Consider the following 112,683-nt stretch of genomic DNA (forward strand, 5'->3'; position numbering starts at 1 on the left):
GGCGTATCGCGCATGTGGAATGGGCATGGGTATCAGTGAGGGGTCTGCTGCGGTGCGCGACAAGCTAACACCGCAGTCACATTGAATTTATATATGAATCCAATTATGACCATAGCAGTACAAATCGCCAGTACAAACTGACACCACTGTCAGCTTTCTGCCGGTTTGCGGACTGACCAGGATTAAATGGGCATGAAAAAACCCCACCGAGCTTTCACTCGATGGGGTTGATCTTGGTCGGAGCGGCGGGATTCGAACTCGCGACCCTCTGCTCCCAAAGCAGATGCGCTACCAGGCTGCGCTACGCTCCGGACAGCGAGAAGTATACCCGATTTACGCCACCCATCGACCCGATGGATGCACTGTTTCAGTCGCGCCCTGCTTGCGGCAGGGTGCGACGCAACCGGGCAGCCTCCAGCACCAGGCTGGCATAGGCATGCGCAAGCTGGAGCCCGCGGTGGTTCACTTCCGGATCGGCAGCCATCGCGACCAAGCGGCCGGGCGTCTGCTGCATCAGCTCTTCGGCAAACGCACAGCATTGGCTTTGTGCCGCGTTCAGTTGCTGCAAAAATTCTGCAGGGATGCCATCCAACTGTTCCACATCCAGGCGCTTGTGAAGCTTCAGCGCCGCTTCAAAGACCTCATCCCACAACTGCTCGATCACGATAGCCTTCCGTATTTCAGAGAAATGCTATCGATTCAGAAATTTCTATAGAAGCGAATCCGCATCATTTTGGTAGAGATGTGCGGCAGATCGCACGCTTTGTGAAATTCTGTCAGACACAGCCTCTCCGCAGACAGCCACTGCGCAAGGCCATTGCCTGCGCAAAAAAGCCCGCGGCTGCGGGCTATGTACTGCGTCTGCAAGACCTGTGGAAGACCTGCCGGATTCAGAGATTGAAAGGCGCCGACGCCAGGCACTGCGTGCACTCTCCGGCGCTGCGCCGCCCCTTGGGGTCACACTGTTTGCAGCGCTTTTGCTGGCGGCGCATTTCGACACTGGCCTGCACAGGCAGCAGCAGCACCAGCATGCCTGCAATGAAAGGACTCGCCAGCAAGGCAGCCACGCACCAGCCCACTCCCGATCGCCCCCGCTTTGCTGCCAGCCATCCGCACGCGAACGCCAGCACCACCCAGACAATGGCTATGAACATACCCCCTCCTATTGTTGGAATGGATCGTAACAAAGCCATCTCAGACCGAAGCCAGGAAGCAGCGAAAACCGCGACCCCAAAGCCGCCAGGCCACACGAAGGCGGCGCCGGAGCTGGAACACAACGGACAGGAGGGGACTGCAGCCACGCACCTTGCTGCGCAGCCAGAAAAGACAAAGGGGTTAGCCCAATTGAGCTAACCCCTTGAATCAATGGTCGGAGCGGCGGGATTCGAACTCGCGACCCTCTGCTCCCAAAGCAGATGCGCTACCAGGCTGCGCTACGCTCCGACAAAGATGTGATTATACGTGCTCACAACACGGTTTTTGGCTTGGTTGGCGCGAAATGCACATTTTGTGCGGCGCCAACGCTTTAGCGCGAAGAGTTGGGGCCTGGACCGCGACCTGCCAGGTGACGGAAAGTGATGCGACCCTTGGTCAGATCGTAGGGCGACATTTCCAGCGACACCTTGTCGCCGGCCAGAATGCGGATGTGGTGCTTGCGCATCTTGCCGCCAGTGTAGGCAATCAGCTGGTGACCGTTTTCCAGGGTCACGCGGAAACGCGAGTCGGGCAGCACTTCGGTGACCGAGCCTTGCATTTCAATCAGTTCTTCTTTAGCCATTTCAATTCTTTCAGTTCAATCTGTGTCAGCGGTGCCAGCGCAAGGTGGGCCACAACCACCTGCCGGGCCACAAGCGACGGCCCTTTCCTTCAGACAGACAGCGGGTGCACTGCGCCAGCCACGGCGCAGATCAGACGGAAAGGCGCTCCAGGCCATGCATCCGGCCTTCCACACGCTTCCCGGGCAAAGCTTGGCACTGCTCGAGGAAAATCCTTCAATTGTACCTGCTGCAACAGGCACTGTCTTTTTTTGACCGCTCCCTTTTTTCGCGCCCACGCCAGAAAACGCCCGCACGATGACAAAAATATGGCACGACCGCTGCTGCGTGTCGGCGCCGCTCAGTCACCCGAGCCGATGGTTTTGCTGAGAGTGCGGACCAGATCGGTCTGGGTGACGATGCCCACCAGCCGGCGCTGCGCATCCACGATGGGAATATGGTGGTGGTGACCGGCTTCCGAAAACAAGGGGATCAGCGTCGTCACCAGCCCGTCGTCACCGGCCACCTGTACATCCTGGGACATGATGTCGCCCACCGTTCCCTGGCTGTTGCTGCGCCAGGACACCAGGTGCTTGAGCCGCTGACCCAGGCCGTCGCGCACATCGAGGTGGGCCAGCCGCATGAAGTCGGTCACCGACACAATGCCCAGCACTTGGTGTTGCGCATCCACCACGGGCAGCGCCTTGACCTGCTCCTGCCGCATCAGCGCCCAGGCCTCTTTCAGTGCCACCTGTGGCTCCACCGCAAACACCGGCCGGGACATGATGTCTGCACAGCGCAGATCGCCCAGGGTGCGCTGAAAAGCCGCTTTGCCCGCCATGTGCAGCAGGCCTTCCAGATCGGCCCGACTGATGTCCAGCACCTGGTTGTAATGGGACAGCGCGGCATCCAGGTCGGCCGAGACAAAGCGCGCCGACCCGGCGCCCTTGTAGCTGTGCTGCGGATGCGGATAACGCTTGCCGGTCAAGGTGTTGTAGACCACGGCGCACAGCACCAGCACCGCCACATTGAACAGAATGGGGAAGGCCACCAGCGCCACGCCATCGGCATGCTCCAGCACCACGAAAGCGGCAAAACCGGCCCCTGGCGGGTGCATGCAGCGCAGCGGCACCATCAGCAAGATGCTCAGCCCCACCGACAGGGCAGCCGCCACCGCCAGATCCGGCACCAGGCGCTGGCAGAGCGCGCCCACCAGGGCCGACACCACGGTCCCCCCCAGCACCGGCCAGGGCTGCGCCAGCGGGCTGGCCGGCATACCGAAGAGCAGCACCGCACTGGCCCCCAGCGACGACACCATCCAGGTGCTGGTCGGCACATCCGTCCACCAGCGCGACAACATGCCTGTCACCAGCAGCCCCAGTGCCACGCCGAAGGCCATGCGCAGCAGCTCCTGCAGATCAATGCGCACCGGGCCGGGCCAGAAATTGCGCAGCCACAGCGCCCAACGCGTCAGCTGGGCATGCTGGGAGCCCAGCGGCGTGGGCATCTGCGCGGACTCCGGGACCACTGGCGCCGCCGGGCTCGGCCCGGAGCCGGAGGCCGCAGCACGCGGCCGCTGGTCGGTTTCAGACATGGGATGCTCCGCTCTCCGCAGTTTTTTTCACTGGAAACATGCTCAAAATCATAGCAACCACGGGTTAGCCCTGCGCACAGCACCGATAGAATCGCGCCCACACTTACGCCACTTGTTGCCAACTGCCCTCTTCCGGAGCCCTCTGCCTGTGTCCGACCGCCTTGCCGTACTCCCGCAATACCTGATCCCCAAACAGGCCCTCACCATGCTCATGGGCCACCTGGCCGGCAAGCAGGCGGGCTCGCTCACCACATCGGTGATCCGCTGGTTCATTCAGCGCTACCAGGTCAATATGCAGGAAGCGGCCAACCCGGACCCCGCGGCCTACGCCACCTTCAATGAATTCTTCACGCGCCCGCTGCGCGAAGGTGCACGCCCGCTGAGCGACAGCCGCTGGATCTGCCCGGTGGACGGCGCAGTCAGCCAGATCGGCCCCATTGCGGGCGACCAGATCTTCCAGGCCAAGGGCCACCACTATTCCAGCCAGGCACTGCTGGGCGGCGACGCGGCGCTGGCGAGCCAGTTCGACAACGGGCATTTCGCCACCATCTACCTGAGCCCGCGCGACTACCACCGCATCCACATGCCGCAGACCGGACGGCTGCTGCGCATGATCTATGTCCCGGGCGATCTGTTCTCGGTCAACCCCACCACGGCACGTGGCGTGCCCGGCCTGTTTGCCCGCAACGAGCGGGTGGTGTGCATCTTTGAAGGCGCGCAAGGCCCGTTTGCCCTGGTGCTGGTGGGTGCCACCATCGTGGGCAGCATGGCCACCGTCTGGCACGGCGTGGTGAACCCGCCGCGCACTCGCGACATCCGCGACTGGCGCTACGAAGACCAGCAGATCACGCTGCACAAAGGCGAGGAAATGGGGCGCTTTCTGCTGGGCTCCACCGTGGTCATGCTGATGCCGGCAGGCACCTTGAATACCTTCAACACCGGCTGGGATGCTGCCACGGCGGTGCGCCTGGGCGAACCCATGGCCGACTAAAGCCTTGCAGGCCCGCGCGCCTGCCCTTCTCAGGCCCTTCGCCAAACACAACAGGCTGCCATAGGCAGCCTGTTGTGTTTGGTGCGCCACTGGCGCCAGAGACGGGCTTACAGAAACCAGCTCAGCACTTCGGGACGGCGCTCGGTGGTGAACATCGTGGGCGTCAGCGTGAGGCGCTCGGGCTTGACCGGTTCGTCGCGCCCCACCAGATGCACCATCATTTCGCGACGGCGCAGCACCACATGGCTCACGGTCTCGGAGCGGCCTGCGTGCATGACACGCACACCCGGCTTGAACACCGGCATCTGGAAGGTGTGACCACGGGTATAGGGGGCCTGCTGGCCTTCGGCTTGACCTGGATTGATGACCAACATGGCATTCCTTTTTTCAGCTGTGATGTGTCCTCATCGACAACTGTGCAGCAAAGTTTAGGGCTGCATCCATTTTTTTGGTGCACCGGCTGCAGACTGCGACTTGCGGATTATTCCCCGACAATCCGCAGTCCGCCCCCGTCTCTACCGCCTGTCCATGTCCCGCCCGCGTTTTCTTCCTGACAACTTCACCCTGATGCTGATGGCCACGGTGGCCCTCGCCAGCTTTTTCCCCGCCTCGGGCGTTCCCGCACAGTGGCTGAACGCCGCCACCACCGTGGTGATCGTGCTGCTCTTCTTTCTGCATGGAGCCAAGCTGTCACGCCCGGCCATTCTGGCCGGCATCGGCCACTGGCGCCTGCACCTGGTGATCACGGCCATCACCTTTGTGGCCTTCCCCATTCTGGGCTGGTCGCTGCGCCCGCTGCTGGAGCCCCTGGTCACGCCCGACCTGTATCTGGGCATTCTGTTCCTGTGCACCGTGCCCGCCACCGTGCAGTCCGCCATTGCACTGACGGCGCTGGCGCGCGGCAACATGCCGGCGGCCATCTGCAGCGCATCGGGCTCCACCTTGCTGGGCATTCTGTTCACCCCGCTGCTGGTGGGTATGCTGCTGCATGTCAGCGCCTCATCGGCCGATCCGCTGGCCGCCATCGGCAAGATTGCGCTACAGTTGTTGGTACCGTTCATCGTCGGCCACCTGATGCGCCCCTGGGTGGCCCCCATCGTCCAGTGGATGGGCACATCCATCAAGGTGGTGGACCAGGGCTCCATCCTGCTGGTGGTGTATTCGGCTTTCAGCGGCGCCGTGGTGGCCGGCCTGTGGTCGCAAATGCCGCTGCCCGCCATGGCAGGCCTGTTTGTGCTGTGCGCACTGCTGCTGGCCTGCTCCATGACCCTGTGCGTGTTCGCCAGCCGCCGCCTGGGCTTCAGCACCGAAGACGAAATTGCCATCCTGTTCTGCGGCGCACAAAAAAGCCTGGTCAGCGGCGTTCCCATGGCCAAGGTGCTGTTCCCGGCCAGCATGGTCGGCAGCATTGTGCTGCCGCTGATGCTGTTCCACCCCATGCAGCTGATGGTGTCGGCGGTGATTGCCGGCCGCTATGCGCGCCGACCAGGCGCAACAGACACAGACCGCCGCTGATCGGCTCATCGCCCTGCGCCGCCCACCGGCACAGGGCTCTGGGGTTAACCCGCCCCCACGGGTGCCATTCCCCCTGCAGCATGTGCAAGGCGGCGCTCTTGCCGTCGTCCCTTTTCTTTTGTGGAGAGACCGCATGCTCAAGCAATGGATCGCCGCCGCCGCCCTGTGCGTATTCGGCCTGGCGCACGCTGCCACCGTCGACGCCAACAAGGCCACCCCGGCCGAACTGGACCAGATCAAGGGCATAGGCCCCGCCACTGCGGCCCGCATTGTGGAGCAGCGCAAAACGGCCCCATTCAAGAACTGGGAAGACTTCATCGGGCGCGTCCAGGGCATAGGCCCGGGCAATGCCGCCAAGATGTCCGGCGAAGGCCTGACCGTCAACGGCCAGAGCTACAAAGCCAAGCCGGCGGCGCCAGCCACTGCAGCCAAGCCCGCCAACACGCCCCCGGCACCCGCAGCCAAGCCCACCAAGCCGGCGGCCTGACACACCACGCTCCTGCCCCGCACCCGCCTTTGGCGGGTTTTTCATGCCTAATGCATGACCAATGGCCTCAACACGCTCAGGTTTTCATAGCGGCCTCCTTCCCGCTTGCCCGTAGAATAAAAAAGCCCATGCCCCTGATCGCACTCATCCTCCTGCCCTTCATCGGCAGCCTGATGGCCGCGGTGCTGCCTGCCAACGCACGCAACACCGAATCCACGCTGGCTGGTCTGATCGCCCTGGTCTGTCTGGTACAGGCCGCTTTGTTCTTTCCCGAAATAGCCCACGGCGGCGTGCTGCGCCAGGAGATTCCGTGGCTGCCTGCGCTGGGACTGAACATCGTGGTGCGCATGGACGGCTTTGCCTGGATGTTCTGCATGCTGGTGCTGGGCATCGGCGCGCTGGTCGTGCTGTATGCACGCTACTACATGTCGCCCGCCGATCCGGTGCCGCGCTTCTTCTCGTTCTTCCTGGCCTTCATGGGCGCCATGACCGGCGTCGTGCTGTCGGGCAATGTGATCCAGCTGGTGTTCTTCTGGGAACTGACCAGCCTGTTCTCCTTCCTGCTGATCGGCTACTGGCACCACCGCCAGGATGCGCGCCGCGGTGCACGCATGGCACTCACCGTCACGGGCACCGGCGGCCTGTGCATGCTGGCGGGGATGATCCTGCTGGGGCACATCGTCGGCAGCTACGACCTGGACAACATCCTGGCGGCGGCCCAGCAGGTGCGCGACCATGCGCTCTATGTGCCGACGCTGCTGCTGATCCTGCTGGGCGCCTTCACCAAGAGCGCGCAGTTCCCGTTCCACTTCTGGCTGCCCCATGCCATGGCGGCCCCCACCCCGGTGTCGGCCTATCTGCACTCGGCCACCATGGTGAAAGCCGGCGTGTTTTTGCTGGCGCGGCTGTGGCCGGTGCTCAGCGGCACGGACGAATGGTTCTGGATTGTTGGCGGCGCGGGTGCTGCCACCTTGCTGCTGGGCGGCTATCTGGCCATGTTCCAGCACGACCTCAAGGGACTGCTGGCCTACTCCACCATTTCGCACCTGGGCCTGATCACCCTGCTGCTGGGCATGAACAGCCCGCTGGCCGCCGTGGCCGCCGTCTTCCACATCATGAACCACGCCACCTTCAAGGCCTCGCTGTTCATGGCGGCCGGCATTGTGGACCATGAAAGCGGCACGCGCGACATCCGTCGCCTGTCCGGCCTGCGCAAGATGATGCCCATCACCGCCACGCTGGCCTGCGTGGCCAGTGCGGCCATGGCCGGGGTGCCGCTGCTCAACGGTTTTCTGTCCAAGGAAATGTTCTTTGCAGAAACCGTGTTCGTCGACGCCGCCCACTGGGTGCGCATCGTGCTGCCCGTGGTCGCCACCTTGGCCGGCATCTTCAGCGTGGCCTATTCGCTGCGCTTCACCGTCGATGTCTTCTTCGGCCCCAAGGCCACCGACCTGCCCCACAAGCCCCACGAGCCACCGCACTGGATGCGCGTGCCGGTGGAGCTGCTGGTCCTGGCCTGTCTGGTGGTGGGCGTGCTGCCCGCCTGGTCGGTAGGTCCGTTCCTGAATGCAGCCGCGACTCCCGTGGTGGGCGGCACCCTGCCCGAATTCAGCCTGGCCGTGTGGCATGGCGTGAATACGCCGCTCATCATGAGCTTCGTGGCGCTGGTGGGCGGCATTGCGCTGTACACGGCACTGCGCCTGCTGCGCAACAACGGCAGCATCGACGACGCCGTTCCCGTGCTGCAGCACATCAACGGCAAGCGCATCTTCGACAATGTGCTAGCCCGCATCAGCCTGCTGGCCAAGCATCTGCGCCGCGCACTGACCACCCACCGCCTGCAGTGGCAGATGCTGTGGCTGGTCTCCATCGCCTTGCTGAGCGGCTTCATGCCGCTGTGGATCCGCGGCCTGGACCTGGGCAATCGCCCGCCCCTGCCGCTGTCGCCCGCCTTCCTGGTGTTGTGGGTGATCGGCTGCCTGTGCGCACTGGGCGCGGCCTGGAAGGCCAAGTACCACCGGATGGCATCGCTGATCATGCTCGGCGGTGCCGGCCTGTGTGTGGTGCTGACCTTCCTGTGGTTCTCCGCCCCCGATCTGGCACTGACCCAGCTGGTGGTGGAGGTGGTGACCACCATCCTGATCCTGCTGGGCCTGCGCTGGCTGCCCAAGCGCGACAAGAACCTGCGTATCCCCGCCCTGTCCACCGAATTGCTGGCCCGCAGCCGGCGCCTGCGCGATCTGCTGCTGGCCCTGGCCGCTGGCGGCGGCATGGCCTGGCTGGCGTTTGCCATGATGAGTCGCCCGTTCTCGCAGAGCACCTCCACCTTCTTCCTGGAGCGCGCCGTGCCGGAAGGCGGCGGCAGCAATGTGGTGAACGTGATGCTGGTGGACTTCCGCGGCTTCGACACCTTTGGCGAAATCGTGGTGCTGGGCGTGGTGGCACTGACCGTGTATGCGCTGCTGCGGCGCTTCCGACCGGCGCGCGAAACCATGGACCTGCCCGAGCAACAGCGCTTCCTGCCGGGGGACCTGCAGACCGATCTGCTGAACCCGCGCAATGCCAGCGATACCGCCGTGGGCTATCTGATGGTGCCCGCTGTGCTGGTGCGCCTGCTGCTGCCTTTCGCCACGCTGGTGGCGGTGTACATCTTTGTGCGCGGCCACAACGAGCCCGGCGGCGGCTTTGTGGCCGGCCTGGTGTTCTCCGTGGCCCTGCTGCTGCAGTACATCATCTCCGGCACCCAGTGGGTGGAAGCGCACATGCCGCTGTTCCCGCGCCGCTGGATTGCCGTGGGCCTGCTGTGTGCCCTGGGCACCGGCCTGGGTGCGGTGTATGCCGGCTACCCCTTCCTGACCAGCCACACCTTCCACTTCACCCTCCCTCTGGTGGGCGAGATGCACCTGGCCAGCGCCACCTTCTTTGACGTCGGCGTCTTTGCCCTGGTCGTAGGCTCCGTATTGCTCATCCTCACGGCCATTGCCCACCAATCGGTGCGCGGCCACCGTTACCACGCACGCTTGATGGAAGAAAAAGAACAGGCAGAAACCGAGGCCACGATCGCCGCTTTGCAGGAAGGGGTCCGCTGATGGAAATCGTGCTTGCCATCACCATTGGCGTACTCACCGGATCTGGCGTGTGGCTGCTGCTGCGCCCCCGGACCTTCCAGGTCATCATCGGCCTGTCCCTGCTGTCGTATGCCGTCAACCTGTTCATCTTCAGCATGAGCCGCGAGGGCCTGGCCATCGACAAGGAGCCGGTGATGCAGGCCGGTCTGGCCGAGACCCTGGCCAACTACGCCGACCCCATGCCCCAGGCCCTGGTGCTGACCGCCATCGTGATCGGCTTTGCCATGACGGCGCTGTTCCTGGTGGTGCTGCTGGCCTCGCGCGGCATGTCCGGCACCGACCATGTGGATGGCAGCCATTCGCGTGACGAGCAGGAGATGCCGTGATGCTGGACTGGCTGACTACTTCTTTGATGCCGCACCTGATTCTGGCGCCCATCCTGCTGCCCATGTTCACGGCCGCCGTGATGCTGCTGCTGCGGGAAGAGCACCTGCGCCTCAAGGTGGTGTTGAACATTGCGTCCACTGCCATCGGCCTGTGCATTGCGGTGGCGCTGCTGCAGTGGAGCGACGACCAAGCCGGGCCCAGCGCCATGGGCGTGTACCTGGCTGCCAACTGGAAAGCGCCGTTCGGCATCGTGCTCGCACTGGACCGGCTGTCGGCCATGATGCTGGTGCTGACCTACTGCGTGGCCCTGGCCGCCGGCATGTTCTCGATTGCCCGCTGGCACAAGGCAGGGGTGCACTTCCACCCGCTGTTCCAGTTCCAGCTGATGGGCCTGTCGGGCGCCTTTCTGACGGCCGACCTGTTCAATCTGTTCGTGTTCTTCGAGATCATGCTGGCCGCCTCCTATGGACTGCTGCTGCATGGGTCCGGGCGCCTGCGCGTGCAGTCCGGTCTGCATTACATCGCCATCAACCTGGCCGCGTCCTCGCTGTTTCTGGTCGGCGTGTCCATGCTGTACGGCATCACCGGCACGCTCAATATGGCGGATCTGGCACAGGCCATTCCCCATGTCAGCCCCGCCGACCGGGGCCTGCTGCACACGGCCGCCGCCATCCTGGCCATCGCCTTCCTGATCAAGGCGGCCATCTGGCCGCTGAACTTCTGGCTGGTGCCGGCCTACAGCGCGGCCAGCGCTCCCGTGGGCGCCCTGTTCGCGCTGATGACCAAGGTGGGCGTCTACACCATCCTGCGGCTGTGGACCCTGCTGTTCTCCAGCGAAGCCGGCGATTCGGCCCTGTTCGGCGGCCAGTGGCTCACCGTAATGGGCATGGTGACCATGGCCTATGGCGCCTTCGGCATGCTGGGCGCACAGCGCCTGACCTACCTGGCGGGCTATGCAGCCATCCTGTCCTCCGGCACGCTGCTGGCGGCCACCGGCTTTGGTCAGAACATGCTGACCGCCGGCCTGCTGTACTACCTGCCCAGCTCCACGCTGGCCGTGGCCATTCTGTTCATGCTGGCCGACATCATGGACCGCTGGCGCAACGATGGCTCCAGCGCCAATGACTTCGACGACGAGGACGCCCCCTTCCTCAACCCCGAGCTGGTGCCCACCAAGTCGCTGAACCTGGACGAACACGAAGAAGTCCTGATCGGCCGCGTGATCCCTGCCGCCGCCGCGTTCCTGGGCATTGTCTTCATCATGTGCACCCTGGTGGTCACCGGACTGCCCCCGCTGTCGGGCTTCATCGGCAAATTCGCCATGCTCACCAACCTGGTCAATCCGGTGGGGCTGGGCCAATCCGCCGGTTACCAGGCCGGCAATCTGGGCTGGGTGCTGGTCGCCCTGCTGATCACCACCGGTTTGTTTGCGCTGATTGCACTGACACGCGCCGGCATCCGCCATTTCTGGGCCACGCACGACCGTGCCAAGCCCGAGCTGCGCGTGCTGGAAGGTGCGCCCATTGCCGGCCTGATGGCGCTGTGCGTGGCCCTGACCATGCATGCCCATGCCGTGATGGAATTCACGCAGAACGCCGCCAACGCGCTGCATACCCCCTCGACCTACATCCTGGCCGTGATGCAGCAGGATCCGGTGCCCAATCCGCCCAAAGAGCCCAAGCCCGACACCGCGGCACCGGCCCAGACAGAAGCTCCTGCAACAGTCCCCGAACCGCCGGCTGCACCCTTGCCAACCACGGAGAAAGCAGCACCATGAAGCACATCCTGCCCGCCCCGCTGCTGTCCGTCTTTCTGTTTGGCGCGTGGCTGCTGCTGAACCATTCCCTGAGCGCAGGCCATATGGTGCTGGGCGCCATTCTGGGCCTGCTGATCCCCATCGTGCTGCGCGGCCTGCGACCGCTGCCGGTGCGTATCCGCCATCCCTGGACGGCCATCACCTTGGCCGCCACCGTGGTCAAGGACACCACCGCCTCCAACCTGGCCGTGCTGCGCTTTCTGTTGTTTCCGCGCCTGCGCAGGCATGCATCGGGCTTTGTCTACATCCCGCTGGATGTGCGCGACCCCAACGCACTGGCGGTGCTGGCCATGATCGTCTGCATCACCCCCGGCACGGCCTGGGCCGAGCTGTCGCGCGACCGTTCCATGTTGCTGCTGCATGTGCTGGAGGTCGATGACGCCGATGCCATCGTGGCCCACATCAAGCGCAGCTATGAGCGCCCTCTGATGGAGATTTTCGAATGAGCCTGTGGTTCACCTACACCCTGACCCTGGCCCTGTTCCTGCTGACGGCCGCCATGGCCTGCTGCCTGGTGCGCCTGCTCAAGGGCCCCACGGCCCAGGACCGCGTCCTGGCCCTGGACTGCATGTACATCAACGGCATGCTGCTGATGCTGGTGCTGGGCATCACCTACAGCTCCAGCATGTACTTCGAGGCGGCCCTGCTGATTGCCCTGTTCGGCTGCGTCAGCTCCACCGCCATGGCCAAGTTCCTGCTGCGCGGCGAGGTGATCGAATGAACGAGATCATTCTGCCGCTGTGGGCCGAGGTGGCCATTGCCGTGCTGGTGCTGGCCGGGTCCTTGATTGCCCTGCTCGGCTCGCTGGGCCTGATGCGCCTGAAATCCTATTTCGAGCGCGTGCATGCTCCCTCCATCATCGCCACCCTGGGCTGCTGGCTCATCATGTGGGCCCTGGTGATCTTCTTTTCGGTATCCGGTCATGGCTTTGCCGCGCACCCGCTGCTGATTGCCGTGTTCATTGCCGTCACCGTTCCCATCACCACCATTTTCCTGATGCGTGCCGCACTGTTCCGGGCGCGCCGCGCAGGACGCAATGTGCCTCCCAGTGTCAGCGGCATCGTGCTCAACGAGCCACTGACCGAAGAAGAAGCCGCCCAGGACAGCAAGGGCTGAGCCCGGCAGCCGCGCAGACGCATACACTGCGGCCATGCAACACGCTTTGGCAATTTGTGCGGGTGCCTGCCTGGGCGCCCTGGCCCGCTGGAAGCTGGGCCTGTGGCTCAGCAGCCCGGGATCTCTGCCCTGGGGCACTTTGGCGGCCAACGCCATTGGCGGCTATCTGATCGGTCTGTGCGTGGCTTTTTTCCAGGGCCACCCCGGGCTGGATCCCGTCTGGCGCCTCGCGCTGGTCACCGGTTTTCTTGGTGCCCTCACTACATTCTCCAGCTTCTCCGCCGAGGTGGTGGAGCTGCTGCAGCAAGGCCGCTGGGGCATGGCCACTGCCTGGGCGGCTTCGCACCTGCTGGCGTCGCTGCTGCTGACCATGGCAGGCATCGCCACCCTCTCCGGCCTGCGCCCTGCCTGAACTGCGGCACGGCACCGCACGCCATTGTGCTTTGTGCGCTTGCGGACGGCAGATGTCCATGCCGTCCAGTCAAAGAAATCCGCGCAGAAGCCTGCGCAGGGTCCTGGCTTCTGCGAAGATGGATTCCTCGATACACGGAGTTTTCTGGAGCCCTATGGACGCAACGCTTTCCCTGCACGACCGCTCGCTCGCCGAATCGCTGGTGGATCTGGAAGCATCCACCCAGGCCGCAGAGCAAATTGACCTGACCCAGCCTGACTCCTATCGCTTGGCATTTGCCGATCCGGAATTCATGGCCCGCCGTGAGACCCGGGGCATCCGCTTTCAGCTGGAAATGCTCAAGCCCGATATCGGCCAGGCCGAGTTCGGGATTGACCACACCGTTGTGGTGTATGGCAGCGCCCGCTTCGTGGCCCCCGATGTCGCGGCCCAGCGCCTGCTGGAGGCCAAATCCAGCGGCGATGCCCAGCGCATCAAGACGGCCGAACAAGGCGTGCGCAATGCCCGCCGCTATGACCAGGCCCGCGAATTTGCGCGTCTGGTGGCGGAGCACAGCCTGCGCCAGCCCAAGGACCAGCGCATCTACATCTGCACCGGGGGTGGCCCGGGCATCATGGAAGCGGCCAACCGCGGCGCCTACGAAGCGGGTGCGCCCAATGTGGGCCTGAACATCCTGCTGCCGCACGAACAGTCGGGCAACCGCTACATCACGCCGGGCCTGAGCTTCAAGTTCCATTACTTTGCGCTGCGCAAGATGCACTTCATGATGCGCGCCAAGGCCCTGCTGGCCTTCCCCGGCGGCTTTGGGACCATGGACGAGCTGTTCGAAGTGCTGACGCTGGTGCAGACTACCAAGGTCAAGCCTGTGCCCATCATCCTGTTCGACTCGGCCTTCTGGAAGAAGCTCTACAACTTCGACATGCTGGTGGAAGAAGGCATGATCTCCGCCAAGGATCTGGAGCTGTTCCACTACGTGGACGATCCTGCCAGTGCCTGGAGCATCATCAAGAAGTTCTACAACCTGCAGGACTGAGCTCGCCATCCCCGGCAAAAGCCCGTGCGCTGCAAAGCGCCACGGGCTTTTTTCATGCCCCCAATGCGATGTGCAGGAGGCAGACCACTCAGCGCGGTGGCGGCATCGGCGTGGGGTGGCCGGGCAAATCATCCCGCCCGATCAACCACGGCAGGCGTGCGCAGCTGCCCACCAGCGCCCCCACGGCCCAGAACAGGGCCGACACCCCGACCACCGCGCCCAGCGAACCGAAGATCAGGGGCATGAGCACGCTGGAGCCGTTGATGGCCATCATGCGCAGGCCCAATGCTTCGCCATGGCGGTGCGGCGGGGTGATCTGGTGGATCATGCTCATCACCATGGGCTGCACCGACCCCAGCACCAGCCCCAGCAAAATGGAGCATGCCCCCATGCTCCAGGCGCCGGGCATCAGCGGGTACAGCAGAAACAGCACCGATGCCAGCACCATGGCCGTGAACACCACCTGCCATTCGCTGATGCGTTCGGGCAGCAGCGGCACCAGCAGGCGGATGGCCGCGGCGGCCATGGCAAACGATCCCAGAATGGTCCCGATCACCGAGGCCGACAGCCCGCGCTCATGTCCCAGGATGGGCACCACAAAGGTGTGCACATCCCAGCAGGACGACAGCGCCCAGTTCATCAGCAGCAGACGGCGAAAGCCCTGGTTCTGGAACAGGTCCCAGGCCGTGGCCGGCCTGGCTGCAGCGGCAGGCGCCTGCACCGGCGGCAGCTCCTGCACGCTGCGCGACAGAAACCAGGCACTCAGCGGCAGCAGCGCCAGCAGCAGGAACGCGGCGCGAAACCCGGTGGTGCTGGCGGCCTCACCACCCGCATAGTCAATCAGCAGACCGGCACAGAACGGGCCGAGAAAATTGGAGATGGCCGGGCCAATGGCCAGCCAGCTGAACACCTTGCGCAACTGGGCCTTGTCGTGCGCACTGCGCCCCACATGGCGCTGCAGGGCAATGATGGCAGTGCCGGAAGCGCCTCCGGTGAGCAGTGCCGCCAGACACAGCACCGGATAGACCGGAAACGCTGCAGCGGCGCCGGCCCCCAGCACGGCAATGGCCACGCTCAGCGCCAACGGACGGCGCAGGCCGTGGCGGTCGGCGTAGCGGCCGGCTGGCAACGACAGAAACACCTGGGTCAGGGCAAACAGCGCCAGCAGAAAACCGACCGATGCCGCCGAAAAACCTTCACGCAAGGCCAGCAAAGGGGTGGCCATGCGCATGCCCGTCATGCAGGCATGGATGGAGATTTGCGCCAGGATCAGGCGCAGCAAGGCCGCGCTCACGCGGCGTCGTCCTCGGGGATCTGCACAGTCTTCCCTGACGCTGCGGCAGCACTGGCGGAAGGCAGTGTGGATGCGGACGCCATGGCGGCTGCGGGTGCAAACAGGTCCGTGGCATCGACGGGATCGGCCGCTCCGGGACTGGGCAGTTCCTGCACGCCACGCAGGCGGCGCTGGATGGCCCGGGTGCGCACGTCCACCTGTTCGAAGCGGCGCGCCGCAGCGTCAATGGATTTGCGCGTGGCCTCCACCACCTCGCCAAACTTGGCGAATTCGGTCTTGACCTGGCCCAGCACGGCCCAGACTTCGGAAGAGCGCTGCTCGATGGCCAGCGTCTTGAACCCCATCTGCAGGCTGTTGAGCATGGCCGCCAGATTGGCGGGCCCAGTCACCACCACCCTGCAGTCATTTTGCAGGCTCTCCACCAGGCCCGGCCGCCGCAGCACTTCGGCAAACAGGCTTTCGGTGGGCAGGTACATCACGGCAAAGTCCGTGGTGTGGGGCGGCGCCAGGTATTTGGCGGCAATCTTCCTGGCCTCGGCGCGGATGGAGGTTTCAAACGCATTGCCGGCAGCCATGATCGCCCCGCGCTCGGCGGCATCCAGCGCATCCTGCAGACGCTGGTAATGCTCCACCGGGTATTTGGCGTCGATGGGTAGCCACACCGGCACATCGTCCATCCCGCCCTGCCCCGGCAGGCGGATGGCGAACTCCACCAGCTCGTCACTGCCCGGCACGGTCTTGACGTTCCTGGCGTACTGCGCCGGTGTGAGCACGTTGTCGATAATGGCGCCCAGCTGCACCTCACCCCAGGTGCCCCGCGTTTTCACATTGGTCATCACGCGCTTCAGATCGCCCACGCTGCCGGCCAGCGACTGCATCTCGCCCAGGCCTTTGTGGACCTGCTCCAGCCGGTCGCTGACCAGCTTGAACGATTCGCCCAGGCGCTGCTCCAGTGTTTCGTGCAGCTTTTCGTCCACCGTGCGGCGCATGGCCTCCAGCTTGTCGGCATTGTCGGTCTGGATGGCGGACAGCCGCTCATTGAGCGTGGTCCGCAGCTGTTCGGCATTGTGCAGCGTGCCTTGTTGCAGCCGGTGCAGCTGCTGGGCCATGGCTTCCTGCAGTTGCTGGAAATGCTGCTGCAGTTCCTGGCGGCTGGCACGCGCCTCGGCCAGGCTTTGCGCCATGCGACCGTCCACCAGCTTGCGCAGGCTGTCGCTGGCGGCTTGCTGGTGCTGGCTCAGCTGGTGGCTCAAACCCAGCAACTGCTGGGCCATGTGCTCCATGGCGCCGTCGTTCCTGGCCAGTGCCAGCTGCGTCTGCTGCGCCGCCTGCTGCAACGCCAGCAGCTGTGGGGCCAGTGCCGCATCGCCGCCGGCGCGCGGGCGCAATGCCAGCCACAGCTGCAACAACAACACGGCCAGGAGCACCCCCAGTACCAGCCAGACCATCCACGCGTGCACCACTGCCTGCTCCTTGCTCTAAAAAATTGCCAACTTTCCGCAGAAGATTGTCGTCAATTTCGGCATGGCACAGCGCCAAAAGCAGCTCCAAAGCGGGGCTCGAAGCCCACTTTTTCAAGAGGCCTGCTGCGGCACACCGCCAGGAACGCATGGCCGTCACACCAGGACGCTGCACATGAGACCCCGCCGTGCGCCTGCCATCCTGCTCCGGCACAGCCGGAGCGAGAAAAGCATTCAGCCGGGCAACCGCTCAAAGCGGTGGGATGTCATGCCCAACGCAGCGCACGCGCCGCGGCGTCCGGCTGGTTCACCGGCGTACGCGGTGCCTGGCCGCCCAGCACAGCCACCAGGTTGTCCGCCGCCAGCTGCGCCATGGCACGGCGGGTGGTCATGGTGGCACTGGCGATGTGCGGGGTCAGCACCACATTCGGTACCGTCAGCAGATCGGGGTGCACGGCAGGCTCGCCTTCAAACACATCCAGGCCCGCGGCCGCAATGGTCTTGGCACGCAGCGCCTGGGCCAGGGCCGCGTCGTCCACGATACCGCCACGCGCAATATTGATCAGCGTGGCCGTGGACTTCATCTGGGCCAGCTCGGCCGCACCGATGGTGTGGCGGTTCTCGGGGGTGAAAGGCAGCACCAGCACCACATGGTCGGCGGTCTTCAGCAGCTCTTCCTTGCTGACGTAGCTGGCCTTGCATTCGGCTTCCAGCTCCGGCGTCAGGCGCGAACGGTTGTGGTACACCACCTTCATGCCAAAGCCGTGTGCACCACGCTTGGCAATGCCCTGGCCGATGCGGCCCATGCCGATGATGCCCAGCGTGCTGCCGTGCACCTCGCTGCCGGCAAACAGGTCGTAGCGCCATTCCTTCCACAGACCGGCACGCAGGTAATGCTCGCTCTCGGTCACGCGGCGGGCCGTGGCCATCAGCAATGCAAAGCCGAAGTCGGCCGTGGTTTCGGTCAGCACATCGGGGGCATTGGTGCCCTGCACACCGGCAGCGGTCATGGCCGGCACGTCAAAGTTGTTATAGCCCACGGCCATGTTGGACACCACCTTGAGCTGCGGGCAAGCGGCCAGCAGGGCGGCATTGATGGTCTGCGAGCCCGTGGTCAGCACGCCATCCTTGCCCTGCAACTGCTGGGCCAGCTCTTCGGGGCTCCAGACCACATCGTCCTGGTTGGTGTGCACATCAAAGTGCTGGCGCAAGAAATCCACCACTTCGGGCGAGATGGCACGGGCGATCAGAATGCTTTGTCGGGGCATGGCGAGGGGAGTCTCCAGGTCGGTTCTCTGTTGAAAAATCACATCCGCAGCACACAGTCACTGTGGCTGCGGCGCATCGGGTTCCGTGGCCGCTGTGCCCTGGCCCAGGACTTTGCGGCTGCTATTGATCCAGGTCCACAAGGCGCGCTCCGCGGTGGACTGCGCGGGCTGCGTGGGCGGCCAGCGGCGCTGGCAGGTGTCCATGCAACTGTCCATCTGCCACAGCACTTCGCGGTGGATCAGGCCCAGCTCGGCCACGCTCTCGGGCATCTGCGCAAAGATGGCGCGCCAGTCGTCCTGCGAACGCGGGTGGGCACCGGATTCGGTCAGGGACAATTCGATGGCGCGCATGCGGGCATCCACCCACATCAGCGCCCGGCTGCCGGACTGCGCCTGCCACTGCTCGGGCAGCACACGCTTGCAGGAGGCCCAGTACTGCAACACCGTGGCCACGGCTAGGCAATCCCGCAGCACCACCTCCACGGCCAGCGGCGCGGCGGCGGCGGCATCGCGCTGCAGCAGCGCCAGCACCGGCGCCACCTGCTCGGCCGGATAGCGCCGGGAATTCAGGCGCAATGCCAGTGACAGGCGCTCGCCCGCCATGGCCTTGTATTTGCCAAAGAAAGCCGATACCACTTCGGCCACCACCAGGATGCGCCCCATGGGCGAGATCGCCTCGCCCATCAGGTGGCGCGGGTAGCCGCTGCCATCCATGCATTCATGGTGTTCCAGCACCGCGTCTTCCACGCTGAAGGGGTAGGCGCCCATGCTCTGCACGACCATGGAGCCGGTGATGGAGTGCGCGGCCAGCTGGACACGCTCGCGCTCGGAAAGCCGGTACCCGGCGTCGGCCCAGGCGGTGGACATATAGAGCATGCCCACATCGTGCAGCAGGGCCGCAGCCGCCAGCCTGGCGCACTGCGCCTCGTCCCAGCCCGCACGGATGGCCAGGAACACGGACACCATGGCCATCAGCACGCTGTGCTCGAACAGCAGGGGCAGCTGGACCTGCACCACCGTCATCTTGAAGCGCGCGGCGTGCGGCCAGGGCATCAGCCGCAACGCGCGGCCCAGTATGGCCCCTTCGGCCCCCAGGTCAGCCGCCAGCAGACGGCCCAGCGGGTGCTCGGACAGCAGGCGCGTCACCTCCACATGCAGCAGGCCGATGTCGACCGGCTCGCTCACTTCCAGCTGCGCATCCAGCGGTGCCGGCAAGCGGTGTCCGGCCAGCAGCGCCAGCAGATCCCCTCCCAGCACCGTGCCCTTTTCCAGCAAGGGCGCTCCGCTGTCCGACACCACGGTCTGCGTCACCACCACCTGCCGCTGGCCTGCCATCTGGGCAATGGCGCCCAGATAGTGGACGTTGTTGTGCAGCGCCGCAATGGCGGTGGCCAAGGTGGCGTCGTCACGTGCGCTGCTCATGAAAAGCTCTCCGGCTGGATCATAGAAACGATGGTAGTGGAAAAGAGGCCATGGCCGGATCAGGTCCGCGCCCCATCCACCGCCCCGCGCACCGCCATCAGCGGTACCAGATGAAGGTCATCACCACAAACAACGGCACCAGAATGCCGAACGACCAGGCCATGTAGCCGAAGAAGCTGGGCATGCGCACACCCCGGTCTTCGGCGATGGCCTTGACCATCATGTTGGGCGCATTGCCGATGTAGGTGTTGGCCCCCATGAACACGGCACCGGCCGAGATGGCCGACAGCGTGGCCGCCATGCTGGTCATCAGCACCTGCGCGTCGCCGCCAGCGGTATTGAAGAACACCAGGTAGGTGGGCGCATTGTCCAGAAAGGACGACAGCGCGCCCGTGGCCCAGAAGTACATGGCCGGGTTGGGCGTGCCGTCCGGGTTGGTGACGGCGCGCACAATGGCGCCGAACGGGCCGTCCACCCCAGCCTTGAGCATGGCGATCACCGGGATGATGGTCAGAAAGATGCCGGCAAACAGCTTGGCCACTTCCTGCATCGGCCCCCAGCCGAACTGGTTGCGCTCGTGCACCACGGCCGGCGTCATCCACAGCGACAGCAGCGCCACCCCGATCAGGCCCACATCGCGCACCAGACCGGGCAAGCCCACCTCGGTGCCCATCACATCGAACACCACCGCCGACTTCCACAGCCCGCTCATCAGCACCAGAAACACGACAACACCCAGCAGCACGAAGTTGAACTTGCCATCAAAACCCAGCTGGGTGGGCGTGGCGTTGTCCGGCGTGGGGTCGACTGCCTTGCGCTCGCCATTGCGGCCGGCATACCAGCTGTCCAGCAGATAGAAGATCACCAGCAACACACCGACCAGAAACAGCGTTTCGGGGAAGATCTGGCGCAGCGTCCAGCTGAAATCCACGCCCTTCAGAAAGCCCAGGAACAGCGGGGGATCGCCCAGCGGGGTGAGCGAGCCGCCCGCATTGGAGACGATGAAGATGAAGAACACCACCACATGGGCCACATGCTTGCGGTTGTCGTTGGCGCGGATCAGCGGGCGGATCAGCAGCATGGACGCCCCCGTCGTCCCCATGAAGCTGGCCAGCACCGCACCGATAGCCAGGATGCCGGTGTTCAGCATCGGCGTGCCACGCAGATTGCCGCGGATGTAGATGCCGCCCGCCACCGTGTACAGCGCCGTCAGCAGGATCACGAACGGCACATACTCCGCCACCAGCGCATGCACCAGGTGCACGCTGGCCGTGCCGGCCCCGAATGCCAGCGCAAACGGCAGCAAAAAGGCCAGCGCCCAGGCGGCGGTGATCTTGCCGAAATGGTGGTGCCACACCGTGGGTGCCAACAACGGCATCAGCGCAATCGACAGCAGCACGCAGGCAAAAGGCACACCCCAGAGCACGGACAGCGCAGCGCCGTCGATTTCCGCCGCCATGGCGGCGCCGGGCAACAGGCCCGCCAGTCCCAGCAGGCCCAGGCCCGCGCTGCGCAGATGCTTCATAGGGGTACTCCTTCTTCTGTCTCTTTGTAGTTGTGGACCGCAGGCGTGCCCTCTGTGCGCGAGGCCGTCCTGCGTGCCCGATCATGCAGTGGGAGCGATGTCAAATACCTGACGCAGGTAAGCCAGGTACTTCTGGTCGTCGCACATGCTTTTTCCCGGCGTGTCCGACAGCTTGGCCACCGGCTGTTCGTTGCAGCGCGTCATCTTGATGACGATCTGCAGCGGCTCATAGCCCAGGTCGTTGGTCAGATTGGTGCCGATGCCAAAGGCCAGCAGACAGCGGCCATGGAAACGCCGGTACAGCTCGATGGTGCGCGGTATGGTCAGCGCATCACTGAAGATCAGAGTCTTGGTCAGCGGATCGACCCGGTTGTCGCGGTAATGCGCCAGCAGACGCTCCCCCCAGGCAAACGGATCGCCGCTGTCATGGCGCGCGCCATCGAACAGCTTGCAGAAATACAGATCGAAGTCGCGCAGAAAGGCGTTCATGCCGTACACATCTGACAGCGCAATGCCCAGATCCCCACGGTACTCCCGCGCCCAGGATTCAAAGCCGTAGATCTGGCTGTCGCGCAGGCGCGGGCCCAGCGCCTGGCAGGCCTGCAGGTATTCATGCGCCATGGTGCCCAGCGGCAAGATGCCCAGCTCCTTGGCAAACAGCACATTGCTGGTGCCGGCAAACTGCCCCGGTCCATGGCCCGGTGCGGGACGCTGTTCGCCCGCGCCCAGATCGCGGCACAGCGTGCGCAGCACCTCTTCGTGCCAGCTGCGCGCAAAGCGCCGGCGCGTGCCGTAATCCGCAATCTTCAGGTGTTCCAGCCCTTCGCCGCGCATCTGGGCAATCTTGGCCTGCAGCCGTGCGCGGCCTTCGTCCCAGTCCGGACGGGGCTGGGTATTGCGGAAATACACCTCGTTGACGATGGCCAGCACCGGGATCTCAAACAGGATGGTGTGCAGCCAGGGGCCCTGGATGGTGATGTCGATCTCGCCCGTGGGCAGCGGCGTGACCTGGATGTACTTTTCATTGAGGCGGAACAGCCCCAGAAAATCCACAAAATCACTCTTGATGAAGCGCAGCGAACGCAGGTAGTCCAGCTCATCGGTCGTGAAGCTGAGGCTGCACAGCTGGCGGATCTCGTCCCGAATCTCCTGCACCAGGGGGGCCAGTTGCACGCCCGGGTTGCGGCACTTGAACTTGTATTCCACGGCAGCACCGGGGAACTGGTGCAACACCACCTGCATCATGGTGAACTTGTACAGGTCGGTGTCGAGCAGACTGTGGATGATCATGGAAAGTGCGCCCGCATGGCGGCGCGATCGGAACAGAGGGCACAGTGTAGGCCAAGCGGGCACGGGCCCGGGCAAAACCGCGCGGCGCACGCATGGGCATCCAAATCACCGCTGATGCAACCGCGGTGATCCTGGGCAGCTATCAAATTCATTGCAGCTGCGGGCCGGGCACCGCCCCGGCATGTCTAGGACATGCACCAGACATGCACCAGATCTGACCTGGCGCGTCAGACTGCGGCCGCTGCAGCGGCAGGCTGCAAGGCCTGCAGCACTCGCCGCAGCGCCTCGGGCAGCGGCTTGGGACGGCGCGTGGCGGCGTCCACATACACATGCACAAAGTGGCCGGCCGCAGCCGATTCCTCGCTGCCCGCAGCAAAAATACCCACCTCATAGCGCACGCTGCTGCCGCCCAGCCGGGCCACGCGGATGCCGGCCTCCACCTTCTGCGGATAGGCCAGGGAGGCAAAGTAGTTGCACTGCGTCTCCACCACCAGGCCGATGGTGTCACCACCATGGAAGTCCAGCACGCCCTGTTCAATCAGGTGGGCGTTCACGGCCGTGTCGAACCAGCTGTAGTAGACGACGTTGTTCACATGGCCGTAGACATCGTTGTCCGACCAGCGCGTGGTGATGGGCAGAAACACCGGGTAGCTGGAGCGCGGCTGGGCACTGGGCCGTGCGGTAGCCGCAGCGGCCGCAGAAGAAGCGGCAGAAGGTTGAGAAGAGGAAACAGGCTTGTCGGTCATGGCGGACATTGTGTGGGCCCACTCGTAAGCCGCCTATCGGGCAAAACGTGGTTTTGTGGTGGCGCAACACCGTGGGCACCGGCCGCCCATCCGGCTTTCTGTGTATAGAAAACCGCATTTGGGTAAATATTTGATGCAGCGCAGCAAAAACACTTGCGCGAAATCCGACACTGCATAAAATTCAGTCATGCTGCAGCGCAACATAAATTCTTGAAGCCCGCAGTTGTGACGCAACTGGCCAGCGTATGGCCACCCAACCTGGAGAACCACAATGTCCCTGACCGCTGACCAAATCCTGAGCGCACAAAAAGCCAACCTGGAAACCCTGTTTGGCCTGACTTCCAAAGCCTTCGAAGGCGTGGAAAAGCTGGTGGAACTGAATGTGACGGCCACCCGCGCCGCCCTGACCGAGGCCGCCAGCCACACCCAGTCCCTGCTGAGCGTGAAAGACGCGCAAGAGCTGCTGCAACTGCAAGCCAACCTGTTCCAGCCCCTGGCCGAAAAGACCGCAGCCTACAACCGCCACCTGTACAACATCGCTTCGGCCACCAGCGGCGAGTTCTCCAAGACCTTTGAAGAAAAGGCTGCCGAGCTGCAAAAGAGCTTCTCCAGCCTGGTGGACAGCACCGCCAAGAACGCTCCCGCCGGTTCCGAAACCGCCGTGGCCGTGATGAAGAGTGCCGTGTCGGCTGCCACCAATGCCTTCGAAAGCATGCAAAAGGCCGTGAAGCAGGCTTCCGACATGACCGAAGCCAACATCAATGCCGTGGCCTCCACCGCCACCCAAGCCGCTACGGCCACCAGCCGCAAGCGCTAAGCCCTGGACCCGCCGCGCGATGGCCTTTGACAATAATCTAGGGATTACCCTATAATCACGCCATCGCCTGGAGCATCCTCTGCTTCACGGCACCAGTTGTCTCCTTGGATCCTCTCGAAACCCCCGTTTCTTGGATCCTTTCAAACCCGGTCTTTGACCGGGTTTTTTTTTGCCTCGGCACAGGCTTTCCGGTCGCACTGCTTGATCGCCCACAACAACTGCGGGCTTGTGTTTAAGAAAGATTCGCGTTCAGACTATCATGCGCCCTCAATTTCCTTCTTTTGTTTTGCACTGAAAGTCCATCCATGCAGCACGCTTTGAAAGTCCTTGTTTCCGCTTGTGCCCTGGTCGTTGCCGGCCATGCGCTGGCCCAGGAGCAGGTGGTGAACCTGTACTCGGCCCGCCACTACAACACCGACGAAGAGCTGTACACCGGCTTCACCAAGGCCACGGGCATCAAGGTCAACCGCGTGGATTCCGACGATGCAGGCATCATTGCGCGCCTGAAGGCCGAAGGCGCTGCCTCCCCCGCCGACGTGATCCTGATGGTCGACGCCGCGCGCCTGTACCGTGGCGAGAAGGACGGCCTGTTCCAGCCCATCCACTCGGCAGCGCTGAACAACGCCATCCCCGCCAACCTGCGCAGCAAGCCCGACGCCGATGGCGGCATCAGCTGGTTCGGTTTCTCCACCCGTGCCCGGGTGGTGGTCTACAACAAGGCCAAGGTGCAACCCGCCGACGTGGCCACCTACGAAGCCCTGTCCGACCCCAAGAACAAGGGCAAGATCTGCATCCGCTCCGGCTCCCACCCCTACAACCTGAGCATGTTCGGCGCCGTGACCGAGCACATGGGTGAGGCCAAGGCCGAAGCCTGGCTCAAGGGCATCAAGGACAACCTGGCCCGCGCCCCCAAGGGTGGTGACACCGACCAGATCAAGGCCGTGGCCGCCGGTGAATGCGATATCGCCGTGACCAACAGCTACTACCTGGCACGCCTGATGCGCTCGGCCAACCCGGCCGACGTGCAAGTGACCGAAAAGGTCGGTGTGGTGTTCCCCAACCAGGACAGCTACGGTACCCACATGAACATTGCCGGCGGTGCAGTGGCCAAGCACGCCAAGCACAAGGACAACGCCGTCAAGTTCCTGGAATACCTGGCCAGCCCGGCCGCCCAGAACTACTTTGCCAACGGCAACAACGAATGGCCCACCGCCAAGGGCGTGACCGTGGACAACCCCGCACTCAAGACCATGACCCAGGGCAAGCCCTTCAAGAGCGAGACCATCCCGATCTCGGCCGTGGGCGCCAACATGGTCAAGGTGCAGCAGATGCTGGACCGCGTCGGCTTCCAGTAAACCGCTCCACCCTGTGCAATCAACCCGGCCCTGGCCGGGTTTTTTGTTGCACCCGCGGGACAGGGCTTCGCCCCATCACCCCGCATAATTGACGTATACGTCATATACCAACAGGAGACACCATGGACATTCAAGGCAAGGTTTTCATCGTCACCGGCGGCGCTTCAGGCCTGGGTGAAGGCACGGCCCGCATGCTGGCTGCCAAGGGCGGCACCGTTGTCATCGCCGACATGCAACAAGAAAAAGGCGAAGCTGTGGCTGCCGACATTGGCGGCGCCTTTGTGCGCTGCGATGTCAGCAACGAAACCGACGGCCAGGCCGTGGTGGCCAAGGCCGTGTCGCTGGGCAAGCTGATGGGCCTGGTCAACTGCGCGGGCATTGCCCCGGCCGAAAAGACCGTGGGCAAGAACGGCCCCCACAGCCTGGCGCTGTACCAAAAGGTCATCACCGTGAACCTGATCGGCAGCTTCAACATGATCCGCCTGGCCGCCGATGCCATGAGCAAGAACGAGCCGGAAAGCACCGGCGAGCGCGGCGTGCTGATCTCCACTGCCAGCGTGGCGGCCTACGACGGCCAGATCGGCCAGGCGGCCTATGCCGCGTCCAAGGGCGGCGTGGTCGGCATGACACTGCCCATTGCCCGTGATCTCGCACGCAACGGCATCCGCAACATGACGATTGCCCCCGGCATCTTTGGCACGCCCATGCTGTTCGGCATGCCCCAGGAAGTGCAGGACGCGCTGGCTGCCGGCGTGCCCTTCCCCAGCCGCCTGGGCACGCCCCAGGACTACGCCAAGCTGGCCTGCCACATCCTGGAAAACGACATGCTCAACGGCGAAGTGATCCGCCTGGACGGCGCGATCCGCCTGGCACCGCGCTGATGCTGGCCGGCCGCCCCTGTGGGCGGCGAGCGGAGGCGCTCGGCCTGACGCTGCGGGAGCACCACCGCCCGTTCATAGTTGCACACCTTGCAGCCCTGGGCCGCCTGCCGACCTGAGAGGTACAAAAAAGCCAACCGACCGGTTGGCTTTTTTGCAGCGTACGTTCCCGGAATCAGGGCTTCATGCTGGGCTGTGCCTCCTCGGGCGTGGCGGCATGGTTGCGGCTCTGGAGCGCCGGGGCAAAACTCTTTTCCGGGTTCTGCAGCGTCTGGTTGATCTCGATGCCCTTGCGGTAGTAGTCCTCCTCGATCACCGGATCGGGGCTGTGCACCGCAATCCAGAACGTGGTCAGGCCGGCAATCACCACGATGATCGGGCCGGCCAGTACCAGCCACACATGGCCAAACTTCCACCACGGCGCGGCGGATTTTTCAGGGCTGACTGCTTGTTGCGTTGTCGTCGTCATAGAACATCTTTCTGGCGCCATGGAACGCCTGGGTCAAACTTCTCTGCGGTGCCCGGGCCCTTGGCCGCGGGCACCTGCACGGTTCAGCGGGGCACGATGAACACCGATTTCTCGCTCACCTTGCCCTGGCCGCTCACGGCATCGATATCGAAATACACCGGATGCGAGCCCGCTGGCGCCGAGCCATACGGAATCTGCACCCGCACCGCCACGCCACGCGTTTCGGCGGGCAGCACCACGACCTCGGTTTCCGATGCTACCGCGATACCTTCCAGGCCATGGACGCGTACCCGGTAGGTCTGCTCGGTCTCGGTCGCGTTCATCACCTGCAGACGGAACACGTTCTCCAGCTTGCCGCCGGCGGCAATGCGCGCCAGCGAGGCGCGATCGCGGATCACGTCCACCTTCAGGGGCTCGCGCAGCGACAGGCTGACCACCATGGCCACGGCCAGCGCCAGCAGGATGCTGGAGTAGATCAGCACACGTGGGCGCAGCACGCGGCGCAGGATCTGCGCATGCTTCCAGCCCTGGGCCACGCCATTTTGCGTGGTCAGGCGGATCAGACCGCGCGGGTAGTGCATGTTGTCCATGATGCTGTTGCACGCATCGATGCACAAGCCGCAGCCTATGCATTCATACTGCAGGCCGTCACGGATGTCGATACCCACCGGGCACACCTGCACGCAGAGCTTGCAGTCGATGCAGTCGCCCAGGCCCTGGGCCTTGTAGTCCACATTCTTCTTGCGCGGGCCACGGTTCTCGCCGCGCACCGGGTCGTAGCTGACGATCAGCGTGTCTTTGTCGAACATGGCGCTCTGGAAACGCGCATAGGGGCACATGTACTTGCACACCTGCTCGCGCATATAACCGGCGTTGCCATAGGTGGCAAAGCCATAGAACAGCACCCAGAAGATCTGCCAGCCGCCTTGCAGCGCCAGCAGTTCCACGCCCAGCTCGCGGATGGGTACGAAGTAGCCCACAAAGGTGAAGCCCGTCCACACGGACAGGACGATCCACAGCAGCTGCTTGGTGGATTTCTTCCAGATCTTCTCGAACGTCCAGCCCCCCTGGTCCAGGCGGATGCGCGCGCTGCGCTCGCCTTCGACCTTCTGCTCGATCCACATGAAGATTTCGGTGTACACGGTTTGCGGGCAGCTGAAGCCGCACCACAGTCGCCCTGCAACGGCCGTGAACAGGAACAGCGCCAGGGCGCAGATGATCAACAGACCCGCCAGGTAGATGAAATCCTGCGGGTACAGCACCAGGCCGAACAGATAGAAGCGCCGTGCCCCCAGATCGAACAACACCATCTGGCGCTGTCCCCACTCCAGCCATGGCAAGCCGTAGAAAATGATCTGCGTGAGAAGCACCAGAGCCCAGCGCCAGCGCATGAAGAGGCCGCTGATGGAGCGTGGATAGACACGTTTGTGCGCTTCATAGAAGCTGCGTGGCTGCTCGGCAGCCTGGATGGGGATGACCTTCTTGGGGGCCTTATCCTCTTTGATCGAAGTCATGGGGCAACTCTCATTCTCAACTCGCCAATGAAAAAAGGCGGCACTCGCGTGCCGCCTCGTTCATCGAGGATCAGTTTGCCGATCCCTGTTTGTGCGAGAAATTCCACACATAGGCTGTCAACACATTGATCTGGGCCGGTGTCAGCTTGCCTTCCTGGGCAGGCATCTGGTTCATCTTGCCGTTGGTGACCATGTCCACAATGGCCTGTTCACCCCAGCCGTGCAACCAGACATCGTCGGTCAGGTTGGGCGCACCCAGCATGGTGTTGCCCTTGCCGTCCATGCCGTGGCAGGCTGCGCAGGTGGTGAACTTGGACTTGCCCAGCGAAGCCTTCACGGAATCGTGGGGGCTGCCCGACAGGCTCAGCACATAGTGGGCCAGGTTGCGCACGTCTTCCGGCGAACCCACAGCCTCGGCCTGGGGCGGCATCATGCCAATACGGCCCTTGGCAATGGTTTCGTGGATGCGGTCGGGGGTACCGCCGTGCAGCCAGTCGCCATCGGTGAGGTTGGGGAAGGACTTGCCGCCGCGTGCGTCAGAGCCGTGGCACTGTGCGCAGTTGTTCATGAACAGGCGCTCGCCGATGGCCATGGCCTGGCTGTCCTTGGCGATGTCTTCGGTCGACATGGCCGTGAAGCGTGCATACAGCGGCTCCAGGTCGGCCTTGGCCTTCTCGACTTCCTTGTCGTAGGCGCCGGTCTGGCTCCATTGCAGCTTGCCGGTGTACGAACCCAGGCCAGGGTACATCGCCAGATACATCAGGCTGAAGACCACGGTGATGATGAACAGCCACATCCACCAACGGGGCATGGGGTTGTTCAGCTCACGCAGGTCTTCGTCCCAAACGTGGCCGGTGGTGTTGTCTTCGTCCGACACCACCTTCTTACGGGCCGTGACAAACAGCAGGATCAGGCAGGCCAGGATGCCCACCATGGTGATGCCTGAGACGTAGACCGACCAGAAATTGTTTACGAAATCGCTCATGGGATGTTCTCGTTCTGGTGGAGAAATCAGTCTTGATCAAATGGCAGCATGGCCGCCTCTTCGAATCGGGTCTGGTTGCGGCGGGCATAAGCCCACCACCAGATGCCCACGAAACACGCCAGCGACGCCAGCGTGGCCACGATGCGCATGGTGGTGATATCCATGACCCTCTCCCCTTACTTCAGTGCGGTGCCCAGACCTTGCAGGTAGGCGATCACGGCCTCCATCTCGGTCTTGCCCTTGACTTGTTCCTCGGCACCAGCGATTTCCTCGTCGGTGTAAGGCACGCCCACCTTGCGCAGTGCACTCATGCGCTGTGCCACCACGGCATGGTCCACCGCGCTCGTGGCCAGCCACGAGTACGCAGGCATGTTGGACTCGGGCACCACGTCACGCGGGTTGTTCAGGTGGATGCGATGCCATTCATCGCTGTACTTGCCGCCCACGCGGTGCAGGTCGGGACCGGTACGCTTGGAGCCCCACTGGAAGGGGTGGTCGTACACGAACTCGCCTGCCACCGAGTAGTGGCCGTAGCGCATGGTTTCAGCGCGGAAGGGGCGGATCATCTGCGAGTGGCAGTTGTAGCAACCTTCGCGCAGATAGACGTCGCGGCCCATCAGCTGCAGCGGCGCATAAGGCTTGACGCCTTGCACGGCTTCCGTCGTGGACTTCTGGAAGAACAGCGGCACGATTTCCACCAGGCCACCCACCGCCACCACCAGCAGGATCAGAACGATCATGAGGAAGTTGCTGGTTTCCACCTTCTCGTGGGAAAAGCCCTTGTTATTAGATGCAGACATATTGGCTCCTCAAGATCAGGCGTGTGCGGGGTTCACGGCCACCACGGGCACCTTGACGGCACGGCCCGAGATCGCAGTCATCCAGACGTTCCATGCCATCACCAGCATGCCGGCCAGGTACAGCAGACCACCCACCACACGGATCACGTAGAAGGGATAGGTCGCCTTCACGCTTTCCACGAAGGTGTAGGTCAGGGTGCCGTCGGGATTGACAGCGCGCCACATCAGACCTTGCATCACACCGGCAATCCACATCGCAGCGATGTACAGCACGATGCCGATGGTGGCCATCCAGAAGTGCAGCTCGATGGCAGGCACGGAGTGCATCTTCTCGCGGCCGAACAGGCGCGGCACCAGGTAGTACAGCGAGCCCATGGTGATCAGACCCACCCAGCCCAGGGCACCGGAGTGCACGTGGCCCACGGTCCAGTCGGTGTAATGCGACAGGGCATTCACGGTCTTGATGGCCATCATCGGGCCTTCGAAGGTGGACATGCCGTAGAACGACAGGGACACGATCAGGAAGCGCAGGATGGGGTCGTCACGCAGCTTGTGCCAGGCGCCCGACAGGGTCATCACACCGTTGATCATGCCGCCCCAGCTGGGAGCCAGCAGGATCAGCGAGAACAGCATGCCCACGGACTGGGTCCAGTCCGGCAGCGCGGTGTAGTGCAGATGGTGAGGACCCGCCCACATGTAGGTGAAGATCAGGGCCCAGAAGTGCACGATCGACAGGCGATACGAGTACACGGGACGACCTGCCTGCTTGGGCACGAAGTAGTACATCATGCCCAGGAAACCTGCGGTCAGGAAGAAGCCCACGGCATTGTGGCCGTACCACCATTGCACCATGGCGTCTTGCACACCGGCGTAAGCCGAGTAGCTCTTGAGCAGGCCGGCCGGGATGGCGGCGCTGTTCACGATGTGCAGCAGGGCCACGGCGATGATGAAGGCGCCGAAGAACCAGTTGGCCACATAGATGTGCTTGACCTTGCGGATGCCGATGGTGCCAAAGAACACCACGGCGTAGGCCACCCACACTACTGCGATCAGGATGTCGATGGGCCACTCCAGCTCGGCATATTCCTTGCCGGAGGTGTAGCCCAGCGGCAGCGTGATGGCGGCCAGCAGAATCACCAGTTGCCAACCCCAGAAGGTGAAGGCTGCCAGTTTGGGCAAGAAAAGCTTCGTGTGGCAGGTTCGCTGCACCACGTAGTAGCTGGTCGCGAACAGCGCACAGCCACCAAACGCAAAAATCACTGCATTGGTATGCAGTGGTCGCAAACGGCCGAAACTCAGCCAGGGAATACCGAAGTTGAGTTCGGGCCAGGCCAGCTGGGACGCGACAAGCACGCCCACTGCCATACCAACCACCCCCCATACCACGGCCATGATTGAAAACTGCCGAACAACTGTATCGTCGTAATGGACAGCATTAGTTTTTAGAGAATCCATCGGGTACCTCTTAATTAGCACTGGAAGTGTTCACCGTTTCGTGTTTTGGTGTGTTGACGATCATCAATCGTCACGAAGAATGCGCTCCCCTTCTTGCTCCACGCTCTCAAACTGACCGCGGTACACCGCCCACCACAGGGCCGCCAGAATCGCCAGCACCAGTGCCACTGAGAGAGGAACGAGTAAATACAGAATGTCCATCAACGGACTCCAAAAAGCGGGGGCGCAGCCGGCGCAGTCACAGCACGCTGTGCACTTTCAGCCACTGCATCCGAGGTATGCAAAACAGGTAATTGCCGGGTCAGGCGCGCCGCATTGAGCACCACCAGCAGCGAGCTCAGCGCCATGCCCAGCCCGGCCAGCCAGGCTGGCATCCAGCCCATCACCGCCAGGGGAATACTCAGCGCGTTGTAGCCGGCGGCCCACAGCAGGTTCTGGCGCACGATGCGCAGCGTCTTGCGCGCCAGCAAGGTGGTCTGGGCAATCAGCCTCAGGTCATCGCCCAGCACCACAAAATCCGAACGGGACTGCGCCAGCGGCACGGAGCGGCCAAAGGCAAAGGACACATGGGCGCCTGCCAGCACCGGGCCATCGTTCAGGCCATCCCCCACCATGGCCACATGCCGGCCCTGGGCCTGCAGCGCCCGCAGGGCATCCAGCTTGTCTTCCGGCGAGCACTCGCCTTGCACATGGGCAATGCCGGAGGCGCGCGCCATCTGTTGCACGGCCGCGTCGCGGTCGCCGGAAAGCAGGTGGATCTCCATGCCAGCCTGCGCCAGCGCGGCCACGGTAGCCTGCGCTTCGGGGCGCAGACCTTCACTCAACTCGAGAAAGCCCCAGGGCTGCACGGCCGCATTGCCCTGCTCGGCCGCCAGATACACGCACTGGCGGCCATCCTGGGGCTGGCCCTGACCTGCAAACGTCCAGGACCCCAGGCGCAGCGCATGCACCACGCCCTGCGGGTCCTGCACCCGCGCACGCATGCCGGCACCGGCCACTTCCTGCGCCTCCAGCAATGTCCAGCCCGGCGCATCCGCCGCCTGTTCACGCGCCGCCTGCACCACGGCCCGCGACACCGGGTGCACCGACTGCGCACCCACCAGGGCCGCCAGCGCCAGCACCGGTGCAGCTGTCTGCCCGGCAGCAGGCTGGACCTGCAGCACGCGCATGCCGTCCTGCGTCAGGGTGCCGGTCTTGTCGAAGACCAGGGTATCGGCCTCGGCCAGGGTTTCCAGGGCCTGCAGATTGCGCACCAGCACCCCGTGGCGCGCCAGGCTGCCCGCCGCCGACAGCATGGCCACCGGCGTCGCCAGGGACAGCGCGCAGGGGCAGGTCACGATCAGAATGGCCACCGCCACCATCATGGCGTGGCCCGGGTCGCTGGGCCACCAGTACACGCCGGCGGCCAGTGCCGCCAGCATCACCACCACCAGGAAGGGCTTGGCCACACGGTCCGCCAGCTGCGCCAGGCGCGGCTTTTGCGAAGCCGCGCTTTCCATCAACTCCACGATCTGGGCAAAGCGAGTCTGCGCGCCTACCATGTCGACGGCCACTTCGACCGGGCCACCCAGGTTGAAACTGCCGGCCGTCACCGTATCGCCCACCACCTTGCGCACGGCCGTGGACTCCCCGGTCAGCAGCGCTTCATCGGCGTGGGTCTGGCCGTGCACCAACTGTCCATCGGCGGGAAACGCCTCTCCCGCCAGCACCCGCACCACATCGCCGGCCTGCAGCCGGCGCACCGTCACCCGTTCCCAGCCGCCATCGGGCAGGCGGCGCTCCACGCTGTCGGGCAGGCGGTTCATCACCGCCTCCAGTGCACCGGCCGTCTTGTCGCGCAGGCGCAACTCCAGCCAGCGGCCGGACAGCAGGAAGAACACGAACATGGTCAGCGAGTCGTAATAGACCTCTTTGCCGAACGGGCCCGCCGGATCGAAGGTGCCCATGGAGCTGACGACAAAGGTGATCAGCATGCCCAGCGCCACCGGCAGGTCCATGCTGATGCTGCGCGTGCGCAGATCGCGCCACGCACTGCGAAAGAAAGGGCCGCAGGCAAACAGCACCACGGGGATGGAGATCACCCACGAAGCCCAGCGCAGCAGGGTTTCCATCTCCAAGGTCAGATCGCCCGGCTTGGCGTCATAGGCCGGCCATGCGTACATCATCACCTGCATCATGCAAAAGCCGGCCACCAGCCAGCGCCACAGTGCACGGCGGTTTTCGGCTTGGCGCAGTTCGCGCGCATGGGCGTCGCGCGCAGGCAACACCCCGTAGCCCGCCTTCTGGATGGCCGCCATCCATTGCGAGGGGCGTACCAGAGAGGGGTTCCACTGCACCTTGGCGCGGTGGGTGGAGCCGCTGACATCGGCCCGTTGCACGCCGGGCACGGTGCGCAAGGCTTCCTCGATGGTCAGCGCGCAGGTGGCGCAGTGCATGCCGCCCAGCACCACGTTCGATTCCCAGAGGGGAACCTGCAGCGGATCGGCGACGTCGGCCTGCGCAGCGGGCGCACCTGCAGGGCGCCCGAACGAGCCCCACTCCAGCGGATCATCGAGCAGGGCGATGTTGCCGGGGACCTCCAGGCGGCCTGAATCAAGCACGGTCCGCTCCATTGCCTGCGATGGATTCAGGGTTTCGTGGGACATGGTTCAAGCGTAATGGGCGCGATGATAAGCGTATTGATGTGCATCAAGACCACCCTTGGCGATCGCTCTAAGCTTTGACCTGTCCACTTGCCATTAAGGAGATAACTCATGTACGAACGCATTTTGGTGGCCACCGACGGCTCCCCCCTTTCCGACAAAGCTGTCGCCAACGCCCTGTCGCTGGCCAAGCTCTGTGGTGCCTCGCTGGTGGCCTTGAAAGTGGTTCCCCGCTATCCGCGCAGCTATCTGGAAGGTGGTGTCACCGTGGACAACGCCGAAATCAAGCGCATCGAGGCGCAGTGGGCCGAACAGGCGCAAGCCATGCTGGACAAGGTCAAGGCCGAAGGCAAAGCCGTGGGCGTGACGGTCAAGACCAGCATTGCCAAGTCCGACCTCGTGGCCGAAGCCATCATGTCGGCAGCCACCAAGCAAAAAGCCGACCTGATCGTGATGGCCTCGCACGGCCGCAAGGGCCTCAAGCGCCTGCTGCTGGGCAGCGAGACGCAGCATGTTCTCACGCACTCGCAGATTCCCGTGCTGGTGCTGCGCTAAGGCGCAGACCCCTGCTGGGTCGCTAATGCGGCCTTAATGTGACAAAGGGGCCGCATGCGGCCCCTTTGGTGCTTGTTTATTGCTTGTTTATTGCTTGCTTCGTGCAGGTTGTTCGGTGCTTGCTTTGCGGCAGTAGCAGCAGCAGCAGGCTGCGGCGATGCCGCCACACACCCTGCACCCCGTGCACCACACCCGGTCAGAACTGCGGTTTGCGCTTTTCCAGAAAAGCGTGGATACCTTCGCGGTGTTCCGCATCATCGGCATAGGCATAGGGCTGCACCACCGCCGGCACCCCGCCCTGGGCCAGGCTGCGCATCGCCTGTTTGTTCAGGCGCGCCGCCAGTGGCGACAAGGCCGCCACCTTCTCGGCCGTGGCCTGCACCACGGCGTCCAGCTGCTCCGCAGCCACCACCGGTCCCAGAAAACCGTGCTGCGCCATCTCGGCGGCAGAAAACACGGCCGCTTCCAGCAGCATGCGGCGCGCCACCATGCTGCCCACTTCCCGCCCGACCAGCTCCAGTTCGCGGGGCGCCATCGGAAAGCCCAGCCTGGCAATCGGTGCGCCGAATTTGGCGTCCTCGGTCGCCACGCGCAGATCGCAGCAGCTGGAGATTTCCACCCCGGCCCCCATGCAAGCACCGCGGATCGCGGCCACCACCGGCACCGGGCAGTCCAGCAAGGCCTGCAAGCCGCCCCAGACTTCGCTTTCGTGGAAATGCGTCAGCTGCGCCTCGTCAAAGCGAAAGCCCGGGTACTCGGCGATATCGCCACCGGCGCAAAAAGCCGCGCCCTCCCCTTGCACCACCAGGCAGCGCACATCGCTGCGGGCATTCACGGCCTGCAGGGTCTCGCGCAGCGCCACCCACATGGCGCGCGACATGGCATTGAGCTTGCCCGGGTGGTCGATGCCCACACGCCAGATGCCGGCATGCTGCGGCTGCGCGCTCCAGGGGCGCAGCGTGATCTGTCCTGTCATGGTGGTGCTTTCGGTATCTCAGGGCCGCGCCGCTGCGCCGGTCTCCCGCACAATGCGCGCCCAATGCTTCATCTCGTCCTGGAGAAACTGCTTGAATTCCGGGCCGTACAGCCCCGGCCAGGTGGCCCCCATGGCCCGCCACTCCTTCTGCACTGCGGGCGCCCCCGCCATGCTGCGGAACACCTCGATGGCCCGCGCCTGCACGGAAGCAGGAGTGGCTCTGGGGGCAAAAATGCCATACCAGGGCATGGACTGGAAATCGTCCAGGCCCAGCTCGTGCGCCGTGGGCACATCGGGCAGCAGCGGCGAACGCTGCGGGCCGGTGACGAACACCGCCCGCAGCCGGTCCGCCTGCAGGTGCGGCAGAGCCGACGCCAGCCCGTCCAGCATCAGCTCCACATTGCCTTGCGCCACATCCAGCATGGCAGGCCCCGAGCCCTTGTAGGGCACATGCTCGAGCAAGGCGCCAGTCTCGAGCTTGAACCATTCACCGGCCACATGGTTGGAGGTACCAATGCCCGCGGACGCATAGCGGTAGCGCTGGGGCTTGCGCCGCAGCTCGGCCAGCAGCTCGGGCCAGGTGCGCACATTGAGTCGGCGCGGGCTGACCAGCAGCACCAGCGGCATCTGCGCCACCAGCGCCAGCGGCGCGAAATCCTCGTACAGGTCCACGTCCAGCTGCAGCTGCACCGCGCGGGAGGCCAGCATGCTGACGCCGCCCATCAACAGGTGCGAACCATCGGCCGGGGCTTTGGCCACGTAGGTGGCGCCGGCCGTGCCGCCGCCACCGCCGCGGTATTCCAGGCGCATGGGCTGACCGGTCTCCCGGGCGAACTGGCGCGCCATGGTCTTGCCCAGCAAAGAGGAATTGCCGCCGGCCGGAAACGGCACGGTCAGCTCCACCTCCTGCTGCGGCCAGCGGCCCACAGCAGGCGGCAGCGGCGCGGTTTTTTGCGCCCACGCCGGGGCGACGGTACCGATGCCTGCGGCGCCCAGTGCTCCCAGCAGCTGTCGACGCAGGCGATCTAGCTCAGGCATGCATCCACCCCATGGTCATTTACCCTTGCACAGAGATTCCATCTCGGCCGACACCGGCAGTTTGCCCTGCGCCAGCAGGGCGCGGTGCTTGTCCAGGCGCTTGAGGTCGTACAGGTAGTTGACCATCAAGCCGAACGCCTGCTTCATACCCTTGGTCGATGGATCGCCACCCCAGTTCAAGCGCTCCACCCGGGCGCCGTTGCCCAGGTGAAAGCGTGCCACCGGGTCCAGCGGACGGCTGTCCTTGACCTCCTTGGCCAGGTACTGCGCCGCGCACCAGGCCAGTGCCTTGCGCAGCACGGCATCTTCCTTCCACTCCAGCGCACCGTCGGCGGCAGCAATCAGGTCGGCCACCTTGACAGGGGCCTGCGTCTTCAGCGCCTTGGCCACTTCCTGGTGGCGCTTGTCGTCCCACTGCGCCAGCAGCGCATCGCCCTGCTTGGACAGCCAGCCACGCAGGCCGGGAATGGGCGAGAGCGTGGCGAAATGCTTGAGCTTGGGGAACTCCGCCAGCAGCGTCTCGACCACATGCTTGATCAGCGAATTGCCGAAGCTCACGCCACGCAGACCGGTCTGGGTGTTGCTGATGGAATAGAAGATGGCCGTGGTGGCCTTGGTCAGATCCACCGGCGCGGCCGTTTCGTCGAGCAGGGGCGTGATGCTGGCGGCCATGTGGTCCAGCAGCGCCACCTCCACAAAGATCAGCGGCTCGTTGGGCAGGCGCGGGTGAAAGAAACCGTAGCAGCGGCGGTCGCTGTCCAGGCGGTTCTTCAGATCAGCCCAGCTGCGGATATCGTGCACCGCCTCGTACTGGATCAGCTTTTCCAGCAGCGAGGCGGGCGAATCCCAGCTCAGGCGGCGCAGCTCCAAAAACGCCACATCGAACCAGGTGGAGAACAGGTATTCCAGTTCGGCATCCAGGGCGGCAAAGCGCTTGTCGCTCTTGGGCAAGGCCAGCAGCTCGGCACGCAGGTCCACCAGAAAGCGCATGCCGCCTTCGGGCACGGAAAAGCGCTGCAGCACCCGCGTGCGCGCCGACACCAGCGCCTTGCGCAGGGCAATCTCGGCCTGGCCTTGCTCGGTGGGGGTCTTGGCTTTCTCGTACTGGGCGCGGGCCGCTTCGATGCGCTGGGCATCCGGGCCAAACAGTTCACACAGCAGCAGCCACAGGTCCTGGCGCTGCGCGGCGGTGGCCTGTGCGTACCAGGCCATCACCTCTTTGGCGTGGCGCGCGCCTTCGACCTCGCTGACCTGCTCATCGGCCGCAGCACGCAGATCTTCCAGCAACTTGCGCAACACATGGGGAGGATTGGCTTCGGCACCACGGCGCAGCGTGGCTTTGAGGCGCTGCGCCAGCGGGCGGACGGTGTCGGCACCTGCTTCGGTAGCCGGGGGAGATTTGCGCAGCAAGGACATGCTGCGCGAGAACCATTCGGAAGCAACGTTCATGGAGGCGATCCTGCGAGGCATTGGCTGTAGCGCACCACCACCGCTTTTGCATGCGGGGCAATGCGCGTATCCATTATGGGTGGCAGATCGGCAGCGTAGCGGTCACTTCGGAGGCAAGTCCGCAACACTACCTACGCCGTCATCACTACCACAACCATAGCATCTTACGCAGGAACAGAGCGCCCCAGAAACAAATTAGGCAACAAATTGTCGCCAAGCGGTCACAGCTTCTGCGGCAGCGGCTGGGTGCGCTCCGACCAGAGCCACAGCGCCACGCCAGCCACGATCATCGGCACGCACAGCCACTGGCCCATGCTCATGCCCAGCGACAGCAGACCCAGGTAATCGTCGGGCTCGCGGAAGTACTCGGCAATGAAGCGGAAAGCGCCATAGCCCAGCAGGAACACCGCAGCCACCTGCCCCTGGCGGCGCTCCTTGCGTGCATACAGCCACAGCAGCACAAACAGCAGCAGCCCTTCCAGCAGGAACTGGTAAATCTGCGAAGGGTGGCGCGGCTGCATGGAACCGCTTTGCGGGAACACCATGGCCCAGGCCAGATCCGGGCTGGCAAAGCGACCCCACAGCTCGCCATTGATGAAATTGCCCAGGCGCCCGGCCGCCAGCCCTGTGGGCACGCAGGGCGCCACAAAGTCGGCCACCTGCAGCCAGTGGCGCTTGCGCGAATGGGCAAACCACAGCATGGCCCCCACCACCCCGAGCAGACCGCCGTGGAAGCTCATCCCGCCTTCCCACACCGCAAACACCTGCAGCGGGTTGGCCAGGTAGAAGCCGGGCTTGTAGAACAGGCAGTAGCCCAGACGCCCGCCCACGATCACCCCCAGAACACCCAGGAACAGGATGTCTTCCACATCCTTGCGCGACCAGGCGGTCTCGCTCTGCATGCGGTTGAACGGCGGGTGGCGCAGGCGGCGCGTGCCCAGCCAAAAGAACAGCCCGAAGGCAGCCAGGTAGGTCAGGCCATACCAGTGGATGGCCAGCGGCCCCAGTTGCAGGGCCACGGGATTGATCTGGGGATACATCAGCATGGCGGCCATTGTGCCGCAGCGCTGTAACCCCATGGGCCACATCCCGCACTGCCCAGCCGCAGCAATGGCCCGATGGGAAAAAAGACAGCGGTTGGCACAGATTGGCAGAAAAGGTGGGAAGCATGTCCTTGCAGCCACCTGCCAGGCACCGCACACTGCCGCCATGCCTGCCCACACCAACGCCCCGGCCCTGCCCGCCACCGACAGCCACCAGGTGCTGTGCCTGCTCTACCCGGGCGTGATGAGCCTGGATGTGACCGGCCCCATGCAGGTGTTTGCCACGGCCAACGACGAACGCGCCCGGCATGGCCTGCCGCCGTACTACCGATTGGTGTTTGCGGCCCAGGCTGCGGGCCCGGTGGCCACCACGTCCGGGCTGCGGCTGCATGCCGACTGCGGCTGGCGCGATGTGCCGCTGCACCCTGCCACCACCGTGCTGGTCCCGGGCGGGGATGGTGCCGACGCGGCCGCTGCCGACCGTGCGCTGCGCGACTGGCTGTGCCATGCCGCCACGCAGGTGCAGCGCCTGGGCTCGGTCTGCTCCGGTGCGCTGGTGCTGGCCCATGCCGGCCTGCTGGACGGCGTGCACGCCACCACACACTGGCTGCGCATGGCCCAGTTGCGCCAGTGCAGCCCGGCCAGCCAGATCGACAGCGACTGCCTGCACACCTACAACCCGGCACACCCGGTCCAGTCGCGGCGCTTCACTTCGGCCGGCGTCACCGCCGGCATCGATCTAGCGCTGGCCCTGGTGGAGGCCGATCTGGGCCGCCCCCTGGCGCTGGCCGTGGCGCGCCATCTGGTGATGTTCATGCGCCGCCCCGGAGGACAGGCCCAGTTCAGCCCCCTGCTGGCCCCCGAGACGCAGCACGCCCCCCGGCTGACCCAGCTGCTGGAATGGATTCCCAGCCAGATCGCCCAGGACCTGACGGTGGAACAGCTGGCCGCCCAGGCCTGCCTGCCACCGCGCACGCTGGCGCGCGTGTTCCAGCGCGAGCTGGGCACCACCCCCGCCCGCTATGTGGAACGCGTGCGGCTGGAAGCCGCCACCGCCCTGCTCAGCCAGCGCCAGGCCTCCGTGGCGACCGTGGCACGGCTGTGCGGCTTTGGCCACCCGGAGACGCTGCGCCGCAGCTTTCAGCGCCACCTGGCCATCAGCCCGCAGGCATTTGCCGAACGCTTTGGTGCGGGCTGAGCCCCCTTCACTCCATAGCTCCCTCCTCCTGTGCGATAGCGGCGGTCCCCGGACTGCCGGGCTGCCGCATCCCTGCCTTTCCCTGTTTCCGGAGATTTCCCCCATGTTGCTGCCACACCGCTACCCCACGCTGGCCGTGCTGAGCACTGCCCAGGCCCTGTACTGGAGCTGCTCCATCATCGGCATCACACTGACCGGCCTGGTGGGCCAGCAGTTAGCCCCCTGGCCGCTGCTGGCCACCTTGCCCCTGGCCCTGCTGGTGACCGGCAGCCTGTTGACCGTAGGACCGATGGCCCGCTGGATGGCCCGGCATGGCCCGCGCCAGGGTCTGCAGCGCGGTGCGCTGCTGGGCGTGGCGGGCGGTCTGGTCTGCACCGCCAGCATCCACTGGCACAGCTTTGTGCTGCTCAACCTGGGGGTGCTGCTGGTGGGGGCCTACCAGGCATCGGCCGGCTACTACCGTTTTGCGGCATTGGAAGGCGTAGACCCGGCCCACAAAGGGCGTGCAGCCGCCTGGGTGGTGGCCGGCGGCATTGCAGCAGCCCTGCTCGCCCCCACGCTGGCCTTGCACAGCCGCCACCTGCTGGCCACGCCGCTGGCAGGCGCCTACCTGGTGCTGGCCTTGCTGGCCGCCACGGCCTGGGCCGTGCTGCAAGCCATGCCCGTCTCCCGCACCCCACCCCCATCTGCTGCACCGGTGGCTGCGGTGGCAACGCAGACTACGGCCTCGGTCATGGAGCATGCAGCCATCACCACCCGCCGCACGCTGTGGCAACGCCCGGCCATCCGCCAGGCCCTGCTGCTGACGGCGTGCGCCCACGGGCTGATGATTCTGGTGATGAATGCCACACCGCTGGCCATGCACGGCCACGGCCATGGGCTGGAGGCGTCGGCCCACGTCATCCAGTGGCATGTGCTGGGCATGTTCGTGCCGTCGCTGTGGGCCGGCGCGGCGCTGGACCGCTGGGGCGCCCGCCGCGTGGCGGGCCTGGGCGTGGCCCTGCTGGCAGCCAGCGCCTTCTGTGCGCTGACCGGCGAGTCACAGTCGCAGTACCTGGCCAGTTCCCTGCTGCTGGGTGCGGGCTGGAACCTGCTGCTGCTGGCCGGCACCACCTTGCTGACCCAGGCTTACCGGCCCGAAGAACGCAGCGTGGCCCAGCCGATGATGGAATGGAGCAACAGCGCGGTGGCGGCGAGCATGTCGCTGGCATCGGGCGTGCTGGTGCAGAGCCTGGGCTGGCAGGCGGTCAACTGGGCCATGCTGCCGGTGCTGTGCGCCATGGCCTGGTGGCTGCGCCCTGGCGCGCTGGCCATGCCTGCCCCTCTGCGCACCCCGTGATCCCGTGCCTTCGCCACCCCACGGGCCCGCTGCCCATCCCCAATGCGAATGCGAGTGCTTAGCGCCCGCATACAGAACGGATTTGCGTGGGAATTCTCCTGCACCGATTTGGGAAAGCCTTGCAGACGCAGGATACTTGGTCTATTACCACTCTCACAGAAGAACAATATGCAAGGCCATCCCGAAGTCATTGACTGCCTGAAAGAACTGCTGCGCGGCGAGCTGGCAGCACGCGACCAGTACTTCATCCACTCCCGCCAATACGAAGACCAGGGCTTCCAGCGCCTGTTTGCCCGCATCGGCCATGAGATGGAAGAAGAGACCGTGCATGCGGACGCCATCCTGCGCCGCATCCTGTTCCTGGGTGGCAAGCCCGACATGCGCCCCCACGCTTTCGAGGCGGGCGACACCGTGGAAGCCATGCTGCGCAAGGACCTGGCCGTCGAGTACCAGGTGCGCAACAACCTGCGTGCCGCCATGGCCCTGTGCGAACGCCACGCCGACTACCAAACCCGCGACCTGCTGCTGGCCCAGCTCAAGGACACGGAAGAGGACCATGCCTACTGGCTGGAAAAGCAGCTGGGTCTGATCGAACGTGTCGGCCTGCCCAACTACCTGCAAAGCCAGATGGGCGAAGTGGCCTGAGGCCAGGACACCGCCGGACTTCCCGCCCGGCGCCCCCTGCACAAAGCTCCCGATCCGGGAGCTTTTTTTATGCCCGCAGATCCGGTTCAAGCCGCTCTGGATGGCGCGGCCGCTGCAGCCATCCGCAGATGGCGCGGCACCACGGAACACCGCTTACTGGGTGGCGTCCATCACCCGCTCCTGCTGCACCAGCTTGCGCACTACGGCGGTGGTCTGCACCACCATCTGCTGCAACTGAGCGGGCGTTCCCCCCAGAGGCTGCACACCCAGCTGGGCCAGCCTGGCGCGCAAGGCGGGTTGCTGCAGCGCCGCATTGGCCGCGGCATTCAGGCGCGCCACCACCGGCTGTGGCGTGCCGGCCGGCACCACCAGGCCAAACCAGGTGATGGCCAGGCTGTTGAGCTCGGGATAGCCCAGTTCGGCCAGGGTCGGCACCTGCGGCAGTGCAGGCACGCGCGCCTCGGCGGCCACCGCAAATGGTTGCAGCAGGCCGTTCTGCAGATGGGGGGCCGACGACGGGTACTGGTCGCTCAGCATCTGCGTTTCCCCGCTGAGAACGCTTTGCACCACCGGCCCCATGCCCTTGTAGGGAATGTGGCGCAGCTGCAGGCCCAGATCGCGGTTGAAGGCCGCCAGAATCAGATGTCCCACCGAGCCCACGCCCGATGAACCCACCGCCCAGCGGTCGCCCTGGGCCTTGGCCGCGCGCACAAAGCTGCTGAAGTCCTTGACCCCCAGCTCGGGCCGGACCGCGAACACCGACGCAATCGATGCCAGCGGCAGCACCGGCGCCAGGTCCTTCAGCGGATCGACCCGCACCTGCGGCAGCACCACCGGGTTCACCGCCAGGGTGCTGATGGAGCCCAGGCCCACGGTATAGCCGTCGGGTGCCGCACGGGCGACGGCCTCAGCCCCCACCATGCCACCGGCGCCGGCCTTGTTTTCCACCACCACGCTCTGCCCCAGCGGCGCATGCATGGCCTCGGCCACCAGGCGGGCCACGATGTCGGTCGATCCGCCCGGGGCAAACGGCACCACCAGCTTGACCGGCCGCTGCGGATAGGCCGGCTGCGCAGCCGTATCGGCCCAAGCCCCGCCCTGCACCGCACACCCCACAAGGCCCAACACCCCGGTCACCACGGCCCGGCGTCTGTTTCTGCTCCACCCACTGCTCACCACAACTCCTCGGCGCAACGCTGCGCGCAGCCCATTATCGATGTCTCGCAGGTGACATATTTCCATGACAGCCCATACCCGGACGGTCGCCCATGGAAAGCCATCGTCCTGGCGCACCGCCCTCAGCCAGACTGGTGACAGAGCGGCCCTGTGGCGGGATCGTGACGCACGACCATCGCGCCCACACACCGCCGGCAGATAGGCCCACCGCTCGCGCAATGCACAACGAAAGAAGGCAGCGCGCACAGAGACCCGTGAGTGCCTGGATTGGCGGTGCGGAAAAACCGGGGCGGCCGCCACCGCACCTTCCGAGTGCCCGAAGGCAGGCGGGTGGGCAAGAGTGGGCGAGTGCGGACAGGCCGCAGGCGATCAAGCGGTCTCGCTCATGCCCAGACGGCCTGCTACGAAGGCGAAGGCGAAAGCCAAGGCGCTGCAGGGCGATGCCGCCCGTCCAGGCGGCAGGCCGTCCAGCACAACGGCGCGATTTGCTTGCCAGATACTGACGGGCGCTTCAACTGGCGTAAAGCCTGCAAAAAGACGGCGCAGCAGCGCTAGCATGGCGACACTTGTCATCTGGAGTGAATTATGCGTTTCCCCCCTGGCGTACGGTCGCGGCGGTTGGTGCCCTGGCTCGCGCTTGCTGCGGCCATCCTGTTGGCGGTCGCTGCAGCATGGTGGTGGCAGGGGCACCGCCAGACCGGATCTGGCGACACGGGAGCTTCCGCACCGGCAGACCCTGGCCGCAGCGGCGGCCGGGGCGGTCCGAACCGCAACGGTGCGGGAACCACCGCCCAGCCCGTGTCCGTCGGCGTGGTGGACCGGCGGGATGTGCGCGTCCTCATCAGCGCCATCGGCACCTTGAATGCCCGGGCCACCGCCGTGGTGCGCGCCAAGGTTTCGGGCGAGCTGCAAAAGCTGTATTTCAAGGAAGGCGACGAAGTCAAGGCCGGCCAGTTGCTGGCCGATATCGATCCGCGCAGCTTCCAGGCTGCCCTGGGCCAGGTCCAGGGCGCCTTGCAGCGCGACCAGGCCCAGCTCAAGAATGCCCAGCTGGATCTGCAGCGCTACCAGGCACTGCTCGCCCAGGATTCGATTGCCAGCCAGCAGGTCGACACCCAGGCCGCACTGGTACGCCAGCTGCAAGGCACGGTCGCGGCAGACCAGGGACAGGTGGACGCCGCCAGACTGCAGCTCAGCTACACCAAGGTGACGGCCCCCATTGGGGGCAGGCTGGGTCTGCGCCAGGCGGATCTGGGCAATGTGGTGAACCCGTCGGACGCCAATGGACTGGTCACCATCACCCAGGTGCGGCCGATTGATGCCGTGTTTGCCATCCCCGAGGCCCACGTCAACACCCTGGCACTGCAGCTGGCCCAAGGCACCGAGCTGCCGGTCGAGCTGTGGGACCGCGAGCAAAAGCAGCTGCTGGGCAAAGGCCGGCTGAATGCGCTGGACAACGCCATTGACACCACCACCGGTACCGTCAAGGCCAAGGCGGCGTTCGCCAATGCCGAAGGCGGCCTGTTTGCCAACCAGTTCGTCAATGTCCGGCTGCAGGTCAACCGGCTGGAACAGGTGCTGACCGTGCCTGCCACGGCCGTGCAGAACAACTATGTGTATCTGGTGCAGGCTGACCACACGGTCACGCAGCGCAAGATCAAGGTCGGGGTGACCGATGGCGATCGCGTCAGCGTGCAGGGCGAACTGCAGCCGGGCGACCAGGTGGTCACCGATGGCATCGACCGCCTGCGCGAAGGCGCGCCCGTCACGGTGATCGCCGCCGGCAAGGTGCAGCAGGTCGACCAGGCCGTGCAGGACGCCGCCAGCCAGCCGCGCAGCATGCGCAATCTGACGCCCGCGCAGCGCGAACAGGTCGCCAAGATGAGCCCCGACGAGCGCAAGGCCTTCTTCCAGAAACTGCGCGCCGAACGGGCGGGCAATGCTGCAAATGGCGGTGGCGGTGGCGCAGCCCCAGGGTCGGCGCCCGCCGGCCAGCCGGGCGCCGCTGCTCCATCGGGGCCCTCCGCAGCAGGCACAGGCAATACGGCAGCCGGCGCCAGTGGTGGCCGTTGACACGGTCGTATGTGAACGGACCTGTACCAGACACACACGCCACAGACGTCTTCGGTCACCATGAACCTCTCCCGCCTCTTCATTCTACGGCCCATCGCCACCTCGCTCCTGATGGTGGCGGTGCTGATCTCCGGCATCCTGGCCTACCGGCTGCTGCCCATCTCGGCCCTGCCGGAGGTGGACTACCCCACCATTCAGGTCACCACGCTCTACCCCGGCGCCAGCCCGGACGTGATGACATCCAATGTCACGGCGCCGCTGGAGCGCCAGTTCGGCCAGATGCCGGGGCTGGACCAGATGTCGTCCACCAGCTCCGGGGGCGCATCCGTCATCAACCTGCGCTTCTCGCTGGACATGTCCATGGATGTGGCCGAGCAACAGGTGCAGGCCGCCATCAATGCCGGGGCCAATCTGCTGCCCAGCGACCTGCCCATGCCCCCGCTCTACAGCAAGGTCAACCCGGCCGATGCACCGGTGCTGACGCTGGCCATCACCTCGCCTTCGCTGCCGGTGATCCGCGTCAACGATCTGGTGGAGAACCGTCTGGCGCCCAAGCTGTCCCAGGTCAAGGGCGTGGGCCTGGTGGCCATCGCCGGCGGACGCCGGCCGGCCGTGCGCATCCAGGCCAACCCGACGGCCCTGGCCAGCTACGGCATGACGCTGGACGATGTGCGCACTGCCATTGCGGCAGCCAACGTCAAGGCCGCCAAGGGCGGATTTGACGGCCCCTACCGCGCCTCGACCATCGACGCCAACGACCAGCTGCAGTCCGCCTCCGAGTACCGCAATCTGCTGATCGCCTTCAAGAACGGCAACCCCATCCGCCTGGCCGACGTGGCCCAGACAGTGGACGACGCCGAGAACACGCGCCTGGCCGCCTGGGCCGGCACGCCGGCACAGGGCGCCAGTGCGGCGGTGATCCTCAACATCCGCCGCCAGCCGGGGGCGAACGTGATCGACACGGTGGACGCCATCAAGGCCTTGCTGCCCCAGCTGCAGGAAACGCTGCCGGCCTCGCTGGATGTGCACATCCTCACGGACCGCACGGTCACCATCCGGGCCTCGGTGGAGGACATGCAGTGGGAGCTCGCGCTGTCCATCTCCCTGGTGGTGATGGTGATCTTTCTGTTCCTGCGCAGCGCCTCGGCCACGCTCATCCCCAGTGTGGCGGTGCCGCTGTCGCTGATCGGCACCTTCGGTGTGATGTACCTGGCGGGCTTTTCCATCAACAACCTCACGCTGATGGCCCTGACCATCTCCACCGGCTTTGTGGTGGACGATGCCATCGTGATGATCGAGAACATCGCCCGTTTCGTCGAAAAGGGCGAGCCACCGATGCAGGCCGCGCTCAAGGGGGCCAAGCAGATCGGTTTCACCATCATCTCGCTGACGATCTCGCTGATCGCGGTGCTGATTCCGCTGCTGTTCATGGGGGATGTGGTCGGCCGTCTGTTCCATGAGTTCGCCATCACCATGGCGGTGGCCATCCTGATCTCGGCGGTGGTGTCGCTCACGCTCACCCCCATGCTGTGCGCGCGGCTGCTGCGCCACCAGCCGCAGGCCGAACCCAACAGTGCCCCGGCGCCGGCACGCACGGCCTGGGGCCGCATGGCGGATGCCGTGGCCCGGTGGTTCGATGGCGTCATCGTCGGCTACGGGCGCTGGCTGGACTGGGTGCTGGACCACCGTGCCCTAACCTGGCTGGTCTTCCTGGCCACGCTGGCGATCACGGTACTGCTGTACTTTGCCGTGCCCAAGGGCTTCTTTCCCGACCAGGACACCGGCACCATTGCGGCCACCACCGAAGCCGATCAGTCCATCTCGTTTGCCGCCATGGCCGAGCGCCAGCAGGCCCTGGCCGCACAGCTGCTGAAGGACCCCGCCGTGCAAAGCGTGTCCTCCTTCATCGGCGTGGATGGCAGCAACACTACGCTCAACACCGGGCGCATCCAGATCGACCTGGTGGCCCACGGCCAGCGCGACGCCATGGCCACCGTGCTGCGGCGCCTCAGCGATGCCGCCGGCCAGGTGCCCGGCATCCGCCTGTACGCCCAGCCGGTGCAGGACCTGACGATCGAAGACCGGCAGGCACGCACCCAGTACCAGCTGCTGCTGTCCTCACCCGATATGCCGCAGCTGGAAACCAGCACCCAGGCCCTGGTGGAGCGGCTGCGCCAGCTGCCGCAGCTGCTGGATGTGGGCAGCGATCTGCAGAACCAGGGGCGCCAGGCCTATGTGGAAATTGACCGCGCCCAGGCCAGCCGGCTGGGGGTGACGGTTGCCGCCGTGGACACAGCGCTCTACAACGCCTTCGGCCAGCGGCTGATCTCTACCATCTTCACCCAGTCCAACCAGTACCGGGTGGTGCTGGAAGTGGCGCCCCAGTTCAAGCTGGGCCCGGAAGCGCTGCAGTCCATCCATGTGGCCTCCAGCGCCGGCAAGCCAGTGCCGCTCACCTCGGTGGCCACGGTGCGCGAACGCCCCATGGCCCTGGCCGTCAACCACGTCGGCCAGTTGCCGGCCGCCACCATTTCCTTCAATACGGCACCCGGTGTGTCGCTGGGCCATGCGGTGGAGGCTGCACAGCAGGAAATCCAGTCCCTGCGCACGCGCGGGCAGCTGCCGCTGTCGGTGGATGCGCAGTTCCAGGGGGCGGCCCTGGCCTTCCAGGCCTCGCTGTCCAACACGCTGCTGCTGGTGCTGGCGGCCGTGATGACCATGTACATCGTGCTGGGCGTGCTGTATGAAAGCACCATCCACCCCATCACCATCCTGTCCACCTTGCCATCAGCAGGGGTGGGGGCACTGCTGGCACTGCTGCTGGCCGGGCTGGACCTGGACATCATCGCCATCATTGGCATCGTGCTGCTGATCGGCATCGTCAAGAAGAACGCCATCATGATGATCGACTTCGCGCTGGAGGCCCAGCGCGAGGGCGGCATGGGCGCACGGGCTGCCATCCACCAGGCCTGTCTGCTGCGCTTCCGACCGATTCTGATGACCACCCTGGCGGCCCTGCTGGGCGCGCTGCCGCTGATGATCGGCACCGGGGTGGGCAGCGAGCTGCGCCACCCCCTGGGGGTCACGCTGGTGGGCGGGCTGCTGCTCAGCCAGCTGCTGACGCTGTTCACCACGCCGGTGATCTACCTGACGTTCGAGGGCTGGGCCGAGCGCTGGCGCGTGCGCCATGGCCTGCCGGCGGTCCAGCACCTGCCGCGCAGCGAAGCCGATGTGCAGGAGGACGGCCATGCCTGATCCTCGCCGCCCGCCGTTTACGCCGTGTCGGCCCTGCCAGGTGTGCGCCCGGGAGGGGACATGAGCCTGTCCACCCCTTTCATCTTCCGCCCGATCGCCACCATGCTGCTGACCATCGGCATGGCCCTGGTGGGTGGCGTGGCCTATTTCCTGCTGCCGGTGGCGCCGCTGCCGCAGGTGGACTACCCCACCATCTCGGTCACGGCCAGCCTGCCCGGGGCCGCGCCGGACACCATGGCGGCCACCGTGGCGACGCCGCTGGAGCGGGCGCTGGGATCGATTGCCGGCGTCAATGAAATGACGTCCAGCTCCAGCCTGGGCAGCACCCGCATCACCCTGCAGTTCGATCTGTCGCGCACCGTGGACAGCGCCGCGCGCGATGTGCAGGCTGCCATCAACGCGGCGCGCACCCTGCTGCCTTCAGGCATGCCCAGCAATCCGACCTACCGCAAGGTCAACCCGGCCGATGCGCCCATCCTGATCCTGGCACTGACATCTTCCAGCCTCACCCGTGGGCAGATGTATGACGCCGCCTCCACCGTGCTGGCGCAGAAGCTCTCCCAGGTCGAAGGCGTGGGCCAGGCCAGCATCAGCGGCGGTGCCCTGCCCGCCGTGCGGGTGGAACTGGACCCGGTGCGCCTGGCGGCCAACGGCATTTCGCTGGAGCAGGTGCGCAGCGCCATCACCAGCACCAACGCCAACCGCCCCCTGGGGGCGGTGGAGCGCGAGGACCACTACTGGCAGGTGGGCACCAACGACCAGGCGTCCAAGGCGGCCGACTATGCGCCGCTGGTGCTCAGCTGGAACAATGGCTATGCCGTGCGGCTGCAGGATGTGGCCGAGGTCAGCGATTCGGTGCAGGACGTGCGCAACTTTGGCGTGGCCAATGGCAAACCCGCCATCCTGCTGCAGATCTTCAAACAGCCGGACGCCAACATCCTGGAAGCCGTGGACCGGGTGCGTGCCCTGCTGCCGCAGCTGCAGGCGTCCATTCCGGCGGCCATCGACATGACCATCGTCTCCGACCGCACCCCCACGCTGCGGGCCTCTGTGGTGGAGGTGGAACGCGCGTTGGCCATCTCGGTGGCCCTGGTGATCCTGGTGGTGTTTCTGTTCCTGCGCAACGGGCGGGCCACGCTGATCCCCGCCGTGGCCGTACCGGCCTCGCTGATGGGCACGTTCGGCATCATGTACCTGTGCGGCTACACGCTGGACAATCTGTCGCTGATGGCCCTGACGGTGGCCACGGGCTTTGTGGTGGACGATGCCATCGTGGTGCTGGAAAACGTGATGCGCCACATGGAGCGGGGCAAGTCACCCTTGCAGGCGGCGCTGCAGGGTGCACGGAAAATCGGTTTCACCGTGGTCTCCATGAGCCTGTCGCTGATTGCGGTGTTCGTGCCCATTCTGTTCATGGGCGGCATCGTGGGGCGTTTCTTCCGGGAGTTCGCGGTGGTCATGTCCGCGGCGATTCTGGTGTCCATGGTGGTGTCGCTGACCACCACACCCATGATGTGCGCGGCATTGCTGCGCACACCGGCACAGCAGGCCCGCATGCAGGCGCGCAAGGGCCAGCGCAGTGCCTGGCGGCAGCGCTGGCAAGGCTTCTGGCAGCGCATATCGGCCGCCATCGGCCGGGGCGAAACCGCGCTCACCGCAGGCTATCGCCGCACCCTGGCCTGGAGCCTGCGCCGCCAGCCCCTGGTGGTGCTGGTGCTGCTGGCGGTCATCGGGCTGAACGTCTACCTGTATGTGGCCATCGACAAGGGCTTCATGCCCCAGCAGGACACGGGGCGGGTGATGGGCTTCATCCGCGCCGACCAGTCCACCTCCTTCCAGGCCATGGAGCGGCGCATCCAGCGCTTTCTGGCCATCGTGCAGCAGGATCCGGCAGTGGAATACGTGACCGGTGTCACCGGCGGCGGCCAGCGCAATGCCGCCAACATCTTCATGTCGCTCAAGCCGCTGTCCGAGCGCAAGGTGTCCAGTGACGAGGTCATCAACCGCCTGCGCGACAAGCTCAAGAACGAGCCTGGTGCACGCCTGTTCATGGTGGCGCAGCAGGATGTCCGCATCGGCGGCCGCCAGAGCATGGCCTCCTACGATTTCACGCTGCAGGCCGACGACAACGCCGAATTGCGCACCTGGGAGCCGCGCATCCGCCAGGTACTGTCCACCCTGCCGGAGCTCACCGATGTGAACAGCGACGTGCAGGACTATGGCCTGCAGACCTCGTTGGTGATCGACCGCGACCAGGCCGCGCGCCTGGGACTGACGGTGGCGCAGATCGACAACACCCTGAACGACGCCTTCGGCCAGCGCCAGGTGGGGGTGATCTACAACCCGCTCAACCAGTACCGCGTGGTGATGGAAGCGGCCCCCCAGTTCCTGCAAAGCCCGGAGACGCTGCGCGGCTTCTTCTTCGTCAACAGCAGTGACGAGCAGGTGCCGCTGACAGCGTTTGCCCGCATCACCACCACCAACACCCCGCTGACGGTCAGCCACGAAGGCGGCACACCGGCCAGCACCATCAGCTACAGCCTGCCACCCGGGGTCTCGCTGTCGCAGGCCAATGACGCCATCCGCCAGGCCATGGCCGATCTGGGCATGCCGGTGTCCATACGCGGCAGCTTCAGCGGCACGGCCGGCGCTTTCCAGCAGGCACTGGCGGGGCAGCCACTGCTGATTCTGGCAGCCATCATCACCATCTACCTGGTGCTGGGCATCCTCTATGAAAACCTGGTCCACCCGCTGACCATCCTCTCCACGCTGCCATCGGCCGGCGTGGGCGCGCTGCTGGCGCTGATGCTGTGCAAGACCGAGTTCTCCCTGATCGCCTTCATCGGGGTGATCCTGCTGATCGGCCTGGTCAAGAAGAACGCCATCATGATGATCGACTTCGCGCTGGAGCGCGAGAAAGGCGGTCACGCCACGGCCGCGCAGGCCATCTACCGCGCCTGCAACCTGCGGCTGCGCCCCATTCTGATGACCACCATGGCCGCCATCTTCGGCGCGCTGCCTCTGGCACTGGGCCGGGGAGACGGAGCCGAGCTGCGCCAGCCGCTGGGCATTGCCATTGTGGGCGGCCTGCTGGTCAGCCAGTTGCTCACGCTCTACACCACGCCCGTGGTCTATGTGCTACTGGACCGCTTGCGTACCCGCTGGCAACGCAGCTGGCGGCGCCGGGGCAACGTGGCGGCCACACCCGGAGCACCCGCATGATTGACTGGACCCACGCTATGCATGAAAAAGGCCTGCCTGTCCGATGGCACGCGCTGAATCCGTTCGCTGATCTGAAGTCGCCCTGGCCCGTGGCCAGCCTGCTCCTGGCCTTGGCCCTGGGACTGACCGGCTGTTCCATGGCCCCCACCTACCAGCGCCCGGCGCTGGATGTGCCCGCCACCTTCAAGGAAGCCACCCCTTCTGCGACCGAGTGGGGAGTGTGGCAGCCTGCCCGCCATGGCGCCACGCAAGGCGATACAGCGGCTGCCGTGCCCGCATCCTGGTGGTCGCTGTATGGCGACGCCACGCTGAACCGGCTGCAGGACCAGGCTGAGGCCGGCAGCCCCAGCGTGGAACAGGCGGTGGCCCGGCTGCGTGCCGCACAGGCTGCGGTGGCCAGCAGCCGGGCCGGCCTGTTTCCGACACTGGGCGCATCGGGCAGCGCCAGCCGGGCGCGTGCAGGCGGCAGCACGGGCAGCAGCAACGGCGGCAGTGCAGGCATCAACAACAGCTACTCACTGGGCCTGAACGCCAGCTGGGAGCTGGACCTGTGGGGCCGGCTGTCCGGTCAGGTGGCGGCCGACCAGCTGAGCGCCCAGGCCAGCCGGGACGACCTGTCCGCGGCACGCCTGTCCAGCCAGGCGACGGTGGCACAGACGTATTTCGCGCTGCGCGCGGCCGAAGCGCAGATGCAGCTGCTGCAGGACAGCCTGCAGGCGTACCTGCAAAGCTGGCAGCTGACACAGAACCGCTACCGCGCCGGTGTGGCCTCGTCGGCCGATGTGGCCCAGGCCGAATCACAGTACAAGAGCACCCAGGCCCAGTTGCTGGAAGCCCGGACCACACGCGCCCAGTACGAACATGCCCTGGCTGCACTGCTGGGCCTGGCCCCCGCCCAGTTCAGCCTGCCCGTCACCGGGCAGCTTCCGGCTGCGCCGCAGGTGCCGGGCATGCTGGCCTCCACCCTGCTGGAACAGCGCCCCGACATTGCGGCGGCGGAACGCCGTGTGGCCGCGGCCAATGCCCAGGTGGGCGTGGCGCGTTCCGCCTACTTTCCGGCGCTCACGCTGTCGGCAGCAGGCGGCTATCGCAGCAGCACACTGTCGCACCTGCTGAGTGCGCCCAATCTGTTCTGGTCGCTGGGGCCGGCGATGGCGCTGAGCCTGTTCGACGGTGGTGCTCGCTCGGCCGCAGTGGAGTCGGCCCGCGCAGCGCTGGATCTGGCAGGCGCCACCTACAAGCAAACCGTGCTGACCGCGCTGCAGGAGGTGGAGGACAACCTGGTGGCCGCCACCCACCTGGCGCAGGAGCAGCAGGTGCAGACCGAGGCCGTGGCCGCCGCGCAAAAGGCGCTGGACGTGGCCAACAACCAGTACAAGGCCGGTACCGTGGCCTACCTGAATGTGCTGTCGGCCCAGACCACGGTGCTGAGCGCGCAGAACAGTCTGATCAGCGTGCAGAACCGGCGCCTGGCGGCCACCAACACCCTGCTGAAGAACGTGGCCGGGCGCTGGGCGCCTTGAGCGCGGCAGGCCACATGGCCTCCTCTCGGTGCCAGGCCATCACAGCGTGATCAGCATGGCCACCACCGTGGCCGCCATGGCTGCGGTGGCCAGCCACCCCAGGGCACGCAGGCGATGGCCTATGGTGTGCACCCCCATGGTGTCCCGCCGGGTGGCCAGCAGCATCATCACCACCATGATGGGCACCGCAATCACCCCGTTGAGCACGGCCGCCCAGAACAGCTCCTTCACCGGGTCTGTCGGCGTGAAACACAGCACCACACCGCCGAACGTGGCGAATGCGATCACCCCGTAGAAGCCACGGCCCTCACCTTGCCCCAGCCGCGCGCTCAAGGTGCCTTCCCACCGGAAGGCTTCCGCAACGGCATACGCCGCAGACCCCGCCAGCACCGGCACCGCCAGCATGCCCGTGCCGATGATGCCCAGGCTGAACAACAAAAATGTGAGATCGCCGGCCACCGGCCGCAACGCTTCGGCCGCCTGTGCAGAGGTTTCGATGTGGGTGAGCCCTGCCGCATGCAAGGTGGCGGCCGTGCTCAGGATGACAAAGAAAGCGATCAGGTTGGAGAACGTCATCCCCAGGATGGTGTCGAACTTGATCCGGCGCAGATGGTGCCGGACCTCCTGCAGCGAATGCTCCGGGCCGCCGCGCAGGTCTTCCATCTCCTGCGCCGCCTGCCAGAAAAACAGATAGGGGCTGATGGTGGTGCCAAAGAGCGCGACCACCATCAACAGCACCTCGTTGCTGAGCGTCAGGCGTGGATACACCACCGCGCGCAGCACATCGCCCCAGTTCAGCGGAATGGTCAACGCCACCGCCACATAGGCGAGCAAGGCCAGGGTCAGCCATTTCAGCCCGCGCACATACACGCGGTACGGCAGAAACACCTGCAGCAGCAGGCACAGCATCCCGAAGCTGACGACATAGACATGGGCCGAACCACCCAGCAGAAGCCGCAATGCCTCGGCCATGGCCGCCAGATCGGCGGCAATGTTCAGGGTGTTGGCGCCGACCAGCAGCGTGACCGTACAGACCAGCACCCAGCGCGGATAGGCCTGTCCGATATTGGCCACCAGACCACGGCGTGTCACATAGCCGATGCGCGCGCTGATGATCTGGATGGCCGCCATCAGCGGCAAGGTGAAGACCATGCTCCAGAGCATGGAGAAGCCGAACTGCGCCCCGGCCTGGGAGTAGGTGGCGATACCGCTGGGGTCGTCGTCGGCAGCCCCGGTGATCAGCCCGGGACCCAGGGATTGGAAACTCTTGCGCAGCCGCTGTGACCAGGTTGCTTGCATGGGGGCTCTCTGAAGAACGGAAATGGCTCTGTACCGCCCGGGCGCCGGCATGCATACGGCGTCTGGCTGCAGGAATCGCCATTATTCCTTCCCTGTGCAGCCTCCTCCTCCCCGTATCGCGCCCCGTTCCGACCGCCGAGCCGTCCATGTGCTGCGCATGAAAAAACCGCCCACATCCTGCGGATGGGGCGGTGAGTGCATGGCGGACACGGCGCAGCAGCGCGCCGGTCAGAAGCCGTCGCTCAATCGTCCAGCAGCGACAGGTCGCGCACGGCGCCGGTATCCGCGCTCGTGACCAGCATGGCATAGGCCTTCAGTGCGGCCGAGATCTTGCGCGGACGCGGCTTGGCCGGCTTCCAGCCCTTGGCGTTCTGCACTTCGCGGCGTCGGGCCAGTTCTTCATCGCTGACCAGCGCATTGATGGTGCGGTTGGGAATGTCGATGCGGATCTTGTCGCCGTTCTGCACCAGGCCGATGGCGCCGCCTGCAGCAGCTTCGGGCGAGCAGTGGCCGATGGACAGACCCGAGGTACCGCCGGAGAAACGACCATCGGTCAGCAGCGCGCAGGCCTTGCCCAGGCCCTTGGACTTGAGGTAGCTGGTGGGGTACAGCATCTCCTGCATGCCGGGGCCGCCCTTGGGGCCTTCGTAGCGCACGATCACCACGTCACCGGCCTGGACCTTGTCGGCCAGGATGTTTTCCACGGCTTCGTCCTGCGATTCGACCACGTGGGCCGTGCCTTCAAACACCAGAATGGACTCGTCCACCCCGGCGGACTTCACCACGCAGCCATTCAGGGCGATGTTGCCGGTCAGCACCGCCAGACCGCCTTCCTTGCTGAACGCATGCTCATAGCTACGGATGCAGCCCTCGGCACGGTCCAGGTCCAGGCTGGGCCAGCGGGTGCTCTGGCTGAAAGCCACCTGCGTGGGAATGCCGGCAGGGCCAGCCATGTAGAAGTGGCGCACGGCCTCATCCTGCGTGCGCACGATGTCCCACTGGTCCAGCGCTTCCTTCAGCGTCTTGGCATGCACGGTGGGCACATCGGTATGCAGCTTGCCAGCACGGTCCAGCTCGCCCAGGATGGCCATGATGCCGCCGGCGCGGTGCACGTCTTCGATGTGGTACTTGGGCGTGTTGGGTGCGACCTTGCACAGCTGGGGCACGACGCGCGAGAGGCGGTCGATGTCGGCCATGGTGAAGTCGATACCGGCTTCCTTGGCAATCGCCAGCAGGTGCAGGATGGTGTTGGTGGAGCCGCCCATGGCGATATCCAGCGTGATGGCGTTCTCGAAGGCCTTGAAGCCCACGGCACGCGGCAGCACCGATGCATCGTCCTGCTCGTAGTGCTGGCGGGCCAGCTCCACGATGCGGCGACCGGCGCGCAGGAACAGCGCTTCACGGTCGGCGTGCGTGGCCACCACGGTGCCGTTGCCGGGCAGGGACAGGCCCAGCGCCTCGGTCAGGCAGTTCATGGAGTTGGCGGTGAACATGCCCGAGCAGGAACCGCAGGTCGGGCAGGCCGAGCGCTCCACCTCTGCCACCTCGGCGTCGGAATAGCGCTGGTCGGCGGCGATCACCATGGCGTCCACCAGATCCAGCTTCTTGAATTCGATGGTCTTGGTCTCGGGATTCGCCAGCTTGGTCTTGCCCGCTTCCATGGGGCCGCCGGAGACAAAGATCACCGGGATGTTCAGGCGCATGGCGGCCATCAGCATGCCGGGGGTGATCTTGTCGCAGTTGGAGATGCACACCAGCGCGTCGGCGCAGTGGGCGTTCACCATGTATTCGACCGAATCGGCAATCAGGTCACGGCTGGGCAGCGAATACAGCATGCCGTCGTGGCCCATGGCAATGCCATCGTCCACGGCGATGGTGTTGAATTCCTTGGCCACGCCGCCGGCCTTTTCAATCTCGCGCGCCACCAGCTGCCCCAGGTCCTTCAGGTGCACGTGGCCGGGCACGAACTGGGTGAAGGAGTTGGCAATGGCGATGATGGGCTTTTCGAAGTCGCCATCTTTCATGCCGGTGGCACGCCACAAGGCGCGCGCACCTGCCATGTTGCGGCCGCCGGTGGAGGTTTTGGAACGGTATGCGGGCATGGGGAATGTCGTTGTAGCAAAGGTCTGCAGGCCTGCGTGCAGGGGCCGGTTTGCCACCGTCCATCCCACGCAGGATCACCGCAGATTATCACCCAGCCACCCCGCGAAGGCGCAGGCGCAAATCCCTGCTGGCGACCAAGCCAGCCATCGCAAAACGCGACAGCAGCCTTCTGGTGCGTACCGGCGCCACCGCCCTGCCAACCCCAATAACCCCATGGCATTCCCCCGCTTGCAGGGAATGCGCACCCACCTGCGGCCGGGCCTACAATCTGACCCTGTTTCCCCCACTTCTGCCAAAGCCCTCGAGGAAAAAGTAGCTATGAAGCGTGCTCTGATCACCCTGGCCCTGACCTTGTCCGTTGCCGCCCCAGCCATGGCCGATCTGGCGCTGGCCCAGTCCAAGAACTGCATGGCCTGCCATGCCGTGGACAAGAAGCTGGTGGGCCCCTCCTACAAGGACGTGGCCGGCAAGTACGCCGGCCAGAAGGACGCTGCGGACAAGCTGGCGGCCAAGATCGTCAAGGGTGGCAGCGGCGTCTGGGGCCCCGTGCCCATGCCTGCCAACACCCAGGTCAGCGAAGCCGATGCCAAGAAGCTGGCCGCCTGGATTCTGACCTTGAAGTAATCCCGCACCGCGCGGGCACCCGCCGCAGGGCAGCGCGACCCCGGCCCACAAAAAAGCCGCCTGGCCTGTGCCCGGCGGCTTTTTTCTTTTTCACATGGCGCATGCCGCCCCCTGCGACGCCGTCGCTGCCTGCGCGCCGGGCGCGGGCCCGACTGCAGCAGCGCCGCCATCACAGCAACGGATCGGCGCGGCCTTCGGCCGGTTTGGCCGCATGGCCCTTGCCGCTGCCCCAATCGGCGGCCACGCCGGCGCGCAGCTGCTGCTCCAGCTGGCCGACATAGGCGGCGGTGGAATTGTCACTTTCCTGGGCGCGGGCCTTGAACTGCTCTTCCAGCGCATCCAGGCGATTGAGCAGTTGCTGCTGCGCTTCCTGGTGGCGCAGCTCCAGCACCGTGCGCAGCTCGGTGAAGCGCGAGGCCTCGGCCTTGTCGGCCAGTTCGCGCTGGGCCAGCATTTCCTTGTTGTGCCGGCGCGTCTCCATCAGCACCGAACCCTGCAGCGTGACCACGTAGGCCACAAAGAAGATGGCCAGCAGCGCCGTCAGGCACAGCATGATCAGGCCCAGCGGGGCCTCCACCGTAGTGAAGCCCAACGAGACGGGCGTGGATTGGTTCAGCGCCTGCCAGTTCATCGTGGCCAGGAACACGATCAGCAGCACGATCAAGGTCAGCAAAGCGGTTCTTGCTTTCATGAAAATCTCCAAGGTCCGGTCAGCGGGCGTGGCACTACTGCCTGCCCTTCGCTGCATTTGTAACGCATCTTGGATTCAGCCCAGGTAGGAATGGCCCCTGTCCCGCGCCACATTGGCGCTTGTTTGCGCCAGTCCAGAAAAAAGCCACCGCTTGTGGCGGTGGCATAAACGGGTGCGGCGGTACCGCATCCGAAGCATCAGGGCCGCAGCGGTCGCAGAGCACCCGGTGTGTCCGCGTTGCGCGGCGTTCTGGATCAGTTGGTCTTGGCCAGCTGCTCCAGGATCGCAGGGTTTTCCAGCGTGCTGGTGTCCTGGGTGATGGCCTCGCCCTTGGCGATGGAGCGCAGCAGACGGCGCATGATCTTGCCGCTGCGGGTCTTGGGCAGGTTCTCGCCAAAGCGGATGTCCTTGGGCTTGGCGATGGGTCCGATTTCCTTGGCCACCCAGTTGCGCAGCTCGTTGGCCAGGGCCTTGGCTTCTTCGCCGGTCGGCACCGGGCGCTTGAGCACCACGAAGGCGCAGATGGCTTCTCCGGTCAGGTCGTCCGGGCGGCCCACCACAGCGGCTTCGGCCACCAGATCGGTCTTGGACACCAGCGCGGATTCGATTTCCATCGTGCCCATGCGGTGGCCGGAGACGTTCAGCACATCGTCGATGCGGCCGGTGATGCGGAAGTAGCCGCGGTCTTCGCTGCGCACGGCGCCGTCGCCGGCCAGGTAGTAGCCCTTGAGCTCTTCGGGGAAGTAGCTCTTCTTGAAGCGCTCGGGGTCGCCCCAGATATTGCGGATCATCGACGGCCAGGGCTTCTTGACCACCAGGATGCCGCCGGCGCCGTTGGGCATGTCGTTGCCGGATTCATCGACGATGGCCGCGGTGATGCCGGGCAGCGGCAAGGTGCACGAACCGGGCACCAGCGGGGTGGCACCAGGCAGCGGCGTGATCATGTGGCCGCCGTTTTCGGTCTGCCAGAAGGTGTCCACGATCGGGCAGCGCTCGCCACCGATGTGCTTGTAGTACCACATCCAGGCTTCGGGGTTGATGGGCTCGCCCACGCTGCCCAGGATGCGCAGCGACGACAGGTTCCAGTTCTTGGGGTGCACCTTCTCGTCGGAATCCGCGGCCTTGATCAGCGAACGGATGGCCGTGGGCGCGGTGTAGAACACCGTGCAGCCATGGCGCTCGATCATCTGCCAGAAGCGGCCGGCGTTCGGGAAGGTCGGCACGCCTTCGAACACGATCTGCGTGGCACCCGCCGACAGCGGGCCGTAGGCCACATAGGTATGGCCGGTGATCCAGCCGATGTCGGCCGTGCACCAGAACACATCGCTGTCCTTCATGTCGAAGGTCCAGTTCACCGTCTGGCGCGCCCACAGCATGTAGCCACCGGTGCTGTGCTGCACGCCCTTGGGCTTGCCGGTGGAGCCGCTGGTGTAGAGGATGAACAGCGGGTGCTCGGCATTCACCGGCACGGCCGGGCATTCGGTCGACTGGCCTGCCAGCGCTTCGGTGAAGGTGATGTCACGGCCGGCCACCATGGCGCATGCCGTGGGTGTGCGCTCGTACACCAGCACCGTCTTGACGGCATCGCAGCCGCCCAGCGCCAGCGCGTCGTCGACGATGGCCTTCAGCGGCAGCTCCTTGCCACCACGCATCTGGTAGTTGGCCGTGACCACCGCGGTGGCGCCCACGTCCACGATGCGCTCCTGCACCGCCTTGGCCGAGAAGCCGCCGAACACCACCGAGTGCGTGGCACCGATGCGCGCGCAGGCCTGCATGGCCACCACGCCTTCGATGGTCATGGGCATGTAGATCAGCACGCGGTCGCCCTTTTGCACGCCACGGGCCTTGAGCGCGTTGGCGAACTGGCTCACGCGGGCCAGCAGCTCCTTGTAGGTGACCTTGGTGACTTCGCCGCCGTCGGCTTCAAAGATGATGGCGGTCTTGTTCTCGACCGGCGTGCCGATGTGCTTGTCCAGGCAGTTGGCGCTGGCGTTCAGTTCACCGTCGGCAAACCACTTGAAGAACGGGGCATTGCTCTGGTCCAGCACCTGGGTGAAGGGCTTGGTCCACACCACGTTTTCACGGGCCAGGCGGGCCCAATAACCTTCATAGTCCTTGTCCGCTTCGGCACACAGGGCTTCGTAAGCGGCCATGCCGGACACACGGGCAGCCTTCTGGGTCGCATCGGATGGGGGAAAGACGCGGTTTTCCACCAGCACGGATTCGATGGCGTTGGTCGGTGCGTTCATGGCTGAGTCTCCTTGCACTTGTAGGGTTTGTTTGCGGCGTACTGTCGTGTCGGGCACTTACATACCACTGACTCGCCGTCTATCTCCCACTGTAGCCCGCAAAAAGCCCTGCCTTCCCCCTCGGGTTTCCACAATGCCGCCGCATACAATGCCCGCCCAGCAGCGCTTCGCTGCTACGGTTTCCTTCAACCATCCTCTGACCCACCATGGCCCACGCTGACCCGAAATCCGAGTCTCCTGCCTCCCCCCCCTCTTCCACGCCCGTGGCCCTGCGTCCCCTGCCAGCCCTGATCTTTGCCAGCCGCTGGCTGCAGCTGCCGCTGTACCTGGGCCTGATCGCAGCCCAGGGCGTCTATGTCTGGCACTTCCTGATCGAGCTGCTGCACCTGGTGGAAGCCGCCTTCGGCAGCCAGGAAGCGCTGCAGGCACTGATCACCAACATCGGCTACAAACCCGAAGCCGCCATCACCGGCCTGAACGAGACCGTCATCATGCTGGTGGTGCTGGCCCTGATCGACGTGGTGATGATCTCCAACCTGCTGATCATGGTGATCGTCGGCGGGTACGAAACCTTTGTCAGCCGCCTGGGCCTGGACAGCCACCCCGACCAGCCCGAGTGGCTGGACCATGTGAACGCCTCCGTGCTCAAGGTCAAGCTGGCCCTGTCCATCATCGGAATCAGCTCTATCCACCTGCTCAAGAGCTTCATCAACGCCGGCAACTATGAAGTGCAGGTGCTGATGTGGCAGACCATCATCCATGTGGTCTTCCTGCTCAGCGCCCTGGCCATTGCCTTCACCGACAAGCTGATCCACAGCAGCCACGCCAGCCACAGCGCCCACTGAGCCCCCTCTGCAAAGCGCCCACCAGGGCGTTTTTTGCCCGCATGCAACCCCGGCTACCGCAAGGTTCCGGGGTTGCTGCTTTTTCCGCTCCGTTGCCAGCGGCAGAAAGCATGAAGCCCACCGTTGCCAGCCCCACGAATGCTGCAACGCAAAAAAATCATTGACAGCAACATAACGAATAGTTAGAATAAACGCTTCATTAACAACCTGCCATGCAGGTAATCCATCCCTTTCGCGGGTGGATTGACTCTGGCGCGCACCGTTGCCACGCAACGCGCTGCCGCCACAGGCCGGACTCCGGCCCTGATGCACGGACTTTCATCCGGGTGGCTTTCGGCCTTGCGCCACCACCCGTTCCGAGGGAAAGCAACCGGCGGTCTGACCGTTGACTTCCTCCCTCGCTCCTGCGGCCCTTGCGCACCCTCGCGTGCCATGCGGGCCCTGCCATACCTGCCCTTCAATGTGGCGCAACGGGTGTTCCCCGCTGCGCCAGTGCATCGGGCCCCACGTTTTCCGGCTTCGCGTGTAGGCCGCCATGGGCATGCCCATGGCGCGGCTGCACTGTGTTCAACCTCCAAAACCAATGAGGGAGAGAAACCAGTGGCCAAACAAATTCGCATCGAGCATGTGTTCAAAGTCTTCGGCGACCAGCCGCAGGCTGCGCTCGACCTGGTGCAGCAAGGGCTGTCGAAACAAGACATCCTGCAGCGCACCGGCCAGTCCATCGGCGTGTTCGACGCCCATTTCACCATCGAGGCCGGCGAGGTCTTTGTCATCATGGGCCTGTCCGGCTCGGGCAAGTCCACGCTGGTGCGCCTGCTCAACCGCCTGATCGAGCCCACCAGCGGCCAGATCGTGGTGGATGGCCAGGACATCAACCAGCTCAACGACCGCGACCTGCGCGCCCTGCGCCGCAAGGACATCTCCATGGTGTTCCAGTCGTTCGCGCTGATGCCCCACATGACGGTGCTGGACAACACCGCCTTCGGCCTGGAACTGGCCGGCGTGGACAAGCCCACGCGCCAGAAAGCCGCACAGGAAGCGCTGGAACAGGTGGGCCTGGGCGCCTGGGGTGCCAGCTACCCCGACGCCCTGTCGGGCGGCATGCAGCAACGCGTGGGCCTGGCCCGTGCCCTGGCATCCGACCCCAGCATCCTGCTGATGGACGAGGCGTTCTCCGCCCTGGACCCCATCATCCGCACCGAGATGCAATCCGAGATCCTGCGCCTGCAGCAGATCAAGCGGCGCACCGTGGTCTTCATCTCGCACGACCTGGATGAAGCCATGCGCATTGGCGACCGCATCGCCATCATGAAGGATGGCCAGGTGGTGCAGGTGGGCACGCCCGATGAAATCCTGCGCAGCCCGGCCAACGACTACGTGCGCAACTTTGTACGTGGCGTGGATGCGGCCTCGGTCTTCAAGGCCGCCGACATCGCCCGCCAGGCCATGACCATCGTCTCCGAACACAGCGACCGCGGCTGCCGCGCCGCGCTGCGCCTGATCGAGGACTCCGACCGCGACCACGCCTATGTGGTCAACAGCCGCAAGCGCTACCTGGGTGTCGTCTCTTCGCAGTCCCTGCGGGATGCGCTGCAGGGCCAGCCCGGCATGCGCGGCCTGCAGCACGCCTTCATCCCCAACGCCGTGCCGCTGGCCAGCAGCACGCCGGTGGCCGATCTGTTCGGTCCGGTGGCGGCCGTGCCCTTCGCGCTGCCTGTGGTGGACGAGGACGGTAGCTTCCTTGGGGTGGTCAGCCGCACCACCATGCTCAAGTTCCTGGACCGCGACACCCCCCCCGTGCCGCCGCCCCAGATCGAAGTGCCGCCCATCCAGCTGAATCCGAAGTTCCCCGTACATGCGGCGGAACCCGCCGTGGCGCCGCATGCCCAGCCTGCCGCGCCTGTCCATAACCAGACCGGAGATGCCGCATGAACGATTTGCACACCACCACCCCGGTGCAGGACGATCCCTGGGCCGCCAGCACCGCACAGGACGCCCCGAACCCGATGCCCGCCACCTCGGCCGACGCTGCGGTCGACGATCCCTGGGCGGCCAGCAGCGTGCAGGCCGATGCGCCCACGGCCAACGCCACCGACGCAGGCACCGACCCCTGGGGCGGCAGCGCCGGTGCGCCCGACGCCGGCATGGACTGGCTCAGCGCCCCGGCCACATCCACCCCGGTGGATGACAGCAGCCAGAGCGGCCTGACGGCCCTGTGGCACCAGATCACCACCGAAGGCCTGCCGGTGCAGGACGCCATCAACGACGGCTTGGGCTGGGTGGTCGAGCACTTCCGGCCCTTCTTCCAGGCGGTGCGCACCCCCATTGATGCCACCCTCAACGGCGTGACCGACACCTTGCTGGCCGTGCCCATGCCGGTGCTGGTGCTGCTGATTGCCCTGCTGTCCTGGCAGTTCGCCAGCCGCAAGCTGGCCATCGGTTCGGCCATCTCGCTGCTGATCGTCGCGGCACTGGGCATCTGGTCCGAAGCCATGGTGACTCTGGCCCTGGTGCTGACCTCGCTGCTGTTCTGCGTGGTCATCGGCCTGCCGGTGGGCATTGTGCTGGCCAGCAGCGACCGCGCCCAGCGCTGGATGCGCCCGGTGCTGGACGCCATGCAGACGACGCCGGCCTTTGTCTATCTGGTGCCGGTGGTGATGCTGTTCGGCATCGGCAATGTGCCGGGGGTGATCGTGACCATCGTGTTCGCGCTGCCGCCGCTGATCCGCCTGACCAATCTGGGCATCCGCCAGGTGCGTCCGGACCTGATCGAGGCCAGCCGCGCCTACGGCGCCTCGCCCTGGCAGCTGCTGTGGAAAGTGCAGCTGCCGCTGGCCATGCCGTCCATCATGACCGGCATCAACCAGGCACTGATGCTGTCGCTGTCCATGGTGGTCATCGCCTCCATGATCGCCGTCGGCGGTCTGGGCCAGATGGTGCTGCGCGGTATCGGCCGCCTGGACATGGGCCTGGCCACCGTGGGCGGCCTGGGCATTGTGCTGCTGGCCATCGTGCTGGACCGTCTGACCCAGGCCATGGGTGAAAACACACGCGGCAGCGCCCGCTGGTGGCAGACCGGCCCGGCAGGCCTGGTGGTGCGCATGCTGCGCCCGGCCCCCGCGGCGCCGACAGCGGCCACAGCGGCCACAGCGGCCACAGCGCAGGCAGCGCCAACTGCGGCTGCGGCAACCACGGCACAGCCCACTCCGCTGCCGCCCCAGCCATCGGCCGGCTGACGGCCAGCCCATTCGCTGATGGCCTGCACGACCGTGGTGTCGTGCCAGGCCACCAGCCAGGCACCTCCCCCAGACACCACACCCACCACAACACAAAGGAACACCAAGGATGACGTTGCACACTGCATACACCCCCGATACACAGACCCTCCCCACCGCCAACGCCCCCCGCTCGGCCTGGCAGCGCGCCTGCGCCGTCGCCGCAGGCCTGGCCATGGCTGGCAGCATGGCCTTGGCGGCCGACAGCGCCGACCTGCCCGGCAAGGGCGTGAAAGTCCAGCCGCTGAAAAGCTCCATCGCCGAAGAAACCTTCCAGACCCTGCTGGTCATCAAAGCCCTGGAGCAACTGGGCTACGACGTGCAGCCCGTGAAGGAAGTGGAATACCCCACGGCCCATATCGCCCTGGCCAATGGCGACGCCACCTTCATGGCCAACCACTGGAACCCGCTGCATGCCGACTACTACAAGAATGCCGGTGGTGACGCCAAGCTCTACCGCCAGGGCGTGTTCTCAGCCAACGCCGCCCAGGGCTACCTGATCGACAAGAAGACGGCCGACGCCCACCAGATCACCAACCTGGGCCAGCTCAAGGATCCCGAGATTGCCAAGCTGTTCGACACCGACGGTGACGGCAAGGCCGACCTGACCGGCTGCACCCCCGGCTGGGGCTGTGAGGCCATGATCGAACACCAGCTGTCCGCCTATAAGCTGCGCGACACGGTCACGCACAAGCAGGGCACCTACGCCGCGCTGATGGCCGACACCATCACCCGCTACAAGGCCGGCAAGCCCATCCTCTACTACACCTGGACGCCGTACTGGGTGAGCAATGTGCTCAAGCCCGGCAAGGACGTGGTCTGGCTGCAGGTGCCTTTCTCGGCCATGCCCGGTGAGCAGGCCGGCACCGACACCAAGCTGGCCAATGGCAAGAACTACGGCTTCATCGCCAACAACCAGCAGATCGTGGCCAACAAGGCCTGGGCGGAAAAGAACCCCGCCGCTGCCAAGCTGTTTGCCGTGATGCAGCTGTCCGTGGCCGACATCAATGCCCAGAACTACATGATGAGCCAGGGCCAGGGCAAGGCAGCCGACATCGAGCGCCACACCACGGGCTGGATCAAGGCGCACCAAAAGCAGTTCGACGGCTGGCTGCAGCAGGCACGCGACGCGGCCCGCTGAAGTCCGCGCGGAAACGCGCTCTGGCGCTTGCTGCACCCATACAGCAAGCGCCTGCACCCAGCGCACATCCATCCACCGGCCCCTGCGGCCGGTTTTTTTGTGCGGGCAGGCACGGTCTATGCATTCACTGTCGATGGACCCGGTCGCCTGCACCACGATGCAGCACCGGGCATTGGTTTCACTCCCCGGAGCTTTTCATGTTGCTTTCCCTGCCCCGCCGCACCCTGCTGTCCTCTCTGGCCGCCCTGGGCCTGTCCAGCCTCTGCGGTCTGACCGCCCAGGCCGCCACGCTGGCCGACATCCAGGCCCACAAAGTCCTGAACGTCGGCATCCAGACCGACTACCCGCCCTACGGCTATATCGACGCCAGCATGAAGCCCCAGGGCTCGGACGTGGCCACGGCCGAGTTGATCGCCAAGCAACTGGGCGTCAAACTCAACATCGTCACCGTCACCTCCCCTGCACGCATTCCCGCGCTGCAGGCCGGCAAGGTGGACCTGATCATCTCTTCCATGGGCAAGAACCCCGAGCGCGAGAAAGTGGTGGACTTCACCATCTCCTACGCACCGTTCTTCTCGGGCCTGTATGCCAACAAGAGCCTGGCGATCAAGCAGTTTGGCGATCTGGCCGGCAAGACCGTGTCGGTCACGCGCGGCTCGCTCCAGGACGATGCGCTGACCAAGCTGGCCCCCGCCGGTGCGCAGATCAAGCGCTTTGAGGACGACACCGCCACCATCGCCTCGTTCGTGACCGGCCAGAGCCAGGTGCTGGCCCACAGTGCGGCCGTGGCCGGCCTGACCATGCAGCGCAACCCCAAGCTGGGAGCCGAATACAAGCTACTGCTGACCGATGTGCCCTGCTTCATCGGCGTGGCCAAGGGCAACACCGCCCTGCTGGACCAGGTGAACGTGATCCTGCGCACCGCCAAGGCCGATGGCACGCTGAACGCCATTTCGGAAAAGTACCTGGGCCGTCCGCTGGGCAATCTGCCGGAATAAACGCCGTTCCGGGCAACTGCGCTGCACCAAAAAAAGAAACGAGCATAAAAAAGCGGCCCCCTGCGGGGCCGCTTTGCATGGATGGTGGTGTGTTGACCGCTGTGGATCAGCGCAAGGCCACGGCCTGCAGCTGCGCCAGCAGCTTGCCCTTGGCATCCAGCAATTCCAGCTGGTCACCGTGGATGCGCCAGCTGGCCACCTGGCCCAGCATTTTCAGCATGGCCGATTCGGTGCTGGACGCCGCGCCCCGGCAGGCCATGCGGGTGCCCGCCACCTTGCTGATCGCCAGCTGCGTACCGTCCTGCTTCCAGCTGCCCATCAGGCGGTTGCAACCGCCCGAGCCGACCAGCCTGCCTTGCTGCTGCAGGATGATGTGCGCTTCCTTGTCCAGGCGGGGCACCGCCTTGCCGTTCAAGGTCAGCAGCTTCCAATAGGTGTTGTCCAGCGACACCGTGGCCTGCTCTGCCGCGGCGGGCTTGGTACCGCCCTGCCCGGCCGGCACGGCGGCCGTGGCACCGGCCGCAGCGGCTGCCGCCACCGGTACGGGCACGCCCAGGTTCTTGGCCTTGTCCCCGGCGCAGGAGGTGGCGCTGGACAGCGACACAAAACGCTCCACGCGCAGTGCCAGCTCCTTCTTGCCCTGCTGGGCCATCACCGGATCGGCAGAGGGGCGTTCGACGATGCGGCCATCCACACTGGCCAGCATGGCGGTGTTGGGACCGTTGCGCGAAGCCATATAGGCATTCTCCAGCAGGGCGTTGTCGCCCTCCATCAGCACCGGCACGGTCTGCCCGGTCTTGCAGTCCAGGAATCGGCCGCTGTCGGCTTCATAGCTGTAGACGCCCTGCCAGCGGCCCGTTTCCGTGCTGGGCTGCAGAACGCCGGGCTGCTGCGCCGCAGCCGATGTGCTGCTGGTGCCGCGCCATTGCGACCATTTTTGCGAGACGGTGGAACAGCCCGCCAGACTGGCCACAGCCAGCACAACGCCGGCCACGCGCCACAGGGAATGCGACATGGATGCCTCCTGTCCATGGTTGTACATGTACTTCATGCCCGCACGTTAGCAGAGCCCCTGGTCTGGCAGGGCGAAACTGCAGCGCCAATACCCCTTGCGGGCAGTCATGCATTCACCGCCTTTGGGCTTGTTGCACGCACGGTTATTGGCCGAAAAGCTACTCAAAAAATAGCGCACCGACGATGCGGCAGAACACCTGCCGCAGCGGGACAGCGCCCATGGCCGCGCGCTGCCGCAGTGCGGCACCACCCGCCTTGCCATGTGGTTCAGACCGGGCTGCTGGTTGCGCGATCGCGCTGTCGCACGGCCCAACACACTTGTGACCAACTGTTGCATCCATAATCGTGCTATTTCCTGAACAGGCACCCCCATGAGCCAAGAGAATCCCAACGTCGTCCAAGGCACCGAGGAGCTGTTGCTCAGCCTGTGCAATTCCGTCACCCGCGTGCTGAACGTGGCCACCAACAGCCAGGTGCAGTATTCCGGCGTGGTGCAGCGCATCCAGAAGACCTACCTCAAGCCCGACATCGGCTGCTTTGTGCTGTTTGACGGCGGCTTCTCCGGTCTGGTCATCATCAACCTGTCCGCCGCGTCGGCCATGGAGCTGTACCGCAACTACCTGCTGAACATGGGCCTGTCCGAAAGCGACCTGGCCACCAGCTACACCTCGGACGAAGTCAGCAACGTGATGGGCGAGCTGATGAACCAGGTGGTGGGCGACTTCACCGGCAAGGTGCGCCGCGAACTGCAGACCCACATCACCCAGAACCAGCCCAAGATGCTGGTGCTGAACAAGCAGGTGCAGCTGAGCGTGGACGCCAACCTCGACAACCCCGAGGCGCGGCGCGTCACCTTCTACACCGCCGCCAACAACATCTTCTATCTGGAACTGGCGGTGGACCGCACCGAATTCATCACCCTGCGCGACTTTGTGCCCGAAGCCGAGATCGACGCCGATGCCATCATGGCCGCTGCCGGTGCGCCTGCCGCCAGTCCCGCTGCTGCCGGGGCCTCTGCCGCCACGGCTGCTGCAACCGCCCCGGCACCGTCTTCCGCCGACGCCGATACCGAAGCCCTGCTCAAGTCGCTGGGCATGTAAGGTAAGCAGCCTGCACCACGGCACACGCCGTCCACCGAAAAAGCACCTTGCAGGGTGCTTTTTTCATGGCGCTTTCGGGTCTGCTCCGGTGCTGGCAGCCCCTCACCGGCCTCTGCATAGATGACTTCCCAATAAAAAACCAATTTTTTATTCGTTCCAAAGCCGGGAGCGGCTTTCTAGGATGCCGGCATTGACGTCCATCAAGGCCCGCTCCATGTCCTCCGCCACCGCCGCAATCACCTCTTCCACCTCGGCCCGCTTCCACATCCGGCCCACGGGTGCAGCACTCGGTGCGGACGTGCTGGGTCTGGACCTCTCCCGCCCGCTGGAGGCCGATACCCTGCAGGCACTGCAAGCCGCCTGGGACCAGCACCTGGTGTTGCGTTTTCGGGGCCAGCAACAGCTGACAGTGGACGACCATATCCGCTTCTCCCGCCATTTCGGTATCCTGGACCAGCGTCCGCTGGCCGCCAAAGGCCTGCACGCGCAGACGGCGGCACTGCCGCAGGAAATCACCGTGATCTCCAATCTGCGCCAGGACGGCCAGGCCCTGGGCGGACTGGGCGATGGCGAAGCCGTCTGGCATGCCGACATGACCTACCAGACCATTCCGCCCAAGGCCGCGCTACTGCTGGCACGCGAAGTGCCGGCAGCGGGCGGAAACACCTACTTTGCCAATCTGTACCTGGCCTATGACAGCCTGCCGGCCGATCTGCGCCAGCAGATTGAAGGCCTGGAATGCGTGCACGATGCCAGCCGCAACAGCGCAGGCGAGCTGCGCCTGGGCTTTGCCGACACCACCGACCCGCGCCAGACTATGGGCGCCATCCATCCGCTGGTGCGGGTGCACCCCGGCACCGGCCGCAAGAGCCTGTACCTGGGCCGCCGCCGCAACGCCTATATCCAGGGCCTGCCCCTGGAAGACAGCGAAGCCCTGCTGGACACCCTGTGGGCCCATGCTGTCCAGCCGCAGCTGACCTGGGGCCAGCAGTGGCAGGAAGGCGATCTGGTGGCCTGGGACAACCGCGTCACTCTGCACCGGCGCGACGCCTTCGATCCCCAGGCGCGCCGCTATATGCACCGCACCCAGGTCAGCGAGCGCACGGCATGACGCTGCGCCCATGCCACGCCCCGGCTCGCGGCCTGGTGCCGCGATGTTGAGCGGCTGAGTAGCGCCATTGCAGCGCTGTGGCGCCGGCAACGGCCTGCACAGCCCGGGCGCAACCGCCGCCACCTCGAATTTCTGCCACCCCCCGCCGGCAGTGCGCTGCGCGGGCTGGCCTTCCATTGCCATTGCTATTGCCATCGTCAGGTTCCCCATGCTGCCCACCACGCTCTCTCTTTCCCGCCGCCACTGGTTGCGCCACAGCCTGGCCGGTCTGGCCGCCTCCGGCAGCCCCTGGTGGCTGGCGAACGCCCAGACCAGCCCTGGCGCGGCACCACTGCCCCAGAACTTTCTGCAGCCCCACAAGGCGGTGACCATCGTGGTCGGCGGACCCGCCGGCGGCGCCACCGATGGCGTGGCGCGCGTCGTGGCCCAGGGGCTGTCCCAGACACTGCAGCGTGAAGTGATCGTCGAAAACAAGCCCGGGGCGGGCGGCACCATAGGCTCCAAATACGTCTCGCAGGCCAGGAACGATGGCCACACCCTGCTGCTGGGCCATATCGGCACCAATGTGCTGTCGCCGCTGATGCAGACACCCCGCCCTTATGACCCGGTACAGGGCTTCACCCCCATCGGCCAGATCGGCAACACCGCCTCCGTGCTGGTGGTGCCGGCCAACGGCCCGGCCACCCTGGAGCAGGCGCTGGCACAGTGGAAGCGCAAAGGCCAGCTCAGCTACGCCTCCACGGGACTGGGCTCGGGCCCCCACTTTCTGGGCCATCTGCTGGCCCAGGCATTGGGCGCCCAGGGTCTGCATGTGCCCTACCGGGGAAGTCCGTTCGCCCTGCAGGACCTGGTTGGCGGCCGTGTGGACTGCATGCTGGCCACCGCCGGCGCCATCGGCGCCTACCTGGACAGCAAGAAGCTGCGGGCTTTGGCCATTGCCTCCCAGGCGCGCAGCCGCTTCTACCCCCAGTTGCCAACGCTGCGCGAGGCCGGACTGGCATCCGTGGCCAACGAAGGCTGGTTCGGCCTGTTCGCTTCCGCGCAGACGCCACTGCCGGTGGCCCAGGCGCTGCACGCCCATCTGAATGCAGCGCTGCAGGCTCCGCAGGCCGCAGCCCCGCTGGAAGGTCTGGTGGTCGAGGTGGCCACCAGCGCCAGCCCCAGCGACTACGCCCGCTTCATCCAGGGCGAAGCCACCCACTGGAGCCAGGTGGTGACGCAGCTGGGCGCTGCGCTGAAAGCCACCTGATTCCCCTTGCCATGCCCAGCCGCCGCAGTGCGGCGGCCGGGGCAGGCTTACAGATTGCCGACCATGTCCTTGGCCACCACCCACTGGTCAAACTGCTCGGCCGTCACATGGCCGCTGGCAATGGCGGCGTCGCGCAGGCTCGAACCCTCCTTGTGCGCCTTCTTGGCGATGTAGGCGGCCTTGTCGTAGCCGATGTGGGTATTGAGCGCCGTCACCAGCATCAGCGAGCGGCTGACCAGCTCGGCAATGCGCTCGCGGTTGGGCTCGATCCCCACGGCGCAGTGGTCGTTGAAGCTGACCATGCCATCGGCCAGCAGGCGCACGCTCTGCAGGAAGTTGTGCGCCACCAGCGGGCGGAACACGTTCAGCTCGAAGTTGCCGCTGGCACCGCCGAAGTTGATGGCCACATCGTTGCCGAACACCTGGGCGCACAGCATGGTCACGGCCTCGGACTGCGTGGGGTTGACCTTGCCGGGCATGATCGACGAGCCCGGTTCGTTCTCGGGAATCGACAGCTCGCCCAGGCCGCTGCGCGGGCCGCTGGCCAGCCAGCGCACATCGTTGGCAATCTTCACCATGCTGGCCGCCAGGGTCTTGAGCGCGCCATGGGCATGCACCAGCCCGTCGCACGATGCCAGCGATTCGAACTTGTTGGGCGAGGTGATGAACGGGTAGCCGGTCAGCCTGGCCAGCTCGGCCGCCACCCCTTCGGCGTAGCCCTTGGGCGCATTCAGGCCCGTGCCCACGGCGGTGCCGCCCAGTGCCAGCTCGTACAGATGGGGCAGCGCGGCGCGCACATGTTTTTCGCTGTGTGCCAGCTGGGCCACCCAGCCGGAGATTTCCTGGCCCAGCGTCAGCGGTGTGGCGTCCTGCAGATGGGTGCGGCCGATCTTCACGATGTCGGCAAACGCCTCGCTCTTGGCCTGCAGCGTGGCACGCAGCTTGGCAATGGCCGGCAGCAGCTTCTGCTCGATGGCCGTGACCGCTGCCACATGCATGGCCGTGGGATAGACGTCGTTGCTGGACTGGCTTTTGTTCACGTCGTCATTCGGGTGCACCAGGCGCGACTCGCCGCGCTCGCCGCCCAGCAGCTCGCTGGCGCGGTTGGCCAGCACCTCGTTGACGTTCATATTGGTCTGCGTGCCCGAGCCGGTCTGCCACACCACCAGCGGGAATTCGCCCGGGTGCTGGCCAGCCAGCACCTCATCGGCAGCGGCGTTGATGGCCTGGGATTTCTTGGCATCCAGCAGGCCCAGGGCATGGTTCACCGTGGCCGATGCCTTCTTCACCTGCGCCAGCGCGCCAATGATTTCGCGCGGCTGCTGCTCGCCGCTGATGTCGAAGTTCTGCAGCGAACGTTGGGTCTGGGCGCCCCAGAGCTTGTCTGCGGGCACGGCGATAGGGCCGAAAGTGTCTTTTTCCTGGCGGGTGGCATGGGTCATGCGAAAAAACTCCTGGTGCGCAAGGCACCGCAAATGGATCACAACATGCTGCAGCCGTGGGTGGGTGCGGTATCTGTGCTCCCCCTGCCTGCCTGGACTGCAATCGCTATTGTGGCCTGCGCGACCGCCCTTGTCCCGATCCGTCCCTTCCGGAAGTACACCATCGAAAAAACCAGAAAACACTGCACGCGCACAGCGCTTGCGTGCAATGCCTGAAAGATCCGATGCACAAGGGCCTTCAGTGGTGGCGGTCAGGTCACACCGCCAAGCCCCGCATTCAACGGCCAGGAGGCGGACGTTCCTGGCCGGTTGGCGTCCAGGGGAGCTGGGAGCTCACGCCGGATCCACACCAAAGAAGCGCTGGCTGCGCTGCAGCACAGCGGCACGCTCGCTGTCCACCATCACCATGTGGTAGCTGTTGGTCAGCGGCATCATCTCGACCGCTCCTGCCAGATGGCGTCGCAGATGCCGGGCCGAGCGCATGCTGGTGATTTCGTCCTCACGCGCATGCACCACCAAAGTCTGGCAGTGAATCTCGCTCAGCCGTGCCACCAGGTGTTTGCGCAATCGATCGACCTCACGCACACAGGCCAGCGGGATGTACGCATAGTGGAAGTTCTCTTGCCGCTCGAAACGCTGCTGGATCGCACGGCGGATACGTGGATTTTTGATGCCATAAGGCTCGCACTCCGGCACTTTCATGCGCCGTGCCAATGCCGGCAACCAGTACACCAGATGGCGCAACCAGGCTTTCCTGGGAATGCTCCAGCCATCCAGGAACAGCGGCGGCGCATACACCGCCAACTTGCCTTCGTGGCCTTCCAGCCTCGCCACCTCCAGAGCCACCAGTGCTCCCAGGCACACCCCCGCCAGATGCACCTGGCCGTATTGCGCCTTCAGCGCCCGGTATTCCGCCCTCATTGCAGCCACCCAGTCCTGCCACCGACAGGCCAGCAAATCCTTCGGACTTGTCCCATGACCCGGCAGCAAAGGACTGCGGGCACAGACATGGCCGGCCTCCAACATCTTGCCCAACGCTCCCAGGTCATAGGCCGTACCGCCCAGACCATGAACCAGCAATGCCGCAGCTCGCGGCTCTTTCCCATCTATCACGCTGCATACCTCCAGCCGTCAACCCGTTGATGCACTGCAGCAAAACCTGCCATGCGGGGCGCATGCTCAAGGCTGAGGCTGAATCATTTCTGAACCGCCAACGCTCCCCGTCAACATCCGCCCACGGCTGCAGTCAAGCCCCCGCTTGCGCCATAAAAATTTACACAACAAAGGAAGACGTTGCCGATAGATGAATTCATTTATCAACAGAAACGCCACGCGCATGCAAATGTTTACTGTGAATTACGGTTTGGCAAGGTAGGGCGGTACGGCCACTGGCGTCCACATCCGCACGGGCTGGCTGCAGCGCCAGGATCAGCCAGTCCTCTATAAGACTTGTCGGCTTTGGCCTGCCGGCCGGGGGCTTAGCGCGGATAATCAGCAGGTTTTCCGAGCGCAGCCCCTGCGCACCCATAACAGAGAAGCTTCACGATGACGACCTCCATCCGCCAGCAGGACCTGATCGACTCGATCGCAGGTGCCCTCCAGTACATCAGCTACTACCACACGCCGGATTTCATCCAGCATCTGGCCCGCGCCTACGAGCGTGAGCAAAGCCCTGCGGCCAAGGATGCGATGGCACAGATCCTGACCAACTCCAAGATGGCCGCCACCGGCCAGCGCCCCATCTGCCAGGACACCGGCATCGTCAACGTGTTCCTGAAGGTGGGCATGGACGTCAAGTGGGAAGGCTTCACCATGGGCCTGGAAGACGCCATCAACGAAGGTGTGCGCCGTGGCTACAACCACCCCGACAACACGCTGCGTGCGTCCGTGGTGGCCGACCCCCACTTCAAGCGCAAGAACACCAAGGACAACACCCCCGCCGTGATCAATGTGCAGATCGTGCCCGGCGACAAGGTGGACGTGACCGTGGCCGCCAAGGGCGGCGGCTCCGAGAACAAGTCCAAGATGATCATGATGAACCCCAGCGACGATCTGGTGGAATGGGTGCTCAAGACCATCCCCACCATGGGCGCAGGCTGGTGCCCTCCCGGCATGATCGGCATCGGCATTGGCGGCACGGCAGAAAAAGCCGTCTTGCTGGCCAAGGAAAGCCTGATGGAAGACCTGAACATGTACGAGCTGCAGGCCAAGGCTGCCAGCGGTGCAGAGCTGGATGACGTGGAAAAGCTGCGTCTGGAGCTGTTCGAAAAGATCAATGCCCTGGGCATCGGCGCCCAAGGCCTGGGCGGCCTGACCACGGTGCTGGACGTCAAAATCAATATGTACCCCACGCACGCGGCCTCCAAGCCCGTGGCCATGATCCCGAACTGCGCTGCCACCCGCCACGCCCACTTTGTGATGGACGGCTCCGGGCCGGTGTACCTGGACGCGCCTTCGCTGGACAGCTGGCCCAAGATCGACTGGGCGCCCGACTACAACAAGTCCAAGCGCGTGGACCTGAACACCCTGACCAAGGAAGAAGTCGCCAGCTGGAAGCCCGGCGACACCATCTTGCTCAACGGCAAGATGCTGACCGGCCGTGATGCCGCCCACAAGCGCATCCAGGACATGCTGGCCAAGGGTGAAAAGCTGCCCGTGGACTTCACCAACCGCGTGATCTACTACGTGGGCCCCGTGGACCCCGTGCGCGACGAAGTGGTCGGCCCGGCCGGCCCCACCACAGCCACCCGCATGGACAAGTTCACCGAGATGATGCTATCGCAGACCGGCCTGATCTCGATGATCGGCAAGTCCGAGCGCGGCCCCGTCGCCATCGAAGCCATCAAGAAGCACAAGAGCGCCTACCTGATGGCCGTGGGCGGCGCCGCCTACCTGGTCTCCAAGGCCATCAAGCACGCCAAGGTGGTGGGCTTTGAAGACCTGGGCATGGAAGCCATCTACGAATTCGACGTGGTCGACATGCCCGTCACGGTGGCCGTGGATGCCGGCGGCACCAGCGCCCACATCACCGGCCCTGCCGTCTGGAAGGAAAAGATTGCCACCGGCGAATTCAAGGGCATTGAAGTGGCCGGTGCGTAACCACTCCGCTGCTGCCTGCATGAAAAACCGCCTTCGGGCGGTTTTTTATTGGGTACCTGCCCACACCTTTCAACGGCCTCATCCACCCGAAAAAAATCGCCCGCAATCTCTTCACGGAGCAATGCGAAAACCCTCAGCCAGATGACATGGGGAATGCGCATTCTGCGGCTCTGATACGGCCCTGATGCGGCGCTTGTGCGGCCTGGATCGCGCTATTTCGCCGACGCAGCCCGTTTGGCCTCGGCATTGCGCTTGCGCGTTGCCGCCGCCTTCCGGGCCGAAGCCGACCGCTCTTCGGGCGTGCGCGCCGCGGATGCGGCACCGCCGATGCGCCCGCCTTTGCGGGCCGAGACACGGTCCACCGGGTGCCCCCGGCCGGAGCCCGACAGCTTGCCACCGCCGGTTTCCTTGTTCACCGTGGCCCAGGCAATTTCGGCCGCTTTGTCAGGGTCCACACCGCGTTCCTCGTAGCTTTCCTCGATGTGGCGGGCCTGGCGCTTTTGTTTGTCGGTATAGGCCGACTTGTCACCGCGTGGCATGGCGTGCTCCTTGGCTGGGTGATGGCGATGGAGGCTCCGGCTGCGGCGGCAACCGGATCGGCGGCGCCGTGACCGGTGGGTCAATCGGCGCAGGCGGCGCCACGGGCTCGGGACGGCCCGGAACCTTGTCCGGATCCGGCGGCAGCAGGGGCTCGTTCGGGACATGGGGGTTGGGCATGGCGGGCGTAGCGGCAGACAGATGCAAGGGCATGAAAAACCTCCTTGCCTCCACCTTGAACGACATCATTGTGTGATTGCGTAAAAAAACGTTCCATTCGGGGACAGAGCACAGCGCCCGAGTTCCCTCGGGCGCCCAAGGGAAAATATGTAAGCCCCACGCTTACAAAGTGGCTTCCAAATGCGGCGAAGGTGGCACCAGACAGCTCGCCCCGATCTGTCGGACAGGCCGCCCCGGCCTGTCGTTCACCACTGAAGGAGCTTTTTGCCATGCAACAGCAGCACAACCCGCAGAACCAAGTGAACCAGCAACCACAACAACCCGGCCAACAACCGGGCCAGCCCAAGGAGAAGCAGCAACAGCAGCAATCTCCCGGGCAACAGCAGCCCGGGCAACCCTCCAAGCAGCAACCCCAGCAACAGCGCTAGCACCCTGGCGGGGACGGAAGCCGCTGCAATGACCGGTTTGCGCCCGGAGCAGTTGCCCAGCCAGTCCCCCTGGCCTTTGCAGATGGGACAGCCCTTGCACGAGGCCAAATACAGCCAGCAGCAGAGCAAATGCAACAAGCGCCAGTTGGGCACCGAAGCCCCGCCACCGCTCCATGAGCAGATGCACTGACCGCGCTGGCACCACCGGCCCGCTGACCGACAGCGGGCCTTTTTGTGGGTACAGCATTGAAACCGGGGACGTGGTGGCCCGCCATAGCGGTGCTGATGCTGTGGTGGTAGCGATGGCGGCTGCAGGCAGGCGGCCCCCGCTGAGGCTGGCACACAGAGACTTCTGCTCCGCATGGCATGGTGGCCGGTCCCCTTGCCGCATCGCTGAAGGCCCTTCAGCGTGCCCACCCGGGTGTGATAGGTTCAGCAGCATGCAGGAGGGCATGGCGCAGCACGTTGCCACCGCCAATGCGCTCCCCGCCCCACCAGGAACCCCGCCCCATGCTCAAAGTGATTGCCCAAGACTTCATCCGCCCGGAACACATTGCCACCGTGCTGCCGCTGTACCGCGAACTGGTGGAAAAAACCAGGCAGGAGCCACTGTGCCTGTCCTACGAGTTGTTTGTGGACCAGAAGGATCCGGGGCATTTCACCTTCATCGAAACCTGGCCCGACCGCGCGGCGCTGGACACACACTGCGCCACCGAGCATTTCCAGCGTCTGGTGCCGCAGATCGACCGCCACCAGAGCCAGCCCGGCCAGTTCCTGCTGATGGACGTCCTGCCTGGAACGGAGTGGTGCCCTGCCGCCCGCACTCCTGCACAGGCCGAGGCCGAAGCCTGACGGCAGGCCCAGGCTTGCGGGCTTCGCCGGGCGTCGGACTCAGGACAGTCAGAAAACCCTGCTGGAAACGGGCCACCTCTTGCCGATTGGCCCCGGCGGTGCTCCCATAGGGCCATCCCCTGCGCGCAGCGCGGCCATGGCCGCAGTCTCGCCCGCCACCAGGAGTGCGATATGACCCGCTTTCACACCCACCGGCACTTTGCCGCTGCGCCCGACACCGTGTTTGCCGCCCTGGCCGATCCCGTCCGGTTGGCCCGCTGGTGGGGACCAGCCGGGTTCCACAACACCTTCGCCGAATGCGAGGTCGAGAGCGGTGGCATGTGGCGCTTCACCATGCACGGGCCGGACGGCAGGCACTACGCCAACGAATCGGTGTTCGAGACCGTGGATGCACCCGACCGCGTGGTCATCCGCCATCTGAACCACCCGCATTTCCGCCTGACCATCACGCTGACAAACCATCCGTCCGACGGCCAGCCCGGCACCCGCGTGGACTGGGAGCAGGTGTTTGACAGTGCCGACGTGGCGGCCGCCGTGCAGGCCGTGGTGGTCCCCGCCAACGAACAGAACCTGGACCGCTGGCAGGCCGAAGTGGCCGCACAGATGCCCAGCGGTCGGGACTGAATATCTGCATGCGCTTTTCAAACTGCCTGCTGCGCACGTAAACTGATTTGAACGGCGACCAGCGGCAGCATCTGCAGATCCGACCTTGGTCGCCGCGGCCCACCAGAACTCATCACCAACAGGCCGCTCCCATGCCTTGCACGTGCACAGGCCGCTGTCTTTTCAGACAGCGCCTTGGCGTGCACGGAACCAGCTGCCTGCGCAGCACTCCCATCTGGACCCCTTCACCTACCTGGGAACACCATGACCTCTGAAGACATTCGCGCCACCCTGACCATCTGCCTCCTGGCGTCCTTCGCCGATGGCGAGAAGCACGATCGCGAGCGCGAACAGATCCGCCAGGTGGCCGAAGGTCTGGCCGGTGACCAGCAGGTGAACCTGCCCGGCCTGTACCAGGATGTGCTGCTGCGCCGTGTGCAGTTGCCCGCCGTGCTGGCCCAGCTCTCCACCCCCGAAGCACGCCAGCTGGCCTATGAAATGGCGGTCTGCGTGTGCGAGGCCGATGGCCACACCAGCCCCAAGGAACAGGACTTTCTGGCCCAGCTGCGCCAGGCCTGGTGCATGGGTGCCAGCGGCACCGGCAACGCCAGCAATGCAGCCACCGCAGTGGCCGGCTATGCCGGTGCCGCCAGCAGCTTCGACAGCCAGGCACAGACCGTGGCCGACGCCCCGCTGACGGCCCAGCTGCCCGATGTGGGCACCCTGCCCCCACAAGAACCGGTGCCCCACCCCACGGCGGTAGACCCGCTGTGTGCGGCGGCGCAGCGCCGTCCCGGCAATCTGTCCGCCACCGAGATGGACAGCAAGATTCTGAAAGCGGCCATCCTGAACGGCGCCATCGAGTTGCTGCCGGAAAACCTGTCGACCCTGGCCATCATTCCGCTGCAGATGCGGCTGGTCTACCAGATCGGCCAGAGCTACGGCTACGAGCTGGACAAGGGCCACATCAAGGACCTGCTGGCAGCGCTAGGCGTGGGCCTGACCTCGCAGTATCTGGAAGAAGCCGGCCGCAAGCTGCTGGGCGGCCTGCTGGGCAAGGCCGGCAAAGGCATCTTCGGCGGCCTGGGCAAACAGGCCGTGAGCAGCGGCATGAGCTTTGCCAGCACCTACGCCCTGGGCCATGTGGCCAACCAGTACTACGCTGGCGGCCGCACCCTGAGCACCGAGATGCTGAAGAGCGCCTACCAGCATGTGATGCGCGATGGCCGCCAGCTGCAGGCCCATTACCTGCCCCAGATGCAGGAAACCGCTCGCGGGCTGAACACCGCCAAGATCCTGCAGATGGTGCGCGGCGGCTGAAGGCTGCCAGGGCCCGGCTGCGGTCATGGGGGTGCACGGGCAGGAAGCCGGTCGTGCGCGCTCCATGCACTGCATCGGCACGCGGCCCCGGCACACTTGTGCAACAGTGCCACAGCGTCATAGGGCCATCGGTCGCCGAGGCACTTTGGCACGGACAATGTCACTCCCCGACACCCCGCCTCTCTCCCGCATGCATCCGTTCACCCCCCACCCCGACACGCCCGCCGAGCGCCCTTTCTCCCAGGCCTGCGCCAACAACCAGGCGCCCATTCTGGCGGTGCTGGAACAGGTCTTTGCCGATCGGCGGCAGGTGCTGGAAATCGGCTCGGGCACCGGTCAGCACAGCGTGTACATGGCTCCCCGCCTGCCGCAGCTGGTGTGGCAGACCAGCGACCTGCCCGAGCACCACACGGGCATCCTTGCCTGGCATGCCTCCCAGCCCGCCGCCAATCTGCGTGCGCCGCTGGCCTTTGATCTGCGCAGCAGCCCCTGGCCGCAGACGGCCGACGGTGCATTCGACGCGGTGTTCACCAGCAACACCTGCCACATCGTGGCCTGGCCGCTGGTGGAGCGCATGTTCGCGCTGGTGGGTGCCCATCTGCCCACGGGCGGCGTGTTCGCCGTCTACGGCCCGTTTAACTACAGCGGCCAGTTCACCAGCGACAGCAACCGCGCTTTCGATGCCTGGCTGCGCCAGCGCGACGCCGCCAGCGGTATCCGCGACCTGGAAGCCCTGCAGGCACTGGGCAGCCTCCATGGGCTGGAGCTGGTGCAGGACCATGCCATGCCGGCCAACAACCGCACGCTGGTGTTCCGCAAAGGCTGATGGCCGGGCCCGCACCACCGCCGGCCGGCGGTGTGGTGCGGAGGTGGGTGAAGCACCTATTCGCTCACGCAGCGAAAGCTGGCGGCGGCGTTCACATCGCCACTGCCGTTGTAGCGCGGCCAACCGGGGTACTCGCACAGCGGGCGGGTGCGGCCCGGCTGCCCCACGGTGTCTTCCACCACCTGCGCCTGCGGGGCCTGGCCCTGTGCGACCCAGGCATCCAGCACCGCCAGGCTGTCCCATGCAGCGTTGTAGATCCCGCTGACCGCGTGGCCATACCCCGGCACCTCGTAGTAGCGGGCAAAGTCGCGCACCGCCGCCTGGCCCATGCTCTGCACCATGCGCTGGTAGTACTGCTGCGTGGCCCGGGTGCTGACCAGCACATCGGCCGTGCCATGCGCCATCAGCAGCTTGCCACCGCGTGCGCGGAAGGCGGACAAGTCCGTGCGGTTGATGTCCTGCAGCCGGGTCAAGGCATCGATGCGCGCCTGCCAGGGGCCGGGGGCCTGCGGGTCCAGCGTCAGGCTGTTGAACTGCGCATCGCGCGTGACGAAGAAGCGCACCCACTGGTCCCAGAACACGCTGTGATAGGGCGCTGTCAGCGGCATCGGACTGCCAGGCTGGCCGGTACCCAGTGCCAGCAGCGTGATGGTGGGCGCTTGCGGCGTGCCACGCGCCAGACCCAGATCGGCCCCCCAGAGGTTGAAGCCGGGATACTGTGTTTCGCCACTGCCCAGCGGACGGCTGAAGGTGATGGGACTGTCCATCACCTTCAGCGCCGTGATCTGCGCATCGGCCAGGCAGTGGTCGCCCGCAGCGCGCCCGCCTTCACAGCGCAGCGGCTTGCCGTCCACCAGGGCGGTGGCCGGGTCGAACTGGCGGTTGCAGGCGGCCACGTTGGACACCACGCCATCCTCGACCCCGTCGAGCTTGTCGCAGGTCTGGAGCGCAGCACGCAGGAGCTGCGCACGCTGTGCCTGGTTGGGGTAAGCGCCAGGCTGGGCCAGGGCACGGGTGATACGGCCAAACTGCAAATCCAGTGCCGCAGCGTTCCAGGCCGGGTACCAGGCAATCACGCCATCAAAATCCTTGGGCCAGCGCTGTGCCACGGCCAGGGCTTCACGCCCGCCGGTGGAGCCGCCCACAAAATACCAGCGCGCAGGCAGCTTGCCGTAGTGCCAGCCGATGAGCTGGGCCGCCACATCGCGGGTCTTCTTCAGGGCATCGCCGCTGAAGTTGCGCACCGCCTCGTCGTTGCTGCCAAAGCTGCCGTCGCGGCTGGTGGTGGCCCCTGCCTGGTGGCCCGAATCGCTGGAGAACGTGGCATAGCCCTGGGCCAGCGGCACCGGCGTGCGCGCCGGTCCGGCCGCGTAGTTGCCTGTCATGCTGGGGATGGTGCCGTTGTACCCGCCGCCGCCGCCCATCAACGCCTTGCCGTTCCATTGCTGCGGCAAATTGAACTGCGCCTTGATCATGGGGGCCGCCGGGTCCACCGGACGGATATCCACCAGCAGTTTGCAATAGGCCTCCACGGCCGCAGCGCCTTCGCCTGCCGCCGCCACCTCCTGCGCCTGGGTGACCAGCGCGCCCTGGGTGGCCAAGCCGATCTGCCCGGCCGGCACCTGCCGGCCCTGCAAGGCGCTGCATGCCAGCGGCTGGGCCGGCAACTGCGGCGGCGCAGTGCCGCAACCCGCCAGCAGCAGGCCCATGGCCGTCACCACCAGCCCACCACCGTAGCTCCCCCGTGTTCCCGCTGCAAAGTCCACCGCCATGTCGCCTCCGCCAGATGTGAAAGGAAAAAGTGCGGCAGCCATTATTCTGGCGCACGGCCCTGTCACTGCGGCCTCTGGGGCGGGTCTGCGGGAATGTCTGTACATGGTTTTCCAGCATGGCGCCGCACTGCAGCAAACCCGTACCGCCAGCAGGCATGAGGGATGTGCCGGTGCCGCAGGCGCTCTACCATGGAGCCATCCTGCAAACCGGAGGACCGCTGCCATGACACAACGCCTGTACTTTGCGGTGAGCATCGCCGCCCCACGCAGCAGGGTGTGGCTGACCATGCAGTCACCGGACGGCTACCGCGACTGGACGTCCGCCTTCTGCGAAGGCTCCAGCTACGAAGGTTCATGGGAGCAAGGCGCCAGAATCCGTTTCCTGGCGCCCAGCGGCGATGGCATGACCTCCGAAATTGCCGAGCGGCGCGAAGGCACCCTGCTGTCCATCCGCCACCTGGGCGAGATCCGCCAGGGTGTGGACGACACCCACAGCCCCCAGGTACTGGCCTGGGCACCGGCCTACGAGAACTTCCACCTGCGTGATCTGCCTGCCGGCGGCACCGAGTTGCGGGTGGAAGTGGACACCGTGGCCGACTATGTGCAATACATGCACGACACCTACCCGCGCGCGCTGCAACGGCTCAAGGCATTGTGTGAGGCGCAGGAAATGCACGCAAGCTGACCATCCCCCGCACGGCGCAGTCCGCGCCCCGGCTCCCTCACCCTAACGTCTGCAAGGAGGCTCCGATGACCCCATTGCCCCACCGCACCGGGCCGCAGCGCCGCCTGCAGCCCCTGTCCCGCCTGGCCGCGGCCACTGCGCTGCTGCTGGGCACAGTCACGGCCCAGGCACACCATGGCTGGTCCTGGGCCGAAGGCGAACAGATGACGTTGCAAGGCCAGATTGCACGCATTTCCATGGCGCCGCCCCACCCTGTGTTGACCGTCCAGGCAGCCGATGGCGGGCGCTGGCAGGTGGACCTGGGCAATCCGTCGCAGACCGAGCGCTCGGGTTTTACCGGCAACACGGCACAGGTCGGCGACGCCATCACCGTGCGCGGTAACCGCAGCAAGGATGCCCAGGCACTGCACATGAAAGCCGTGCGCATCACCGTAGGGGGTAAAAACTACGATATGTACCCTGAGCGCATCCAGGACTGAGCCCCCATGCCACCGGCATTGCTGCAGGCCCTGGAGGCGCTGTCCCTGTGGCCTGGCGCACGCTGGCTGCAGGCATCGGGCACGGCCTATCTGTGGGTGAATGCCGCCCACATCCTGGGCCTGGGCTTGCTGGTGGGCGTCATCGTGCCGCTGGATCTGCGCCTGCTGGGGCTGTGGCGCCAGGTGCCCTTGGCTGCATTGCGGCCGGTGTTGCAGCCCATGGCCGCCCTGGGCCTGGCGCTGGCACTGCTGACCGGTCTGTGGCTGTTCAGCGTGCGCCCGGTGGATTACGCCTTCAACACCGCTTTCCAATGCAAGCTGGCCTTGCTGGTGCTGGCCCTGGGCAATATCGCCTGGCAGCATGGGGCGATCGGCTGGTTGGCCCGCGCGCAGCACGCTGCGGCGCCCTCCGTGGCGGTGCGCTGCCGTGCAGCCCTGTCGTTGCTGCTGTGGCTGGCCATGGTGCTGGCGGGCCGCTGGATCGGCTTTCTCTGAGCCTCCGCCCCCTGCTGGGCGGCACAATGCACGCTTGGTTCTCTGTCACGCTCCACCGCAATCATTGCCTTGCGTTTTGCCATGCCCCGTTTTTCCATCCGCCATGAAACTGCCGCTGATGTGGACGCCATCGACCGCACCACCCGTGCCGCATTCCAGCACCACCCGCACAGCGACCAGACCGAGCACCTGATCATTGCGCGCCTGCGCGCGGCGGGGGCGCTCACGCTGTCGCTGGTGGCAGAGCAGGATGGGCAGGTGATCGGTCATGCGGCCTTTTCGCCGGTCACTTTTTCCGACGGCAGTGCGGGCTGGTACGGCCTGGGCCCAATCGCGGTTGCGCCCCAGCACCAAGGCCAGGGAGTAGGCGCTGCCCTGGTGCAGCAAGGGCTGGACCTGCTGCGTGCCCGGGGTGCCGCCGGCTGCGTAGTGCTGGGAGAGCCTGCCTACTATGGCCGCTTTGGCTTCGCCCACCGTGCCGAGTGCGTTTTTGCCGGTATCCCCGCGCCCTACTTCCAGGTGCTGGCTTTTGGGAACACCAAGGCATCGGGCGAGGTCGCCTACCATGCGGCATTCGGCCCCCACTGAACCCGGGGCACAGCGACCACGCCATGCAGGAACACACCATGCAACTGGGATACACCATCATCTACGTGCCCGATGTGGCCACCTCACTCGATTTCTGGCAGCGGGCCTTCGGCCTGCGCCTGCGCTTTGTGCACGATTCCGGCACCTATGGCGAGCTGGATACCGGCGCCACCACCCTGGCCTTTGCCGCCCATGCTCTGGGAGACAGCAACTTCCCGGGCGGCCATGTGGCAGCCCATTCCTCCCCCCAGCCCCTGGGGTTTGAAATTGCGCTGGTCACGGCCGATGTGGCGGGCGCCCATGCACAGGCCCTGTCCGCAGGTGCCGCCGAACTGTCAGCCCCCACGGCCAAGCCCTGGGGGCAGACCGTGTCCTATGTGCGCTGTCCGGACGGCACGCTGGTGGAGCTGTGCACACCGGTGGCAAGCGGCAACGCCGAGCAGGCGTAGCGACACCCACCTGGCCTGCCTGCGGACCTGATGCCAGACGCGGCTTGCGGGCAGGAAGGCAGGACCTTGTACATGGCACGGGCCCGGCCAGCACCGGGCGCGGGCAGCCCCGGTGCCATCAGTGCCCTCAGGGCGCTCAGGGCGCTCAGCGCATGCCGCCCACTGCCCCCATGCTGTCACGCAGCGTCTGCTGCCACTGGCCAGCACGCAGCAGCCCCATGCCGTTGGAGCTGGCATCGATGGTGGTCAGCTGCTGGATGCGCTGGCCGCTCAGGCTGTTCTGGATCACCGTCCCCGCACCCGCTCCAGCAATCTGGCTGACCAGCGCACTGCCATCGGCCGGGCTCTGGATCGCGCCATAACGATTACCGGGGCCGTTCTGCACCACCGTCAAGGTATTGAGCCGCTCGCGCAAGGTGGCGGCCTGGGCGGAGGTGAGCTGGTTCAGCTGGGTCAGCGCAATCGCGGTCTGGGTCACCAGCTGGCCATTGATGTAGGTGGCTTGCTGGATGCCCAGCGAGACCATCAGCCCGCCGCCCACATCGAAACCGCCACGCATGCGGTCCAGCTGCGCGTCGGGCACCGTGTGCCAGATCTGCTCTCCCGCCCTGGAGGACCCGGCAGATGCCCGCACCGTGGTTTCCGGAATTTCCTGGGCCTGCAGCGCAGGTGCGGCCGCCGCCAGCACCAGGCTGGCCACGCACCATGCAGGAAGGTGTTGGCGGGACATCAGAAGTCTCCCACGCCATGCTTGGGCAAGGTGATGGCGCTCAGGCTGTCGCGGCTGAGGCCCTGCGCCAGCGGACTGCGCGGCGCCACCTGCCAGTCCTGCGCCAGATTGAACTGACCCTGCCCGATCCGGTTGTGGATCACGAACAGCAGGCGGCTGGGCCACACGGCGTCAAACTGCGTGCGCGACATGGCGCGCGTCCCCTGGGCGGGGTCGCCCAGCAACACACGGTCTTTTTCCAGCCCCTTGATCACCACGAAGTGCTGGTAGCCGTTTTCATTGATCAGCACAATGGCCGGCGTACGCGCTTCGGCCAGTTTTTCCAGCCCCAGGGCAAAGCCATCGGCCTGCATGCCCCATTGCGCCAGATAGCGCTTCATGTCCAGCAGCGAAAAGCCTTCCTTCTGGATCTTGGCCTGGTCGCCCGTCGCAAACATGTACTCGAACACCGCCTGCTCGGTGGTGGCCATGCCGTAATGGTGGGTCAGCAAGGTGGCCAGGGCCGCCGAGCCACAGCTGAAGTCGTACTGCTGGATCAGTGTGCGGGCCAGGCGGCCATCCCGCAAACTGGTGATGGGCAGGCGCACGCTGCCTTGGCCCAGCGATGCAAAGTAGGCGTAGCCCTGGCCGGCGTCGGCAGGCGCAGCGACGGCAGGCTCGGCCGCCTGCGCCGCCCCTGCGGCAATCAGGCCGCAAGCCAACCCCAGCCCCCGGCGGAAGCCGCGAAAACCCGGCGCCTGCTGCCCCGCGCGCAGCATGGCCAGGAACAACAACGAGGATGGTGCGGGCATGGCAAGCTCCCCCGGCAATGAAAGCGCAGTGCGCGCGGTTCACTGCATTTGCAAATTGACGATGACGGCGTTCTGGATCAGCACATTGGCGCCCGAGTTCTGGATCACCACCGGCAGGCCGGTCATCTGATCGAAGGAACCGGCTTCGATGGCGTTGCTGCCGGTGATCACGTTCTGGGCACTGTTGCCACTGGTGGTCCCGGTCAATGTCATCTGGTTTTCGGTGTGAAAAGATCCACCGCGCGCATCGGCCAGCTGGCTGGCTGGCACGGGCGTGCCGAACGCCGACTCCGCGGCGGACGCACCCACGACCGCCAAAGGCTCTGCCCCTGCGGGCAATGCCGTCACTCCATACAGCAGCAGGCTGCAGACCCATGGCCAGCACCGGTGCGAAATCGAGACCCACATGGCGGCTCCTTTCACTGGGGACAGAGTGTCGAACTGCCGCAACACGCCCCTGAAATGGCCACCCGGCCATCTCAGGGGGTTGCAGCCGCTGCGCGTTAACGACCCACGGCCAGATTGGCCTGGACGTTCACACTTTGCTGCACCATGGAAGACAGGCCGCTGTTCTGGCTGGCGATCATGATGCCGGCAGCCGACTGGCCGACGCTGGTCATGGTGTTGGCCATGCTGAAGGTACCGGCGTTCACGCGGTTGGTGCCGCCTGCGCCGCCGGAGCCGCCTGCGCCGGTGCCGCCGGTGCCGCCATGGGCGGTGTTGGTGGCGCTGCCTGCACCACCTGTGCCGCCCGTGCCGTTGCCGCCATTGCCGCCGTTGCCTGCGGTGGCCGAGCCATTGCTGGCACTGCCCGAGGTCGCACTGCCATTGGTGGCGCTGCCACCGGCACCACCGCTACCGCTGCCTGCAGTACGGGTGCCTTCCCCACCGGTGCTGATGGGCGAGCCGCCACCGGCCGTTGCCGAGCCTGCGCCACCCGATGCGGCACCGCTGGAGTTGTCGGCCGCACCACCCGTACCCAACAGGCCGCCGCTGCCACCCGTGGCGCCAGCGCTGCTGCCAGCACCGCCGCCGCCAGCACCGGCTGTGGTGGTGGTGGAAGCGGGACCACCGCTGTTGGCGCCGCCTGCTCCGCCGCCATTGCCCGAAGCACCGTTGCCGGCTCTCGCACCCTGGTTGTTGGCGGCGCCTGCGGAGCTGCTGCCGTTGGAGGCACTACCGCCCGTGGCACCCACCGCACCGTTGCCGGTACCGCCGGAGCCGCCCTGGCCGTTACCAGCTGCCGTTCCTCCGGAGCCCGCACCACCTGTGCCGCCGTTGCCGGTACCGCCATTGGCATTGCCGGCATTGGTCGCCCAGTTGCCGATATTGCTGATGGCATTGCCGGACACATAGCCGGTCAGGTTGCTGCTGGCCACGGCCGTGGTCACGTTGAACGCGTTGCTGAAGTTGCCGGTGGCGCCGTTGTTCAGCGCGACAGAACGCGCAGCACTGGCGGTGGCAGCGCCGGAGTTCTTGTTGATGCTGTTGTCTGGAGTGCGCGTGGTGGTGGTGGTGGTTGCGGTGTTGGTGGTGCTGGAGTAGTCCTCATTCATCGTGCTGTTCGATGTGTTGTTGCCCAGCACCGTATCCTGATCCGTGGTGTTGGCCATGACCGCGCCGCTGGCCCCCAGCAACACTGCCACAGCAGTGGCCATAAGTGTCTTTTGCATACGTCCTCCGAAATAGGGAAAAAGGAATGAAAACCGACTAGGAGTGATTTGCGCAGGCGCAGATCGGAGGTCGCTTAGCAGCTTCTATGCCAGTACTCACTGCGCTGAAATCGCTTGTAGAGACTGAAGGAGGTTCGCTCTTTTTTGTTTCTGGTTGTAGAGAGCTGCCACACCCCCAGAAGCCTTCCACAAGGGCGCGCACCACCGTTCCGGTCTGTCACATGGGTGTGACATGGCACGCCGGCCACCTGACTTTTCCTGCATGCCAACGGCATCGCGCAGCACCCCGCACGGCCCGCATTCAGACCATGTATTTCCCTTTATGGATACGCCATATCGATAGAAAAATCACATAAACCACACCGTCACGTGCATGTGACATCCGACCTGCGCCGGGCCCGAAATTCCGCTTCTCAGGAGCCCTCGCCAGGCCGCGGTGCTGCACGGCTGCGACACCGCTGTGCAGCATGCAAAGATTTCCTGAACACCCGTTACGTTCGCTTGCAGCAGGCAGCTTGCCGCTTGTCGGGACGTCTTCCACACTGCCTTCGAAATGCCTGGACGGAAAAGGCGGTGGCCGCTGCACAAGGCATCCGAGCAAGTCGATTGCGTACCGAGGAGACAATCCATGCCGAGCCTGCATTCCGCGCTGAAACCGCGCATCTACAGTGCGGCATGTCTGCTGCCGCTGCTGAGTCTGGCGCCGGGATACACCCTGGCACAAAGCACCGATGCACCGGCATCCTCCACGTCGGAAAACCTCAGCAAACCACGTGCCACCAAAAGCCGCGCGCCTGCACCGACACGTGCTCCGACACTGACGCAGCAGGTGCAGTTGCTGCAGTCACGGCTGGAGGCACAGGCACAGGAAATCCAGGCCTTGCGCGAACGACTGGACACACAAGTTTCCCAGCACGATGAGCTGCAGCGCCAGATGCAGGCCCAGCAAGGCGGCGCCACCGCGGTCGCCGATGGTGCTTACCGGTCGCCATCGGCAGCCAATGCGGTACCTGCCGCCACCGCCGCCGTCGGCATGGCACCACCCGATCCCGGGGGCCGCGCCGTGCGGGTGGGCACTGCGCCGCCGGAGCCGGAAGCGCCGCTGCAGGTGGCGCAGATCTTCGAGCAGCCCGGCATCCTGACCCAACCCGGCCACTACGTGCTGGAGCCCTCGATCCAATACGGCTACTCCTCCAGCAACCGGGTGGCGTTGGTGGGCTACACCGTGATTCCCGCTCTGCTGATTGGCCTGGTCGATGTGCGTGAAGTCAAACGCAATACGCTGACCATGGCGCTGACGGGCCGCTTCGGTCTGACCAAGCGCCTGGAAGGCGAAATCCGCATCCCCTATGTGTCGCGGCGCGATGACTCCATCAGCCGCGAAATCTTCACCGGCTCCGCGTCGGAACGCGCGTTCAGCAACCGTGGCAACGCCATCGGCGACGTGGAACTGGCACTGCGCTACCAGTTGAACGAACCGCAGGCCAACAAGCCCTATTTGATCGCCGGCCTGCGCTTCAAGACCCGCACCGGCAAAGACCCCTTCGATGTGGTGACCGACTGCGTCACCCGCTGCATTGGCAACACCACCGGCACCGGCATGCCGCTGGAGCTGCCCACAGGCTCCGGCTTCAACTCCCTGCAGACCAGCCTGACCTGGCTGCTGCCATCGGACCCCGCCGTGTTCTTCGGCAGCGTCAGCTACACGCACAACTTCGGGCGCAGCGGCGTCTCGCGCACCGTGCTCAATGGCGAAAAGGAATACATCGGTTCGGTCAAGCCCGGCGATGTGCTGGGCATCAACTTCGGCATGGGCCTGGCGCTCAACGATCGCTCGTCCTTCAGCCTGGGGGTGGAGCTGAACACCGTGGGCCGCACCAAGCAAAACGGCACAGCCCTGGCCAATGCCGTGCGCATCCAGCTGGCCTCGCTGCTGCTGGGCTATTCCTACCGCTACAGCCCACGCACCACGATCAATGTATCGGTGGGCGCAGGCCTGACCCGCGACACCCCCGACCTGTCCCTGAGCGTGCGCGTGCCCATGTCGTTTTAAGTGATGGAGCATGCAGGTTAAAAAAGTTCTGACCCTGACCTGGGGACTGCCCGACCCGTCCCCGCTGCTGTGTGCACTGCACCATCTGGGATGGGAGGCTGTCTGGGTCAGCAATGCGTCCGATGCCCGGCAGGCGCTGGCGCAGCAGCCCATCCAGGCGGGGCTGCTGCTGCTCGGCCCGCACACCGGCAGCAGCACAGGGCATGGCCCCCTGTCCTGGACGCATCTGGAATCGGCCGTCACCAGCATCCAGCGCCTGCAGCCGCTGGAATGGGTGGCCTTGTGCGATGCCAGCGCACTGGAATCGGCCGCGTTGCGCACCCTGCTGCTGGAGAGTTTTTTCGACTACCAGCTGACGCCCCCCGACTGGGCTGAAGTGGCCCGCGTGCTGGACTACCTGTACCGCCGCAGCGAGCTGCGGCGCAGCCTGCAAGCACCATCCACGCCCGCCGCCGGGGAAGCCACGCTGGGCATGGTCGGCCACAGCGCCGTGCTGGCGCAGCTGCGCCTCAAGCTGCGCAAGGTGGCCGCCAACCATGCACCGGTGCTGATCAGCGGCGAAAGCGGCAGTGGCAAGGAGCTGGCAGCACGTGCCATCCACGACAGCTCCGACCGCTGCACCGCCCCTTTTGTGGCGGTGAACTGCGCGGCCATTGCGCCGTCCTTGATCCAGTCCGAACTGTTTGGCTACGAAAAAGGGGCTTTCACGGGTGCCACAACGCGCAAGCAGGGGCTGATCGAAGCGGCCCATGGCGGCACCCTGTTTCTGGACGAGATCGGTGATCTGTCGCTGGAGCTGCAGGCCAATCTGCTGCGCTTCCTGCAGGAACGCAGCATCTACCGCGTGGGAGGGTTGAACAGCGTGGCGGTGGACACCCGCGTGGTGGCCGCCACCCATGTGCAGTTGCAGCATGCGGTGAGCCAGGGGCGCTTTCGGGAAGACCTGTTCTACCGCCTGAATGTGCTGCCCATCGATGTGCCGCCACTGCGCGCACGGAGGGAAGATGTGGTGGTGCTGGCCCAGCATTTTTTTGCGCTGTGCGGTGGCCACAGCAGCACCCGCCTGCATGGGTTTGCCCAGAACGCACTGGCCGCCATGGCGGCGTACGACTGGCCCGGCAATGTGCGCGAGCTATACAACCGCGTGCAGCGCGCAGTGGTGATGAGCGACAGCCGCTGGATCAGTGCCGCCGATCTGGGCCTGTCCACCCCGGAACCGCTGGTGGGCATTGGCCTGGAAAATGCCCGCACCCAGGCCGAGCGTGAAATCATCCAGAGCACGCTGACCAAAGCCGGCCACAACATCACCCAGGCGGCGCGCGATCTGGGCGTATCGCGCATGACGCTGTACCGGCTGATGGACAAGCACGGCATCGTGATCTGATGCACCCATGCAGGTCATGCAGGTCATGCAGGTCTCGCAGGGCTCCTGAGCGCCTTCCGGCATGGCTGGGTGCAGCGCTGCGGCTTCCCCGCTGTTCCGCCTCGGCCCGCCCTTCAGTGGCGCACGCCCCCTGCTCCGGCGGGTGAGCACCGGGTCCGCGCCTTGGCTGCTGGATAATAAAACCATAGCATCTGCTTGGCAGCGCACCGCATAGAGAGGCATTTTTGGCATGAGACACGGACTCTGGGCCCCCGGAACCCCCACGCGGCAGAGATGGCTGATCGGCGTGTTCCTGCTGGTGATGCTCAGTGCCCTCATCCCCATTTTCTCGCGCAGCTTTGTGCCCGCCTCTGGCTGGTCGCGCACCGCCTTGCTGCTGGCCGTGCTGTGCACCAGCGCGGCATGCGGTCTGCTCTGGTACTGGTTCCGGCGCGGTCTGTGGACGCCTGCGGGCCCTTGGCTCAGCTACAGCCCCGTCAAGCGCTGGACCCTGGCCCCCTTGTGTGTGGGATTCTTTCTGCTGGTGCTGTGGCTGGATCTGGCCATGACGGCCCCTATGCTGCTGACCCGCTGGACCGGTGAGGAAGCCAGCCGCAGCACACAGGTTCAGAAAAAGCGTGGCTCCGGCCGCCGCAGCTGCCACCACCAGCTGCAGCTGGCCGACACCCGTTTCTGGCTGTTCGAATTCTGCGTGGACAGCGATGCCTTTGACCAATTGCCCGAAGGGCCGCTGCCCGCCACGGTGCTCAGCCGCCGCACCGCCCTGGGGGACTATGTCTATGCCGTGCGGCTGCACGCACCGGAACACCCAGGCAGCGCTCCCTAGACCCCAGGCACATGCATGTGGCGTGGTGTGCCATGCCGCATACTCGAACGCTCCACCTGTTTTGATCTTTTTCGGGCGCATGCCGGCCGCGCAGACCGCGCTGGCGGCAATGGCAGCACTGCCGGCGCCATCGCGACCAATTTGCCCTCTCCCTGTTCCATGCATGTTTTTCTGTGGCCCTTGATGGCCTTGTCCGCCACCGGATTGGTACTGAGCTTTTCCCTGCACCTGGCCGCCTGGACAGGCCACATGCCAGAGTTGCTCCAGCCCCTGGCCCGGGAGCATGCAAAGTTGCTGATCGGCGGCATGTTTGCGGCCTGGGTTCCGGCGGTGCTGATTGCCCAGCGCATCAGCCCCGGAGGACGCAAGCAGTTCTCGTGGCAGCGGGTGCTGGCGGGCTGCCCGTTGTGGATGCGTGTTGCCATCGGCCTGCTGTTTGCCTATGCCTTTGCCAACTTCTTTGTGGCCATTGCAAAGGACAAGACATCCGAATGGGGCAGTCTGCGCGCTTTCACCGGCCATGGCATGCTGTTCTATGCCGTGGCGCTGTGCATCTTCTATTCCGCCTGGCGCATGCCGCACCTGCTGCGGCTGCGCCAGTGCCCTCTCGGCCATGCCGTCGACCACCAGCACCAGTTCTGCCCCAGCTGCGGCGCCAGCGTGCCAGACGATACCGACACCCCGACGTAAGCCTTGCCCCATGCCACCGCACACTGCCCGCTTTGCCCAACAGCCCCAGGTCCTGCTGACCGCACGCCTGCGGCTGCGCCCCTGGCAACCGGCTGACTGGCCGGCCTTTGCCGCGCTGACGGCCGACGCCGAGGTAATGCGCCACTTTCCCGCCCCTTTGAGCACCGCGCAAAGCAATGCCCTGGCCGACGAGATCAACCGGCGCATCGCGCGCCAGGGTTGGGGCTTCTGGGCCGTCGAGCATCTGGAGACGCGCCAGTTCATCGGTTTTGTGGGACTGAACATTCCCAGCGCAGACCTGCCTTTTGCACCTTGCGTGGAAATCGGCTGGCGCCTGGCCCGCCCCTGGTGGGGCCAGGGCCTGGCCGGCGAGGCCGCCCGCGCCGCACTGGACTTTGCCTTTGGTCCATTGCACCTGCCCGAGGTGGTGGCCTTTACTACCATCGGCAACCAGCGCTCGCAGGCGCTGATGCAACGCCTGGGCATGCAGCGCGATGCCGCCACGTTCGAACACCCGGCCCTGGCGGTAGGCCACCCGCTGCGCACCCATGTGCTGTACCGGCTGCAGGCGCCGGGCAGCGTGCCACAATAAGCGCACGCCAGCACCCACTCACCCCCCGCAGGCCACACATAGACCGCCCTGCGCACCGGCCCATGGGCTAGCCTTGCCCTCGCCCCCTCGGCAAGCGTGCATACTGCCGTGTTCCGAACGCCACGCACACCGTCCCCCACCATGGTCTCCACCCCGCTTTCCACCTCCCCCGCCCCCATCGGTGTGTTCGACAGCGGCATTGGCGGCCTCAGCGTGCTGCAGGCCTTGCGCCATGAGCTGCCCCACGAACAGTTCGTCTACCTGGCCGACAGCGGCAATGCCCCCTACGGCGAGCGCGGCGACGCCTTTGTGATCTCCCGCACCCGCACCGTGGCGCAGCATCTGCGGCGGCATTACGGCATCAAGGCGCTGGTGATTGCCTGCAACACCGCCACGGCCGCAGCGGTGGAGCAGCTGCGCGCCGAAATGCCCGATCTGCCGTTGATTGGGGTGGAGCCGGCCCTCAAGCCCGCCTCGCTGTCCAGCCAGACCCACCAGGTGGGGGTGATCGCCACGCGCGGCACTGTCAACAGCCAGCGCTTTGCCCGCCTGGTGGCCGAACACGGCGGCCGCGCCCAGTTCCATGTGCAGGCCTGCGACGGTCTGGCCCGCGCGATCGAAGTGAGCACGGAAGCACCGCCCCCCGAGGATGCCAGCGCCACCGAGATCCGAGCCCTGTGTGCGCGCTATACCGACGCCCTCGGCACCTTTGGCGTCAAGACCGGGCAGATCGACACCCTGGTGCTGGGCTGTACCCACTACATCTTTGCCAAGGACGACCTGCGCGCCCTGCTGGGGCCCGAGGTGCAGCTGGTGGACACCGGCGCCCCCGTGGCACGGCAGACCCGCCGCATCCTGGCCCAGGCCGGCACACTGGCACCGGAGCCGGCCAGCGCCCACCCCGATGCACTGGCTGGCCCTGCGCAGATCCAGCTGATGACCACCGGCCAGCTGGGCGCACTGCAGTCCGCTGCCCTGCGCTGGCTGGACCTGCCGGCCCACTGCTGCCGCACGGTCGATGTGCCGCTGCATGCGCAGCCCCTGCCAACGCGCTGAGTGATGGTGCTGCCGGCGGAGAGCACACGCCTGGGGTGAAGGTTCAAGCTGTCGATGGCCTGCGGTGAGGCCGGCTCGCGGTCAGCGGCATGGCCTGATGGCCTGCAGCAGGCCCACCAGCCACGCCATCCATGGCGCCAGTCCGGACTGCGGCATGCACCGCGGCATCAGGTGCTGCAGCGGCGGCAATCAAGCCGGGTCGGCCTCTCCACCCCACAGCTTGTCGCCGCCCACCTCCACATGGCTGAGATAGACGCGCACCTCGAACTCGTACTGGTGGTAGTTCGGCTCCATGTAGGTGCACAGCTTGTAGAAGGCCTTGTCGTGGTCCAGCTCGCGCAGGTGGGCCAGCTCGTGCACGGTGATCATGCGCAGAAAAGCCTCGGGAGCCTGGCGGAACAGCGCGGCAATGCGGATTTCATGGCGGGTGTTCAGCCGATTGCCCTGTACCACGGAGCGGCGCGTGTGCGTGCCCAGTGCATTGCGCACGATGTGCACCTTGTTGTCGTACACCACCTTGTGGATGGTGCCGGCCTTGCGCAGATGGTCGTTCTTCAGATCGTCCACATAGCCATACAAGGCCTTGTCGGTACGCAGCTGGTGGGCGTGCGGGTGCCGGCGCAGCAACCAGTCGCGCACGCCTTGGGGCTGGGCCATCAACGCACGCACCTGGTCCTGCAGCGTGGCCGGATAGGCCGACAGATAGGGCAAGGGGGTGAATGCGGAAGTGGTCATCTCACAAGCGGCCACCGGCTGCAGGGCACCTGGTACAGGCGCCATGCAGCCGACGGATCCAAGACAAAAAACGAAAAATCAGTGCAGGTGACGTGGGCGACGACCGTTGCCACCATGGCCGCCAGCTGCGCCTCCGCTGCCAGGGCCGCGCGGTGGCTTGCCCAGCTCCAGCGAGTTCACCAGGCTGTCAAAGCGCTGCGTGAACAGCTTGTCGATCTCGCCCACCACGCCGCCCAGCTCGCTGGCGTCAAAGTGGCGCTCCATCATGTTGATCACATCCTGCACCAGCAGATCGCGCTGCACCTGCATGATGGCGGCCGGATTGGGACCGACGAACAGCATCACGAAGTCGTCGCGCGACTGGGTGCCGGGCGCCTCTTCCTCTTCATCGAACTCGGCGTCATAGAACGTCACCTCGATGGCAGCGCCCTGCTCGGCCAGCTCGTTCAGGCCCATGCACATATCGTCCAGCGCCTGGCGGAAATCCTCGTCACCCGACACCGTCCAGCACATCTGCAGCACATGCTCCTTGGCATTGAACTGGATGCCGGGCTCCTCGTCATAAGAGCTGCTGGCGCCATCGGTCAGCGAGCGTGCGCCGGCATAGGCCCACAGCGGCTTGAGCGCTTCTTGCAGCTGCTCGAAAGTGACATCGGCACGCACCACCACCTGGCCGTGGACGTGAATTTCAAAAGGGGCGTTGTAGCTTGTCATGTTCGGTCCGTGTTGGCCCCGGCGCGGACGCCGAGGATGGGCATGCAGGACGGCTTGTTCGTCTGGTTGTGTGCCTGCAGCGCACTGATGCCCTATTTTCGCACGCTCGCCCGCACCTGCGGGTGGTGGTGGCAAGTGCACGGGCAGGCTGTGCGGCCCTTTTCAGCACCCTGCACTCCCAAATCAGGAGCAACCGGCAATCTCCTGGATTGGAGAAAAGGCCGAATCGGGTAGCAATACGACGCGCTCCCGCACCGTTGTGCAGCGCACAAAAAAGGGACCTTGCGGTCCCTTTTCGGAGGAGCTTCCGTGCGCTGCAGCACGGGTGCCCTGGCTCAGCCCTTGATGTGGGCTGCCGTGGTGGTGCGTGCCGCGTGGGGATCCATCGACTCCACCCAGCTGCGCACGCGCTCGGCGTCACCCAGGCGGCTAAAGCGGCCGGCCGAATCCAGGAACACCATGATCAGCTTGCGCCCCGAGACCCTGGCCTGCATCACCAGGCAGCGGCCCGCTTCCGAGATGTAACCGGTCTTTTGCAGACCGATGTCCCAGTTGTCGCTCTTGACCAGGCGGTTGGTATTGTTGAACTGCATCATGCGGTTGCCCACCGCCACCTCGAAACCGGGCGACGTGGACAGCTCGCGCAACAGCGGATCGGCATGGGCCACATTCACCAGCACGGCCAGATCATGGGCACTGGACTGGTTGCTGCTGGACAGGCCGGTCGGCTCGATATAGCGGGTGTCGTTCATGCCCAGCAGCTTGGCCTTGGCATTCATCTGGCGCACAAAAGCCTGCAGGCCACCGGGATAGCTGCGGCCCAGGGCATGGGCAGCGCGGTTTTCGCTGGACATCAGCGCCAGGTGCATCATCTCGCCGCGCGTCAGCGTGGTGCCCACCCGCAGGCGGGAGCTGCTGTGCTTTTCGGTGTCCACATCATCCTGGGTGATGGTGATCTGCTCGTCCATGGGCAGCTTGGCCTCGGAAATCAGCAAGCCCGTCATCAGCTTGGTCAGCGAGGCAATGGGCAGCACCGCGTGGTCGTTCTTGCTCAGCAGCACTTCCTTGGTGTCTTGGTCCATCACCAGGGCCACGCTGGACTTCAGGTCCAGCGGATCATTCACCATGTGCAGGCCGGCAATCTGGCCGAAGGAAGGACGGGCCACTGCGGCGGCAGTCGCCACGGCAGCCGTCGCGGCGGCCGCACGCACCGGAGCCTTGGCGCTGCGGGCGACCTTGCCACGCGGAGCAGCCTTGGCCACCACGGCCTTCTGGCGTTCGACCTTGACCACCACCCGCTTGCGGGGCTCGTCCTTGGCCGCGGCGCGCTTGGAAGCCGTAGTGGACACTTGCTTCTTGGCAGGCTGTTTGCTGGGGGCCGCCTGTACGGACAACGCACAGGAAATGGTGAGAAAAGCCAGTGCTTGGGCAATACGGCCGTGTGCGGATCGGCTGGGGGGATGCATTCAATGCTCCAGGCGGCTAAGAAATTGGGATGCTGCAGCGCAAAAATACAAGTAAATCAGTAACTTGCACTCATGTCCGCATGGCGTTTATCAAATTATATTCTTGGTACAAATTTTTGCATCCTGTTTTTTTGTAAAACCGAAGCGCACACTTCGCATACAGACTGGTTACCCACGTAAAAAAGCCCTGCCAGGCAAAAATGGCAGGGCTTGACAGAGGGTTATAGACCGCTGGCCATTCCCTCCGTCCAGGGGCTATCCCAACAGGATCAGGCGGCCACGGGCTGCCCTTGGGGGGCACGGCGCAGGCCCGACAGAATGGCGCGGATCGAGGCGGAAACGATGTTGGCATCCTTGCCCACGCCGTGCACCACTTCGGAGTCGTCCACCCGCACTTCCACATAGGCAATGGCCTGGGCATTGGCACCCTCGCCCACGGCGTGTTCGCTGTAGTTCAGCACGCGTACGGAACGGCCCACGGCATTGCTCAGCGCCTGCACAAAGGCATCGATCGGGCCGGTACCTTCACCTTCCAGCTCCAGGCGCTGGCCTTCCCAGTCCATGGCGGCCGACAGGGTCACCACACCATCGTCTTCCTGCAGACGGTACTGGGGGGTACGAAAATCGCCCAGACCGTATTCACGCTGGAACAGCGACCACAGGTCGGCAGCAGTGAGTTCCTTGCCCGAGGCATCCATCTCGCGCTGCACCACCTGGCTGAATTCGATCTGCAGGCGGCGGGGCAATTGCAGGCCGTATTCGCTTTCGAGCAGGTAGGCGATGCCACCCTTGCCCGACTGGCTGTTCACGCGGATCACGGCTTCGTAGCTGCGGCCCAGGTCCTTGGGGTCGATGGGCAGATAAGGCATGTCCCAGATCTCGCCGTCCTGGTACGCCGCGAACGCCTTCTTGATGGCATCCTGGTGCGAGCCCGAGAACGAGGTGTAGACCAGATCGCCCACATATGGGTGGCGTGGATGCACGGGCAGCTGGTTGCAGTGCTCCACCGTGGCGCGGATGCCGTCGATGTCGGAGAAATCCAGACCGGGGCTCACACCCTGGATGTACATGTTCAGGGCCACATTCACCACGTCCAGATTGCCGGTGCGCTCGCCGTTGCCGAACAGGCAGCCTTCCAGGCGGTCAGCGCCCGCCATCAGGGCCAGTTCCGCCGTGGCGGTACCGGTGCCGCGGTCATTGTGCGGGTGCACCGACAGCACCACGCTGTCGCGGCGCTCGATGTGGCGGTGTGTCCACTCCACCATGTCGGCAAAGATATTGGGCGTGGAGTGCTCCACCGTGGTCGGCAGATTGATGATGCACTTGTTCTGCGGTGTGGGCTTCCACACGGCGGTCACGGCATCGATCACGCGCTTGGAGAATTCCAGCTCGGTGTCCGAATACATCTCGGGCGAGTACTGGAAGGTCCACTTGGTCTGGGGGTAGGTGGCGGCAATGTCCGTGAACATCTGCGCATTGGTGGTGGCCAGTTCGACGATTTCGTCTTCGCTCATGTTCAGCACCACACGGCGCATCACCGGGGCCGTCGCGTTGTAGAGGTGGACGATGGCACGGGGCACGCCTTCCAGCGCTTCGAAGGTGCGGCGCACCAGGTGTTCACGCGCCTGGGTCAGCACCTGCACGGTGACGTCATCGGGGATGCGGTTTTCCTCGATGAGCTTGCGCATGAAGTCGAATTCGATCTGCGAAGCCGAAGGGAAGCCCACTTCGATTTCCTTGAAGCCGATCTTCACCAGCTGTTCGAACATACGGATCTTGCGTTCGATGTCCATAGGCTCGATCAGCGCCTGGTTGCCATCACGCAGGTCCACGCTGCACCAGACCGGTGGCTTGGAGATCACCGCATCGGGCCATGTGCGGTCGGTCAAGCGCACGGGAGCGAAGGGGCGGTATTTGGTGGCGGGATTCTGCAACATCGAAGAGATCTTTCTTTAGTGACTCAAGAAAAGTGGCCTGCTTCCCAGCGACTTCAAAAAACAAAACGGCCCGTCGCTGGTGCTGACGGGCCGTGGAAGTAGGTGGTTGTACGCGCGCGCTACTGGCTCTGCCCGTTGGACATGAAGATTAGTAGAGCTAGCGACAGGTTTTGCATGCGGATCACTTTAGCACAACTGACACGGCACAGCTGCATTTTTTTGGTAACGATCAATCATCCTGGTGCAGACCGCGCTCGTCCGGCTCGTCCTTGGACGTGGAGACGATGCTGACCTGGTGGCCCTGCGAGCGGCGCCAGACGTAGATCACATAGCCCGAGATCGAGTAGCCCACGAAGATCAGGAACAGCATGGTGGCCGGCTCGATGCTGACCACACCGATCAGCAAGGCCACCACCACCAGGCTCACAAACGGCACGCTCTTGGCGCCGCCGATGTCCTTGAAGCTGTAGTAGGGAATGTTGGTGACCATGGTCAGGCCGGCGAACAGCGTGATGGCGAACATGATCCACGACAGGTCAGCGCGATCCGTGGGGTAGCCGCCAAACCAGGAAATCACCTCACCGAAGATGGGCACATCGCGGTGCGACACCATCAGCGCACTGGTCAGCCAGATGAACCCCGCCACCAGGGCCGCGGCAGCAGGCGATGGCATGCCCTGAAAGTAGCGCTTGTCGACCACGCCCGTGTTCACATTGAAGCGCGCCAGGCGCAGCGCCGCACAGGCGCAGTACACAAAGGCCGCAATCCAGCCCCAGCGGCCCAGCGGGCGCAGCGCCCATTCATAGGCGATCAGCGCCGGTGCAGCGCCGAAGGACACCATGTCGGACAGCGAATCCATCTGCTCGCCAAACGCGCTTTGCGTGTGCGTCATGCGCGCCACGCGGCCGTCCAGGCTGTCCAGCACCATGGCGCAGAACACACCCACGGCCGCCAGCTCGAACTGGTTGTTCATGGCCATGACGATGGCATAAAAGCCCCCGAACAGCGCGGCCAGCGTAAACAGGTTGGGCAGCACATAAATGCCCTTGCGCAGCCTGCGCGGCTTGACGGCCACAGCGTCGCCGGATTCGTTCTCGTTTTGCATCAAACTGATCTCCTACGCCACAACCGCTTTCACGGGCAGCTATCAAAACCATAGTATTTTAGGCGCATGCCAGTGGCAGCGCGCGATGGAGTGCAGTGTACCCGTGCTGCGGCAGCCCGCAGCAGGCCATGGCCGCAGCCTGCCATACGCATAAAAAAAGCCACCTTTGCAGGTGGCTTTGCCGTGCACCGGTTCGCCCGCTGCCTTGCGGCAGCAGGCGGGTGCAGCGCGATCAGTTCTTGGACTGGTCGACCAGCTTGTTCTTGGAGATCCAAGGCATCATGGAACGCAGCTGGCCACCGACCTGCTCGATGGCATGGTCTGCGTTCTGGCGACGGCGTGCAGTCATCGAAGGGTAGTTCAGACGGCCTTCGCTGATGAACATCTTGGCGTATTCACCGCTCTGGATGCGCTTGAGGGCATTGCGCATGGCCTTGCGGGATTCTTCGTTGATGACTTCGGGGCCGGTCACGTACTCACCATACTCGGCATTGTTCGAGATGGAGTAGTTCATGTTGGCGATGCCGCCTTCGTACATCAGGTCGACGATCAGCTTCAACTCGTGCAGGCATTCGAAGTACGCCATTTCGGGGGCGTAGCCGGCTTCGGTCAGGGTTTCGAAGCCCATCTTCACCAGTTCCACCGCGCCGCCGCACAGCACGGCCTGCTCGCCGAACAGGTCGGTCTCGGTTTCTTCCTTGAAGTTGGTTTCGATGATGCCACCCTTGCCGCCGCCGTTGGCCATGGCATAGGACAGGGCCACGTCACGGGCCTTGCCGGACTTGTCCTGGTAGATGGCGATCAGGGAAGGCACGCCGCCACCCTTCAGGTACTCGGAGCGCACGGTGTGGCCGGGGCCCTTGGGGGCGACCATGATCACGTCCAGGTCGGCACGGGGCACGACTTGGTTGTAGTGCACGTTGAAGCCGTGGGCGAACGCCAGGATGGCGCCTTGCTTGATGTTGGGCTCGACGTTGTTCTTGTACACCTCGGGGATGTTTTCGTCGGGCAGCAGGATCATGACCACGTCAGCGGCCTTCACGGCGTCGTTGACTTCCATGACCTTCAGGCCGGCCTTGCCGACCTTGTCCCAGGAGGCGCCGCCCTTGCGCAGACCGACCACGACGTTCACGCCGGATTCGTTCAGGTTTTGCGCGTGTGCATGGCCTTGGCTGCCATAGCCAATGATGGCCACGGTCTTGCCCTTGATCAGGCTCAGATCACAGTCTTTGTCGTAGAAAACTTTCATGGTTGGCTCCAGTTGCTTGTTGGGGTAGGTGTTGGGTCGAAAAAAGGGGATTGTGTACGACCAGGCTTACAACCCGGTCATCGCCGCGTCAGCAGCGCTCCACAGATACAGGAATACAGGGTTTAGACGCGCAAGATGCGTTCGCCGCGGCCGATGCCGCTGGCACCGGTGCGCACGGTTTCCAGAATGGCGGTGCGGTCGATGGCCTGCAGGAAGGCATCGTTCTTCGACTGGTCGCCGGTCAGCTCCACGGTGTAGCTTTTTTCGGTGACGTCGATGATGCGGCCACGGAAGATGTCTGCCATGCGCTTCATCTCTTCGCGCTCCTTGCCCACGGCACGCACCTTGACCATCATCAGCTCACGCTCGGTGTAGGCGCCTTCGGTCAGATCGACCACCTTCACCACCTCGATCAGGCGGTTCAGGTGCTTGGTGATCTGCTCGATGACGTCGTCCGACCCCGTGGTCTGGATGGTCATGCGCGACAGCGACGGGTCTTCCGTCGGCGCCACGGTCAGGGATTCGATGTTGTAGCCGCGGGCCGAAAACAGGCCAACCACGCGCGACAGGGCTCCGGGCTCGTTTTCGAGCAGCACGGCAATGATGTGTTTCATAGGTCCAGATTCCTCTTTTCGCCGCCCTCCCCTGACACCGGTAAGTGCCAGGCTTGGCGGGCAATAGATTCGTCAATAAAAAGTGGCTTGCCGCGTAGGCAAAGCTGCCATCCTCCGGGAACCGGCGCTGCGTGTGCAGCCGCCCGGTTTTCCGGAGCAGGGCTTACAGGTCGTCGGCGCCCAGCAGCATCTCGGTGATGCCCTTGCCGGCCTGGACCATGGGGAAGACGTTTTCCGTCGGATCGGTGCGGAAGTCCAGGAACACGGTCTTGCCCTCTTCACGCACGATGCGACGCGCTTCCTGCAGCGCGGATTCGACCTGGGCCGGATCTTCGATCAGCATGCCGCGGTGGCCATAGGCCTCGGCCAGCTTGACGAAGTCGGGCAGCGAATCCATGTAGCTGTGGCTGTAGCGACCGGAGTATTCGATCTCCTGCCACTGGCGCACCATGCCCAGGAAACGGTTGTTCAGTGCGCAGATGACCACCGGCGTGTTGTACTGGAAGCAGGTGGCCAGCTCCTGGATGTTCATCTGGATCGAGCCTTCGCCGGTGATGCAGAACACCTCGGATTCAGGCTTGGCCAGCTTGATGCCCATGGCGTAGGGCAGGCCCACCCCCATGGTGCCCAGGCCGCCGGAGTTGATCCAGCGGCGCGGCTCGTCAAAGCGGTAGTACTGTGCCGCCCACATCTGGTGCTGCCCCACATCGGAGGTGATGTAGGCGTCGGCATCCTTGGTCAGGTTCCACAGCGTTTCCACCACGTACTGGGGCTTGATGACGCTGCCATTGCCACGGTCGTACTTCAGGCAGTCGCGGTCGCGCCAGCCTTCGATGGTGTTCCACCACTGTCCCAGGGCCGCCGCATCGGGCTTGGCAGCGCCTTCGCGGATCATGGCGATCAGCTCGGTCAGCACGTCCTTGACGTCGCCCACGATGGGCACATCCACCTTCACGCGCTTGGAAATGGAGGAAGGATCGATGTCGATGTGGATGATCTTGCGCTCCACCGACATGAAGTGCTTGGGATTGCCAATCACACGGTCATCGAAGCGCGCGCCCACGGCCAGCAGCACATCGCAGTTCTGCATGGCGTTGTTGGCTTCGATGGTGCCGTGCATGCCCAGCATGCCCAGGAACTTGCGGTCGCTGGCCGGATAAGCCCCCAGGCCCAGCAGGGTGTGGGTGACCGGGTAGCCCAGCAGGTCCACCAGCTGTCGCAGCTCGTTGCAGGCATTGCCCAGCAGCACGCCACCACCGGTGTAGATATAGGGGCGCTTGGCGGTCAGCAGCAGCTGCAGCGCCTTGCGGATCTGACCGGAGTGGCCCTTCTTCACCGGGTTGTAGGAGCGCATCTCCACGCTCTGCGGATAACCAGAGTAGGTCGCCTTCTTGAAGGACACATCCTTGGGGATGTCCACCACCACGGGGCCGGGTCGACCGGTGCGGGCAATGTGGAAGGCCTTTTTCATGGTGGCCGCCAGATCGCGCACATCCTTGACCAGGAAGTTGTGCTTGACCACCGGGCGCGTGATGCCCACGGTGTCGCATTCCTGGAAGGCGTCGGTGCCGATGTAATTGGTGGAGGTCTGGCCGCTGATCACCACCAGAGGGATGGAGTCGGTGTAAGCGGTGGCAATGCCGGTGACCGCATTGGTCAGGCCGGGGCCGGAAGTGACCAGCGCCACGCCCACTTCACCCGTTGCACGGGCGAAGCCGTCTGCCGCATGCACGGCCGCCTGTTCGTGGCGCACCAGCACATGCTGAATCGTATCTTGTTTGTAGAGTGCGTCGTAGATGTACAACACCGCACCGCCGGGGTAGCCCCACAGATGCTGGACGCCTTCGGCCTGCAAGGCCTTGACCAGAATTTCGGCACCCATCAGTTCCTGGGTGCCCGCCTGTGTGGAAGCAGCCGCTGCAGAAGACAGCTCGGCCTTGGAGATTTCCATGATCAACCTTTGTGAATTTCTCTAACGAAAAACCTTGGGTGCCCCTGGCCGCCTCCTTGTGGGAGTGGTTCAGGACTTAGGGCCAAGGACATGGGCGACATGAGTGGACGCCGGACCGTGACCCGTTTGCCTTTTTGAAATGCAGCGAACATTATCGCACTGCAACACGCATTTGTACCGTTCATGCCGAAAATTCAAATGTAAATGCGATAATCACGTTTTCTCCGGGCCGCACTGCGGCCTTCGCCTTCCCTTGCGGCCCCTGCCTTGGCTACTGAACAAGAACTGTCCCAATTCCTCAAAGACGTGGAAAAACGTGCCTTCAAGCGCACGGTGTTCCACGTGCGCGACGAGGACTCTGCACTCGACATCGTGCAGGACAGCATGATCAAGCTGACCCAGCATTACGGGGACAAACCACCGGAAGAGCTGCCCATGCTCTTTCAGCGCATCCTGTCCAACAGCACGCTGGACTGGTTCCGCCGCCAGAAGACGCGCAATGCCCTGTTCACCAACATCGGGGACTTCGAGCAGCGCGACGGCGAAGACGATGGCTACGACTGGCTGGAAAGTCATGCCAGCGACACTGCGCAAAAGACCGTGCAGAGCGCCGAAGATTCAACACAGCGCGCTCAGGTTTTGCAGAGCATCGAAAAAGAGATACAAGAACTGCCAGCACGTCAACGCGAGGCCTTCCTGATGCGTTACTGGGAGGAAATGGATGTTGCAGAAACGGCCGCGGCCATGGGCTGCTCCGAAGGGAGCGTCAAAACCCACTGTTTTCGCGCCATCCAGACCCTCAGCAAGGCATTGAAGGCCAAAGGAATCGAGTTATGACCACCAGCATCTCCACCGAAAGTGTTGCCGATCGTTTCGGCCGCAAGATCGCTGCACGCCTGAACGCCGGTCAAGCCGATCTGCCCTATGTCGTGACCGAGCGCCTGCGCGCCTCCCGCGAGCAGGCCCTGTCCATGCGCAAGCGCGCCGTCAGCACCATCGCCCGCCCGGCACAGGAAGCGACCCTGCACCACATCCAGATGGGCGCCGACGGCTCGGCGACCCTGGGCACCGGCCCGTCGGGCTGGATGCCGCAATGGCTGCGCCATGCGCTCACCGCCCTGCCCATCGCCGCCATGGTGGCCGGCATTGCATTCATCGGCGTGCAGCAAGATGCCAGCTCCACCCTGGAAGTGGCCGAGCTCGACACCGAGCTGCTGACCGACGCCCTGCCGCCCGACGCTTACACAGACCCTGGCTTCATCCAGTTCCTGCAAAGCAACCCATCCACCCCGGCGCACTGACGCCCAGTTTTCTGCCTGCATGCCCACCAGCCCACTGAACGCCTCCTCCACCCTGACCCGCGCCGCCACCACTGTGGCGGCTGCTGTGTTGTTGGGCCTGGCGATCGGCGGCGGCTGGGTGGTGTCACAGGTGCGCATGGCGCCCAGCGCCGTGCCGGCCGAGATGTCCGTCTCCTCGGCCACCGGCAAGGCCCGTCGCTCGCTTTCGGCAGGCACCCATCAGACCCTGCAGCGCGCCAGCTCGGGCCCCGGCTGGAACGAGCTGACAAGCGTGCAGCGCGAAGTGCTCGCTCCCCTCAAGGAGCGCTGGGTCACCATGGGCGAGCTGACCAAGCGCCGCTGGATCAGCCTGGCCGACGGATTTGACCAATTGCCCCCCGAAGACCAGGAAAAGCTGCAGCAGCGCATGCAGACCTGGTCCAGCCTGAGCGTGCAGCAGCGCAACCAGGCACGCCTGAACTTTTTCACCAGCCGCCAGCTTTCGCCCGAGGACCTGCAAGCCAAGTGGGATGCCTACCAGGCTTTGAGCTCCGAGGAAAAGCGCCGCCTGGCCGCCAAGGCTGCCCCCAAGACACGGGGCGCCGCCACAGCCCTGCGCCCGCAGTCCAAACGCAAGCTGGCCACCATCCCCGCGGCCAGCACCACGCCGCAGACCGTGGCTAACCCACCCAAGATCCTGCTGCCGCCACCCCAACCGCCGGTACGCCAGCAGCCGGCACCTGCGGCACCAGTGATTCCTCCCGTGGCGCCGCCCCCGGTGCAGACTGCTCCGGTGGTGGTCCCGCAGGCGGCCCCCGTGATCAGCCTGCCGCCTTTGGGTGACAATGCACCCGTTGAGCAAGTGACCGACAGAGACGCTTCCGTCAGCCACTCGCACCCCGACTTCCCTCCCATCCACGCCCCGCAGTAAGCAGGGCTGACCTGCCCACACTCCCATCGCAGAGGTGCTTGCCGACGGACGCGGTGCTGCAGCGGCGCATGCCCCATGCCGCTCCAGCACATACCGTACCGGTTCGCCCTTTCGCTGGCCGCCCGGATTTTGATCGCCGTCCGTGAACACCGTCGCACCACCCTCCACCTCCCCCTTGGCGCTGCAGGCTCCCAGCCTGCGCCGTCGCCTGGCCTGCTGGCTGTATGAAGGGCTGCTGCTGTTTGCCCTGCTCTTCATTGCCGCACTCATCCACGGCATGCTCGGCCTGCTGATTCCGGCGCTGCAAAGCGCCCATGTGCTGCAGGTGGTGCTGTTTGTGGTGTTTGGCGCCTACTTTGTCTGGTTCTGGACCCGCGGCGGACAAACCCTGGCCATGAAGACCTGGCGCATCCAGGTGGTCGACCCCCAGGGCCGCCCGCTGACCCGCGTACGTGCCCTGGCCCGCTACGCGCTGTGCTGGCTGTGGTTTCTCCCCCCGCTGGCCGTCGTGGCGCCGTTTCACCTGCCCGCCATCGAAAGCACCGTGCTGGTCTGCGGCTGGGTGCTGGTCTGGGCCGTGCTCAGCCGCTTTCACCCGCAGCGGCAGTTCTGGCACGATGTGCTGGCCGGAACCCGCCTGATATCGGTACAGTCCTGACACCTTGCTTCACCCGACGCCATGACCGCACCGACACCTTTTGACAACCCGCAGAAGCAGCGCACCGGGATCAACCGCATCCTGCATGCCGGCGCCTATTCGCTGGCCGGCCTGCGCGCAGGCTGGAAGGAAAAAGCCTTCCGCACCGAAGCCATCCTGGCCATGGTCCTGCTCCCGCTCGCGCTGTGGCTGGGCCAGAGCTGGCTGGAGCGCATGTTCCTGGCCGCCACCGTGGTGCTGGTGCTGATCACCGAGCTGCTCAACAGCGCGGTGGAAGCCGCCATCGACCGCATCGGCCCGGAATGGCACCAGCTGTCCAAGAACGCCAAGGACATGGGCAGCGCCGCTGTGCTGCTGAGCCTGCTGCTGTGCGGCGCCGCTTTTGTTTCTGCCTTGTACGCGCGCTTTGCCGCCGCTTTGTTTGCATGACCGCCACCACCACCCCCGCTTTTTCGATCTGCGTCTACTGCGGCTCCCGCCCGGGAGAGAACACCGCCTACACCGAAGCCGCCACTGCCGTGGGCCAGTGGATTGGCAAGCTGGGCGGCCAGCTGGTCTATGGCGGCGGGCGCACCGGCCTCATGGGCACGGTGGCCGAAGCCACGCGCCAGGCCGGCGGCCGCGTGGTGGGTGTGATTCCCCAGGCCCTGGTCGACAAGGAACTGGCCAACACCGCCTGCGACGAGCTGCACATCGTGGCCAATATGCACGAGCGCAAGGCCATGATGGCCGAGCGCAGCAATGCCTTTCTGGCACTGCCCGGCGGCATTGGCACGTTCGAGGAATTCTTTGAAGTCTGGACCTGGCGCCAGCTGGGCTACCACGACAAGCCCATCGGCCTGCTGAACACCGCTGGCTACTATGACCACATGCTGCAGTTCCTGGACAGCAGCGTGGCCAGCGGCTTCATGGGCCCCTGGCAGATGGACCTGATCCGCCATGGCACCGACATCGGTGCACTGCTGCAGGCCCTGGTCGAAGAGGCGGGCCTGGCGCCCGAAAGCCAGAACCTGCGCGGCAAGATCTGACCCCACCGTCCACGCCGACCGCACAAAAAAAAGCAGCCTCAGGGCTGCTTTTTTGATGGGGAAGTGGTCGCGCTGCTGGAGATCGCGGCTTGGGATCGCCGCGGAGCCTGCCCAGCGCCACACCCGCTGGCCGGAAAAGGCCGCCGGCTCAGATGGCGGCGTTGTCCAGGTCACCGGTGCGGATGCGCACCACACGCTCCACGGGGGTGACAAAGATCTTGCCATCACCGATCTTGCCCGTGCGGGCAGCGGCCACCACGGCATCCACGCAGCGGTCCACATCTTCGGTGGCCACCACCACGTCGATCTTCACCTTGGGCAGAAAGTCCACCACGTACTCCGCACCGCGGTACAGCTCGGTGTGGCCTTTCTGACGGCCGAACCCCTTGACCTCCGTCACAGTCAAGCCCGTCACGCCGCATTCGGCCAGCGCCTCGCGCACCTCTTCCAGCTTGAACGGCTTGATGATGGCGGTGATCATTTTCATAGTGGGATTACTCCAGAGCTAGGTTGTGAAATTTGCGGTGCGCCCACGGGCTTCAGGCCCGGAACGCGTTGGTAATCGGGTAGCGCCAGTCCTTGCCAAAGCTGCGCGGCGAGACACGGATGCCCACCGGCGCCTGGCGGCGCTTGTATTCGTTGATGCGGATCAGCCGCGTGACCCGGTCCACATCCGCAGCAGGATAACCGTCGGCCACCAAGGATGCCATAGGCTCGTCATTTTCCATGTAGCGGACGATGATGGCATCCAGCACCTCATACGATGGCAGGCTGTCTTGGTCCTTCTGGTCCGGGCGCAGCTCGGCACTGGGCGGGCGGGTGATGATGCGCTCCGGAATCGGATTGGCACCGGTGCCGTAAGGGTCGTTGGCGTTGCGCCAGCGCGCCAGGTCGAACACCCGGGTCTTGAGCACGTCCTTGATCACGGCAAAACCGCCCGCCATGTCGCCATAGAGCGTGCAGTAGCCGGTGGCCATTTCGCTCTTGTTGCCCGTGGTCAGCACCACGGAACCATGCTTGTTGGACAAGGCCATCAGCAGCGTGCCGCGGATGCGGGCCTGCAGATTCTCTTCGGTGGTGTCTTCTGCCAGACCGGCAAAGTCGCTGGCCAGTGCAGCCTTGAAGGCTTCGAACTGCGGTGCGATGGCGATTTCGTCATAGCGCACGCCCAGGCGTTCGGCCATGTCACGGGCGTCAATCCAGCTGATGTCGGCCGTGTAGGGAGAAGGCATCATCACCGTGCGCACCTTGTCCTTGCCCAGCGCGTCCACGGCAATCGCCAGCACCAGGGCGGAGTCGATGCCGCCGGACAATCCCAGGACGGCGCTGGGGAAGCGGTTTTTGCCCAGGTAATCGCGCACGCCCAGCACCAGGGCATCCCACAGGGCGGCATCGGGCGTCTGCTCCGGGCAAATGTCGCCTTCCAGCTCCACCCCCCCCTGGACCACCGTGGCGCGCAGGGCCACCAGGCTTTCACGGAACGAGGGCCCGCGCACGACCACGGAGCCCTGCCCGCTCACCGCCACGCTGCCGCCGTCAAAAATCAATTCATCCTGACCGCCCACCAGATGGGCGTAGACCAGGGGCAAGCCGGTTTCGGCGGCGCGCTGGCCCAGCACGCGCTCGCGCTCCTGCTGCTTGTGGTGGTGGAAAGGCGACGCATTGAGCACCGCCAGCAACTGGGCTCCGGCGGCCTTGGCGGCCATGGCGGGAGCCGGCTGCCAGGCGTCTTCGCAGATCAGCAGGCCCACGCGCACGCCGGCCAGATCGATGACACAGCTGCGGTCACCCGGCACAAAGTGGCGCTGCTCGTCGAACACGCCGTAATTGGGCAGGCACTGCTTATGGTAGCTGCGCTCCACCACGCCGCTGCGCAGCACGCTGGCGGTGTTGTAGCGGCGGCGCTCTTCAGGGTAGTCCACCACCGTGGGGTGTCCCACCACCAGTGCCAGCCCCGGCCAGGACAGCGTGGCCTGGGCGATGCGTTCCAGCTCGCGGTCACAGGCCGCCTGAAAGGCCGGGCGCAGGTACAGGTCTTCGGCCGCATAGCCGCTCAGAGCCAGCTCCGGCGTCAGCAGCAGCTGCGCACCGTCGGCATAGGCCTGGGTGGCGGCATCGATGATTTTCTGGGCATTGCCGGGCAGATCGCCCACGACAAAATTCAGCTGGGCGATGCGAATGGAAAGCGTCATGGAAGGCGTTGGGGCCGAAGCGGCCTGCATAAACTGTGCGGAACGAGACCCTGCCTGCGCCCCGCATGACTGAAAAGCCCATTATCACCCGCGTGTTTACCTCCGTGCAGCAGATTGCTGCAACGGCCTGGGATGCCCTGTTGGCACTGCAGGCGACCCCCACCCCCTTCATGCGCCACGCCTACCTGGCGGCCATGCAGGACAGCGGCAGCGCTGTGCGGGACACCGGCTGGGATGCGCACTTCATCACCCTGTGGGACACGGGACCGCAGGGCGAGCAACTGGTGGCCGCCTGCCCGCTGTACCTCAAGGCCCATTCCTGGGGCGAATACGTGTTCGACATGGCCTGGGCCCGCGCCTACCACGAGCATGGCCTGGCCTACTACCCCAAGGCCGTGGTGGCCGTGCCCTTCACGCCCGTGCCCGGCAGCCGGCTGCTGGCCGCCAGCGACGCGCTGCGCGTGCAGCTGGTGCAGACGGTGCAGGACTGGTGTGCGGCGCAGCAGCTGTCGTCCGCCCATGTGCTGTTCGGGGATGCGGCAGACCATGCCGCACTGCAGCAAGTGGGCTGGATGGCGCGCGCCGGCGTGCAGTTTCATTGGCAAAACCGGTCCTCGCCCCTCTCCATGGCCCCGCACGCCCCACCCGCCCCGCCTGCAGAAGCGGCCTGCAATCCTACGAGCGGCCCTTATGCCGACTTCGATGATTTCCTGGCCCAGCTGCAGCAGGCCAAGCGCAAGAAAATCCGCCAGGAACGCCAGCGCGTGGCCCAGGCCGGCGTGCAGTTCCAGGTGCTGGCGGGGCGGCAGATCCGCGCGGCCGACTGGGACTTCTTCTACCGCTGCTATGCCCAGACTTACCATGAGCATGGCAACCCACCGTATCTGAGCCGTGACTTCTTCGCCCGCATGGCACAGGACCTGCCCGGCCACTGGGTGCTGTTTGTGGCGGCACGTGGCGGCCAGCGCATGGCATGCAGCCTGATCGCGGTCAGCGCGGATGCCACACCCGGCCCAGACGACCGCCATGGCGAAGCGGGCGCTGCGGATGCGCTGGCGGATCCAGCCCTGCCAGCGCCCACCGCCGCATTGCACGGTGCCACGGCCTATGGCCGCTACTGGGGGGCGCTGGAGCGGGTGGATTGCCTGCACTTTGAAGCCTGCTACTACCAGCCGCTGCAATGGTGCATCCAGCACGGGCTGGCGGCATTTGAAGGCGGCGCCCAGGGAGAACACAAAATGGCCCGCGCCCTGCTGCCGGTGGCCACGGCCAGCTACCACTGGCTGGCCCACCCGGCATTTGCCGACGCAGTGGAGCGCTTTCTGGAACGCGAGGGCGAAGGCGTGGCCCACTACCTGCAGGAACTGCAAGCCCACAGCCCCCTGCGCCACAGCGCTGGCTAGCGTCTCCAGAGACGCCTGGGATGTTGCCGGGGCCCACTGCGGGCCCCGGCGTTCTTCAGAACACGTCGGCGGCCACTGCCGTAGCAGCGGCCTTCTTGCGCAGGCCCAGGCCCAATACACGCCCCCGCGATCCCACACTGGGCGGCTGCGCCGGCACCACCGCGAAGGCCGCCGATGCGCTGGAAGCGCCATGGTGCACTTCACTGTCGGACAGACGGAAGACCTCCACCGCCTGCAGCAGCTCCTGGGCCTGGCGGCGCAGACTGTCGGCCGCAGCGGCGCTTTCCTCCACCAGGGCAGCATTCTGCTGGGTGACGGTGTCCATCTGTGACACCGCCTCGCCCACCTGGGTCACGCCCTGGCTCTGTTCCGCGCTGGCAGTGCTGATCTCGCCCACGATGGCGGTCACCTTCTGGATGGAGTCCACCACCTCGGTCATGGTGTTGCCGGCCTTGTCGACCAGTACCGTACCCTGCTCCACCCGGCCCACGCTTTCGGAAATCAGCGCCGCAATCTCCTTGGCCGCTGCAGCACTGCGGCTGGCGAGCGAACGCACCTCGCTGGCCACCACGGCAAAACCGCG

General features: G+C 65.2%; 107 protein-coding genes and 2 tRNA genes (2 of these 109 running past the window's edge). 56 read left to right on the forward strand and 53 right to left on the reverse strand.

The features are described from left to right. The 6 genes from QM470_RS07295 to QM470_RS07320 form a co-directional block, all read right to left on the reverse strand. Positions 1 to 27, reverse strand: partial view of a GGDEF domain-containing protein gene (locus QM470_RS07295; protein WP_283338743.1) — the beginning only. 1,314 nt of this gene lie to the left of the window's left edge; 27 of the gene's 1,341 nt are visible here — the first part of the coding sequence; its start codon is at positions 25 to 27; the stop codon falls past the left edge of the window. A 207-nt stretch (positions 28 to 234) separates the two neighbouring features. Further along, a tRNA-Pro gene (locus tag QM470_RS07300) sits at positions 235 to 311 on the reverse strand. 56 nt (positions 312 to 367) lie between these two features. Continuing rightward, the gene (locus tag QM470_RS07305; RefSeq protein ID WP_066535382.1) at positions 368 to 664 is read right to left on the reverse strand and encodes a hypothetical protein; all 297 of its coding nucleotides are present in this window, start codon (positions 662 to 664) and stop codon (positions 368 to 370) included. A gap of 702 nt (positions 665 to 1,366) precedes the next feature. Continuing rightward, positions 1,367 to 1,443, reverse strand: a tRNA-Pro gene (locus QM470_RS07310). An 82-nt stretch (positions 1,444 to 1,525) separates the two neighbouring features. Continuing rightward, positions 1,526 to 1,777 (reverse strand): translation initiation factor IF-1, encoded by a 252-nt coding sequence (gene infA / locus QM470_RS07315; RefSeq protein ID WP_066535392.1) that lies wholly within the window; start codon positions 1,775 to 1,777, stop codon positions 1,526 to 1,528. A 338-nt stretch (positions 1,778 to 2,115) separates the two neighbouring features. Further along, positions 2,116 to 3,348 (reverse strand): HPP family protein, encoded by a 1,233-nt coding sequence (locus tag QM470_RS07320; RefSeq protein WP_349307062.1) that lies wholly within the window; start codon positions 3,346 to 3,348, stop codon positions 2,116 to 2,118. A 148-nt stretch (positions 3,349 to 3,496) separates the two neighbouring features. Between QM470_RS07320 and asd the strand changes: the two genes are divergently transcribed. Further along, positions 3,497 to 4,339, forward strand: coding sequence for an archaetidylserine decarboxylase (asd, locus tag QM470_RS07325; RefSeq protein WP_283338744.1), 843 nt, complete (start codon positions 3,497 to 3,499; stop codon positions 4,337 to 4,339). A gap of 107 nt (positions 4,340 to 4,446) precedes the next feature. Here the strand turns inward: asd and QM470_RS07330 are convergent, their stop codons facing one another. Beyond that, on the reverse strand, positions 4,447 to 4,713 hold the full coding sequence (locus tag QM470_RS07330; protein WP_066535401.1) for a hypothetical protein: 267 nt from the start codon (positions 4,711 to 4,713) through the stop codon (positions 4,447 to 4,449). Positions 4,714 to 4,867: 154 nt separating this feature from the next. Here QM470_RS07330 and QM470_RS07335 point away from each other — a divergent pair, with 154 nt between their 5' ends. From QM470_RS07335 to QM470_RS07380, 10 genes are all read left to right on the forward strand, one after another. After that, complete coding sequence (locus QM470_RS07335) at positions 4,868 to 5,854, forward strand: bile acid:sodium symporter family protein (protein WP_283338745.1); 987 nt, start codon at positions 4,868 to 4,870, stop codon at positions 5,852 to 5,854. A 133-nt stretch (positions 5,855 to 5,987) separates the two neighbouring features. Then, positions 5,988 to 6,341, forward strand: a complete 354-nt coding sequence (locus QM470_RS07340) for a ComEA family DNA-binding protein (RefSeq protein ID WP_280010627.1) — start codon at positions 5,988 to 5,990, stop codon at positions 6,339 to 6,341. A 128-nt stretch (positions 6,342 to 6,469) separates the two neighbouring features. After that, the gene (locus tag QM470_RS07345) at positions 6,470 to 9,430 is read left to right on the forward strand and encodes a monovalent cation/H+ antiporter subunit A (RefSeq protein WP_218333896.1); all 2,961 of its coding nucleotides are present in this window, start codon (positions 6,470 to 6,472) and stop codon (positions 9,428 to 9,430) included. After that, positions 9,430 to 9,795, forward strand: coding sequence for a Na+/H+ antiporter subunit C (locus QM470_RS07350; RefSeq protein WP_066535409.1), 366 nt, complete (start codon positions 9,430 to 9,432; stop codon positions 9,793 to 9,795). The genes QM470_RS07345 and QM470_RS07350 overlap by 1 nt, the downstream gene beginning before the upstream one ends. After that, complete coding sequence (locus QM470_RS07355) at positions 9,795 to 11,573, forward strand: monovalent cation/H+ antiporter subunit D (RefSeq protein WP_283338746.1); 1,779 nt, start codon at positions 9,795 to 9,797, stop codon at positions 11,571 to 11,573. Before QM470_RS07350 ends, QM470_RS07355 begins: the two co-directional genes overlap by 1 nt. Then, entirely contained in the window at positions 11,570 to 12,058 is a 489-nt protein-coding gene (locus QM470_RS07360) for a Na+/H+ antiporter subunit E (protein ID WP_280010625.1), read from the forward strand. Before QM470_RS07355 ends, QM470_RS07360 begins: the two co-directional genes overlap by 4 nt. Beyond that, on the forward strand, positions 12,055 to 12,333 hold the full coding sequence (locus QM470_RS07365; protein ID WP_066535418.1) for a K+/H+ antiporter subunit F: 279 nt from the start codon (positions 12,055 to 12,057) through the stop codon (positions 12,331 to 12,333). Before QM470_RS07360 ends, QM470_RS07365 begins: the two co-directional genes overlap by 4 nt. Further along, positions 12,330 to 12,728, forward strand: coding sequence for a monovalent cation/H(+) antiporter subunit G (gene mnhG / locus QM470_RS07370; RefSeq protein WP_283338747.1), 399 nt, complete (start codon positions 12,330 to 12,332; stop codon positions 12,726 to 12,728). Before QM470_RS07365 ends, mnhG begins: the two co-directional genes overlap by 4 nt. Before the next feature lie 34 nt (positions 12,729 to 12,762). Further along, entirely contained in the window at positions 12,763 to 13,140 is a 378-nt protein-coding gene (gene crcB, locus QM470_RS07375) for a fluoride efflux transporter CrcB (RefSeq protein ID WP_272970208.1), read from the forward strand. Between the two features lie 154 nt (positions 13,141 to 13,294). Further along, positions 13,295 to 14,173 carry an LOG family protein gene (locus QM470_RS07380; RefSeq protein ID WP_283338748.1) on the forward strand — a complete coding sequence of 293 codons (879 nt, stop codon included), beginning with the start codon at positions 13,295 to 13,297 and terminating at the stop codon, positions 14,171 to 14,173. A gap of 88 nt (positions 14,174 to 14,261) precedes the next feature. On the opposite strand, the gene QM470_RS07385 is transcribed toward QM470_RS07380, so the two are convergent. From QM470_RS07385 to QM470_RS07415, 7 genes are all read right to left on the reverse strand, one after another. Then, entirely contained in the window at positions 14,262 to 15,467 is a 1,206-nt protein-coding gene (locus QM470_RS07385) for an MFS transporter (protein ID WP_283338749.1), read from the reverse strand. Further along, positions 15,464 to 16,915, reverse strand: a complete 1,452-nt coding sequence (locus QM470_RS07390) for a DNA recombination protein RmuC (protein WP_283338875.1) — start codon at positions 16,913 to 16,915, stop codon at positions 15,464 to 15,466. The genes QM470_RS07385 and QM470_RS07390 overlap by 4 nt, the downstream gene beginning before the upstream one ends. A 278-nt stretch (positions 16,916 to 17,193) precedes the next feature. Beyond that, on the reverse strand, positions 17,194 to 18,195 hold the full coding sequence (locus QM470_RS07395; protein ID WP_279999242.1) for a 2-hydroxyacid dehydrogenase: 1,002 nt from the start codon (positions 18,193 to 18,195) through the stop codon (positions 17,194 to 17,196). Positions 18,196 to 18,252: 57 nt separating this feature from the next. Continuing rightward, a complete protein-coding gene (locus QM470_RS07400; RefSeq protein ID WP_283338750.1) occupies positions 18,253 to 19,617 on the reverse strand; it encodes an HD-GYP domain-containing protein in 1,365 nt (454 codons plus the stop codon). Positions 19,618 to 19,714: 97 nt separating this feature from the next. After that, a complete protein-coding gene (locus QM470_RS07405; protein ID WP_283338751.1) occupies positions 19,715 to 21,142 on the reverse strand; it encodes a sodium:proton antiporter in 1,428 nt (475 codons plus the stop codon). Between the two features lie 81 nt (positions 21,143 to 21,223). Next, positions 21,224 to 22,432, reverse strand: coding sequence for a nicotinate phosphoribosyltransferase (pncB, locus tag QM470_RS07410; RefSeq protein WP_280010621.1), 1,209 nt, complete (start codon positions 22,430 to 22,432; stop codon positions 21,224 to 21,226). 227 nt (positions 22,433 to 22,659) lie between these two features. Continuing rightward, positions 22,660 to 23,178, reverse strand: a complete 519-nt coding sequence (locus QM470_RS07415; RefSeq protein WP_283338752.1) for an acyl-CoA thioesterase — start codon at positions 23,176 to 23,178, stop codon at positions 22,660 to 22,662. A gap of 271 nt (positions 23,179 to 23,449) precedes the next feature. On the opposite strand from QM470_RS07415, the gene QM470_RS07420 reads away from it, so the two are divergent. The 3 genes from QM470_RS07420 to QM470_RS07430 all read left to right on the forward strand — a co-directional run bounded on the left by QM470_RS07420 (position 23,450) and on the right by QM470_RS07430 (position 26,231). Beyond that, positions 23,450 to 23,995 (forward strand): phasin family protein, encoded by a 546-nt coding sequence (locus QM470_RS07420; RefSeq protein WP_280010619.1) that lies wholly within the window; start codon positions 23,450 to 23,452, stop codon positions 23,993 to 23,995. A gap of 305 nt (positions 23,996 to 24,300) precedes the next feature. Continuing rightward, positions 24,301 to 25,350 carry an extracellular solute-binding protein gene (locus QM470_RS07425; RefSeq protein ID WP_283338753.1) on the forward strand — a complete coding sequence of 350 codons (1,050 nt, stop codon included), beginning with the start codon at positions 24,301 to 24,303 and terminating at the stop codon, positions 25,348 to 25,350. 122 nt (positions 25,351 to 25,472) lie between these two features. Next, the gene (locus QM470_RS07430; protein WP_283338754.1) at positions 25,473 to 26,231 is read left to right on the forward strand and encodes a 3-hydroxyacyl-CoA dehydrogenase; all 759 of its coding nucleotides are present in this window, start codon (positions 25,473 to 25,475) and stop codon (positions 26,229 to 26,231) included. Positions 26,232 to 26,403: 172 nt separating this feature from the next. Here the strand turns inward: QM470_RS07430 and QM470_RS07435 are convergent, their stop codons facing one another. The 8 genes from QM470_RS07435 to QM470_RS07470 all read right to left on the reverse strand — a co-directional run bounded on the left by QM470_RS07435 (position 26,404) and on the right by QM470_RS07470 (position 34,096). Beyond that, positions 26,404 to 26,697, reverse strand: a complete 294-nt coding sequence (locus QM470_RS07435; RefSeq protein ID WP_283338755.1) for a FixH family protein — start codon at positions 26,695 to 26,697, stop codon at positions 26,404 to 26,406. Between the two features lie 83 nt (positions 26,698 to 26,780). Continuing rightward, positions 26,781 to 28,211, reverse strand: coding sequence for a cytochrome c oxidase accessory protein CcoG (gene ccoG / locus QM470_RS07440; RefSeq protein ID WP_283338756.1), 1,431 nt, complete (start codon positions 28,209 to 28,211; stop codon positions 26,781 to 26,783). Positions 28,212 to 28,281: 70 nt separating this feature from the next. Continuing rightward, a complete protein-coding gene (gene ccoP / locus QM470_RS07445; RefSeq protein WP_066535461.1) occupies positions 28,282 to 29,196 on the reverse strand; it encodes a cytochrome-c oxidase, cbb3-type subunit III in 915 nt (304 codons plus the stop codon). A 26-nt stretch (positions 29,197 to 29,222) separates the two neighbouring features. Beyond that, positions 29,223 to 29,360: a cbb3-type cytochrome oxidase subunit 3 gene (locus tag QM470_RS07450; RefSeq protein ID WP_066535464.1), complete on the reverse strand. Its 138-nt coding sequence runs from the start codon at positions 29,358 to 29,360 to the stop codon at positions 29,223 to 29,225. Positions 29,361 to 29,372: 12 nt separating this feature from the next. Next, on the reverse strand, positions 29,373 to 29,996 hold the full coding sequence (gene ccoO / locus QM470_RS07455; RefSeq protein ID WP_283338757.1) for a cytochrome-c oxidase, cbb3-type subunit II: 624 nt from the start codon (positions 29,994 to 29,996) through the stop codon (positions 29,373 to 29,375). A 15-nt stretch (positions 29,997 to 30,011) separates the two neighbouring features. Further along, entirely contained in the window at positions 30,012 to 31,451 is a 1,440-nt protein-coding gene (gene ccoN / locus QM470_RS07460; protein ID WP_066535472.1) for a cytochrome-c oxidase, cbb3-type subunit I, read from the reverse strand. A 63-nt stretch (positions 31,452 to 31,514) separates the two neighbouring features. Next, the gene (gene ccoS, locus QM470_RS07465; protein WP_279999227.1) at positions 31,515 to 31,652 is read right to left on the reverse strand and encodes a cbb3-type cytochrome oxidase assembly protein CcoS; all 138 of its coding nucleotides are present in this window, start codon (positions 31,650 to 31,652) and stop codon (positions 31,515 to 31,517) included. Further along, positions 31,652 to 34,096, reverse strand: coding sequence for a heavy metal translocating P-type ATPase (locus tag QM470_RS07470; RefSeq protein ID WP_502846814.1), 2,445 nt, complete (start codon positions 34,094 to 34,096; stop codon positions 31,652 to 31,654). Before QM470_RS07470 ends, ccoS begins: the two co-directional genes overlap by 1 nt. 108 nt (positions 34,097 to 34,204) lie before the next feature. Between QM470_RS07470 and QM470_RS07475 the strand changes: the two genes are divergently transcribed. Beyond that, entirely contained in the window at positions 34,205 to 34,648 is a 444-nt protein-coding gene (locus QM470_RS07475) for a universal stress protein (RefSeq protein ID WP_066535476.1), read from the forward strand. A gap of 196 nt (positions 34,649 to 34,844) precedes the next feature. Here the strand turns inward: QM470_RS07475 and QM470_RS07480 are convergent, their stop codons facing one another. The 4 genes from QM470_RS07480 to lgt form a co-directional block, all read right to left on the reverse strand. Beyond that, positions 34,845 to 35,624, reverse strand: a complete 780-nt coding sequence (locus QM470_RS07480) for an enoyl-CoA hydratase/isomerase family protein (protein ID WP_283338758.1) — start codon at positions 35,622 to 35,624, stop codon at positions 34,845 to 34,847. Positions 35,625 to 35,642: 18 nt separating this feature from the next. Next, complete coding sequence (locus QM470_RS07485) at positions 35,643 to 36,662, reverse strand: Bug family tripartite tricarboxylate transporter substrate binding protein (RefSeq protein ID WP_066535488.1); 1,020 nt, start codon at positions 36,660 to 36,662, stop codon at positions 35,643 to 35,645. A 15-nt stretch (positions 36,663 to 36,677) separates the two neighbouring features. Beyond that, a complete protein-coding gene (locus QM470_RS07490; protein ID WP_283338759.1) occupies positions 36,678 to 38,111 on the reverse strand; it encodes a malonyl-CoA decarboxylase in 1,434 nt (477 codons plus the stop codon). Between the two features lie 221 nt (positions 38,112 to 38,332). Beyond that, complete coding sequence (gene lgt / locus QM470_RS07495) at positions 38,333 to 39,166, reverse strand: prolipoprotein diacylglyceryl transferase (protein WP_283338877.1); 834 nt, start codon at positions 39,164 to 39,166, stop codon at positions 38,333 to 38,335. Between the two features lie 154 nt (positions 39,167 to 39,320). Here lgt and QM470_RS07500 point away from each other — a divergent pair, with 154 nt between their 5' ends. From QM470_RS07500 to bfr, 3 genes are all read left to right on the forward strand, one after another. Next, positions 39,321 to 40,352 carry a GlxA family transcriptional regulator gene (locus QM470_RS07500; RefSeq protein ID WP_283338760.1) on the forward strand — a complete coding sequence of 344 codons (1,032 nt, stop codon included), beginning with the start codon at positions 39,321 to 39,323 and terminating at the stop codon, positions 40,350 to 40,352. A 103-nt stretch (positions 40,353 to 40,455) separates the two neighbouring features. Beyond that, on the forward strand, positions 40,456 to 41,691 hold the full coding sequence (locus QM470_RS07505; RefSeq protein ID WP_283338761.1) for an MFS transporter: 1,236 nt from the start codon (positions 40,456 to 40,458) through the stop codon (positions 41,689 to 41,691). Positions 41,692 to 41,859: 168 nt separating this feature from the next. Next, complete coding sequence (bfr, locus tag QM470_RS07510; protein ID WP_280010610.1) at positions 41,860 to 42,336, forward strand: bacterioferritin; 477 nt, start codon at positions 41,860 to 41,862, stop codon at positions 42,334 to 42,336. Between the two features lie 153 nt (positions 42,337 to 42,489). Here bfr and QM470_RS07515 read toward each other — a convergent pair whose 3' ends face one another. Then, positions 42,490 to 43,440, reverse strand: a complete 951-nt coding sequence (locus tag QM470_RS07515) for a Bug family tripartite tricarboxylate transporter substrate binding protein (protein ID WP_283338762.1) — start codon at positions 43,438 to 43,440, stop codon at positions 42,490 to 42,492. Positions 43,441 to 43,881: 441 nt separating this feature from the next. Next, positions 43,882 to 44,070: a hypothetical protein gene (locus tag QM470_RS07520; protein WP_283338763.1), complete on the reverse strand. Its 189-nt coding sequence runs from the start codon at positions 44,068 to 44,070 to the stop codon at positions 43,882 to 43,884. Between the two features lie 27 nt (positions 44,071 to 44,097). Between QM470_RS07520 and QM470_RS07525 the strand changes: the two genes are divergently transcribed. Genes QM470_RS07525 through QM470_RS07540 form a run of 4 tightly spaced genes read left to right on the forward strand, consistent with a single transcriptional unit; the run spans position 44,098 to position 53,585 of the window. Continuing rightward, the gene (locus QM470_RS07525; protein WP_283338764.1) at positions 44,098 to 45,585 is read left to right on the forward strand and encodes an efflux RND transporter periplasmic adaptor subunit; all 1,488 of its coding nucleotides are present in this window, start codon (positions 44,098 to 44,100) and stop codon (positions 45,583 to 45,585) included. Between the two features lie 60 nt (positions 45,586 to 45,645). Beyond that, complete coding sequence (locus QM470_RS07530) at positions 45,646 to 48,840, forward strand: multidrug efflux RND transporter permease subunit (RefSeq protein ID WP_283338765.1); 3,195 nt, start codon at positions 45,646 to 45,648, stop codon at positions 48,838 to 48,840. A 60-nt stretch (positions 48,841 to 48,900) separates the two neighbouring features. Continuing rightward, positions 48,901 to 52,062: a multidrug efflux RND transporter permease subunit gene (locus QM470_RS07535; protein ID WP_283338766.1), complete on the forward strand. Its 3,162-nt coding sequence runs from the start codon at positions 48,901 to 48,903 to the stop codon at positions 52,060 to 52,062. Further along, the gene (locus QM470_RS07540) at positions 52,059 to 53,585 is read left to right on the forward strand and encodes an efflux transporter outer membrane subunit (RefSeq protein ID WP_283338767.1); all 1,527 of its coding nucleotides are present in this window, start codon (positions 52,059 to 52,061) and stop codon (positions 53,583 to 53,585) included. The genes QM470_RS07535 and QM470_RS07540 overlap by 4 nt, the downstream gene beginning before the upstream one ends. A 39-nt stretch (positions 53,586 to 53,624) precedes the next feature. Here QM470_RS07540 and QM470_RS07545 read toward each other — a convergent pair whose 3' ends face one another. Together QM470_RS07545 and ilvD are read right to left on the reverse strand one after the other, a co-directional pair. Next, positions 53,625 to 54,884 (reverse strand): NRAMP family divalent metal transporter, encoded by a 1,260-nt coding sequence (locus tag QM470_RS07545; RefSeq protein ID WP_283338768.1) that lies wholly within the window; start codon positions 54,882 to 54,884, stop codon positions 53,625 to 53,627. A gap of 242 nt (positions 54,885 to 55,126) precedes the next feature. Then, positions 55,127 to 56,986 carry a dihydroxy-acid dehydratase gene (gene ilvD, locus QM470_RS07550; RefSeq protein ID WP_283338769.1) on the reverse strand — a complete coding sequence of 620 codons (1,860 nt, stop codon included), beginning with the start codon at positions 56,984 to 56,986 and terminating at the stop codon, positions 55,127 to 55,129. A 319-nt stretch (positions 56,987 to 57,305) separates the two neighbouring features. On the opposite strand from ilvD, the gene QM470_RS07555 reads away from it, so the two are divergent. After that, a complete protein-coding gene (locus QM470_RS07555) occupies positions 57,306 to 57,611 on the forward strand; it encodes a c-type cytochrome (protein ID WP_283338770.1) in 306 nt (101 codons plus the stop codon). 169 nt (positions 57,612 to 57,780) lie between these two features. Here QM470_RS07555 and QM470_RS07560 read toward each other — a convergent pair whose 3' ends face one another. Together QM470_RS07560 and acs are read right to left on the reverse strand one after the other, a co-directional pair. Continuing rightward, positions 57,781 to 58,302, reverse strand: a complete 522-nt coding sequence (locus QM470_RS07560; RefSeq protein WP_225608565.1) for a LapA family protein — start codon at positions 58,300 to 58,302, stop codon at positions 57,781 to 57,783. 254 nt (positions 58,303 to 58,556) lie between these two features. Then, positions 58,557 to 60,551 (reverse strand): acetate--CoA ligase, encoded by a 1,995-nt coding sequence (acs, locus tag QM470_RS07565; RefSeq protein ID WP_283338771.1) that lies wholly within the window; start codon positions 60,549 to 60,551, stop codon positions 58,557 to 58,559. A gap of 206 nt (positions 60,552 to 60,757) precedes the next feature. On the opposite strand from acs, the gene QM470_RS07570 reads away from it, so the two are divergent. The 5 genes from QM470_RS07570 (at position 60,758) to QM470_RS07590 (ending at position 66,813) form a co-directional block, all read left to right on the forward strand. Continuing rightward, positions 60,758 to 61,396 (forward strand): TIGR00645 family protein, encoded by a 639-nt coding sequence (locus QM470_RS07570; protein WP_283338772.1) that lies wholly within the window; start codon positions 60,758 to 60,760, stop codon positions 61,394 to 61,396. Between the two features lie 600 nt (positions 61,397 to 61,996). Then, positions 61,997 to 63,331, forward strand: a complete 1,335-nt coding sequence (proV, locus tag QM470_RS07575; RefSeq protein WP_280010598.1) for a glycine betaine/L-proline ABC transporter ATP-binding protein ProV — start codon at positions 61,997 to 61,999, stop codon at positions 63,329 to 63,331. Continuing rightward, positions 63,328 to 64,635: a glycine betaine/L-proline ABC transporter permease ProW gene (gene proW / locus QM470_RS07580; RefSeq protein WP_283338773.1), complete on the forward strand. Its 1,308-nt coding sequence runs from the start codon at positions 63,328 to 63,330 to the stop codon at positions 64,633 to 64,635. The genes proV and proW overlap by 4 nt, the downstream gene beginning before the upstream one ends. A 214-nt stretch (positions 64,636 to 64,849) precedes the next feature. Further along, entirely contained in the window at positions 64,850 to 65,815 is a 966-nt protein-coding gene (gene proX / locus QM470_RS07585; RefSeq protein ID WP_283338878.1) for a glycine betaine/L-proline ABC transporter substrate-binding protein ProX, read from the forward strand. 197 nt (positions 65,816 to 66,012) lie between these two features. After that, positions 66,013 to 66,813, forward strand: a complete 801-nt coding sequence (locus QM470_RS07590; RefSeq protein WP_283338774.1) for a transporter substrate-binding domain-containing protein — start codon at positions 66,013 to 66,015, stop codon at positions 66,811 to 66,813. A gap of 106 nt (positions 66,814 to 66,919) precedes the next feature. Here QM470_RS07590 and QM470_RS07595 read toward each other — a convergent pair whose 3' ends face one another. Continuing rightward, complete coding sequence (locus tag QM470_RS07595) at positions 66,920 to 67,828, reverse strand: META domain-containing protein (protein ID WP_283338775.1); 909 nt, start codon at positions 67,826 to 67,828, stop codon at positions 66,920 to 66,922. Positions 67,829 to 68,198: 370 nt separating this feature from the next. Here QM470_RS07595 and QM470_RS07600 point away from each other — a divergent pair, with 370 nt between their 5' ends. From QM470_RS07600 to QM470_RS07610, 3 genes are all read left to right on the forward strand, one after another. Continuing rightward, positions 68,199 to 68,927, forward strand: a complete 729-nt coding sequence (locus tag QM470_RS07600; RefSeq protein ID WP_283338776.1) for a DUF3334 family protein — start codon at positions 68,199 to 68,201, stop codon at positions 68,925 to 68,927. A 214-nt stretch (positions 68,928 to 69,141) separates the two neighbouring features. After that, positions 69,142 to 70,038 (forward strand): TauD/TfdA dioxygenase family protein, encoded by an 897-nt coding sequence (locus QM470_RS07605; protein WP_283338777.1) that lies wholly within the window; start codon positions 69,142 to 69,144, stop codon positions 70,036 to 70,038. A 208-nt stretch (positions 70,039 to 70,246) separates the two neighbouring features. After that, complete coding sequence (locus tag QM470_RS07610) at positions 70,247 to 71,287, forward strand: Bug family tripartite tricarboxylate transporter substrate binding protein (RefSeq protein WP_283338778.1); 1,041 nt, start codon at positions 70,247 to 70,249, stop codon at positions 71,285 to 71,287. A 47-nt stretch (positions 71,288 to 71,334) separates the two neighbouring features. Here QM470_RS07610 and fumC read toward each other — a convergent pair whose 3' ends face one another. Both fumC and QM470_RS07620 read right to left on the reverse strand, forming a co-directional pair. Continuing rightward, positions 71,335 to 72,729, reverse strand: coding sequence for a class II fumarate hydratase (gene fumC, locus QM470_RS07615; RefSeq protein WP_283338779.1), 1,395 nt, complete (start codon positions 72,727 to 72,729; stop codon positions 71,335 to 71,337). 333 nt (positions 72,730 to 73,062) lie between these two features. Then, positions 73,063 to 73,842, reverse strand: a complete 780-nt coding sequence (locus QM470_RS07620) for an alpha/beta hydrolase (protein ID WP_283338780.1) — start codon at positions 73,840 to 73,842, stop codon at positions 73,063 to 73,065. Positions 73,843 to 74,274: 432 nt separating this feature from the next. Here QM470_RS07620 and QM470_RS07625 point away from each other — a divergent pair, with 432 nt between their 5' ends. Continuing rightward, the gene (locus QM470_RS07625) at positions 74,275 to 75,828 is read left to right on the forward strand and encodes a fumarate hydratase (protein WP_066535540.1); all 1,554 of its coding nucleotides are present in this window, start codon (positions 74,275 to 74,277) and stop codon (positions 75,826 to 75,828) included. Positions 75,829 to 76,040: 212 nt separating this feature from the next. Here QM470_RS07625 and QM470_RS07630 read toward each other — a convergent pair whose 3' ends face one another. Next, positions 76,041 to 76,367, reverse strand: a complete 327-nt coding sequence (locus QM470_RS07630; protein ID WP_218333872.1) for a plasmid stabilization protein — start codon at positions 76,365 to 76,367, stop codon at positions 76,041 to 76,043. Further along, a complete protein-coding gene (locus QM470_RS07635; RefSeq protein ID WP_283338781.1) occupies positions 76,354 to 76,578 on the reverse strand; it encodes a hypothetical protein in 225 nt (74 codons plus the stop codon). Before QM470_RS07635 ends, QM470_RS07630 begins: the two co-directional genes overlap by 14 nt. A 236-nt stretch (positions 76,579 to 76,814) precedes the next feature. On the opposite strand from QM470_RS07635, the gene QM470_RS07640 reads away from it, so the two are divergent. From QM470_RS07640 to QM470_RS07665, 6 genes are all read left to right on the forward strand, one after another. Next, positions 76,815 to 76,973 (forward strand): transcription initiation factor TFIID subunit D10, encoded by a 159-nt coding sequence (locus tag QM470_RS07640; protein ID WP_083520394.1) that lies wholly within the window; start codon positions 76,815 to 76,817, stop codon positions 76,971 to 76,973. Between the two features lie 28 nt (positions 76,974 to 77,001). Further along, complete coding sequence (locus QM470_RS07645) at positions 77,002 to 77,163, forward strand: hypothetical protein (RefSeq protein ID WP_172591833.1); 162 nt, start codon at positions 77,002 to 77,004, stop codon at positions 77,161 to 77,163. A gap of 320 nt (positions 77,164 to 77,483) precedes the next feature. Then, positions 77,484 to 77,825: a putative quinol monooxygenase gene (locus QM470_RS07650; protein ID WP_283338782.1), complete on the forward strand. Its 342-nt coding sequence runs from the start codon at positions 77,484 to 77,486 to the stop codon at positions 77,823 to 77,825. 171 nt (positions 77,826 to 77,996) lie between these two features. Continuing rightward, complete coding sequence (locus tag QM470_RS07655) at positions 77,997 to 78,449, forward strand: SRPBCC domain-containing protein (protein ID WP_283338783.1); 453 nt, start codon at positions 77,997 to 77,999, stop codon at positions 78,447 to 78,449. 243 nt (positions 78,450 to 78,692) lie between these two features. Continuing rightward, positions 78,693 to 79,748, forward strand: a complete 1,056-nt coding sequence (locus QM470_RS07660) for a TerB family tellurite resistance protein (protein ID WP_283338784.1) — start codon at positions 78,693 to 78,695, stop codon at positions 79,746 to 79,748. 190 nt (positions 79,749 to 79,938) lie between these two features. Then, positions 79,939 to 80,574: a DUF938 domain-containing protein gene (locus tag QM470_RS07665; RefSeq protein WP_283338785.1), complete on the forward strand. Its 636-nt coding sequence runs from the start codon at positions 79,939 to 79,941 to the stop codon at positions 80,572 to 80,574. 56 nt (positions 80,575 to 80,630) lie between these two features. Here QM470_RS07665 and QM470_RS07670 read toward each other — a convergent pair whose 3' ends face one another. Further along, entirely contained in the window at positions 80,631 to 82,346 is a 1,716-nt protein-coding gene (locus QM470_RS07670) for a tannase/feruloyl esterase family alpha/beta hydrolase (RefSeq protein WP_283338786.1), read from the reverse strand. A gap of 223 nt (positions 82,347 to 82,569) precedes the next feature. On the opposite strand from QM470_RS07670, the gene QM470_RS07675 reads away from it, so the two are divergent. From QM470_RS07675 to QM470_RS07695, 5 genes are all read left to right on the forward strand, one after another. Further along, positions 82,570 to 83,031: an SRPBCC family protein gene (locus QM470_RS07675; protein ID WP_283338787.1), complete on the forward strand. Its 462-nt coding sequence runs from the start codon at positions 82,570 to 82,572 to the stop codon at positions 83,029 to 83,031. Between the two features lie 65 nt (positions 83,032 to 83,096). Then, positions 83,097 to 83,510 (forward strand): DUF6152 family protein, encoded by a 414-nt coding sequence (locus QM470_RS07680; RefSeq protein WP_283338788.1) that lies wholly within the window; start codon positions 83,097 to 83,099, stop codon positions 83,508 to 83,510. Positions 83,511 to 83,516: 6 nt separating this feature from the next. Continuing rightward, the gene (locus tag QM470_RS07685) at positions 83,517 to 84,005 is read left to right on the forward strand and encodes a DUF2214 domain-containing protein (protein WP_283338789.1); all 489 of its coding nucleotides are present in this window, start codon (positions 83,517 to 83,519) and stop codon (positions 84,003 to 84,005) included. Between the two features lie 81 nt (positions 84,006 to 84,086). Beyond that, positions 84,087 to 84,593: a GNAT family N-acetyltransferase gene (locus QM470_RS07690; RefSeq protein WP_283338790.1), complete on the forward strand. Its 507-nt coding sequence runs from the start codon at positions 84,087 to 84,089 to the stop codon at positions 84,591 to 84,593. Positions 84,594 to 84,631: 38 nt separating this feature from the next. After that, complete coding sequence (locus QM470_RS07695; protein WP_283338791.1) at positions 84,632 to 85,042, forward strand: VOC family protein; 411 nt, start codon at positions 84,632 to 84,634, stop codon at positions 85,040 to 85,042. 145 nt (positions 85,043 to 85,187) lie between these two features. Here QM470_RS07695 and QM470_RS07700 read toward each other — a convergent pair whose 3' ends face one another. The 4 genes from QM470_RS07700 to QM470_RS07715 form a co-directional block, all read right to left on the reverse strand. Beyond that, positions 85,188 to 85,772, reverse strand: coding sequence for a hypothetical protein (locus tag QM470_RS07700; protein ID WP_283338792.1), 585 nt, complete (start codon positions 85,770 to 85,772; stop codon positions 85,188 to 85,190). Continuing rightward, positions 85,772 to 86,530, reverse strand: a complete 759-nt coding sequence (locus QM470_RS07705; protein ID WP_283338879.1) for a C39 family peptidase — start codon at positions 86,528 to 86,530, stop codon at positions 85,772 to 85,774. The genes QM470_RS07700 and QM470_RS07705 overlap by 1 nt, the downstream gene beginning before the upstream one ends. 72 nt (positions 86,531 to 86,602) lie before the next feature. Beyond that, positions 86,603 to 86,971, reverse strand: a complete 369-nt coding sequence (locus QM470_RS07710; protein WP_225608562.1) for a hypothetical protein — start codon at positions 86,969 to 86,971, stop codon at positions 86,603 to 86,605. Positions 86,972 to 87,066: 95 nt separating this feature from the next. Continuing rightward, on the reverse strand, positions 87,067 to 88,236 hold the full coding sequence (locus QM470_RS07715) for a hypothetical protein (RefSeq protein ID WP_083520395.1): 1,170 nt from the start codon (positions 88,234 to 88,236) through the stop codon (positions 87,067 to 87,069). A 628-nt stretch (positions 88,237 to 88,864) separates the two neighbouring features. On the opposite strand from QM470_RS07715, the gene QM470_RS07720 reads away from it, so the two are divergent. From QM470_RS07720 to murI, 6 genes are all read left to right on the forward strand, one after another. After that, the gene (locus tag QM470_RS07720) at positions 88,865 to 90,289 is read left to right on the forward strand and encodes an acetate kinase (protein ID WP_283338793.1); all 1,425 of its coding nucleotides are present in this window, start codon (positions 88,865 to 88,867) and stop codon (positions 90,287 to 90,289) included. A 10-nt stretch (positions 90,290 to 90,299) separates the two neighbouring features. Beyond that, entirely contained in the window at positions 90,300 to 91,673 is a 1,374-nt protein-coding gene (locus QM470_RS07725; protein ID WP_283338794.1) for a sigma-54 interaction domain-containing protein, read from the forward strand. A 229-nt stretch (positions 91,674 to 91,902) separates the two neighbouring features. Next, complete coding sequence (locus QM470_RS07730; protein ID WP_283338795.1) at positions 91,903 to 92,499, forward strand: hypothetical protein; 597 nt, start codon at positions 91,903 to 91,905, stop codon at positions 92,497 to 92,499. Positions 92,500 to 92,748: 249 nt separating this feature from the next. Beyond that, on the forward strand, positions 92,749 to 93,189 hold the full coding sequence (locus tag QM470_RS07735; RefSeq protein ID WP_283338796.1) for a hypothetical protein: 441 nt from the start codon (positions 92,749 to 92,751) through the stop codon (positions 93,187 to 93,189). Positions 93,190 to 93,199: 10 nt separating this feature from the next. Continuing rightward, positions 93,200 to 93,781 carry a GNAT family N-acetyltransferase gene (locus tag QM470_RS07740; protein ID WP_283338797.1) on the forward strand — a complete coding sequence of 194 codons (582 nt, stop codon included), beginning with the start codon at positions 93,200 to 93,202 and terminating at the stop codon, positions 93,779 to 93,781. A 141-nt stretch (positions 93,782 to 93,922) separates the two neighbouring features. Beyond that, complete coding sequence (murI, locus tag QM470_RS07745; RefSeq protein WP_283338798.1) at positions 93,923 to 94,837, forward strand: glutamate racemase; 915 nt, start codon at positions 93,923 to 93,925, stop codon at positions 94,835 to 94,837. 189 nt (positions 94,838 to 95,026) lie between these two features. Here murI and QM470_RS07750 read toward each other — a convergent pair whose 3' ends face one another. From QM470_RS07750 to QM470_RS07785, 8 genes are all read right to left on the reverse strand, one after another. Then, positions 95,027 to 95,572 (reverse strand): M48 metallopeptidase family protein, encoded by a 546-nt coding sequence (locus tag QM470_RS07750; protein ID WP_283338799.1) that lies wholly within the window; start codon positions 95,570 to 95,572, stop codon positions 95,027 to 95,029. Positions 95,573 to 95,650: 78 nt separating this feature from the next. Next, positions 95,651 to 96,286: a DUF6806 family protein gene (locus QM470_RS07755; RefSeq protein WP_066535611.1), complete on the reverse strand. Its 636-nt coding sequence runs from the start codon at positions 96,284 to 96,286 to the stop codon at positions 95,651 to 95,653. A gap of 335 nt (positions 96,287 to 96,621) precedes the next feature. Continuing rightward, a complete protein-coding gene (locus QM470_RS07760) occupies positions 96,622 to 97,752 on the reverse strand; it encodes a serine hydrolase (protein WP_283338800.1) in 1,131 nt (376 codons plus the stop codon). 269 nt (positions 97,753 to 98,021) lie between these two features. Further along, complete coding sequence (gene leuA, locus QM470_RS07765) at positions 98,022 to 99,689, reverse strand: 2-isopropylmalate synthase (protein WP_283338801.1); 1,668 nt, start codon at positions 99,687 to 99,689, stop codon at positions 98,022 to 98,024. A 229-nt stretch (positions 99,690 to 99,918) separates the two neighbouring features. After that, positions 99,919 to 100,794 carry a CDP-diacylglycerol--serine O-phosphatidyltransferase gene (gene pssA, locus QM470_RS07770; RefSeq protein WP_066535628.1) on the reverse strand — a complete coding sequence of 292 codons (876 nt, stop codon included), beginning with the start codon at positions 100,792 to 100,794 and terminating at the stop codon, positions 99,919 to 99,921. Between the two features lie 232 nt (positions 100,795 to 101,026). Further along, positions 101,027 to 102,043, reverse strand: coding sequence for a ketol-acid reductoisomerase (ilvC, locus tag QM470_RS07775; protein WP_066535630.1), 1,017 nt, complete (start codon positions 102,041 to 102,043; stop codon positions 101,027 to 101,029). Between the two features lie 122 nt (positions 102,044 to 102,165). Continuing rightward, complete coding sequence (gene ilvN / locus QM470_RS07780) at positions 102,166 to 102,657, reverse strand: acetolactate synthase small subunit (protein WP_066535634.1); 492 nt, start codon at positions 102,655 to 102,657, stop codon at positions 102,166 to 102,168. 163 nt (positions 102,658 to 102,820) lie between these two features. Beyond that, positions 102,821 to 104,608 (reverse strand): acetolactate synthase 3 catalytic subunit, encoded by a 1,788-nt coding sequence (locus tag QM470_RS07785; protein WP_283338802.1) that lies wholly within the window; start codon positions 104,606 to 104,608, stop codon positions 102,821 to 102,823. A gap of 267 nt (positions 104,609 to 104,875) precedes the next feature. Between QM470_RS07785 and QM470_RS07790 the strand changes: the two genes are divergently transcribed. From QM470_RS07790 to QM470_RS07815, 6 genes are all read left to right on the forward strand, one after another. Beyond that, positions 104,876 to 105,445 carry an RNA polymerase sigma factor gene (locus QM470_RS07790; protein WP_066535637.1) on the forward strand — a complete coding sequence of 190 codons (570 nt, stop codon included), beginning with the start codon at positions 104,876 to 104,878 and terminating at the stop codon, positions 105,443 to 105,445. Then, complete coding sequence (locus QM470_RS07795) at positions 105,442 to 105,909, forward strand: DUF3619 family protein (RefSeq protein WP_280010564.1); 468 nt, start codon at positions 105,442 to 105,444, stop codon at positions 105,907 to 105,909. The genes QM470_RS07790 and QM470_RS07795 overlap by 4 nt, the downstream gene beginning before the upstream one ends. Positions 105,910 to 105,928: 19 nt before the next feature. Then, on the forward strand, positions 105,929 to 106,819 hold the full coding sequence (locus tag QM470_RS07800) for a DUF3106 domain-containing protein (protein WP_283338803.1): 891 nt from the start codon (positions 105,929 to 105,931) through the stop codon (positions 106,817 to 106,819). Between the two features lie 142 nt (positions 106,820 to 106,961). Further along, positions 106,962 to 107,477 carry an RDD family protein gene (locus QM470_RS07805; protein WP_280010562.1) on the forward strand — a complete coding sequence of 172 codons (516 nt, stop codon included), beginning with the start codon at positions 106,962 to 106,964 and terminating at the stop codon, positions 107,475 to 107,477. A 21-nt stretch (positions 107,478 to 107,498) separates the two neighbouring features. Then, the gene (locus tag QM470_RS07810; RefSeq protein ID WP_283338804.1) at positions 107,499 to 107,906 is read left to right on the forward strand and encodes a diacylglycerol kinase; all 408 of its coding nucleotides are present in this window, start codon (positions 107,499 to 107,501) and stop codon (positions 107,904 to 107,906) included. Next, entirely contained in the window at positions 107,903 to 108,505 is a 603-nt protein-coding gene (locus tag QM470_RS07815; RefSeq protein WP_283338805.1) for an LOG family protein, read from the forward strand. The genes QM470_RS07810 and QM470_RS07815 overlap by 4 nt, the downstream gene beginning before the upstream one ends. Before the next feature lie 148 nt (positions 108,506 to 108,653). Here the strand turns inward: QM470_RS07815 and QM470_RS07820 are convergent, their stop codons facing one another. Both QM470_RS07820 and QM470_RS07825 read right to left on the reverse strand, forming a co-directional pair. Then, a complete protein-coding gene (locus tag QM470_RS07820) occupies positions 108,654 to 108,992 on the reverse strand; it encodes a P-II family nitrogen regulator (protein WP_066535662.1) in 339 nt (112 codons plus the stop codon). A 52-nt stretch (positions 108,993 to 109,044) separates the two neighbouring features. Next, a complete protein-coding gene (locus tag QM470_RS07825; RefSeq protein ID WP_283338806.1) occupies positions 109,045 to 110,697 on the reverse strand; it encodes an NAD+ synthase in 1,653 nt (550 codons plus the stop codon). A 65-nt stretch (positions 110,698 to 110,762) separates the two neighbouring features. Here QM470_RS07825 and QM470_RS07830 point away from each other — a divergent pair, with 65 nt between their 5' ends. Further along, entirely contained in the window at positions 110,763 to 112,100 is a 1,338-nt protein-coding gene (locus QM470_RS07830; RefSeq protein ID WP_283338807.1) for a GNAT family N-acetyltransferase, read from the forward strand. 55 nt (positions 112,101 to 112,155) lie between these two features. Here QM470_RS07830 and QM470_RS07835 read toward each other — a convergent pair whose 3' ends face one another. Then, positions 112,156 to 112,683 carry the end of a methyl-accepting chemotaxis protein gene (locus tag QM470_RS07835; protein ID WP_283338808.1) on the reverse strand. 1,161 nt of this gene lie beyond the right edge of the window, so 528 of the gene's 1,689 nt are visible here — the last part of the coding sequence; its start codon lies beyond the right edge, outside the window; it ends in the stop codon at positions 112,156 to 112,158.

Source organism: Comamonas sp. 17RB (genome assembly GCF_030056555.1).
Classification (GTDB): domain Bacteria; phylum Pseudomonadota; class Gammaproteobacteria; order Burkholderiales; family Burkholderiaceae_C; genus Comamonas; species Comamonas terrigena.

Excerpts from the sequence above, each read along its gene's own strand:
- QM470_RS07595 (WP_283338775.1), bottom strand. The coding sequence starts at position 67,828 with ATGTCGCATTCCCTGTGGCGCGTGGCCGGCGTTGTGCTGGCTGTGGCC.
- QM470_RS07700 (WP_283338792.1), bottom strand. The coding sequence starts at position 85,772 with ATGTCCCGCCAACACCTTCCTGCATGGTGCGTGGCCAGCCTGGTGCTG.
- QM470_RS07755 (WP_066535611.1), bottom strand. The coding sequence starts at position 96,286 with ATGACAAGCTACAACGCCCCTTTTGAAATTCACGTCCACGGCCAGGTG.
- QM470_RS07680 (WP_283338788.1), top strand. The coding sequence starts at position 83,097 with ATGACCCCATTGCCCCACCGCACCGGGCCGCAGCGCCGCCTGCAGCCC.
- pncB (WP_280010621.1), bottom strand. The coding sequence starts at position 22,432 with ATGATCATCCACAGTCTGCTCGACACCGACCTGTACAAGTTCACCATG.
- QM470_RS07545 (WP_283338768.1), bottom strand. The coding sequence starts at position 54,884 with ATGCAAGCAACCTGGTCACAGCGGCTGCGCAAGAGTTTCCAATCCCTG.
- QM470_RS07760 (WP_283338800.1), bottom strand. The coding sequence starts at position 97,752 with ATGCATCCCCCCAGCCGATCCGCACACGGCCGTATTGCCCAAGCACTG.
- infA (WP_066535392.1), bottom strand. The coding sequence starts at position 1,777 with ATGGCTAAAGAAGAACTGATTGAAATGCAAGGCTCGGTCACCGAAGTG.
- QM470_RS07605 (WP_283338777.1), top strand. The coding sequence starts at position 69,142 with ATGTCCTCCGCCACCGCCGCAATCACCTCTTCCACCTCGGCCCGCTTC.
- QM470_RS07520 (WP_283338763.1), bottom strand. The coding sequence starts at position 44,070 with ATGCTAGCGCTGCTGCGCCGTCTTTTTGCAGGCTTTACGCCAGTTGAA.
- QM470_RS07655 (WP_283338783.1), top strand. The coding sequence starts at position 77,997 with ATGACCCGCTTTCACACCCACCGGCACTTTGCCGCTGCGCCCGACACC.
- QM470_RS07525 (WP_283338764.1), top strand. The coding sequence starts at position 44,098 with ATGCGTTTCCCCCCTGGCGTACGGTCGCGGCGGTTGGTGCCCTGGCTC.
- QM470_RS07320 (WP_349307062.1), bottom strand. The coding sequence starts at position 3,348 with ATGTCTGAAACCGACCAGCGGCCGCGTGCTGCGGCCTCCGGCTCCGGG.
- QM470_RS07500 (WP_283338760.1), top strand. The coding sequence starts at position 39,321 with ATGCCTGCCCACACCAACGCCCCGGCCCTGCCCGCCACCGACAGCCAC.
- QM470_RS07710 (WP_225608562.1), bottom strand. The coding sequence starts at position 86,971 with ATGTGGGTCTCGATTTCGCACCGGTGCTGGCCATGGGTCTGCAGCCTG.
- QM470_RS07660 (WP_283338784.1), top strand. The coding sequence starts at position 78,693 with ATGACCTCTGAAGACATTCGCGCCACCCTGACCATCTGCCTCCTGGCG.
- QM470_RS07720 (WP_283338793.1), top strand. The coding sequence starts at position 88,865 with ATGCCGAGCCTGCATTCCGCGCTGAAACCGCGCATCTACAGTGCGGCA.
- ccoG (WP_283338756.1), bottom strand. The coding sequence starts at position 28,211 with ATGACTTCGATCAAAGAGGATAAGGCCCCCAAGAAGGTCATCCCCATC.
- QM470_RS07645 (WP_172591833.1), top strand. The coding sequence starts at position 77,002 with ATGACCGGTTTGCGCCCGGAGCAGTTGCCCAGCCAGTCCCCCTGGCCT.
- QM470_RS07650 (WP_283338782.1), top strand. The coding sequence starts at position 77,484 with ATGCTCAAAGTGATTGCCCAAGACTTCATCCGCCCGGAACACATTGCC.
- QM470_RS07480 (WP_283338758.1), bottom strand. The coding sequence starts at position 35,624 with ATGACAGGACAGATCACGCTGCGCCCCTGGAGCGCGCAGCCGCAGCAT.
- ilvC (WP_066535630.1), bottom strand. The coding sequence starts at position 102,043 with ATGAAAGTTTTCTACGACAAAGACTGTGATCTGAGCCTGATCAAGGGC.
- QM470_RS07690 (WP_283338790.1), top strand. The coding sequence starts at position 84,087 with ATGCCCCGTTTTTCCATCCGCCATGAAACTGCCGCTGATGTGGACGCC.
- QM470_RS07555 (WP_283338770.1), top strand. The coding sequence starts at position 57,306 with ATGAAGCGTGCTCTGATCACCCTGGCCCTGACCTTGTCCGTTGCCGCC.
- QM470_RS07600 (WP_283338776.1), top strand. The coding sequence starts at position 68,199 with ATGAGCCAAGAGAATCCCAACGTCGTCCAAGGCACCGAGGAGCTGTTG.
- QM470_RS07590 (WP_283338774.1), top strand. The coding sequence starts at position 66,013 with ATGTTGCTTTCCCTGCCCCGCCGCACCCTGCTGTCCTCTCTGGCCGCC.
- QM470_RS07405 (WP_283338751.1), bottom strand. The coding sequence starts at position 21,142 with ATGAAGCATCTGCGCAGCGCGGGCCTGGGCCTGCTGGGACTGGCGGGC.
- QM470_RS07630 (WP_218333872.1), bottom strand. The coding sequence starts at position 76,367 with ATGCCACGCGGTGACAAGTCGGCCTATACCGACAAACAAAAGCGCCAG.
- QM470_RS07685 (WP_283338789.1), top strand. The coding sequence starts at position 83,517 with ATGCCACCGGCATTGCTGCAGGCCCTGGAGGCGCTGTCCCTGTGGCCT.
- QM470_RS07420 (WP_280010619.1), top strand. The coding sequence starts at position 23,450 with ATGTCCCTGACCGCTGACCAAATCCTGAGCGCACAAAAAGCCAACCTG.
- bfr (WP_280010610.1), top strand. The coding sequence starts at position 41,860 with ATGCAAGGCCATCCCGAAGTCATTGACTGCCTGAAAGAACTGCTGCGC.
- ilvN (WP_066535634.1), bottom strand. The coding sequence starts at position 102,657 with ATGAAACACATCATTGCCGTGCTGCTCGAAAACGAGCCCGGAGCCCTG.
- pssA (WP_066535628.1), bottom strand. The coding sequence starts at position 100,794 with ATGCAAAACGAGAACGAATCCGGCGACGCTGTGGCCGTCAAGCCGCGC.
- ccoP (WP_066535461.1), bottom strand. The coding sequence starts at position 29,196 with ATGAGCGATTTCGTAAACAATTTCTGGTCGGTCTACGTCTCAGGCATC.
- QM470_RS07675 (WP_283338787.1), top strand. The coding sequence starts at position 82,570 with ATGACACAACGCCTGTACTTTGCGGTGAGCATCGCCGCCCCACGCAGC.
- murI (WP_283338798.1), top strand. The coding sequence starts at position 93,923 with ATGGTCTCCACCCCGCTTTCCACCTCCCCCGCCCCCATCGGTGTGTTC.
- acs (WP_283338771.1), bottom strand. The coding sequence starts at position 60,551 with ATGAACGCACCGACCAACGCCATCGAATCCGTGCTGGTGGAAAACCGC.
- ilvD (WP_283338769.1), bottom strand. The coding sequence starts at position 56,986 with ATGCCCGCATACCGTTCCAAAACCTCCACCGGCGGCCGCAACATGGCA.
- QM470_RS07725 (WP_283338794.1), top strand. The coding sequence starts at position 90,300 with ATGCAGGTTAAAAAAGTTCTGACCCTGACCTGGGGACTGCCCGACCCG.
- QM470_RS07815 (WP_283338805.1), top strand. The coding sequence starts at position 107,903 with ATGACCGCCACCACCACCCCCGCTTTTTCGATCTGCGTCTACTGCGGC.
- QM470_RS07380 (WP_283338748.1), top strand. The coding sequence starts at position 13,295 with ATGGACGCAACGCTTTCCCTGCACGACCGCTCGCTCGCCGAATCGCTG.
- QM470_RS07695 (WP_283338791.1), top strand. The coding sequence starts at position 84,632 with ATGCAACTGGGATACACCATCATCTACGTGCCCGATGTGGCCACCTCA.
- crcB (WP_272970208.1), top strand. The coding sequence starts at position 12,763 with ATGCAACACGCTTTGGCAATTTGTGCGGGTGCCTGCCTGGGCGCCCTG.
- QM470_RS07345 (WP_218333896.1), top strand. The coding sequence starts at position 6,470 with ATGCCCCTGATCGCACTCATCCTCCTGCCCTTCATCGGCAGCCTGATG.
- proX (WP_283338878.1), top strand. The coding sequence starts at position 64,850 with ATGGCTGGCAGCATGGCCTTGGCGGCCGACAGCGCCGACCTGCCCGGC.
- QM470_RS07800 (WP_283338803.1), top strand. The coding sequence starts at position 105,929 with ATGCCCACCAGCCCACTGAACGCCTCCTCCACCCTGACCCGCGCCGCC.
- lgt (WP_283338877.1), bottom strand. The coding sequence starts at position 39,166 with ATGGCCGCCATGCTGATGTATCCCCAGATCAATCCCGTGGCCCTGCAA.
- QM470_RS07360 (WP_280010625.1), top strand. The coding sequence starts at position 11,570 with ATGAAGCACATCCTGCCCGCCCCGCTGCTGTCCGTCTTTCTGTTTGGC.
- QM470_RS07570 (WP_283338772.1), top strand. The coding sequence starts at position 60,758 with ATGGCCCACGCTGACCCGAAATCCGAGTCTCCTGCCTCCCCCCCCTCT.
- QM470_RS07625 (WP_066535540.1), top strand. The coding sequence starts at position 74,275 with ATGACGACCTCCATCCGCCAGCAGGACCTGATCGACTCGATCGCAGGT.
- QM470_RS07505 (WP_283338761.1), top strand. The coding sequence starts at position 40,456 with ATGTTGCTGCCACACCGCTACCCCACGCTGGCCGTGCTGAGCACTGCC.
- QM470_RS07715 (WP_083520395.1), bottom strand. The coding sequence starts at position 88,236 with ATGCAAAAGACACTTATGGCCACTGCTGTGGCAGTGTTGCTGGGGGCC.
- QM470_RS07395 (WP_279999242.1), bottom strand. The coding sequence starts at position 18,195 with ATGCCCCGACAAAGCATTCTGATCGCCCGTGCCATCTCGCCCGAAGTG.
- QM470_RS07735 (WP_283338796.1), top strand. The coding sequence starts at position 92,749 with ATGCCAGAGTTGCTCCAGCCCCTGGCCCGGGAGCATGCAAAGTTGCTG.
- proW (WP_283338773.1), top strand. The coding sequence starts at position 63,328 with ATGAACGATTTGCACACCACCACCCCGGTGCAGGACGATCCCTGGGCC.
- QM470_RS07540 (WP_283338767.1), top strand. The coding sequence starts at position 52,059 with ATGATTGACTGGACCCACGCTATGCATGAAAAAGGCCTGCCTGTCCGA.
- QM470_RS07665 (WP_283338785.1), top strand. The coding sequence starts at position 79,939 with ATGCATCCGTTCACCCCCCACCCCGACACGCCCGCCGAGCGCCCTTTC.
- QM470_RS07435 (WP_283338755.1), bottom strand. The coding sequence starts at position 26,697 with ATGACGACGACAACGCAACAAGCAGTCAGCCCTGAAAAATCCGCCGCG.
- ccoS (WP_279999227.1), bottom strand. The coding sequence starts at position 31,652 with ATGGACATTCTGTATTTACTCGTTCCTCTCTCAGTGGCACTGGTGCTG.
- QM470_RS07705 (WP_283338879.1), bottom strand. The coding sequence starts at position 86,530 with ATGCTGCGCGCGGGGCAGCAGGCGCCGGGTTTTCGCGGCTTCCGCCGG.
- QM470_RS07450 (WP_066535464.1), bottom strand. The coding sequence starts at position 29,360 with ATGGATATCACCACCATGCGCATCGTGGCCACGCTGGCGTCGCTGGCG.
- QM470_RS07355 (WP_283338746.1), top strand. The coding sequence starts at position 9,795 with ATGCTGGACTGGCTGACTACTTCTTTGATGCCGCACCTGATTCTGGCG.
- QM470_RS07825 (WP_283338806.1), bottom strand. The coding sequence starts at position 110,697 with ATGACGCTTTCCATTCGCATCGCCCAGCTGAATTTTGTCGTGGGCGAT.
- QM470_RS07750 (WP_283338799.1), bottom strand. The coding sequence starts at position 95,572 with ATGACCACTTCCGCATTCACCCCCTTGCCCTATCTGTCGGCCTATCCG.
- QM470_RS07425 (WP_283338753.1), top strand. The coding sequence starts at position 24,301 with ATGCAGCACGCTTTGAAAGTCCTTGTTTCCGCTTGTGCCCTGGTCGTT.
- leuA (WP_283338801.1), bottom strand. The coding sequence starts at position 99,689 with ATGTTGCAGAATCCCGCCACCAAATACCGCCCCTTCGCTCCCGTGCGC.
- QM470_RS07535 (WP_283338766.1), top strand. The coding sequence starts at position 48,901 with ATGAGCCTGTCCACCCCTTTCATCTTCCGCCCGATCGCCACCATGCTG.
- QM470_RS07470 (WP_502846814.1), bottom strand. The coding sequence starts at position 34,096 with ATGTCCCACGAAACCCTGAATCCATCGCAGGCAATGGAGCGGACCGTG.
- QM470_RS07810 (WP_283338804.1), top strand. The coding sequence starts at position 107,499 with ATGACCGCACCGACACCTTTTGACAACCCGCAGAAGCAGCGCACCGGG.
- QM470_RS07350 (WP_066535409.1), top strand. The coding sequence starts at position 9,430 with ATGGAAATCGTGCTTGCCATCACCATTGGCGTACTCACCGGATCTGGC.
- QM470_RS07740 (WP_283338797.1), top strand. The coding sequence starts at position 93,200 with ATGCCACCGCACACTGCCCGCTTTGCCCAACAGCCCCAGGTCCTGCTG.
- QM470_RS07400 (WP_283338750.1), bottom strand. The coding sequence starts at position 19,617 with ATGAGCAGCGCACGTGACGACGCCACCTTGGCCACCGCCATTGCGGCG.
- fumC (WP_283338779.1), bottom strand. The coding sequence starts at position 72,729 with ATGACCCATGCCACCCGCCAGGAAAAAGACACTTTCGGCCCTATCGCC.
- QM470_RS07610 (WP_283338778.1), top strand. The coding sequence starts at position 70,247 with ATGCTGCCCACCACGCTCTCTCTTTCCCGCCGCCACTGGTTGCGCCAC.
- QM470_RS07785 (WP_283338802.1), bottom strand. The coding sequence starts at position 104,608 with ATGGAAATCTCCAAGGCCGAGCTGTCTTCTGCAGCGGCTGCTTCCACA.
- QM470_RS07820 (WP_066535662.1), bottom strand. The coding sequence starts at position 108,992 with ATGAAAATGATCACCGCCATCATCAAGCCGTTCAAGCTGGAAGAGGTG.
- QM470_RS07560 (WP_225608565.1), bottom strand. The coding sequence starts at position 58,302 with ATGAAAGCAAGAACCGCTTTGCTGACCTTGATCGTGCTGCTGATCGTG.
- QM470_RS07640 (WP_083520394.1), top strand. The coding sequence starts at position 76,815 with ATGCAACAGCAGCACAACCCGCAGAACCAAGTGAACCAGCAACCACAA.
- QM470_RS07795 (WP_280010564.1), top strand. The coding sequence starts at position 105,442 with ATGACCACCAGCATCTCCACCGAAAGTGTTGCCGATCGTTTCGGCCGC.
- QM470_RS07670 (WP_283338786.1), bottom strand. The coding sequence starts at position 82,346 with ATGGCGGTGGACTTTGCAGCGGGAACACGGGGGAGCTACGGTGGTGGG.
- QM470_RS07475 (WP_066535476.1), top strand. The coding sequence starts at position 34,205 with ATGTACGAACGCATTTTGGTGGCCACCGACGGCTCCCCCCTTTCCGAC.
- QM470_RS07730 (WP_283338795.1), top strand. The coding sequence starts at position 91,903 with ATGAGACACGGACTCTGGGCCCCCGGAACCCCCACGCGGCAGAGATGG.
- ccoN (WP_066535472.1), bottom strand. The coding sequence starts at position 31,451 with ATGGATTCTCTAAAAACTAATGCTGTCCATTACGACGATACAGTTGTT.
- QM470_RS07365 (WP_066535418.1), top strand. The coding sequence starts at position 12,055 with ATGAGCCTGTGGTTCACCTACACCCTGACCCTGGCCCTGTTCCTGCTG.
- QM470_RS07340 (WP_280010627.1), top strand. The coding sequence starts at position 5,988 with ATGCTCAAGCAATGGATCGCCGCCGCCGCCCTGTGCGTATTCGGCCTG.
- QM470_RS07430 (WP_283338754.1), top strand. The coding sequence starts at position 25,473 with ATGGACATTCAAGGCAAGGTTTTCATCGTCACCGGCGGCGCTTCAGGC.
- QM470_RS07390 (WP_283338875.1), bottom strand. The coding sequence starts at position 16,915 with ATGGTCTGGCTGGTACTGGGGGTGCTCCTGGCCGTGTTGTTGTTGCAG.
- mnhG (WP_283338747.1), top strand. The coding sequence starts at position 12,330 with ATGAACGAGATCATTCTGCCGCTGTGGGCCGAGGTGGCCATTGCCGTG.
- QM470_RS07635 (WP_283338781.1), bottom strand. The coding sequence starts at position 76,578 with ATGCCCTTGCATCTGTCTGCCGCTACGCCCGCCATGCCCAACCCCCAT.
- QM470_RS07490 (WP_283338759.1), bottom strand. The coding sequence starts at position 38,111 with ATGAACGTTGCTTCCGAATGGTTCTCGCGCAGCATGTCCTTGCTGCGC.
- QM470_RS07415 (WP_283338752.1), bottom strand. The coding sequence starts at position 23,178 with ATGACCGACAAGCCTGTTTCCTCTTCTCAACCTTCTGCCGCTTCTTCT.
- QM470_RS07330 (WP_066535401.1), bottom strand. The coding sequence starts at position 4,713 with ATGTTGGTCATCAATCCAGGTCAAGCCGAAGGCCAGCAGGCCCCCTAT.
- QM470_RS07530 (WP_283338765.1), top strand. The coding sequence starts at position 45,646 with ATGAACCTCTCCCGCCTCTTCATTCTACGGCCCATCGCCACCTCGCTC.
- QM470_RS07335 (WP_283338745.1), top strand. The coding sequence starts at position 4,868 with ATGTCCCGCCCGCGTTTTCTTCCTGACAACTTCACCCTGATGCTGATG.
- QM470_RS07485 (WP_066535488.1), bottom strand. The coding sequence starts at position 36,662 with ATGCCTGAGCTAGATCGCCTGCGTCGACAGCTGCTGGGAGCACTGGGC.
- QM470_RS07830 (WP_283338807.1), top strand. The coding sequence starts at position 110,763 with ATGACTGAAAAGCCCATTATCACCCGCGTGTTTACCTCCGTGCAGCAG.
- ccoO (WP_283338757.1), bottom strand. The coding sequence starts at position 29,996 with ATGTCTGCATCTAATAACAAGGGCTTTTCCCACGAGAAGGTGGAAACC.